A 94,279-nucleotide genomic window follows, 5' to 3' on the forward strand; every position below is an offset into this window, starting at 1 on the left:
AACCCGTCATGCCTGATGACCATAGCGAGCTGGTCCCACCCCTTCCCATCCCGAACAGGACCGTGAAACAGCTCCACGCCGATGATAGTGCGGATTGCCCGTGTGAAAGTAGGTAATCGTCAGGCTCCTTATGCAGTATGTCCAGAACCCCGGTGGCTCACCATGAGCGCCGGGGTTCTGGCGTTTACGCGCGTGGAAAATAGCTACAAGAAAAAACAGCCGTCACATGGACGGCTGTTTTGTTTCCTCATTCGGACAACTGCGTTTCACTGCGCGGCTTTGGCCGGATGCGCTGCGGCGCGCGCATCGGGTGTCGAAATTGCGGCGGCATCGGCAAGCTGTTCCTGCGTGAGCTCCTCGAGCAACGCCATATCGCGAGCGATCACCTCCGGGAGATGTGCGCGCAGAAATTCCACCCAGGTCTTGGTCTTCGCATCCACGAATTTGCGCGACGGATACAGCGCATACACGTGGTTTTTCTGCAGGATGTGGTGAGGCAGCACGCGCACGAGCGTGCCGTTGCGCAGGCCTTCTATCGCCGCATACACCGGCAGCATGCCGATGCCCATTCCCTCACGAATCGCCACTGCAAGCGACTCGGCGATGTTCACCTGAACGGGCCCGTCTACCTGCATCTCGACGCTGCCTTCCGGGCCTTCAAGCACCCATATATGCGCGGGCGCTGTCGGCGTCTTGAGAATCAGGCAGTCATGATGCGCGAGATCCGCAGGCGTGCGCGGCGCACCGTGCGTATGCACATAAGCGGGCGACGCACACAGGATGCTGCAGGACGAGCCCAGTTGATGCGAGACGAGATCGGAGTTCGGCAGCGAAGCCGCGGTCACGACTGACACATCACTGCTGCCCTCGAACAGATCGGGCATGCGTTGCGAAAGCGTAAGCTCGACCGTCACTTCAGGGTGCAAAGCGCGATAGCGCGAGATCGCGGGCAGCACGTACTGTTGCCCAATGCTCGCGAAGCTGTGCATACGCAATGCGCCAGCAGGACGCTCGTGGGCGCAACTGGCCTCTTCCTCGGCGCTGTCGACGTCTGCGAGAATCTGCGAGCAGCGTTTCAGATAGCGTTCACCGGCGGGCGTGAGTGCGAGCCGGCGCGTCGAGCGGTTCAGCAGCCGCGTGCGCAAATGCGCTTCCAGCTCCGAGACCGCGCGCGACATGGCACCCGTGGTCGAGTCGAGCGACTGGGCTGCGGCGGTGAAACTGCCGGCTTCGACAACGCGGATAAACACCCGCATATTTTGTAGCGTATCCATCAGACCTTCTTAGAGAACTTCTTGTTCGGCACGAAAACAATATTGTCCGCCTCGCGGGCTCCGGCATTGTTGAGTGATCTGGAACGGATGTTCCCCACCCGTACCGTTAATTCGCTCAACTGAGGCTCCTACAATCGGCGCCTGCCGACCCGATTCGCGACGGCATTCTTCGTAACAATCCGAGCGTAGCGCGCTGTTTTAAATGAACCGCCAGCCAGCGATACATCGAGCGATAACCCCGCGTCGTCGCGGCGAAATCATATGGCGAGCCGCCCGGCGCGGCTTGAGAGACTGGCAGAGCAGCGATGGAGCAATCTGGCTGCATCTGCTGAAAACAGTCGTGGCAGGACTGCTCGCCATGGGCATTGCGATGCGGCTCGATTTGCCTCAACCGCGCATTGCAATGACGACGGTGTTCGTACTGATGCAACCGCTTTCCGGCATGGTGTTCGCGAAGAGCGTTTACCGCATCGTGGGCACCGCGGTAGGCATGGTCGCGGCGGTGGTGTTGGGGGCCGTCTTTATCCAGCAACCCGAGCTTTACATACTCGGGATGACGGGGTGGGTGGCTGCGTGTACCGCAGCCGCCATGCGTAATCGACATTTTCGTTGGTACGCTTTCGTGCTGGCCGGCTATACCGCTGCGCTGATCGGCATTCCGCTCGTGACGCAGCCTGATGGGCTCTTTCTTGCCGCGCTCGGGCGCGGGGCTGAAGTAGCCGTTGGGATTCTGTGCTCGGGGGTGATCAGCGCCGTTATCGTGCCCCGACAATCGGGCTCGTTGCTCGAGCGCACCTTACGCGCTCGCTATATCAATTTTACTGCGTTCGCTGCGCTTGTGTTGTCCGGCAGTCTGGAAAGAGGCGCGTTTGAAGGGCGATTCGCGACACTCGTCGACGAGATCGTTGGCTTCGAGGCCACGCGCGCTTTCTCATTTTTCGAGGATCCGACGATGCGCGCGCACAGCCAGTTGCTCGCGCGTCTGAACGGCGAGTTCATGGACGTCTGCGCGCGCCTGCACGCGCTGCGCCAGTTGAAACGACGTCTGCGCAGGAACAACGAAGCCATCGCGCCGCTTGGTCCGTATTTCAGCGAGCTTGCGGCGTTGCTTGCGCAACGTCCTCGTCAGAACGAAGCTGATCGCGCGTACGCGTTGCGTATCGCGCAAGACCTGGCGTCGTTCATGCACACACTGCCGCGCCGTGTGCGCGAAACGCGTCGGTCGCTTGAAACAGGTGCGCCTGATGCGCTGCAAGACTTCGACACCTCCGCTGAACTGCTCTACCGCTTCACGGCTGAAATGGCCCGTTACAGTAGTACGTGGGCGTCGCTCACGCAGGCGGGTCTGCCGCCCGAGCCGCGCATGACACGCTATGTACCGCGCACGAGCTGGTATGTGGTGGGGTTCACCTTCATGCGCACGGCCGTAGTGGTCGCGGCGCTTGGCTGGTTCTGGGTGGAGACCGACTGGCCGAGCGGCGGCCTCGCAATGATTGCCGCCGCCCTCACCTGTGCGCTTACCTCGTCTGCGCCGCGCGCTACCCGCATGGCGTTTCAGATGGCGGCGGGTGCGGGCTGCGCCGCGCTCGTTGGTTATCTGCTCACCTGCTACGTGTATCCGAACGTCGACGGATTTCCACTGCTCTGCGTCGCGCTCGCGCCGTTGCTCGCACTGGGAGCATTCTTCGCGACGCGTCCGCGCATCGCCGGCTTCGGCGTCGGATTTTCGGTGTTTCTGTGCCTGCTCGCCGGTCCCGACAACGTGATCGTCTACACGCCCGATCTGCTGATCAATAACGGTGTCGCGGTCGTGCTGGCGATGATCGTGGCCGCGCTGGCGTTCGCTGTGGTCTTCCCTCCGCATATGAGCTGGCTCGTCGAGCGCATGTGCGTGGCGCTGCGCGCTCAGGTCCAGCTTGCCTGCCGTGGCGAGCCGCAAGGACTCGGCCAGCAGTTCCAGTCGGGTACGCACGACCTCATGCACCAGTTGCGGCTGCTCCTCAATGGCCGCAAGCAAGCGCACCGGCGCGCGATGCGCTGGATGCTGATCACGCTCGAAGTGGGGCATGCCGTGATCGATTTGCGACACGAGGCGCAACGCGCCACATGGCTCGAGACGGCCGGGCGTGGATGGCAAGCGGGTCTCGATCAGATGCTTGACGATATCGCGCGGCTTTTCGAGGACCCTGGTCCAGCGCCGCTGAAGCGTGCGCTTGCATCGGTGCGAGCGGCCATACGGATCGCTCAGGAAGCGCTTCCCGGCGTTCACCATGACCGTGAGCGCCGACACGACGCGCAGCGAATCTTGAGCCATTTGCATTTCATTCACAGCGCGCTCATCGACCGCGATGCACCGCTGACCGCACTCGCGCGCCAGGCGCGCGGCCGTCGTTCTCGCCCCTCGTTCCGCACAAAAACACCTTGAACCGGCAATCCGGCCGACAGGTACGCGATCTTGCTGCAGTCTGGAAATATGCCTTCCATCTCGCCCTCTTAATCGCTCCGGATCCGGGTCATATAGTCACATCACTGCTTCGCAGTAACCGTTAGCACTGGAGAGTGAAATGAAGTCCCTGAAGTTCGCTGTTGTTGCCTGCTCGTTGTTTGCCGCCGCGTCCGCCTTTGCACAGAATGAAGCATCGGAGCCGAGCGTCCCTCAGCAGGTCGCGCAAAGCGCAGCGCAGCCTGTCAATCAGACCGCAAAGCCGGCAAAGAAAGACGAATGCGTCGGTCCGGCCAGCTTTTGCACCCTCTATTTCGGTAGCTGAGATCGAGTGACCGCCCGCCATGAATGAGCGGGGCGCCAGCTTGAATTCCTTGCCGCGGCGCCTTCGCATCAGGCCCGCGGCTTTGCGCATGGTGACTGCAAAAGGTTATTGCAGAAACCGTAAAGCAACGCCACCGAAACGAGACCTGCAAAGGGCACGTGGCATTTCCAGTAGTTTTCCGGTAGTCAGTGGAGACTTTGATGTACGAAGACCGTATTCGTTGTGCCGCGTTGCGCGGGAAAATCACTTCGGCTGCCGAGGCGGCAAAGCTCGTGCGCAACGGCATGCGTGTCGGCGCGAGCGGCTTCACGCGCGCGGGCGACACGAAGGCCGTGCCCATCGAACTGGCGCGCCGCGCGCGCGAAGAGCAGGAGCCGCTGCGCATCACGCTGATGACGGGCGCCTCGCTCGGCCATGACGTGGACCGCATGTTGACCGAAGCCGGCGTGCTCGAGCGTCGTTTGCCTTTCCAGGTGGACACCACATTGCGCCGCGCCATCAATCGCGGCGAAGTCATGTTCGTCGATCAGCATCTCTCCGAGACCGTCGAGATGCTGCGTGCGAACCTGCTTGGCAAGCTCGACCTCGCGATCATCGAGGCCGCTGCGATTACCGAAACGGGCGGCATCGTCCCCACGACCTCGGTGGGCAACTCGGCAAGCTTCGCGATTCTCGCGGAGAAGGTGATCGTCGAACTCAATCTCGCCCAGCCGCTTGCGCTCGAAGGCCTGCACGACGTGTGGATTCCGGGCCGCCGCCCGCATCGCGATCCGCTGCCCATCCTGCATCCGCACGATCGCGTGGGCACGTCCATCATCGACATTCCGCCCGAGAAGATCGCCGCCATCGTTATCACGAACGAAGCGGACAGCCCGTCGACCGTGCTGCCCGCCGACGAGGAAACCGCGCGCATCGCTGGCCACCTCATCGAGTTCTTGAAGCACGAAGTAAAGCACGGTCGCATGAGTGCGCAGTTGCCGCCGCTGCAGGCCGGCATCGGTACGATCGCGAATGCGGTGCTCTCGGGTTTCGTTAATTCGCCGTTCGAAGCACTTACGATGTACTCCGAAGTACTTCAGGATTCCACCTTCGACCTGATCGATGCGGGCAAGATGGTGTTCGCTTCGGGGGCGTCCATGACGCTCTCGGCGCCGCGTCAGGCTCAGGTACTCGCCGATCTTGACCGCTATCGCGACAAGCTCGTGCTGCGTCCGCAGGAAGTGAGCAACCATCCGGAAGTGATTCGCCGCCTCGGACTCATCGCGCTGAACACGGCGCTCGAATGTGACATCTACGGCAACGTGAATTCCACGCATGTGGGCGGCACGCACATGATGAACGGCATTGGCGGCTCGGGCGATTTCGCGCGCAATGCCTCGTGCGCGATCTTCGCGACCAAGGCCATTGCGAAGGACGGCCGCGTCTCCAGCATCGTGCCGATGGTGCCGCACGTCGACCACAACGAGCACGATGTGGATGTGATCGTCACCGAGCAGGGCCTTGCGGACCTGCGTGGCCTCGCGCCGCGCGAGCGCGCGAAGTTGATCATCGATCGCTGCGCGCATCCGCTCTATCGCGATCTGCTGCGCGACTACCATGACGACGCGCTGAAGATCGGCGGCCAGACGCCCCACAATCTCGCCAGGGCGTATGAAATGCACCTGCGCTTCAACGAGACCGGTTCGATGCTTCCCGATCGAACGGGTGGCCTCGTCGCCAGCGGCGCATAAGCCTCGACGCTCGAACAAAAAGGCGGGAGCACCAGCGATGGTGCTCCCGCCTTTTTATTGGCGACCGCGAATCGCTACGCCCTTCGGAACAGCCTGATGATGAAGAGCAGGATGACCGCGCCGACAATGGCCGTAATGATCGAGCTGATCATGCCGCCGCCGATGTGGATCCCGAGCAGGCCCGCGAGCCAGCCACCGATAAAAGCCCCGACGATCCCGACAATGATATCGACGATCAAACCGAAGCCGCCGCCCTTGACGAGCAGCCCGGCAAGCCAGCCAGCGACTGCGCCGATGATGAGCCACGCGATGATGCCGTGTTGCATAGGAGGACCTCTCTCGTTGGTGTGAACAATAAAACACAACAAAATGGAGCTTAGTCCATGGATAGGGTCGAGTCCATGAAACCAGGCCAGAATTGACAGTCTTGGGTTTCAGCGGCGGAGCGTTTCAAAAACCGCAACGAAAGCGAAATGTATTCGTAAGGAATGCGTGCCGTGCAGGATGCCCCGCGTCGCGTGATGGAGCGGGCCGCGGTGCGGAGTGGGCGCCGAGGATCATCCGCGAGGACAAAGCGGCTCCCCAAGCTGGCGCGGCTGCCATGTACAGGTCAGCATGGGGTCACGGCCTGGCAGCGAGACTGGCGTTATCGATGGTGCAATGGGCCAGGAGTCGCTGATGGATACGCTGCGCAACATGCGGGTCTTCGTGAGGGTGGTGGAATCGGGCAGCTTCACGCGCGCTGCCGTGAGCGAGTCGATGACGACCGCGCAGGTTTCGCGCGCCGTCACGGACCTCGAGTCGCGGCTGCGCGCGCGTCTGTTGAACCGCACCACGCGGCGCATGTCGCTGACCGAGGCGGGCGAGCGCTATCTGCAAAGCTGCAAACGCATTCTTGCCGATATCGAACAGGCGGAATCCGAAGCGGCCGACGCGCAGGGGAATCCGGCGGGCAAGCTGCGCGTTTATGGCGGCACGAGTTTCGGTCAGCATTATGTCATGCCGTTGATCGCGCGCTACCAGCAGCATTTGCCCGATGTCGCCGTCGATCTGACCATCGCGCAGCAGATGCCCGACATCATCGAGGAGGGCTTCGACGTGGCTGTGGTGGTGGCCGCCGAGCTCGGAGATTCGGCGCTGATCTCGCAGCAACTGGGTAGCACCGCGGCCATTCTGTGCGCGTCGCCTGCATATTTGCGTGCGCACGGTGAGCCGCGCTCGTTCGATGATCTCGAGGCGCACACCTGCCTGCATCTGACCGATGCGAGCCTGCCCGTGGGCCAATGGGTTTCGGAGGGACCGCACGGGGAAACATTCCGCCATACCGGCGTGACGCCGTTCCAGGTGAACAATCCCGAAGCGCTCGCGCTCGCCATACGCGAGGGCATGGGCATCGGCCCGCTGCCGGTGCCGGTGGCGCTGCCGGGTCTCGCCGATGGCTCGCTCGTGCGCGTGCTGCCCACGCAACGTCTGCAAAAGCTCAACATTTACGCGCTCTATGCGTCGCGCCGTTATCTGGACGCAAAGATCCGCACGTTCGTGGAGTTCCTGCGCGAGAAGGTGCCGGCAGTGCTGGCCGAGCAGGAAGCATCGCTTGCGGCCTGCGATGTGCCGCAACGTCAGCGCGCTACGGCGCGCGCGCGTCTGCGCGAGGCGCGCCAGGCGCACGGAGTGCACGAAGGGCATGAAGTCGAGCACTTGCGGCTCGTGAATTAAATACAACGCGTTACCTGGCGAAGACATGAGCCAATCCGAGCAGCAATCGTCCCCTCACGTTGACGCGAACAGCGAGCAAAACATGGATCTTCCAGGGCGTGTGCGGGCCGGCAAGCGCGCGCGTTGCGGTGATCGTTGTCGCGGTGATGCTGGGTGTCGGTGCGACCCGCACGATCGTCTCCAACGTGATGGACGTGATGAACGCGCGCCATCCTGCCAGCCTCAGGCGGCAGCAACCGCTTGCCAGCGAACGCAAGGAGGCGCAGATTCATGGTCAGCAGCCTGCCACAGCGGAATATCTGGCGCGGATGCCCAGTGGCGCCTGTAGCGCGGGCCCTTGCCGCGAGGCGTCGTCCGGCGCCGCGCGAAGAGGAGGATGACGATGAAAGTATTGGTGATCGAGGATGAGCGCAAGGTCGTGGAGTACCTGCGCAGCGGATTGAGCGAGCAGGGGTGGGTCGTCGACGTGGCGATGGACGGCGAAGAGGGCGCGTGGATGGCGACGGAGTATGACTTCGACGTGATCGTGCTCGACGTGATGCTGCCGAAGCTCGATGGCTTCGGCGTGCTGCGCGCGGTGCGCGCGAAGAAGGAGACGCCGGTGATTATGCTGACCGCGCGCGACCGCGTGGACGACCGTGTACACGGTCTGCGCGACGGCGCCGACGACTATCTGACCAAGCCGTTCTCGTTTCTCGAACTCGTCGAGCGCTTGCGCGCGCTCACGCGCCGCGCGCGGGTTCAGGAGTCCACGTTCGTTTGCGTGGGCGATCTTCAGGTGGACCTCATCAGCCGACGCGCGACGCGCGACGGCGTGCGGCTCGATCTCACCGCGAAGGAGTTTCAGCTGCTTTCGGTGCTCGCGCGGCGGCGCGGCGAGATTCTCTCGAAGACGCTCATCACGGAGCTCGTGTGGGACGTGAACTTCGAGAGCAATGCCAACGTGGTGGAAACCGCTATCAAGCGGCTGCGCGCGAAGCTCGACGGTCCGCACGCGTCCAAGCTGCTGCATACGATACGCGGCATGGGTTACGTGCTCGAAATGCGCGAGGCGCGCGAGGACGGAGGCCAGGTGTCATGAAGCGCTCGATCTCGCTGCGGCTTTCGGCGATGTTCGCAGCGGTCTCGCTCATCGTATTCACGCTCACCGGCACGGGGCTGTTCTTGCTGATGCAGCATCAGCTCTTCAACGAGTTGCGCGAAACGCTCGACGCGCGGGCGCGCATCGCGGGCCTGATCGTTACGCACGCATCGGATGTGAAGAAGTGGGCGTTCGTGCAGGAGAAACTTCACGACCTCTCGCCCGCGGACAGCCGCATGCACTACTACGTGGAAGCGGCCGATCCGCGCTTTCGCTTCGGCGCGCCCATCGCCGGCAAGATCACCGGAGATGTCGGGCCGAACTATCGGCTCGTGCGGCCGGCGGGCTACAACTACGACTTGATCGTCACGAGCATGACGCTCCCCGCGAACGGCGAGCGCCCCGAAGTGAAGCTCGTGGTGGCGAGCGATTGCATGCGCACGGAAAGCATGTTGAGGCGCTTTGGCATCGCGCTTGGCGTGCTGATCGTGCTTTCGACCATTGCAGTGGCGCTGCTGAGTCGCGCCGTTACGCGCTTCGGTCTCGCGCCGCTTACGCGGCTCTCTCGCGAGGCGGCGCAACTGAGCCCCTCGAACCGTCGCCAGCGGCTGCATGCCGGCGAATTGCCCAAAGAATTGCATGAACTGGCCACTTCATTCAATGGTGCGCTGGAGCGGCTCGACAAGGCCTACGATCGCCTCGAATCGTTCAACGCCGACGTCGCGCACGAACTGCGCACGCCCGTGAGCATCCTGATCGGCCAGACCCAGGTGGCGCTCACGCGCGACCGCTCGGTCGTGCAGTTGCAGCAGACGCTGCAATCCAATCTTGAGGAATTCGAACGATTGCGCGTGATCGTCAACGACATGCTGTTCCTGTCGCGCAGCGATCGCGGCGAGCGCGCGACCGAGCTTACGGAGGTTTCGCTGCGCGCCGAGGTCGAGCGCATGCTGGAGTTCCTGGAGATCCCGCTGGAAGAGGCGCAGTTGAGCGTACAGGTGCGAGGCGATGCGCACGCGTGGGTGAATACCTCGCTGATCGGCCGCGCCATGAGCAATCTGTTCGTGAACGCGATCCAGCACTCGCCACCCGGAACCGTGCTGCAGTCGACTATCGCGCCGCAGAATGGCCATGTGGAAATCGCCGTGTCGAATCCTGGCGAGCCGCTCGACCCCGTGGTGCGCGAACATATTTTCGACCGCTTCTACCGCATTCAGGAAGCGCGCTCGAATAGCCACGAGAACCACGGCCTCGGGCTTTCCATCGTCAAGGCGGTGGCCGAGATGCACGGCGGTACGGTATTCGTGCGCAGTGCGAACGGTGTCAATACGTTTGGCTTCTCGGTGGCCGCGCATGTGGGTGCAGCGCTGGGCGACGCGGCGGCTAATGCGTCCGTTGCGCCCGATGCCGCGCGCCAGGGGCGCGCGGGGCTGCCGTTGCACGTGTCGCCGTGAGCAAGTGCAGCGCCGTTTCGCGCCGCCAGACGTTAGACGTCAGGCGCTAGACCGGATCGTCGTCCGCCGGCTGACTGTCGACGCGGTCGTGGTGGTGCTGGTCGCGGCGCAGCAGGTCCCAGCAACTGATGAAGAGCGCGGCAATCAGCGGCCCGATCACGAAGCCGTTGATGCCCATTAGCGAGATGCCGCCCAGCGTCGAAATCAGTACGACCCAGTCGGGCAGGCGTGTGTCCTTGCCCACCAGCACGGGCCGCAGCACATTGTCCACGGTGCCGATCACGAGCGTGCCGAACAGCGTGAGGCCGATGCCCTTCGCGATTGCGCCTGTCGAGATGAAGTAGAGCGCAATGGGCACCCACACGAGCGCCGCGCCTACCGCCGGCAGCAGCGACAGCAGCATCATCACGAAGCCCCACAGCAGCGCGCCCTGAATCCCGAGCACCCAGAGCGCGATGCCGCCCAGTGCGCCCTGCACGAACGCCACGGCCACATTGCCCTTCACGGTCGCGCGGATCACGGTCGTGAACTTGCGGATCAGATGCTGCTTGTGCGATTCGTCGAGCGGAATGGCGTCGCGCACGAGCCGGGAAATTTCTCGGCCATCGCGCACGAGGAAGAAGAACATGTAGAGCATCACGCAGAAGCTCACCATGAACTGCACCGTGATTTGCCCGACGCTTAGCGCGCGCGTGGCGATGAACTGGCTGATTTGCGCGGCGCCTGCGGAAAGGCGCTGCTGAAGGCCGGGCAGGTCCATCAGGTCGTAGCGTGCGAGCAGATTTTGCAGCGACTGCGGCAGCGCATGCACGATCTGGCTGAAGTACGCGCCGAAGTCGAGACTGCCCGAGCGCACCTGCGCATAGGCGTAGCTCACCTGCTGTATCAACGTGCCCGCCACGAGCGTGAGCGGGAAGATCACGATGACCAGACAGATCGTCAGCGTGATGAGCGCGGCGAGATTGCGCCGCCGCCCGAGGCGCGCAACGATGCGGCGCTGCACGGGCTGGAAGATCAGCGCGAGTATCGCGCCCCACATCACGGTGCTGAAAAACGGCGCGAGTACGAAGCACAGCGCAATCGAGACGACGAAGAGCAACAGATAGAACGCGGTCTGGTGGAGGTGCTTGTTGCCATCCATGAGCAGTGAATTCCTTGTGTTCCAGTCAGGCTCAGCGAACGCCGACGAGCCGCACGCGCGTGATTTCCGAAGGTGCGCCGAGCCGCTTGGGCGGCCCCCAGTAGCCCGTGCCGCGGCTCGTGTAGACCCACAGGCTGCCGAGCTTTTCGAGGCCGGCCGTGAACGGCTGCTGCAGCCGCACGAGAAAATTCCACGGGAAAATCTGCCCGCCGTGCGTGTGGCCCGACAACTGCAGCGTGTAGCCCGCATCGGCGGCGGCATGCGCGGTGCGCGGCTGATGGGCGAGCAGGACGCGTATGTTCACTTCTGCCGGCGCGCCGCGCAAGGCGCCCTGCGGATCGCTGCGATGCGCGGGATCGAAGTTGCCGCCGGTGTAGTCGGTCACGCCCGCGAGCACGAGGCGCGCGTCGCCGTGCTCGATCACCACATGCTGGTTCATCAGCACCGTGAGGCCGATGCGCCGGAACTCGGCGACCCACGCATCGGCGCCCGAGTAGTACTCGTGATTGCCCGTGACGAGAAAGACGCCGTGACTCGCCGCGAGCCTGCCGAGCGGCGCGGTGTGATTCGAGAGGTGCTGCACGCTGCCGTCCACGACATCGCCCGTGATGGCGACCACGTCGGCGTCGAGCTGGTTCACGGCGCGCACGATCGCATCCACGTAGTCGTGCTTGATGGTGGGCCCGACGTGGATGTCGCTCAACTGCACGATCGTGAAGCCGTCGAGCGCGGCGGGCAGCCCGCGTATCGGCACGTCGACGTCGCGCACGCGCGCGCGCCGCCGCGCGTTGAAAAAGCCGAATGCGCTGGAGCAGAACGCGAGCGCGACGACGGCGGCGGCGCTGCCCGTGCGCCAGTGCGCGAGATCGATGCTGTGCGGCCAGATCGAATCGATGGTCATGAGCGAGGCGAGCACGAGATCGCGCGCGATCGTCAGCATGAGCAGCGACGAGAAAAATCCCATCGCGAGCATGCCGGTCCATGCGAGGCGGTCGCCGAGCGGCTGGCGCTTGAAGCGGCGCGCGAGCATGCCGGGCGGAATCACCACCACGGAAAGCACGAGCCACAGCACGGCGAGCCACTTGCCCGCGGCGGGCACGGGCAGGTCGGGAATCAGCCGGAAGCCGACATAGACGTGCAATAGGACGCCTATGGAAATGAAGCGGAGCAGAAACGAAAGTCGGGGCATGTCGGGCCAATACGTGGCGCAGGTAAGCAGCGCTAGTAACCAGGTTGGACATCTCAGTCCCACGGAGCGGCAGGCGCGGACACCCGCTGCGCTGCAGCGCGCGGCTGGCAGCGCGGATCGCATGGCCCGCACCACGGTTTGTGCGGACGCGCCGCTCGTGCAATCGTCGCATTTTACCGGCAGCGCAGGGTTCGTGCCGGAGTGTGGCGGGGCTCAGTGCGGCGTTACAGGGCGCGACATAGGCGCATTGCAGCAACGCGCATCGCAGGCATGCGCGACAGTCCGGCGAGTCGAGTGTGGCGCTGCGGCATAACCCTGGATTGCCAACCTCGGGCTGCCGTCGCACTATTTTCTCGAGGGCCCGTGAATGCTATTAAACGTTCATTGAAGTGGCCTGATCGATGGACTATGCTCGAATCGAGGCCCGCGCGGTTTCGGGCGCTCTGGGGAGACGGTCATGAAAATTACCAGGCCGAACGTGCAAGGGCTTCATGGTCATCATGTGGGTCGCGAGGGTAGTCACGTCATGCTGCCGATGGTCGTGCTGTCGATCATGGCCGTGGCGCTGTATTTCGCGGTGCGGCGCGTCGACATCCTCGAACTCGGCCGCAGCGCGCTATTCGACGTCGTGATGGTATTCGTCGCGCTGGGCATCGCTGGGCTCTTCGGCGTGGCGGGGGCGTGGCTGCGCTCGCGCACGACCGATGAATCGCCCGAAGGCTTTTGTTTCGTCGGCGCGCTCATTGGCGCGGTGGTGTTCTATATCGCGCTGTTGACCTGAGGCCGATGTTCGATCTCTTCGACGATACTCCGCAACCCGACGTCGACTGGCATCCCGCGTGGCTCGCGCCCACGGCGGCGGCCGAGTGGCTTGCGCGCATCGTCGCCGAAACTGACTGGCGCCAGGAGCGCATCCGCACGCCGGGCGGCTGGGTCGACCAGCCGCGGTTGACTGCATGGCAGGGCGACCCCGGCGCCGTCTATGTTTATTCGGGAATCCGCAATGTGCCGCAGCCGTGGACGCCGGCCGTGGCCGAACTGCGCGACGCGATTGCCGGGCTTTGCGGCGCGCGCTTCAACAGCGTGCTGCTCAACCGCTACCGCACCGGCACCGACAGCATGGGCTGGCACGCCGACCACGAACCTGAGCTCGGCCCGGAGCCCGTGATTGCCTCGCTGAGCCTCGGCGCAACGCGGCGCTTCGACCTGCGCCACAACGCGACTGGCGTGACGCGCTCGTTCCAGCTGGTGGGCGGCAGTCTGCTCGTGATGCGCGGCAAGACGCAGGCGCAGTGGCGTCACCGGGTGCCCAAAGAACCCGCAGTCGGCGGCGAGCGGGTGAACCTGACGTTTCGCGTGGTGATGCCGGAATTGCGCAAGAAGTAGGGGTGTTGGCGTATTTTGCATGGAGTTGCATGCGGCTTCGCCGAAATTTTGCTCTGTCAGAGAATGCCGCGCTAAAAATCAAATTCAACTTTATGCGCATAAATATTTTATTCGCCGACTGACAGCCGCAGACAGCCTGATCGCCCTTAATCCACGCCCAGTCGCCGCCGCACCGTAGCCGCGAGCCGGTCGAGCGGCAGCGTGGCCGCGCTCAATGCCGCGACTTCCGGGTAATGCTCGCGGGCGATGTCGGTGAGCACCTGGCCTGGCGGCGCCTCGACCAGCACGGTCGCCCCCGATTCGATCATGACCGTGAGCGCGTCGTACCAGCGCACCGTGTAGCGCATGTTGGTGGCGAGGTCGGCGCGAATCGCATCGCCGTCATGGAGCGGTCGGCCGCCGCGATTGTCGACGTAGACGCCTTCGGGCGAGCGAAACGGAATGTCGCGTGACCACGCCACGAGTTGTTCGGTGGCATCGGCTAATAGTTCGCAATGCGAAGGAACGGAAACCGTTAGCCGTTGCACTTTACGTGCGCCCGCAGCGAGCGCGCGCGTGGCGAACGCTTCGAGCGCGGCGTCGGCGCCCGCCACGACGATCTGCCGTGGTGCGTTGACGTTGGCCACATAGATTTGCGCGTCGCTGGCCCGCGCGGGTGCGTTTGTGTTGGCAAGCGCTTCCACCTGCGTCTCGCTGAGCCCCGAGACCGCCGCGAGGCCATAGCCCGACGGGCACGCGGCTTCCATCAGCTCGGCGCGCTTTTTCACCATGCGCAGGGCGTCGGCGAAGTCGAGCGCGCCGCAGCATACGGCGGCAGGATAAGCACCCACCGAAAGGCCTGCGCTGAACTGCGGCGTCAATCCCGCCATGGCGAGCGCGCGAGCGTGCGCCACGCCAGCCACCACAAGACCGATTTGCACTGCGACTGTGGATTGCAGCGCTTGCACGCTATCGAGCGCGAGAATGTCGATGCCGAGTGTCGCCGAAGCTTCGTCGAGCGTGGCGCGCACGACCTCGTGCTCGGCCAGCCGGTGCAGGAAACCGGGGCTTTGCGCACCTTGGCCGGGAAAGAGGCAGGCGAGACTCATGACGTTCGCCACGGATCGGCGACTAGGCGTGCGCCATCGCGCGCGCGAGCGAGCACGCGCGTCTTGCCAGACGACAACTGCACGAGTTCGGCGAGCGCAACGCCGCCCGCCGGTGTTTCCAACTGAGCGTCCACGCGTGTACCGGCGTGCTGCGCGGCGCGTGCGAGCGTAGCGGCGAGCGCCTCTATCGTCGCCATATTCCTGCGCTGGGGCATGCGGATCAGCAGGTCGAGATCACTGGATTCGGTGAGCGTGGGGACTTGCGTGGCCAATTCGAACCCGGCGCTGCCGGTTGGTCCCCAGACGAAGTCGCGCAGCGGGCCTGGGGTCTCGCGCAACAACGCGAGAGCTGCGAATGCCGCAAGCGCGATGCGCGCAGACGAAGGCTCAATCGCGAGCAGCGATTCGGGTGATGCAATCGATTCGATATCCTCAACGTTGATCCACGTGCCAAAGCGTTCGGCACGCGAGCCGCCGCGCAGGCCCGCCGCCACGAAGCCCGATGCCGCCTGGGCGCGGCGCACAACGGCGAACGGCGCGCGGGCGAAGGCTTCGCGCACCCAGGCGGGCTCGTCTTGCACGGGCGTGAGGCGCGCGAGCCGCAGCAGATCGTGCGGGCGCCAGCACGCGTCGTCCGTGCGTGGCCCGTCGGGCGCGAGCGGCGGTGCGGCGCACACTCGCATCAGCTAGCGTCCCACTGTTGCGCGAGCCGCTTGCGCACTTCGATCGACGCCGCGCGCGTGCGTTGCGCCGCTTCACCCTGAAGACGATGCGCGAGACCGCTGCGGTCCGCGCGCGCCTCGCGCACCCCGCGCGCAAGTACCTCGCGCACGCGCGCGATTTGCGCGTCGTCCGGTGCATCGGCGTCGACGCCCGCGATCAATTCGTCGAGCAGCCCGAGCTTCGCGAACGAGGCCATCGAGTACGACATCGGCACGATCTTCTCGCCGAGTGCGTCGAGGTCTTCGACACTGCGCCGCGTGACGCGCGCCGCCGCTTCCTTGCCCATCGCGTGCACCATCGTGCCGGGCGCATCGAGTGCGACGATGCGATTCGCCTGATAGCCGTGCGCGAGGAACGCACCCGACATGGCGGGGCCGACGATCAGCGCCACCACGGGATGCCCCGCGAGGCGCGCGCTCGCATAGGCGTCCACAGCGGCCGCGCAGGCGAGGTGGATGCCGAGCATCTCTTCGCGATAGCCGTAGGCCTGGCTCTTCACGTCGACGATCGCGACGATCGGGCGGTGCGTACTGCGGGCGGCGTCTTCGTCGATCGCGCCGCGCACGGCTTGCGCGAGACGCCAGCCCTGTTCGAGGCCCACGACGTTGTCGCGCGCGCGGGGGAATCGGTTATCGGGATCGGGCGCGACTGTGATGAAGCGCGCTGTCTCGCCGTCGAGCGGCGCATCGGCATAGGGCACGCACGGCGCACTCGCATCGTTCGGCGCACCCGCGAGTGCGCGCAGCCACAGCGCGCCCCGGCTCAAGTTCGTATCGCTCATGCGGGCTCTCCGTGTGGTTGGGGCGATGGCGTTTCGAACATCGTGCCCATCGTGCCGGGCGCGACGCTGGCGGGATCGACCTGCGCGAGCTTCGCCAGCGTGGCGTCGACCTGCTCGGTGCGGTGCGCTTGCGGTATGCCGCGTGCGAATGCGGCGCGCACGGCGGCGCGCACGTCGTCGACGGCGTCGTCTACGAGCGCATCGGCATAACCGGTGCGCGCGCGCTGCTCGCCGCCGATCAACTGCCACACGTGGCGGCGGTCGCTCGAATCGAGTTCCTCGATACCGGCTTCCTGCTCGATCACTTCGGGGCCGTTCATGCCCAAGCGTCCTTGCTTCGTCATCACGAGCGACGAGCACAGCGCCGCCGCGAGCGACATGCCGCCGAAGCAGCCGACCATCCCCGCAATCACGCCGACTACGGGCACGTGGCGGCGCAGCGCGACGATGGCCGACTGGATCTCGGCGATCACGGCGAGGCCGAGATTGGCTTCCTGCAAACGCACGCCGCCGGTCTCGAACAGCACCACGGGGCGCACGATCTTGCCGCGTTCGCAGTCGGCGAGCGCGAGTTCGAGCGCGGCGGCGATCTTGCTGCCCGACACCTCGCCTATGCTGCCGCCCTGGAACGCCGATTCGATCGCGCAGACCACGGCGGGCTTGCCGTCGAGTGTGCCGCGCGCGATCACGGCGCCGTCGTCGGCCTGGCAGACGATGCCCTGCAGCGGCAGCCAGGGCGACTCGATGCGGTCGAACGGGCCGAGCAGTTCACGGAAGCTGCCTTTGTCGAGCACGGCGGCGGCGCGCTCGCGCGCGGAGAGTTCGATGAAGCTCTCGCGCAGCAGGGTTGAGATGCCTGCGCTCATGCTTTGCCTCCTTGCACGCTGTCCTGCGCGGCTTCCACGGCTTCCGCGAGGCGCAGCGCCACTACGCCGGGCGTCGCGCCGAAGTCGTTGATCTCGATGAGCGCTGCGCCGTCGTAGCGCGTGAAGAAGCGGTCGAGCACGCTCTTCCAGATGTGGCCGTAGCCATCCACGCTCGTGTGCACGACCACGCGCGCTTGCATGTCGCCGGCGGGCTGCAGCAACACTTCGAGATCGCCCGAGCCCACCACGCCCACATGGGCGCGCGTCGTCACGGCGCGCCGCGCCGGATAGTCGAATGTCAGTTGTTCCATGAAACCGTCCTCCCGCCGATGCGGTGGTGAACCAGCTTGTCGATAAAGAGCGTCGCTGCGAGCAGATCGGCTGCGCCGCCCGGCGATGCGTTGAGCGCGAGCAGCGCGCGTTCTAACGCATCGAACGCGGCGCGGCCCGCGCGCGTGGCGATCCCGCCCGCGTCGCGCACGCGTTGCGCGCCCGCCTGCGCGGCCTCACGGCCCGCGAGACCCGCGCGATGCAGCACGCAGGTGTCGTCGAGCGAGGCCATGATGGCGAGCAGGGCGTCCACGCGCGCCTCCGCTTCATCGCGTCCTTGCGCGCGCGCTGCGTGGAGCGCGGGCAAGCCCACGTGAATTACGTGCGGGAAGCCGTCCTGAGCCTCGCGCCGCGCGCCGCCTACGTTGTAGCGCTGGCGCACGCGTTCGCCGTTGCTTTGCGCGGGCTGCCGCACCGTGGGCGCAAGCAGGTCGTCGAAACGCGCGATGCGCGCCGCTGTTTCGGCAATCTGCGCGGCATGCGGATGGCCACCCCGCGGATGGCCGCCCCGCGCGAATGGGCTCGCATCATCAGGCGGTGTGTGCGAAATAGTTGCGCCCCCAACCAGCAAGCCAACGATCCAGATTGCGCCGCGATGCGCATTGCTGCCGCCGGTTGCACGCATCATTGCGGCTTCGCCGGCGCGGCCAATGCGTGCGAGGTCGGTGCGCAGCGCGTGGCCCGGCGTCGCGCCGCGCGAAGCGCGCGCGAGCGCCTCGAAGGTAGGCTCGAGCGCGTGCGCGGAACGCAGCATCGTCGCGAGATCGAGATCGACGTGCGCGCCGCTGCCGCGCGCGTCCACGAGCGCGGGCTTGGGCGTGAGGCGCGCCTCCTCGATCAGCGCGTCGCGTGCGAAGCGCGCGAGTTGCGCTTCGGGCGTAAGCGCGGTCGAGCACGCGCTGCGCGGCGTCGCGCTATACGAGGCCGCTGCGCCTTCGGCCAACCTGTCCATTAAGAGCGTGCGCATCGAGCTCACCAGCTGCGAAAGCGTGCGGGCGGCGTATAGAGCCCACCCGACCACGTCACGAGATCGTCGATGCTGCGCGCCGCGAGCAGCGATCGTTTCGCGTCGCCGCGGCGAATGCCGAGATCTTCGGGGAACTGAACGATGCCACGGCGGCGCAATTCCTCGGTCTTTTGCGGCTGCGCGCGCAGGCCGATGGGCGTCACGCCCGCGACCGCCGCAAGCGCCGCGCGTCGTTCATCGATGCCTTCCGCGCGATGCAGGTGCACGATGCCTTCCTCGGTCACGACGTGGCTCACGTCGTCGCCGTAGATCATCACGGGCGCGATGGGCATGCCGCTTTTCTCGCCTACGGCGATGGCGTCGAGTTCATCCACGAAGGTCGGCTCGCCGCCTTTCTTCCACGTTTCCACGAGCTGCACGACCAGCTTGTGGCCGCGCGCTATCGAGGGTTGCGAGCTGTCCGACTTGAGCAGCTTGAGCCACGCGTCGCTCGCGTGGCGGCGACCGCGCGGATCGTGGCCCATGTTCGGCGCGCCGCCGAAGCCGGCCAGCCGCCCGCGCGTGACGGTGGACGAGTTTGCGTCGGCATCGATCTGTAGCGTCGAGCCGATAAAGAGGTCGACGCCATACTGGCCTGCAAGCTGGCACAGCACGCGATTCGAGCGCAGGCTGCCGTCGCTGCCGGTGAAGAACACGTCGGGGCGCGCGGCGATATATGCCTCCATGCCCACTTCGCTGCCGAAGCAATGCACGCTCTCGACCCAGCCTGATTCAATGGCCGGGATCAGCGTGGGATGCGGATTAAGCGTCCAGTTGCGGCAGATCTTGCCCTTCAGGCCCAGCGACTCGCCGTAAGTGGGCAGCAGCAGCTCGATCGCGGCGGTGTCGAAGCCAATGCCGTGATTGAGGGAGGTAATGCTGTACGGCGCGTAGATGCCCTTGATGGCCATCATCGCGGTGAGCACCTGCAAGTCGCCGATATGGCGCGGATCGCGCGTGAACAGCGGCTCGACCGCGAAGGGCCGGTCGGCCTGCACGACCACGTCCACCCACGAGCCGGGAATGTCCACGCGCGGCAGCTCATCGACGATTTCGTTCACCTGAACGATCACGATGCCCTGGCTGAACGCGGCAGCCTCTGCAATCGTGGGCGTATCCTCGGTGTTCGGGCCCGTGTACAGATTGCCGTGGCGGTCGGCCTTTTCCGCGCACAGCAGCGCGACCTGCGGAATCAGGTCGACGAACATGCGCGCGTAAAGCTCCACGTAAGTATGGATCGCGCCTACTTCGAGCTGGCCGTCCTCGAGCAGTTGCGCTACGCGCAGGCTCTGCGGACCCGCGAACGAGAAGTCCACGCGGTGCGCGATGCCGCGCTCGAACAGCGTCAGATGTTCCGGGCGGCTGATGCTCGAAATCAGCAGATGAACGTTGTTGAGTTTCGCAGGATCGGCTTTGGCGAACGAGCGGGAGAGGAAGTCGGCCTGCTTCTGGTTGTCGCCTTCGAGAGCGACGCGGTCGCCGGGGCGGATCAGCAGTTCCAGCGCTTCGGTCGTGCGCGCGGCAGGCAGGATGCCGTCTTCGAGCCAGCCGGCAATGGCGGCGAGGCGGCGGGCCTTTTCATCGCGGCGCGTGGTCCACGAGCGCGGCGCAGCATTGGCAAGATCGGGCGAAGTGGGCGTTTCAGCTTGAGGCTTCATCGGGAGTTCGGCTCCGTGAGCGGGGTGTTGCGGGAGAGGCAGAAGAAGCGCGGGCGCGCCGTTTTTTGGCGGCGGGCTGCGCCGCTGCGCGCTCGGTCAGGAAACGGTAGATCAATTCGCCCGTGCCGAGCAGATGCGCGGCCACCAGCGCCTGCGCGGCAGGGATGTCGCGGCGCTTCACAGCGTCGAGGATCTCGGTGTGCTCGGCATCCGATTCGCCCTTGTAGGCAGGAAAGCCGAATTTCAGGCGCAAATAGCGCTCGCCACGGCGGTGCAGGGTGCCGAGCATCTCCATCAACTGAGGGCGGCCGGCGGGCGCGTAGAGGCTCATATGGAAGGCTTCGTTGCGCGCTACGTAGAGCGACGGATCGCGCTCGCGCGAGGCCGCGGCGGCCAGCGCGCTTACTTCGCGCAGCGTGGCCTCGGTGTGATGCGGAATTGCGAGCCCGAGCGCGAGGCTCTCGAGCGCCGAGCGGATCTCGTAGATCTCGCGCGCCTCATCGCGCGAGAGCGAGGCGACGCACGCGCCCTTGTTGACCTCGATCCGGGCCCAGCCCTCGCTCGCGAGTTGGCGCAGTGCCTCCCGCACGGGAATGGCGCTCACTGAAAAGTGGCGCGCGATTGCGTCCTGACGCAGCGGTGCGTCGGGCGCGAGCGTGCCCTCCACGATGGCGGTGCGCAAGGCATCCGCAATCATGCGCGACGTGCTGGTGCGCGGCGCCGCTGCCGCCGGCAGACCCGGCAATCCTTGCGGGGCGGGCTGCATGGCGGGCAGTTGGGCGGCCTCGGCGCGACCTTCCAGGGGAAAACCATCCGTTGCGTGGCTCATAGGATCAAATATTATATATAAAAAGACACATTTGAAAGCCTCGGAAACCCGCAGCCAGGCGGGTCGTTAGCGCATGCGTCATGGTAGTGCGGCGCGTGCAAAAACCTCATGGAGAGAGACACCTATGAACTCGATCACCGGGGCCGCGCAGCGCGCCCGTAAAACGCCCTTGAACCGCTCGCAGATCGTGGGTTTCTGGGGCGCCTGGGCAGGCTGGACGCTCGACGGCATGGACTCGTTCATCTACGCGCTGGTGCTCACGCCGGCGCTCGCCGAGTTGCTGCCGCGCTCGGGCTATGCGGCCACGCCCGCGAACATCGGCCTCGCGGGCTCGATCCTGTTCGCGCTGTTTCTGGTGGGCTGGGGTCTCTCGTTCATCTGGGGGCCCATGGCGGACCGCTTCGGCCGCACGCGCGTGCTGGCCGGCACGATTTTCATGTTCGCGATCTTCACGGGTCTCTCGGCCACCGCGCAAAGCGTCTGGGCGCTCGGCATCTACCGCTTTCTTGCGGGCGTGGGCATTGGCGGCGAATGGGCGCTGGCGGGTACTTATGTGGCCGAGTCGTGGCCCGAGGATCGCCGCAAGATGGGCGCTGGCTATCTGCAAACCGGCTATTACGCGGGGTTCTTTATTGCTGCAGCGCTCAACTACACGGTGGGCGTGCACTTCGGCTGGCGCGCGATGTTCCTCATGGGTGCCGTGCCGGTGGTGGTTGCCATTCTCGTGCTCACGCGCGTGGAAGAGCCGGCCAAATGGCAGCGTTCCGAAGCCAGCCACGTGCATCGAGGTCATCCGCTTCGCGAGATTTTCGGCAGTGCTTATCGTGTGCGTACCGTGGTGGCTTGCGCGCTCCTGACCATCGCGATCATCGGCTTGTGGGCGGGCGCCGTGTACGAGCCTTCCGCCGTGATTCAGCTCGCGACGCGCGCGGGCGCGACCAAGGCCGAGGCCATCCGCACGGCGTCCATCGCGACCGGCATTCTCTCCATCGGCACGATTCTCGGCTGCCTCGCGCTGCCGCCGATGGCCGAGCGCATCGGGCGCAAGTGGACGCTCGCGGTGTATTTCGCGGGCATGGCTGTGACGATTGCGGCGAGCTTCGGCTGGGCCTATTACCTCGAGAACGGACTCGTGCCGTTCATCGCGCTGCTGTTCGTGCTGGGCTTTTTCGGCGGCAACTTCGCGCTGTTCAGCTTGTGGCTGCCCGAACAGTTCGAAACGCGCGTGCGCGCCACGGCGTTTGCGTTCTGCACGTCGTTCGGGCGCTTCGTGGGGGCGGGCGTGAACTTCCTGCTGGGCGCGGCGGTGCTGCATATGCACACGCTGGGCGTGCCGGTCGCCCTCACGGCGCTCGCGTTCGTGCTCGGGTTGCTCATCATCCCGTTCGCGCCGGAGACGAGGGGCGAGACGCTGCCCTCGTGAAGCGGGCTGTGAAGTGGACTGTGAAGCGGGCAGCGTTCGCTATATCAGCAAGGGCGGCGCGCTTCAACGCCGCCTGAGCACGAGGCCCGGCGGCACGAGGCGCCAGCCGAGATTCACGCCGAGGCTCGCCAGCACGATCAGCACCATGCCTGCGAGTTGCGGCGCGCTCAGCGCGCGGCCATAGACGATGGCGTCGACGGCGATGGCCATGAGCGGATAGACGAACAGCAGCACGGCGATCACGGGCGTGGTGAGCTTGGGCAGCGCGCCATAAATCAGCACATAGGACAGCCCCGTGTGCAGCACGCCCATGCCGATCAGCCAGCCCCACTGCGCGGGCGCGATATGCGCGAACTGGAGCGGCGCGACGAAGGGCGCGATGAGCGGCAGGCAGAGCGTCCCCACCGCGCATTGAATCAGCGTGAGCAGATGCGGGCGGAAGTCGCGCAGGCTCTTCGCGATCAGCGTGACGCTCGCGTAGAGCACGGAGCCGCCCAGCGCTTCGGCCAAACCAATCAAATAGCGCGGATGGTCGGCGACATGGCTTTCCGCGAGCACGCCCGAGGCGAGCACGAGGCCCGCGAACGCAATCGCGATCCAGCCGAGCCGGTCTGCGCCCAGCCGCTCGTGAAAGAGCGCCGCGCCCATCAGCACGACCCAGAATGGCTGCACATGAAACACGACCGTCGCGACCGCGATGCTCGTGCGATGAATCGAATCGAAGAAGCCCACCCACTGCGTGACCATCAGCACGCCCGAGACGAACGCGAGCGCGAACGTGCGGCGCGTGAACTGGCGCTTGATCTGGCTTCGGCTAAGCCAGCCCTTCCACGCGCAATACGCAGCGAGCGCGAGCATGCCGAAGAAGCAGCGGAAGAACACGAGCGTGAGCGCGCCAAGGCGCGCCTCTTCGACGAAGATGCCGATCGTGCCCATCAGGAGCCCGCCGCCCGCGAGCATGACGACGCCTTGGCGGCGGCCAGTGTGAAGTTCGGATTGCATGGCCGGAATCGGTAAATGGAAAGGCGGTTGAAAACCGGGACAGTATTCGCCAGTTGCGGGGTGCCGGCAAACGAATTAAATTGAAGAATTCCATCAACCGGACTTATGAATCGTGAATCCCGAGTTCGATCTCGACTTGTTGCGCACCTTCGCGGCTGTTGCGGATGCCGGCAGCTTCACGAAGGCCGCCGTAGCCGTGCATCGCTCGCAGGCCGCGGTGAGCATGCAGATCAAGCGGCTGGAGCAGATGCTGGGCACCACGCTGTTCACGCGCGACACGCGCAATCTCGCGCTCACGCGGCCCGGCAATACGCTGCTCGAATATGCGCGGCGCGCGCTCGATCTGCAGGAAGAGGCGTGGTCGGCGCTGGTGCGGCCGGAGGTGACGGGGCGCGTGGTGCTGGGCGCGCCCGACGACTACATGGCCGCGCTGCTCTCGCCGGTGCTCCGGCGCTTTTCGACGCTCTATCCGCATGTGGAGATCGAGATCGTGTGCGCGCAGAGCGTGGCGCTCGGGCCGATGCTGGCGGACAACAAGATCGACATCGCTTTCGTCACGCGCGATAAAAAACTGCGCGGCGAATTCGTGCGCAGCGAGGACATGGTGTGGGTGGGCTCGCCCGACGATCCCGCGCCGCTCGCGATGTCGCCGCTGCCGGTGGGGCTGTACGAGCATGGCAGCGTGGCGCGCGCGCATACGGTGGCGGCGCTCGATGCGGCGCACATCCGCTATCGCGCGGCCTATAGCAGCGCGAGCCTGTTGGGGCTGATGGCGACAGTGGAGGCGGGCATCGCAGTGGTGGCGCTCACGCGTTGCAGCGTGCCGCCGCGCTTCGAAATTCTGGGCGAGGCGCAGGGGCTGCCCAGGATCGAGCCGCTCGACATTGTTGTTGCGCGCAGCGTGAAATCGAACCGGCCTACGTGCGATTATTTCGTAGAACAGATGGTTCAGGATCTTTCGGTGCGTCGTCCACGGGCATAATATCATCGCAACATCCGGCCGTTTTCCATTTTTCGGGCCATTTCGAATTCTTCGAATAGCGAGTCGCCGCCATGTCCGACCTCGATTTCCATTTCGACCTCGATCGTTATTTCGCGCGCATCGGCTACCACGGCGAGCGCCGTGCGTCGCTCGACGTGCTGCGCGCGCTGCATCGCCTGCATCCGCGTGCGATTGCGTTCGAGAACCTCGACCCGTTTGCCGCGCGCCGCGTGTCGGTCGCGCCGCCCGACGTGTTCGCCAAGCTCGTAATGTCGCGTCGCGGCGGCTATTGCTTCGAGCACAACACCGTGCTCGCGCATGCGCTCATGCAGCTGGGTTTTCGCATCGAGCCGCTCGCCGCGCGCGTGCTGTTCGGCCGTCCATCCGGCACGATCACGCCGCGCACGCACATGCTGCTGCGGGTGCATCTGGACGGTGCGGCCTGGCTCGCCGATGTGGGTTTCGGCAGCGCGTCGCTGTGCGCGCCGCTGGCGTTCGGCGAGCGCGGCGCACAGGAGACGCTGCTCGAACCCGCGCGGCTCACGCCGCTCGGCGAGCGCGAGCGCGAGTGGAAGCTCGAACAATTCGACGGCAATGATTGGATCGACGTCTATCGCTTCGACGACGCGCCCGCGCAATGGGTCGATTACGAAATGGCGAACTGGTACACCTCGGCGTCGCCGCAATCGTTCTTCACGGAGAGCCTGATCGCCTGCATCGCGCGCGAAGACAGCCGCGCGATTCTCTTTAACGACCGCTATACGGAGCGCGACGCGAAGGGCCAGCGAACAACCGAGCGCACGATCGCGAATGCAGCGGAACTCGCGCGCTGCCTGAACGAGCAGTTCGGCCTGGATACCGCGGGCTTCGACATGGACGCGCTGTTCGCACGCGTGCAAGGGCGGGGTGCAAATCGCTAATGGAGGGGGACACGTTGGATAACGCTCTCGTCAAGCGTCTGCTCATCCAGACGTTCGTCTGGCTGGTGTTCCAGGGCGCGCTGCTGTTCGTCGCGGCGGGCACGCTGGCCTGGGCCGCCGCATGGCTCTGGCTGGCCGAATGGGCCGTGCTGGGCTCGTGGGTCGGCCTGTGGCTCGCGCGCACCGACCCCGGCCTGCTTGCCGAACGTCTCGCGCCGTTCGCCCAGCGCGAGCAGGCGGGCTGGGACCGCATCTTCATGATGGCGGTCGCGGTGGGTTGGTGCGCGTGGCTGTGCCTGATCGGCATCGACGCCATACGCTTTCGCTGGTCGCATGTGCCGTTCTGGCTCGGCGTGTGCGGCGCGGTGGGGATCTTCGCCAGCCTGTACTCCATGCGCGCGGTCTTCGCGGCCAACAGCTATGCCGCGCCCGTCGTGAAGATCCAGCGCGAACGCGGTCACACGGTGACCGATAGCGGTCCCTATGCCTATGTGCGCCATCCCATGTATGCGTTCGCGATTCCGCTGCTGGCAGGCACGCCGCTCATGCTCGGCTCATGGTGGGGCCTCGCGTGCGTGCCGTTGATGGTGGCGGGGATCGGCTGGCGCGCCGTGCGGGAAGAGCGTGTGCTCGCCACAGAACTGCCGGGGTACCGTGCGTATATGGAGCGGGTGAAGTACCGGTTCGTGCCCGGCGTCTGGTGAATCGCGCGCGGGCCGGGCATGCTCGCACCGCTAATGCGCGGCGCGCTCAGCAGATTCAGCACCATCAGCACCATCAGCACCATCAGCACCATCAGCACCATCAGCACCATCAGCACCATCAGCGGCCGCGGACGTCATTTGCCGCCACCGCCGCTCTCCAGTTCGTTCGCATAGCGCCGATAAAGCCAGGCCAGCGCCGTGCTCGTGAGCAGTGCAAAGGTGACATTGACGACGCTCTGCCCGATGGCGAGCACGGTGATCCACGCGGGCGTTTTCACGTCCTCGGGCGTGATGCCGGCGGCGCCCAGGCCAATCAGCGCGATCACGCCGCAGACGAGCAGCGGCAGCGCCGCGACGCACGAAACGCCCAGCACGCTCCAGAAGTGTCCACGGCTGTCGCGCCACGCGGCGCCCAGCGCGAAGCGTCCGCCGATTGCGAGCGACGGAAAGAGCAGGCTGAGCCGCACACCGATGAAGATCCAGATTGCGCCGACGATCAGCGAAAGAAAGGCCACGCCGCCCTCGTGGCGCGGGCGCAGCACCAGCCAAAAGGCCGCCGCGATGGCCACCAGCGCGAGCATCATGACGAGGCCCAGCGCCACGATGCGCAGGAGGGGCTTCGCACCGGACGCGATGAGCGGCGTCGCGGGCTCGCCGAGCAGCACGAAGCGATAGACCTTCAGCACGAACCAGACATAGACGAGCGCATTGAGCAGCGAGGCCAGGTTGGCGAGCAGCACGAGGCCGGCGGACGGCCCCTCGCCTTCGCCCGGCAAGGGCCGGCCGGCCAGTGCCAGCCCGCCGAGCACGGCGTAGGCCACGAAGGTGCCGAGCACGAGCGCCGGCATGCGTGTGAACGCTTCCCGTGCGCTTCCCCACGCGTGTTTCACGCATTCCATGAAGGTCATCTGCTGCATGGTTTTTATCGCTGAAGTTACAGATGGCCTACAGTCTAACGCGGCGCGCTTTATTTAACGGCGAAGAGCGTGAGGTTCATGAAGACCTTGAACGCGAAGCCGAGCGAGACGGCCGCGCCCACGCCGCCGCACCACAGCAGCACGAACCAGAGCCAGCCGGGCAGCGCGCGTGTGCGCGCCTTAATGGTAGTGATGGATGTCGCCATGACGGAGCTTGCCTCGGAAAACCCAGTAGCTCATCGCCGTGTATGCGACGATGATGGGCAGAATGAACGCTGCGCCAATCAGCGTGAAGGTCTGGCTCTCGCGCGGCGCGGCCGCTTGCCAAAGCGTGAGCTGCTGCGGAATCGCATAGGGCCACAGGCTCACGAGCAGTCCCACATAGCCGAGCAGCACGAGTGCGAGCGCGGCGGCGAACGGCGTCTTGTGACGGCGCGATTGCACAGCCCAGCGCATCCAGATGGCGCTCGCGAGCACCAGCAGCGGCACTGGCGCGAGCCGCCAGAACAGACCCGAGCCAAACCAGCGTTGCGCAATGGCAGGGTCTTGCAGCGGCGTCCATACGCTCACGAGCGCGATGAAGCCGAGCAGCATGACCGTGAGCGGCCACACGAGCTTGTGCAGGCGGCGCTGCAGATCGCCCTCGGTCTTGGCGACGAGCCAGCAGCTGCCGAGCAGCGCGTAGGTCGCCACGAGCCCGAAGCCGGAGAGCAGGCTGAACGGCGTGAGCCAGCCGAAGGCGTCGCCGGCGAAGCGCCCATCGGCGATCGGAATGCCCTGCAGGAAGGCGCCCAGCGCGATGCCCTGGAAGAACGCCGCGCCCGTCGAACCGCCGATGAACGCGAGATCCCACAGATGCTTGGTGCGCGTGGCCTTCGCGCGAATCTCGAAGGCCACGCCGCGGAAAATCAGGCACACGAGCATGAACACGAGCGGCAGATAGAGCGCCGAGAGCACCGTCGAATAGACGATGGGGAACACGGCGAACAGCCCCGCGCCGCCCAGCACGAGCCAGGTCTCGTTGCCGTCCCAGACGGGCGCGACCGTGTTCATCATGAGGTCGCGCTCGTCTTCGTCGGGGAACAGTGGAAACACGATGCCGATGCCCAGATCGAAGCCGTCCAGCACCACGTAGAGTAAAAGACCGAGCGCGATGATCGCGGCCCAGATGATGGTGACGTCCATGTTTGTCTTGCCTCGTTTCGATTGGGGATCGTGTAGTTCGCGATTGCTTGTACGGGTTCCGGTGTCACGCGTCGATCAGTTGATCGGCGGCGTGCGTTGGGCGGCGCGCGGGTTGATTCGCCGGTTGGTTCGTGGGTTGATTCGCGATACGCGTGGCGGGAACGATGGGGGCGGCGGGCAGGGCGGGGCCGGTGCGCATGAGCTTGAGCATGTAGTAGATGCCCGTGCCGAACACGAGAAAGTACACGACGACAAAGGTCATCAGCGAGACGCTGACTTGCTGCGCCGTGAGCGGCGAGACGGCTTGCGCGGTGCGCATCACGCCGTAGACCACCCACGGCTGGCGGCCAGCTTCGGTCGTGATCCAGCCTGCGAGCAGCGTGACGAATCCAGTGGGGCCCATCGCCAGCGCGAAGCGCTGGAACGCGCGCGACTCGTAGAGCGTGCCGCGCCGGCGCAGCCACCAGCCGGCAATGCCGAGCACGATCATCAGGATGCCTAATCCAACCATCACGCGGAAAGTCCAGAACAGCAGCGTCGAGTTCGGGCGCTCCTCGGCGGGGAACGATTTGAGGCCCCTGATTTCGCCGTCCCAGCTATGCGTGAGGATCAGGCTGCCCAGATGCGGAATCTTCACGGCGTAGCGCGTGGTTTGCGCTTCCATGTCGGGCAGGCCGAACAGGTTCAGTGCGGTGCCGCCCTGCTCGGTGTCCCAGATGCCTTCGATCGCCGCGATCTTGGCGGGCTGGTATTCGCGCGTGTTCAGACCATGCGCGTCGCCCACGATGGCCTGCAGCGGCGCGAGCACGAGCAGCAGGCCGAGCGCCATTGCGAACATCTTTTTCACGGCCGCGTCGCGCCGGCCCTCGAGCAGATGCCACGCGCCAGTCGCGGCCACCACGAGCGCGGCCACGATGAAGGCGGCAATCGCCATGTGCGCGAGTCGGTACGGGAACGACGGGTTGAAGATGATCTGGAACCAGTCGGTGGGCACGACGTGGCCGTCCACCACCTTGAAGCCTTGCGGCGTCTGCATCCAGCTATTCGAAGCGAGAATCCAGAAAGTGGAAATGAGCGTGCCGATGGCGACCATCAGCGTTGCGCCAAAGTGCGCGCGCGGGCTCACGCGGTTCCAGCCGAACAGCATGATGCCGAGGAAGCCCGCTTCGAGAAAGAACGCGGTCATCACCTCGTACATGAGGAGCGGCCCCGTGACCGGGCCCGCGAACGACGAGAAGCCGGACCAGTTGGTGCCGAACTGGTAGCTCATGACCACGCCCGAGACGACGCCCATGCCGAAGGCCACGGCGAAGATCTTCGACCAGAAGAGACACAGGTCCTTGTAGAACGGTTTGCGGGTCTTGAGCCAGCACGCTTCGAGCACTGCGATAAAGCTTGCGAGACCGATGGAGAGCGCCGGAAAGACGATATGAAAGGAGACGGTGAAGGCGAATTGCAGCCGGGCCAGATCGAATGCGGAGAGTGACGATTGCATGTGCGTGCCTGCTAGGTGCTTGCGTAGCGGAAAGCGTGTTCGCGCGCGTGGTGTGGTGATGCGCCGTGCGAATGGACGTAAGCGTAGGGGAACAGGGTGCGCTTTGCTGCACTGCGACGTGCGCCAGCGTGTCGCAGCTGTCAATCGTCAAGCGACTAAGTTGTGCGCTAAATCGTTGATAGGGATCAGTTTGGATTAAGGATTCGTTGAAGATTAATTGGGCGCACAGGGGCGTGCGCTGCGTCAATTTGCGTCAAATCAGGCGCGGTTCGGGTGCTGGCGTGTGCTGTGCGTCAATTCGCCCAGGTGACGGATGCTGCACGCTCCGCATGGTGCTGTGCATAACGGCTCCATAAAGGATCGTCACAAGGATTCCTGGAGAGCGCGCTGCCCTTCGCCGTCGGCGATTGTGGCGGAGGGCAGCGGGCCTGGAATGATTTATGGAATATCAGCCGCCGTCGAAGCCGTCCCAGATCTCATGGCCGGGATGACGTCTGTTGTATTCAGCGCGAATCTTCTCCTGGAGTTGGGCTCCTGCCTCCTGCATTTTCCAGGTCGGATATTGGTCGGCGAAATCACTGAGGATGACACCCGCAGTCGCCAGCACCAAGGAGATCAGTGGTCCTGCGACGGGGATGAAACCCGCCATGCCGCTTGCGAGACTGACGACTTGTCCGGAAAGAGCTACCTTGTCCTGTGTGGTAAGTGTCCCCGCGGCCCGCTTCTTCAGATAATTGTCCAACGCCGCACCGAACCCCACAGCGCCAAGCGCCGTGCTGATCGCGGCAGGGAAGAGTTGTGCACGCAACGGTTTTGAAATCTTGAACCACTCCGGAAACGTATCGGTATTGCTGAGTAAGCCATTCTGGTACTTTCCGAACTCCGTACCATACTTTTGTGCCCATGCCGAGAGCTTGCCTGGCCGCTCCTCCAACGACGTGGCTTTTGTTATATCGGCCAGCTCCCCGAATGCCTTCGGCGCCGTTTTAATGAGGCTTTCGTATTCGTCCATCGCATGATTGAACTGGTCATACGTTTCCTGTTTCATATAGGCGTAGTTGTCAAGTTGTGCGACGGTGTTTTTGACCGAGTCGTCATGCGAGGCGCGAGCGGCATCGATCGAATCGAATCCCCGTGCTTTCAGTTGCTCCATGAGCGGCTGCGCCCTTTCGTCGATTGACTTGATATTTTCGTTGGCGTCATTCATGGCCTTTTTGGCGGAATCCTTGAGCGACGTCCCCAGTTCTTGCATTTCCAGGTACTGGCCAAGGATGCCTTGAGTGCCGTCTTGCAACGCCAGCGGTGCCACGTCATAGGGTCTCGACTCGATATTGCTGATGACACGCTCTTGCAACTGGTTCTGTTGGTCCGCAACCTGCTGGTCGATGCGCGATGTCCCAGCGCTCTGGGCTTCGTTGATCCTGTTCGCCAACGGATCATCGGAACCGAAGTTGCTGTATTCGGGCGCTGCGGGCGGGGGTGGTTTCGAGGCCAACTGCTTGACCATATGATTGCCGAAATCCGTCATGGCGCCGCCAGTCACCTCGGTGACGCCTTGGCCGAGGGCGGCGCTTCCTCCGATGAAATCGTCAGTTGGATCCTTGCCGTCCTTCATTTTCTGGAATCCGGACATGAACATCGAGCCTGCCTTGGTGAAGTTGCTGGCGGCGGCATTGAAGCGGGTTCCGAGCAGAACGCCGAGGCGGCCTTTGGCGCCGATGGGGTCCATGAAACTTTGGCCGGGACGCTGGAAGCGGGCGAGCGGTGTGCCCTGGAGAACCTTGGAATTGTTAAAGCGCGCTTCGTCGAAGATCACTGCACGGGCGTAGCTGCTTGCGGACTTTCCGTACGAACCATACTGGTCTGCAGCGCTTTTGTGTTTGTCGCCGAATGCGGGTAGCGGGATGCCGGCCCGTTTCGTAATGTCATCGATCGTGTCGCCGGGTTTCGCCTCTTTCAGTGCCGTGCTGAGCGCGGAAATTTTCTTGCTTTGCTCGTCGGTCGGCTTCTCCTGCTCCATCAGATCAACCGCTTCGTTGTATGCAGTCGCGGCTGCGATAGCGTCGTCGGTCGTGTCTTTGTCGTTCTTGATGTCGTCCTGTATACGATTTACCGCGTCGGAGTAATTCTGTTCCTTGTTGGCAAGGTCATTGCTCAGCACAAGATTGGTGGCGGTTTGGTCTGACTGGTCTTTTGTATCCTTGCTGCCATTGTTGACCTCGGCTTGACCGGTGCCATTCGGTTCTCCTGCAACCGAGTGACGGGCGGTAGAGTGAGTATCGCCGGTAGGTCCCCCCGACTTGGCGCGAGCGCCCTGTTCGACGTGTTGTTGCGAATCGGCCGGTGTTTGTGCACTGCCACTCGGAGCGGTCTGGGGATTCGACTTGGCATCGGTCACGCTGCGGGGCTGCGCCTGCCCCTGACTGGAAGTGCCATCGCTTGCATCGCCGCGGTCGTTGGGCTGGGTACGACTGGTTTCGGGTGTTTGCTGCGCAGCCGGGTCTTCCTGTCGTACCCGGTCAAGCGTGCTAGTCGACTTTCGACTGGCATCGTCCGGCTGTTGCGCATTCGCGCCTTGCTGTGTCTGCGGTGTCGGGGCAGGCGCACTGCTTGCAGCGCGGGCGGCGCCGGAATTGTCTAGTCGCTGGAAATCGGCCGATGCATGTGGACTGTCGTTCAGGGGCGCCTGGGCGTTCAGCCTTTGTTCAGCGTCGTTGCGGGAATCAGTCTGACTTTGACCAGCAGTGCCATTGCTTGAACCGTTGCCATCACTGGTCTGATCGGAACTGGCATCGCGTGTCAACGACGTGTTCTTCTGCTGCTGTATCTGGTCGATCGTGCTGGTCGGGTTTTGTGTTTGCGGTGTTGTTTGTCCGCTATCTGAATTGTCCGGGGTTTGCGAGGTTGACTGACTTTCTGGGCGGGTCGCTGGCTGACTGGAATCAGACCCGGAATCCTTCTGGCTTGATGCGTCTTGTTGAGAGTTGTTGTCCTGCGTACCGGCAGCACTGTTCGCAGATGTGTCCTGACTTGAGGACGTGTCGTCTTGCGATTGCGAATCATACGATGACGATGAAGAGTTCGAGTCGACTTTCATAAATAATCCTCAGTAAATACGCGAGAAGGATTTCGCCGCATGGAGCGTTCGCCGAGATGGCAACTCATCGTTACCTGGAACAGTTCCGGGATGGCAATGAAAGGTCATTGCTGCAGTGACGAGGAGTCAAGCGCGAATGGGACTTGATGTGATGGCTGAATGCCTTCCGCTCGCTTCCCATCATTTTGAGACTGAAGATCTGATTTCCCGATTAGCATGGTCGGCGGGTTGGACGGAAGTCGATCGCATATATCGACGACTGTTTTTATTATTAGTAATGCATGGAGACGCGAATGGGAGTGACTGGGAAGATTCGGGAAACGGGGCAGGCGCAGGATACGCGTCGCCGCATCATGGCAATCGTCGGCGCATCGTCGGGTAATCTGGTCGAGTGGTTCGATTTTTACGTTTATTCATTTTGTGCGTTGTATTTCGCACCAGCATTTTTCCCATCGGGCAATACCACAACGCAGTTGCTCAACACGGCCGGCGTGTTCGCAGCAGGATTCCTCATGCGTCCTATCGGCGGCTGGTTTTTTGGCCGTCTGGCCGACCGTCACGGTCGGCGTACGTCAATGCTGGTTTCGGTATACATGATGTGCGGTGGCTCGCTTGTGATTGCCATGTTGCCGACGTATGCCCAGATCGGCGCGCTGGCTCCGGCACTGCTATTGATTGCCCGCCTGTTTCAAGGGTTGTCGGTCGGCGGGGAATATGGCACCAGTGCGACCTATATGAGTGAAGTCGCGCTGGAGGGGCGACGCGGCTTTTACGCATCGTTTCAGTATGTGACGTTGATTGGTGGGCAGTTGTGCGCGCTGCTCGTGCTGGTGATCCTTCAACAACTGCTTGACGCCGGGCAACTCAAGGCATGGGGCTGGCGTATCCCATTCGTAGTCGGGGCGGGGGCAGCGCTCGTTGCATTGAATTTGCGCCGGTCGCTGGAGGAAACCACGACAGCCGAGTCGCGTGGCAACCGTGATGCGGGATCGTTCAGCGGCCTGTGGCAACACAAGCGCGCGTTCATCACGGTACTGGGTTTTACCGCAGGCGGTTCACTCGTCTTCTACACATTCACGACGTATATGCAGAAGTACCTCGTCAATACGGCCGGCATGCACGCGAAGACAGCCAGTAACGTGATGACCGGCGCGCTGTTTGTGTTCATGCTGATGCAGCCTTTGTTCGGAGCGCTGTCGGACCGCATCGGGCGGCGCAAGTCGATGATTTGCTTCGGACTGTTCGCTACGTGTGGCACCGTGCCGTTGCTGCACGCACTAAGGGATGTGACTAGTCCGTTTGCGGCTTTCGTGCTGATTGTCGCCGCGCTGGCTATCGTGAGTTTCTACACGTCGATCAGTGGGCTCATCAAAGCCGAGATGTTTCCCGTGCAAGTACGAGCGCTCGGTGTCGGGCTTTCTTATGCGATCGCGAACGCGATCTTCGGTGGTTCCGCGGAATATGTGGCGTTGTGGCTTAAGCAGATTGGCACCGAGCCGCTGTTCTACTGGTATGTCACGATGATGTGCGCCATTGCGGGGCTCGTATCGTTGATGATGCGCGAGCCGGCGAAGGAGGGGTTCCTTCGGGATACAAACTGAATCTCCATGGTCGGTCACTGCGCCACGCAGTGCGCGTGGCGCATGTCGCTTTTACGAGCCGGCGCCTGTCGTGGCGGGCGCGGGATCGCTCCACAGCTTGCCGCCGGTCGCCCAGTCTTCGGTCTTCACGTCGGTGAATATGATGTCGACCGATTGGGCATCCACGCCCAGCACCTTGCAGGTGGTCTCGGTGAGCGCGGCGGCAAGCTCGCGCTTTTTCTCGACACTGCGGCCCTCGAACATCTCGATGTGGAAAGTCGGCATACGGATCTCCTTGTTTGCAGAGTAGTGAAACGGGTTGATTCGCGATCGGTTTCAGATCGGTCGCAATCAGTCGCGATATGACGTGTCGATGCGATCGAGCTTGCGCAGCAGCGCGGGCCATTCGAGCACGCCTTCGATTGCGCCGCCGTCGCGCAGTTGCTCGGCCGTGTGCGCGCAGACCTCGGGCGTGGGCAGCACGAGCGGCACGCCGCCGGCCTGGGCCTGCAACTGAATTTCGCAGGCCTTGATGAGCGTCGCCATCAGCACGAATGCCTCGGCGACGGTGCGGCCCGTGGTGAGCGTGCCGTGGTTGCGCAACAGCATCGCGGGATGCGCGCCCAGGCTCGCGGTGAGGCGCGTGCCTTCGGCGGGCGAGAACGACAGCCCCTCGTAATCGTGCCAGCCGAGCTGGCCGTAGAAGCGCAGCGCATGCTGCGAGGCGGGCAGCAGGCCGTCACGCTGGATCGAGACGGCGATGCCCGCCGTATTGTGCAGATGCATCACGCACACGGCGTCGGGGCGGGCGAGGTGCACGGCTGCGTGCAGCGCGAAGCCGGTTGCATTGACCGGATGCTCGCTGTTGCCGACGATGCGCCCTTCGGTGTCGATCTTCACGAGATTCGAGGCGCAGACTTCGTCGAAGGCGAGGCCGAACGGGTTGATCAGGAAGCGGCCCGGCTCGCCGGGCACGGCGGCGGAGACGTGCGTGTAGATCTGGTCGTCCCAGCCGTAGAGTGCGATGAGCCGATAGGCAGCGGCAAGATCCACGCGCATCTGCTGTTCGGCGGCGGAGGGCGGTGCGGCGTCGGCGGCGATGCTGGCCGGACGGTGGGCGAATGACATGGACGGCTCTCCTTCAGCGAATTTCGGTGAACTTCAGCGCACTTCGGGACGGGCGCGGGGCAGCGTGGCGAGCTTGCCCGTTTCATCGGGCAGTGCGCCGTGCGCGGCGTTGGCGCCGGTTTCGGGTAATTTTGCCACCGCGCCTGGCGCAGACTGCTGGCTCGGCTGTGTCCGGCCCGGCGCGAGCAGGCGCCATGCGCTGTGGACGGACCATCCGGCGAGCGCGAACGGCGCGGTCATGCCGGGCATCCCGAGTTGCACGGCGGCCAGATGCAGCGCCGCGGCAAGCATCGTCGCACAGATTGCGGCGCGTGGGCCGAGCGAACTGGCCGCGAGCGCCGCGAGCGCGCCGTTGAAACCGCACACGCCCGCAACGAAGCTCGCGGGCGGCACGCCGACGGCGTATTCGATGACGGTCGCGAGCGCCGCACCGCCGAGCGCATAGGCCGCGGCCCGGCGTGACGACCATGCGAGGCCCGCGAGCAGCACGAGGCCCGGCAGCGCGCCCGTGGCGAAGGTGGTTTGCGCGACGCCGCTCAACACGCCCGCCGCTGCGTCGAGCCAGGACAGGGACAGATGGGCCGGCGCGATTGCGCTAGCCATCGTGGTTCGCTGGTTGCCGAAGCCCAGCGCCATCCAGAGCCAGGTCGCGAGAAGGCAGGGCGCCGAATAGACGGAGAGGCCCGCGCGGCGCAGCCAGCGCACGAGCGGCGCGCCGATCCATGCGGTGGCCGCCGCCGCGAGCACGGCGAGCACCACGGCAGTGAAGTTTTCGCCCGCGAAGGTAATCGCCGCCAGTCCGGCGAGCGCGCCGTTGAAGCCCACGAGGCCGTCGCGGACTTCGGCGTACGAATGGCCAGCCCGCCGCGCGCAGAGATTGGCCGTTGCCGCGCCGATTACCGCCGCGCAGGCGAGCCACAGGTCGCACAGCGCGAGCGCCGCAAGCAGGCAGATGCCTGTGCCGGCGTGCCGCTGCAGGACGATCTGGCCGAGGCTGCGCAGCAGCGTGCGCAGGTGCCCGGTGAAGCCAGGCGGGGCGTCCGTGGACGCCGCGTGGGCGGATGGGCTGGCGAAAGCGGCGTCCGGATTGGCTTGAGCGGGCGCTGGGGTGGACATGATGGGCGAACGGGAACGCAAACGGGAACGAGGAAGGCGCGGCCTGTGAAATGCGGATTCGAGCGGGTCGGTGCCAGGTTGGGCCACAATAGGCGGACCTAAAGGCGGACCTAAAGGCAGACCTAAAGGCAGACCTAAAGGCAGACCTAAAGGCAGACCTAAAGGCAGACCTAAAGGCAGACCTAAAGGCAGACCCAAAGGCGGACCAAAACAAAAGCGGCGGGCCGCAAACCGCGCCGGGCCGGCCCGCAGCGCGAGGATAGGCGAAGCGGCCCATCTTGCGCATGCTCGGGCATTGATAGTCGCTATTTGCCGGTAGTATTCCCACTGGTATGGCCGCTGCGGCCTGCAAGGAGACGAGCCATGCGTGAGCTGCGTTGGGTGTCGGAAGAGGGTGAAGGCATCGAGCATCTGGCCTTCGATTCGAGCGGCGGCGCGATCCGCGTGGAGAGCGTGGTGGTCGGGCAGCGCTACGGCCAGGCCTATGGTCTTTGCTACACGGTGCATTGCGACGCGCACTGGCGCGCGACTTACGCGGCGTTCCGCGTGATGGGCGGCAAGGCGTTCGCGATGCATGGCGACGGCCACGGCCACTGGCGCGACGGCGAAGGCCGCGTGCTCGAGGCCATCGAAGGCTGCATCGATATCGACATCGCGGCCACGCCCTTCACGAACTCGCTGCCGATCCGGCGCCTGAATCTCGCGCGCGGCGAGCGGCGGCCCATCGAGGTCGCCTATATCGCGGCGCCGGGGCTCGAGCCCAAACGCGTCGAGCAGGCCTACGTCTGCATCGAGCCGGATCGCGAATACCGCTACGAAGGCATCTTCCGCGAGTTCACCGCGAACCTGCGCGTCGACGAAGACGGCCTCGTGATCGACTATCCCACGCTGTTTCGCCGCCTGCCGTCCCCCGCGCGTTGAAGCGGCGCTGCCGCATCACGTCGCTTCACGCCGCTTCGCCGGCCCGGGTCTTGCCGAACAGCAGTTGCTCGACGAGCGTGTTGTCGATGGTCTCGTTGTTGAGCGTGCGCGCGAGCAGTTCGCCCGCGAGCAATTGCGGCGAGAACACCATGTCGGGCTGCAGCAGGCGCAGGCGCTGCAGGTTGCGGCTGTCGTTCACGAGCGCCACGGTGCGCACGTTCGGCGCGAGCTCCTTGATCGCGAGGATCACGAAGGCGTTCTCGGCGTCGTCCATGCGCAGCGCGAGCACGGAGAGTGCGGTTTCCGCGCCCGCGTGGTGCAGCGTGGCCGTGTCGCTCGCGTCGCCTTCCACCAGATCGGCCTCGGGCGGATAGGTGTGCGGCGTGCCAGGCGACACGATCACCGTGACGGCGTAGCCGCGCTTTTTCAGGCCCGCGTACACGCTATGCGCGAGCGGCGAAGCGCCGACGATCAAATAATGGTTCTTGCGGGTCACGTTGGAGATGCCTCCGGTCACGATGCGTTTGAGCTTGCCGCCGATCACCGGCCCGAGCACGGCGCTGATCGACGTGGCGAACACGGTGATGCCGAGCACGATGATCGAGGCCGTGAAGAACCGCGCGGTGTCCGAGCGCGGCACGATATCGCCGTAGCCCACGGTCGACATCGACACGATCGAGAAGTAGAACGCCGTTGCCATGGTGCGGATGGGCGGCGCGAACTGGTCGCCGAGATAGAGCGCGCCGAACATCGCGTAGATGAGCAGCGAACCGATGCTCAGGACCGCGAACAAGGTGCTGGCGGCGAAGCTCGAGCGGTCGAAGCGCCGCCAGTAAACCAGCAGCGCGACGGCCAGCGCGAGCGTGAAGGCGACCATCACGCCGCTGCGATAGTCGCCCCACCGGCTGATGCCGGCCGCCGCCGCGAGCAGCAGCAGCGAGATCACCCACGCCACGCGGGCGCGCAGCGCGATGCCGATCGCCATGGTCGCGAGGCCCGCCGCGATCACGGCCTGCGGCAGCGCGAGCACGCCGAACGCGTTGATGAGCGTGATCCAGTCCTCGTACCACGAGCCGCGCGACTGGCGCAGCGCGTTCTCGGCCACGGGGCGCAGCAGCATCAGCCCATCGATGACGAGCAGCAGCGCGAGATACCCGTGCGGCACCAGCTGGGTGGTGAACGTGCGCAGGCGGCGTGCGAAGGTTTTCATGCGGGCGCGGAGGGTTCGGCGATCAGGCGGCTCGACGTCGCGCGGATCAGGCGCTGCGCTGGGCGGCCGGCGGCGTCGATTGCGGCGTCGATTGCACCGGCGGCGCCTGCACGATATGCAGCTCGCGCGTGCGCAGCGGCAGCGCGCATTGCGCATCGTTGAGCGCCTGGCGCACCTTGCGCGCGAGGCTCCAGCGCATGTCCCAGAACGTGTCGATGTTGGACCAGACGCGGATATTCAGCACGGCGGTGCTGTCGTCGAAACGGCTCACCATCACTTGCGGCTCGGGCGAGGCCAGCACGTGCGGCTCGGCGGCGGCCAGTTTGCGCAGCACATCAATGGCGCGATTCGTATCGTCGCTCACCGAGACCTCCACTTCAAGGTCGAGGCGGCGCGTGGGATTGCGGCTGTAATTGCGGATCGAATTGCTCCACAGGCCGCTATTGGGCACGTATTCGCAGATGCCGTCGGCTTTGGTGAGGCGCGTCGTGAAGAGATTCACTTCTTCCACGGTGCCCGCGACGCTCGCGCCGCTGCCGCCCTCGATAGAGTCGCCCACCTTGAAGGGCCGCAGCAGCAGCAACATGATGCCGGCGGCGATGTTCTGCAGCGTGCCTTGCAGCGCGAGGCCGATGGCGAGGCCGGCGGCGCCGAGCACGGCCACGATGCTCGCGGTCTGCACGCCGATCTGCGAGAGCGCGCCGACGATCGCGACGAGGCGCACGCCCCACAGCGATGTATCGCGCATGATGGGGCGCAGCGTGGCGTCGATGCTTTCCTGGCGCGCGAACCAGTTGCCGACACGCCGCGCGATCCACCAGCCGATCCAGAGAATTGCGATGGCCGCGCAAAGGCGCAGCGCGAAGCCGGTGAGCGCGTCCCACAGGAAATTCCAGTTGGACGGTTGAATGTGATTGAACAGGGATGCCATAAGCGCGAAGTCCTCTAAGTCTGCCGGACCGGCGGCGCGCGGCCGGTCTGCCTGGAGGACGTATTGTAAAGGCGCATGTATGGCGTTGAGCCGTACGATGCGCATTTCATGCGCTAGCCAGCGTGTGCCGATCCACGTGGCAGAGTCTGCGCGCCTTCACCCAGCGCGTGCTGCATCAGCGTCGTGTCGCGCCACGCGCCATGCTTGAAGCCAACGGCGCGCAGCGTGCCCACGAACTCGAAGCCGAGGCTCTCATGCAGCGCGAGCGAACCGCCCCTCGGATCGGCGATCACGGCGATCATCTGTCGCCACGGGCCGGTTTCGCATCGCGCAATCAACGCTTCGAGGAGCGTGCGGCCGAGGCCGCGTCCGCGAAACACTTCGTCGATATAGATCGAATCTTCGATGGTGTAGCGGTACGCCGCGCGCGGACGATACGGCGTGGCGTAGCAATAGCCGGCCACCTGGCCGCCGATTTCGGCGACGAGCCACGGCAAGCCTTGCTCGCGCACGGCAGCGTGGCGGCGCAGCAGCTCGTCCTGCGAGGGCGGCTGTTCTTCGAACGAGGCCGCGCCGTGCAGCACGTGATGCGCGTAGATCGCGGCGATGGCGGGGAAGTCGGCGGGCGTGGCGTCGCGCAGCAGCGGCGCGTCGATGCGAGAGGGATTCCGGGGGGTGTTCATGAGGCAGGCGCGGGTTCGTGAGCGCCGCGCGGGCGATTTGCACAACAGGCATAGTGAACGGCGCGGCAACGCCGTTCACTATGCCTCGGGTAGGCAGCGAAATGAAGCGCGTCAAAAATGGCGCGGCACAGGCGGCAACGTCAACCGCGCTGCGCCTGCGGTGCGCGAGTCGATGCGGCCGCACCGCGCCCGAAGCGGCGCGCCCCCGCCACGCAGCCGATCACTACGACCGTCACGGCGATCATCGCGGGCGGCACCGCCTCGTGCAGCAGCAGCGCGGCAAGTACGAAGCCGAAGAACGGCTGCAGCAATTGCAACTGGCCCACGCCCGCAATGCCGCCGAGCGCGAGACCGCGATACCAGAACACGAAGCCGATCAGCATGCTAAAGAGCGACACATAGGCGAGCCCCCACCACGAAGCCGCGCTTACCGCCGCGAGCGAGGCCGGCACAAACGCCCACGCGAGCGGCGCCATCACGGGCAGCGAGATCACGAGCGCCCAGCAGATCACCTGCCAGCCGCCGAGACGCCGCGAGAGCCGCGCGCCTTCGGCATAGCCCAGCCCGCAGGCGACGATGGCGGCCAGCATCAGCGCGTCGCCGATGGGCGAGGCATCCACGCCGTGTCGCAGCGCGAATGCGACCACCGCGCCACTGCCGATCGCCGAGAAGACCCAGAACGCGGGCTGCGGATGCTCGCCGGCGCGCAGCACGCCGAAGATCGCCGTGGCGAGCGGCAACAGGCCGACGAACACGATCGCATGCGCCGAGTTCACATGGCGCAGCGCGAGCGCGGTGAGCAGTGGAAAGCCCACTACCACGCCTAGCGCCACGATCACGAGCGGCCAGATCTCGCGCCGCTCGGGGCGTGGCGCGCGCAGGACGAGCAGCAGCAGCGCGCCGAGCGCGCCCGCGAGCGTGGCGCGCGCGCCGGTGAGAAAGAGCGGATCGAGGCCGAGCACGGCCAGCCGCGTGGCGGGCAGCGAGCCGCTGAAGATCAGTACGCCGGCGAGGCCGCAGAGCCAGCCGTCGGTGGCGGAGTCGAGAGGTTTGCGCATGAGTCGTGGTCGAAAGGGAGCCTGTGCCAGTCATTGCATCATGCGCATGCGGCGGCAAACCGGTAAGCCAAGGATCAGTACAATATGGACAAACTGTATTGAACACGGAGCAGTACAGATGGAAGACACACGGCAGACAGGCAACCTGGCGCTCACCCGCGTCGAGCAGGTGATGCAGGCGTTGCGCGAGCGCATTGCCACGCGCGCGCTGGCGGCGGGGGCGCGCGTGCCGTCGATCCGCATGACGAGCGAGCAGCTCGGCGTGTCGAAGTCGACGGTGGTGGAAGCGTACGAGCGGCTGGTGGCCGAAGGCACGCTGATTGCGCGGCGCGGCTCCGGCTTTTTCGTGGCGGCGCACGCGCTGCCTGGCGCGCTCGGGGCTTACGGAACGCTCGGCACATTCGCGGCGCGCGGACCCTTGGGTTCGGTCGGCGCGGCGGGCCCGCGCCTCGACCGCGAGATCGACCCGCTCTGGCTCACGCGCCAGTCGCTCGAAACCGATGCGCGCGCGCTGCGGCCCGGCTGCGGCTGGCTGCCCGCGTCGTGGCTGCCGCAGGAGGCCGTGCGGCGCGCGCTGCGCGCGATCGCCCGCGACCCACACGCCCAGCTCACCGACTACGCCTCGCCGCTCGGCCTGCCGGCGCTGCGCCAGCAACTCGCGTGGCGGCTCGCGCAGCATGGCGTGGAGGCCGCGCCGGAGCAGATCGTGCTCACCGACGGCGGCAGCCAGGCGCTCGACCTCCTGTGCCGCTTTCTGCTCGAGCCCGGCGACACCGTGGTTGTCGACGACCCGTGCTACTTCAACTTCCAGGCGCTGTTGCGCGTGCATCGCGTGAAGGTCGTGAGCGTGCCGTACACACCCACGGGCCCCGATCTCCCAGCATTCGAGCGCGTGCTCGCCGAGCATCGTCCGCGCCTTTACGTGACCAACTCGGCGATCCACAACCCCACCGGCGCGACGCTCGCGCCCACGATTGCGCATCGGCTGCTCAAGCTCGCCGAGGAGCATGATTTGCTGATCGTCGAGGACGACATCTTCGCCGACTTCGAAACTGATCCCGCGCCGCGCCTCGCCGCGTTCGACGGCCTCGGGCGCGTGGTGGCCATCGGCAGCTTTTCGAAAACGATGACGGCGGCGGCGCGCTGCGGGTATATCGCGGCGCGCGCGGACTGGATCGAGCCGCTCGTCGACCTGAAGTTGTCGGTGTCGTTCGGCAATGGGGAGCTGGCCGCCGATCTCGTGCAGCGGCTGCTGGTGGACGGCACGTACCGGCGCTATCTGGACGGCCTGCGCGCGAAGCTCGCCGATGCGATGGGCGAGACGCTGAGGCGTCTGGCGTCGGTGGGCATCACGGCGTGGACGCGCCCGCGGGCGGGCATGCTGATATGGGCTCAATTGCCCGGCGGGCTCGACGCCGCGCGGGTAGCGCGCGAGGCGCTCGCGCATGGCGTGGTGCTCGCGCCGGGCAACGTCTTCAGCGTGTCGCGCAGCGCGGGCGGGTTCTTGCGCTTCAACGTTTCGCAGTGCAATCGGCCGAAGGTCTACGAAACGCTGCAGCGTGCGATGGAGCGGGCCACGGAAGGCAATCCGGAGCCCGCTTGAGGAAGCATCTGAAAGTGCGTTGGCCCGATCAAGGCTCGTGGCGCAGATACCCTTCCTTGCTCGGGTCGCGCATGCGCCACGACACGATCAGCGAGATCGCGCACAGCGCCGTCACGTACCAGTAGAACGTCGATTCGCTGCCGACCGACTTGAACCACAGCGCCACATACTCGGCCGAGCCGCCGAAGATCGCGTTGGCCACCGCATACGAGAGGCCCACGCCCATCGCGCGCACTTCGGGCGGGAACATCTCCGCCTTGATGAGGCCGCTGATCGACGTGTAGAAGCTCACGATCGCGAGCGCGATCACGATGAGCGCGAACGCGGCGTACGGGTTCGACACGTCCTTGAGCGCATTCATGAGCGGCACCGTGCCGAGCACCGAGAAAATGCCGAACAGGATCATCGACATGCGGCGGCCGATCTTGTCGGAGAACGAACCGAACACGGGCTGCAGCAGCATGTACACGAAGAGCGCGGCGGTCATCACGTTGCTGGCGGTTTTCGCGTGCATGCCGGCCGTGTTCACGAGGTACTTTTGCATGTAGGTCGTGAACGTGTAGAAGATCAGCGAGCCGCCCGCGGTGAAGCCCACCACGGTGAGGAACGCGCCCTTGTGCTGCCACACGCCGCGAATCGTGCCCGCATCCTTCTTGTGGCGCGATTCGCTCGTGGAGGTCTCATCGAGCGACTTGCGCAGATACAGCGAAATCAGCGCGGCGGCCGCGCCCACCACGAACGGAATGCGCCAGCCCCAAGCCTTGAGCTCCTCGGTCGAGAGCGTCTGCTGCAGGATCACGAGCACGAGCAGCGCACAGAGCTGCCCGCCGATCAGCGTCACGTACTGGAACGAGGCGAAGAAACCGCGCCGGCCCTTGAGCGCGACCTCGCTCATGTAGGTCGCGCTGGTGCCGTACTCGCCGCCCACCGAAAGCCCCTGGAACAGGCGCGCGACGAGCAGCAGCAGCGGCGCGAGCGCGCCGATTTGCGCGTAAGTGGGCAGCGCCGCGATCACGAGCGAGCCACCGCACATCATCAGCACCGAGATCATCATCGCGGCGCGGCGGCCGTGCCGGTCGGCGATGCGGCCGAACAGCCAGCCGCCGATCGGGCGCATCAGGAAGCCCGCCGCGAACACGCCGGCGGTGTTCAGCAACTGGGTCGTGGTGTTGCCGCTCGGGAAGAAGGCGGGCGCGAAATACAGCGCGCAGAACGAGTAGATGTAAAAGTCGAACCACTCGACGAGATTGCCCGAAGAAGCGCCGACAATGGCGAGCACACGTCTCCTGGTGTCGTGCGCGGTGGGCACGGCTGGCTCGGTCTTGACGTTCATGAGTTGGTTTTTTCCTGTAAGTGCGCCTGGTGATGCATTCTGGGGCACGACGGCTGAGTGAGCGTCGCGTGCGATTGCGTCGTAGTGCGCGCGCCGCCCTGTCTGGCGTGCGGCTACAGGATTTTAGCCAATCGTAATATGAACCGTAAGCACCGCGCGCCGCTCAAGGATGCTTGCGCAGCGGCACGTCGCGCAGCAGCCAGGCCAGCGCGAACGCCAGCACGACCACGCACGCAGCCGAAAAATAGACCGTGTGCAGCGCACCCGCGAAGGCCTCCAGATAGTGGGCGCGCACCGTGTCCGGCAGGTGATGGATCGCATCGGGCGTGAGCGGCTGGGGCAGCTCGACCCCGCTCGCGAGCAGGGAAGCGAGGCGCGCGCTCAGGCCGTGCGAGAACACCGCGCCGAACGCGGCCACGCCCACCGAGCCGCCAATCGAGCGGAACAGCGTCGCGCCCGAGGTGGCCACGCCCATGTGCCTGAACGCGACGGTGTTCTGCACCGCGAGAATGAGCACCTGCATCACCATGCCGAGCCCGCAGCCGAGCAGGCCCATGTAGAGATACATGCGCGCGAGCGGCGTTTCGATATGAAGTTGCGCGAGCAACATCATCGCGACGGCCACGAGCGCGGTGCCCACAATCGGAAACATCCGGTACTTGCCGATCTTGCTGATGAGCCGGCCGGAGATGATCGACATCGTCAGCACGCCGGCCATCATTGGCAACATCTGCATGCCGGCTTCCGAAGGCGTCGAGCCCTTCACGACCTGCAGATAGAGCGGCAGGAACGTGACCGAGCCGAACAGCGAAACGCCCACGATAAAGCCGATCAGGCTCGACAGCACGAAGGTGCGCTCGCGAAACAGTTCGAGCGGCATGATGGGTTCGAGGGCGTGCTTCTCCTCGTGGATGAAGCCCGCCACCGACACCACGCCGAGCACGAGCGTGAGCCACAGTTGCGGCGAAGTCCACGGCAGCAGCGAGCCGCCTTCGCTCGTGAAGAGGATCAGGCAGGTGAGGGCGGCGGCGAGCCACGCCGCGCCCATATAGTCGATCACGTGCTTCACCTGCGCGACGCGCGGCTTGAACACGGCGCCGATCACGGCGAACGCCACCGCGCCCAGCGGCAGATTGATGTAGAAGATCCAGCGCCACGAGAGGTGCTCGACGAGAAAGCCGCCGAGCAGCGGCCCGACCACCGTGGCGAGGCCGAACACGCCGCCGAACATGCCCTGGTACTTGCCGCGCTGGGCAGGAGAAATGACGTCGCCGATGGCGGCCATCGTCACGACCATGAGGCCGCCGCCGCCCACGCCCTGGAGCGCGCGCAGCGCGATGAGCTGCTCCATGTTCTGCGCCACGCCGCATAGCGCGGAGCCGATGAGGAAAATGGCGATGGCCGCCTGCAGCACGATCTTGCGGCCGTACAGGTCGCCGAGCTTGCCGTAGAGCGGCACGACGATGGTGGACGTGAGCAGGTACGCGGTCACGACCCATGAGAGCCGGTCGAGTCCGCCCAGTTCGCCGACGATGGTGGGCAGCGCCGTCGACACGATGGTCTGGTCGAGTGCGGCAAGCAGCATGACGAGCAGCAGCGCGGGAAACAGCAGCCGGATCGGCGGATGTTCCGCGGTCGCGGACTGAACGACGTCTTGTGCGGTGTCTTGCATGGGCGCGCGTCGGGGATCTCAGGCCGCGCCAGAAGGCTTCCAGCGCCGCTTTCGATCTTGAAATTAATTAACGTGAAGATTAATATTAGGACAATTCTTAATGGTCGTCAAAGTCTGAAAACGTGAGCGCAATCCGATGAAAGAGCCCGGCTCGCGGGCGAAGTCCCCGCATGCCCCCCCATCCGCTGCTGCAACGAGCGGCACGCCTGCTGCAAATCCCGCTGCCTCTGCCACCGGCAAGCCCGCGCCGCGCCGGCCTGGCCGCCCGAGCGGCGGCGCAGGCGGCGCCGGGCAGCGCGAGCGTCTGATTGCCGTGGCGCTCGCGCTGTTCGCGCGGCAAGGCATCGTCGATACGACGCTGGCTGCGATCGCACGCGAGGCGGGTGTCACGCCCGCGATGGTGCACTATTATTTCAACACCCGGGACCAGCTCATCGATGTGATCATCGACGAACGTTTCGTGCCGTTGCGCTCGTCGATGGGCGGGTGGCTCGAAAAATATCCCGATGATCCGGTGGCGGCGCTCACGGCCCTCACGCAGCGCTTCGTGGAAGTGGGGCAGGCGCATCCGTGGTTTGCGCCGCTGTGGGTGCGCGAGGTGATCAGCGAGGGCGGTTTGCTGCGTCAGCGCATGCACGAGCGCTATGGCTACGAGCACCAGCGCGCCGCGCACGAGGCCATCGAGCGCTGGCAGCGCGAAGGCAAGCTCAACGCGGCGCTGGAGCCTTCGTTGCTGTTCCAGTCGCTGCTCGGGCTCACCTTGCTGCCGCTCGCCACCGCGCAGGTGTGGCGCAACGACCTCGTGCCGCGGCGCGTGGGGGCCGAGGAAATCGCTCGTCACGCCGTGGCGCTCATCACGCAGGGCATTCGGCCTGCCTAGTCTGCCTGGCCCGGGCGGGGCGCAATTCATCGCCGCGTAGCGGCATTCGTTCGATCGAGGTCCATTCTGATTTCCGCACCGTCCGCTCATGCGCCCGCCGTCGTCTGGTTCCGCGACGATCTGCGCCTCGCCGATCAGCCCGCGCTGGCCCACGCGGCCGCCACGGGCCGGCCACTGATCTGCCTCTATATTCACGATCCCCAGGCGGCCGGCGAACGGGCGCCCGGGGGCGCGGCGCGCTGGTGGCTGCACGCAACGCTGGCTGCGCTCGACGCGGCGCTGCGCGAGCGCGGCGGCCGGCTCCTGCTGATGAAAGGCGCCGAGAGCGAGATGCTGGAGGCATGCATCGCGGCGAGCGGCGCGACTGGCGTCTACTGGAACCGCCGCTACGGCGGCCAGGAGCGCGACGGCGATGCCCGCCTGAAGGCGGGGTTGCGCGAGCGCGGGCTGACGGTCGAGAGCTTCAACGCAACGCTGCTCTACGAGCCGTGGACGGTGCTCAACCAGGCCGGTGAACCGTTCCAGGTGTTTTCGGCCTGGTGGCGTGCGTGCCGGCGCGCCGGCGATCCGCTGCCGCCGGCCAGCGCCCCGCGACGGTGGAATTTTCAATCGATACCGGCACGTCTTGCCCGGCTCGCATCCACGCTCGACGACCTCGGCCTTGAGCCGCGCAGGCCCGACTGGGCCACAGGCCTGCGCGAAGCGTGGCCAGCTGGCGAGGAGGCCGCGCTCGAACGTCTGCGTGCGTTTTTCTCCGACGATTTCGAGGCCTACGCAGGCGAGCGCGACGCGCCGGATCTTGCGGCAACCAGCCGCCTGTCGCCTTATTTGCGCGTGGGTGCGCTCTCGCCGCGCCAGGTGTATGCCGCGCTGCGGGCCGCGCAATACGATGGCGCGGCGGGTTCGCGCGGGCGCCGCGAGGCCAGCGCGGAAAAATTCGCCAGCGAGCTGGGATGGCGAGAGTTCTGCTACTACCAGCGCTATCACTATCCCGATCTGGCACGGCGCAACCTGCGTCCGGCATTCGACGCCATGCCCTGGCGGCGCGATACCAGCGGCCTGCGCGCGTGGCAGCGCGGCCTGACGGGTTATCCGTTCGTCGATGCAGGCATGCGCGAGCTGTGGCGCACCGGCTGGATGCACAACCGCGTGCGCATGGTGACCGCTTCGTTCGCGACCAAGCACCTGCTGCTGGACTGGCGCGCAGGCGAGCAGTGGTTCTGGGACACCCTCGTCGACGCCGACCCGGCCAGCAATCCGGCCAACTGGCAGTGGGTTGCCGGCTCTGGCATCGACGCCGCACCGTACTTTCGCATCTTCAATCCTGTATTGCAGGGCCAGAAGTTCGACCCGCGCGGCGCGTACGTCAGGAAATGGGTGCCCGAACTTGCATCGTTGCCCGACCGTCTGATCCATCAGCCCTGGAAGGCGAGCGCGCAAGAGCTGGAGGCGGCTGGCGTGCGGCTTGGCGTGGATTATCCGCACCCGCTGGTTGCGCATGAGGCGGCACGCGAGCGGGCGCTCGAGGCCTTCGCGAGAACCGGCAAGGCGCAAGGCAAACCGGCGCGGCTGTCATCGGCTTGACGCCGAGTACGGCTATCGTGCGCGTCGCGTGGTTGAACGCACGGCATCGGGATTGCTCTAATTGGGCGATCGGGCTCGTTGCCCTTAGTGTGTTGCCCGCTGCGAATCACGCGTCCATTGCGCCGCGCGGCACGCGAAACAGACAGAATGGCATTCAAGCAAACACAATGAACGCAGTACACAAGCTCGACCAGACGACCATTGTGCTGGTCGAAGACGACCCGCAAAGCCGGGATTCCCTGACCTCGCTGCTGGAGTCCGAAGGGGCCAGGGTCGTGGCGGTGGAGGACGCGGAAACGGGTATCGAAGCGGCGCTGAGCCTGCTGCCCGACGCCGTGGTCTGCGATCTGGATCTGCCCGCGATGGACGGCTTCTACCTGATCCAGCGCCTGCGCGATCACGAGATTCGCGGCGATCATGCCCCGGTTGTGGCGGTGGCGCTCACAGGCCATACCGACGAAAGCTGGCGGTTGCGCAGCATCGGCGAGGGCTTTCAGCACTTCATGACCAAGCCGGCGCGGCCCGAGGCGCTGGTGGCGCTGCTGAGCGACGCGATCGACGCGCGCCAGATGCCCTGACCAGTGCCGGTGCGGCGCCGGGCGGTTGTACCGCGCCGCCGCTCAGGTTTTCTCGGTGTCGCTTCAGGGCTGTGCGGCGGTCTGCGTGCCTTCGGCGGCCGATTCGGCAGGCGCCGCATCGGCGGTCTGGCATTGCGCGCAGACGCCCTTGAGCTCGATGCCGTCGCCCGAGAGCCGGTAACCCGCGGCTTCGATCTGGGCGACCAGCGCCTGGCGCAGCTTGGGCTCGTGGAGTTCCGTGACGTTGCCGCATTGCTGGCAGACGACGAGGATGCCGTGTTGACACTGCGTGAGGTCGTGGCAGACGGCAAACGCATTGATCGATTCGATGCGGTGGATGAGCCCCGCCGTCAGCAGGAAATCGAGTGCGCGATAAACCGTGGGCGGCGCCGATCCCGGATGGATCTGACGCATTTCGTCGAGCAGCGAATAGGCCTTGGTGGCGCGGCCCGAGGCGAGCAGCAGCTCGAGCACCTTGCGGCGGATCGGCGTGAGTTTCTCGCCGCGCTCGCGGCAGTAGGCCTCGGCCATTGCAAGCGCGTTTTCGAGCGATGCGCCTGCGATACCGGCCACCCCGCCGGCCACCCCGCCTGCAATCCCGTTTACGCCGCCCGCGTCATGACCATGATCGTGCGCCTCGTGAGCGCGATCGTGATCGAGCGGATGATCATGCGCGTGGCCGTGTGAGGCTGCGGCGCCGAGGGACGGTTTGGCTGTCTTCATGCTGCGATTATACGGGGCGCGTCGCGCGTGCGCCGGCGCGCCCCCGGGACGGCTCAGGTCAGCGGCAGGTCGATGTACTTGCGAAAGCCCTGGCGCTGCGCGAGGCGCTGATACCAGCGCTCGAGATTCGGCAGCCCGGGCCGCTCGATGCCTACGAGCCCGAACCAGCGCTGCGCGTACGAACCCAGCACGATGTCGGCGAGCGAGAAGCGCTCGTTCTCGAGGAAGAAGCGGCCTTGCAGATGGCGGTCGAGCAGCGTCCACAGCGTGGCCACGTTCTGCACGTCGGCTTCGATTTTCGCGGGGTCGCGCTTTTCGGGCGGCGTGCGCACGAGCGCGAGAAAGAGCGGCCGCTCGGCGGGCGCGAGCGTGCCGATCGACCAGTCGAGCCAGCGCTCGATCGAAGCGCGCACCTTCGGGTCGGTGGGGTAGAGCAGGCTCGACGGGCCGTATTCCATCGCAAGATAACGCAGGATCGCGTTCGATTCCCACAGCACGAAACTGCCGTCCGCGAGCGTCGGAATCTTGCCGTTCGGGTTCATCGCGAGGTAGGACGGGTCGTCGAGATGGCCGAACTGGCCGCCCGCGTCGATACGTTCGAACGGCAGCACGAGTTCGTCGCAACACCACAGCACTTTCTGGACGTTCACCGAGTTGGCGCGTCCCCAGATCTTGATCATCCGGCGCTCTCTCCTTTGCAGCAAAGATAGCAACGATACACGATCCGGGCGGGCTTATTGAACATGCGCCGCAGCCTCATCCGTAGAATAGCCGCAGCACACTCCGTCCATCCCACCCCGAGTCAGGCCGAATCTGGCGCCACCCGACTCACCGCGCGACGAGAACCGCCCATGGCTCGCATTGTCCCCGACGACTGGCAGCATCTGGAAGCAACCGGCGCGGCCGCGCGCGAACGCGAGACGCTCGCGCTGTTCGAGCGCGGTCTGCCCGCTGGCTACACGGTCTATCACGGCGTGCACTGGACGCGCATCGTGGAAGGGTTCTCCGTATTCGGCGAAGCGGACTTCGTGATCGTGAGCCCGTCTGGGCGCGCGCTGATCGTCGAGCAAAAAACCGGTTTCCTGCGCGAGACGAAAAACGGTCTCGTGAAAGCGTATCTGCAAACCGAACGCAATGTCGCGGTCGGGCTCGCGCGCACGGTGGAGCGTTTGCACCGGCGCTTCACGGCGGCGTTCGGCGCGGGCAACTACGGTCTCGAAGAACTCTTTTACTGTCCCGACCATGTAGTGCGCGAGCCGGCGATCGCAGGCGTGCAGCCCTCGCGCATCGTCGACGCCACGCGCAAGTCGCAGCTCGCGGCCATCGTGCGCGAGGCCTTGCCCGCCGACGAGCCGCGCCTGCCGAGCGCCGCGAAGATCCATCATTTTCTCGCCGACGAACTTTCGCTCACGCCGGACGCCAGCGCGCTGGTGGGCGCGGCGGGCACGCTCGTCACGCGTCTCGCGGGCGGGCTCGCCAGCTGGGCGCGGCGTCTCGAGTTCGAGCCGTTTCGCCTGCGCGTGATCGGCACGGCGGGCTCGGGCAAGACGCAGCTCGCGCTGCAGGTGATGAAGGACGCCGTCGCGCGCGGCGCGCGAACGCTCTATGTGTGCTTCAACCGGCCGCTTGCCGATCACATTGCGAAGGTCGCGCCGCCCGAAGCGAAAGTGGCCAACTACCATCAGCTATGCGACTGGGTTTTGCGCGACAGCGGCCACGTGCCCGACTTCGAGGGCGCCAATGTCTTCGACGAACTGGAACGGCATTTCGCACAGACGCCCGTCGACGCGCGCTGGCAGTTCGACGTGGTGATCGTCGACGAGGGCCAGGATTTCCAGCCGGCATGGGTCGATGCGCTCGCGCGGCTGTTGCGTCCCGGCGCGGCGTGGTGGTGGCTCGAAGACCCGTTGCAGAACCTCTATGTGCGCGAGCCCGTGGCCTTGCCCGGCTGGACCGTGCTGCGCGAGACCACCAATTACCGCAGTCCGCGCGATATTCTCGCGTTCCTGCGCGAGGCGGCGGCAGAGGCCGCGCCCGCGCTCGCGCAACTGGTTGCGGGCAGCCCGTTCGACGGTTCCGAGGTCACGTTTGCCATATGGGAAGGCCGGGACGAGCCGGACGAGCGGGACGAGCGGGAAGAGCGCGCCGCGCAGGGCGCTGCACTCGCGCAGGAGAGCGCCGTGGTGGTGGCGACCAAGCGTGCCATCACGCAGGCGCTCTCGTTCGGCTTTCGCAAGCAGGACATCGTGGTGCTGTCGTTCCGGGGCCGCGAGCACTCGCACTTCACGGCGCTCGACCATCTGGGACCGCATCGGCTGCGCAGCTTCACGGGGCAATACGATCTGTTCGGCAATCCGCAGTATCGCGACGGCGACGTGCTGCTCGATTCGATCTATCGCTTCAAGGGACAGTCGGCGCCCTGCGTGATCCTCACCGATGTCGACTTCGAGACGCTCGACGAGCGCGCCGCGCGCAAGCTCTTCGTGGGCGCGACGCGGGCGACGATGAAGCTGATCGTGGTGGCCTCGGCGCGCGCCGCACGGGCGATGGGGCATGACCCGGCGGCGGCGTCCGCCGGGCGCGCCGGGCCGGGCGGGAAGCGCGAGGCACGCGCGCAATAGCGGCGCAGGGAAAAGCAGGCAGCGGCTGTGCGTGCGAAGGGAACTGAAACAGCGAAACGGAACTGCGCGCGCCTCAACCCCAGGCCGAAGCGCCGATCAGCGTACCCACGCGTGCCTGGGCGTTCCACCAGATCACGCGCAACAGCGGCGCGAGCCGCGCGATATAGATGGCCTGCACCGGATCGCTTTCGATGAAATGCGTCACGCCGCAGCGCACCGCCGCGGCGGCCTTGTGCCCAGCCGCGCCCGAAGGCGTGTCGTCGTGCTCGCCCGGCGCGCGCATCATCAGCTCCAGATGCCCGAAGCCGTGCCGGTCGAGCCAGGTCTGGGTGCGCTCGCGGTCGATCTCGGGGCGTCCCGTGATAATGGCGCGCGCATGCTTCAAGTCGATGTCGGGAATGCGATCGAGCGGCAGCAGCGCATCGCGCTCGGCGAGCGCCATCTCGAGATCCTCGTCGTAGCGCGAGAGCGGAATGTCGGGCAGGAGAATGCCGTCGAGGTCGATCGCGTAGACCGTGTAGTCGTGATCGTTGGCCATGCCCGTGCCTTCGCGCGCGCCATCGCGCGTCCAGTCGGCGCGGTAGCGGTCGGTGTAAGCCTGGCGCTCCCACGGGAACAGCGCGAAATAGCCGCTCGCGTCGATCGAATAGTCGGGGCGCAGGCGGCTCAGGTCGTCATAGGCGCCCGTGAGCGTGCGCACCACGAGGCCGTGTTCGCGCAGGAACGCAATGCAGTCGACGAGCGTGTGGCCGCGTCCGGCAATGTCCTCGCAAACCAGCACTTTCGAGCCGGGCTCGGGCATGGGCAGCGTGGAATCCCAGCGCACCTCGCGGGTTTCGCGCGAGTAGCGCAGGAACGCGACGTTCGCGCCGGTTGCGTGCGAGACCATCAGGGCGAGCGGCGCGCCGCCGCGCAGGATGCCGACGACCGCGGCGAAATCCTCCTCGATCAGCAACGGCTGCAGCGATTCGACCCAATGGTCGAGCTGTTCGTAGGTGAGCGGGACGACGGGTTTGTTCATAAAGGAGACAGCTATGGCTGGATCAATGTTTGACGATATTATGCCTATGCTGACTGGCTCATGCAGACCGGCACGGGGCGGGCCGCGCGAAGGCACGGGCAGATATAAGCAGGCAAAAGCGCGCGAAGGGCCGGATCGTAAGACTGTCGCATGACCGCACCATGAATTTGCGCAAGGGGAGCAAAAGCATGCAGGAATCCGTTGGCGGGCAAGATGACCGGCAAGAACTCAGGCAAGAATTCCGGCACGCCTCGCGCGAACGCCGGCGCTTCACGGCCGCGCTCGCGGGATGGCTGGCGGCTGTCGCCGTCCCGCCCCGGCTCGCTCTGGCGGCCCAGGACGACTCGCTCCAGCTCGACGTGAACGGAGCGGTGCGCGCGACCAACAACGCCGCGCACACCGCCTGGCACTTCACCGCCGAGGCGCTGCTCAAGCTGCCGCCGCATTCGATCGTGACGTCCACTACCTGGACGCCGCGCTCGACCTTCACGGGCCCGCTGCTCTCGGACGTGCTGAGCATCGTGGGCGCTTACGGCAGCCAGATCGAGATTCATACCATCGACGACTACACTTGCGTCGTGCCCGTCTCCGACGCCACGCGCTACGGCGCGGTGCTGGCCTACGAGATGAACGGCAAGCGCCTGAAGGTGAGCAATTTCGGCCCGCTATTCCTGGTCTATCCGCGCGACCAGTTCCCGCAGGAGCTCGACGGCGCGGCGGGCGACGCCAAGTTCGCCTGGCAGATCGTTTCGATGACCATCAAGCAGTGAGAAGGTGATGCGACGTCCATTGCGGCGCGTGCTGCATGTGTTGATCTGGATGGCCGCGCTGGCCCCCCCAGTGGTGGCCGTGGGCTACCTGCTCTACGCGAACCTGCTCAATCCCAACGAGGTGCAGCGCCTGGCCGGCAACTACGACGGCCTCTACTGGGACGCCGCCCAGATGCAGATCGCCTACGCGCGTTTCGAGAGCCAGTTGCTGATCTATGCCGATGGCCTCGACCGCGACCTCGACAAGGTGCGGCTGCGCTATGAAGTCCTGCAATCGAAGCTCAACGTGATGAAGGGCTCGACGCACGAGCTCGCGGGCAAGCCTGACCTCATGCGGCGCCAGCACGACGATCTTGCCGCGATCGATGTTGCCATTGCACCGTTCGACGCCGAGATCGACACGCTCGCCGACAATCCCGAACGCGCCGTGCCCATGCTGATGGCGCTCGATACGCACTGGACCCAGGTGACCGATCTAGCGCTGAGCCGGCGCTTTGCCGACGTGACCGAGCGCGAAGGCATGCGGCGCGACTTCATCGCCAAGCGCCGCGATCTGTTCGCGGCGAGCATCGTGCTGCTGATGCTGTCGGCCGCGGCGGCGGCGCTGCTCGTGATGAACGGCTACCGGCGCACGCGCCTGATCCGGCAGCAGCACGCGGCGCTCGAAGCAGAGGCCCAGGCGAGCAGCGCCGCGCGCGAGGCGAGCATGGCCAAGGACGCGTTTCTCGGCATGATCAGCCACGAATTGCGCACGCCGCTCCATGCGATCGTGTCGTCGATCGAACTGCTCGGCTTCAACTCGCATTCCGAGGCGGACAGCAAGGTGATCCAGCGGCTCGAAACCGCCGCGCGCCAGCTCGAAGCGCAAATGAGGGACCTTACCGACTATGCGCGCCTCGGCGCGGGCAAGCTCGAACTGCGTCAGGAAACGTTCGATGTGCGCGAGCTTCTACAGTCGATCGTCGACGAAAACGAGCAGGCCGCGCTCGCTCGCGGTCTTGCGTTCGAGCATGCCTGCCATGGCCTGCATCAGACGCTCGTGGCCGATCCGCATCGCATTCGCCAGATCGCCAACAATCTCGTGACCAACGCGATCCGCTATACCGAGCGCGGCTCGGTGCGCATCGAGTTCATCACTGGCAGCGCGACGCCAGGCGTGACGACCCCCGGCGGTGTGCCGCCCGACGGAATGCCGCTCAGCGCAGCGACGCCCGCACAAACGTTGGCGATCATCGTGAGCGACACCGGGCCGGGCGTATCCGCCGCGCAGATCCCGCTCATCTTCAAGGAGTTCACGCAACTCGACACCTCGCGCTCGCGCCGTTACGAAGGCGCCGGCATGGGGCTCGCGATCGTGCGCGGGCTCGTCGATCTGTTCGGCGGCACGATCGACACCGATAGCCGGGTGGGAAAGGGCACGACCTTCACGGTGACGATACCCGTCGCGGCAGTCGCGGCGCCGCTTGCCGAGGCGGCCGCGCCGCAACCTCATGACATGACCCAGCAGCAGGTGCTGGTCGTGGACGACAACCCGCTCGTGCGCGAGTCGCTCTGCGAGATGGTCGCGCACATGGGCTACGCGGCGCTCGCCGCGGCTGACACGGACAGCGCGCTGGCCCGCCTCGACGAGGCGCAATGCAAAGTCGTACTGCTCGATCTGCACATGCCGGGGCGCGACGGCTACGCATTCGTGGCCGAGTTGCAGGCGCGCGAGGGCGCTGGTGGGGACGAAGGCGAGGGCGAAGGAATAAGCAGCGGCAGCAGCGGCGAGCGCACGCGCGTGATCGCCGTGAGCGCCGACGTGGCTGCGCTCGCGGCCACCGCCGCCGACAGCAGCAATCCGTTCTTCGACTTGCTGCCCAAGCCGGTGCACTACGAAGTGCTGCGCAAGACGCTGCTGCGCGCGTTCAATGCGCGGCCTGTTCCAGGCGTAGCGGGAGCAGCGGGCGCGGCCGGCCAGCCAATGTGGCAGACGCAGCGGCCGGCGCAGGATGTATCGGCCGAGGATGTGAGCCGCGGCGTCAGCCTCGATTGAGCCGCTTGGAAAGATCGGCGACGAGAATCGCCATGCGCGCGGGTTTTTCGTAGCAGGCCACGTTGTAGTGGCGCACCACCTGGCTGATCTCCGACTCGCTCGCCTTGCCCGTCAGCAGTTCGCCCGTGAGCACGAAGATGGGTGCGTCGGGGTTCTCGGAGGCGCGCACCTGGCGGATGGCCTCGGCGGAGGTCTGGCTGCCGAACAGCCAGTCGATCACCACGCCGTCGAACACGTTGTGCTCCAGCGCCTGCTCGAACGCGGCGAGACCATACAGCGCGTGCGCCGCGTAGCCGCTGTGTTCTAGATAGTCGCGCAGGTTGTCAGCGGAAGCCTGGTCGTCGTCCACCACGGCGATGAGCGGCTTGTCGGACTCCGCGCGGCGCGGATAGATCTCGATCTTGTGGACTTCGCGCGCGTTCTGGTACAGCGCGCCGTCGGGGCGCACCACGCGCCACTGGCCCTGCTTCTCGTAGGCGACGAAGTCCGGGCGGCTGCCCGGCTCCACGGGCGCGCCAATCCAGGCCGTGCAGGCGAGTTCCACGGCGCTCACGCACAACAGCGCTTCCTGCGCGCTCGCGCCCACCGTGCCGGGGTCGAGCAGCTGCGCGCCGAACAGCTGCGCGGCGGGCTCGTCGAACGCTTCGGCGACTTTCTTGATTTGCGCGAGTGTCCACGGGCTGTTGCCGCGCAGCTTGCGATGCCCTTGCGAAAAGCTCAGATCGAGAATCCGGCACAGCTCCGTCGTTTGCTGACGTTTGCCGATGCCATGACGGCTCATCAATTCGCGGACGCGTTCCGCGACCGCGGCCGAGTCGGTTGAAGGTTCAACGTTCGACATGCTGCAAATGGGGGGGGGATCGAGGGTCAGTGGGCGCTAATTATCTCGTGCAGCGACGCTGCATCAAGAATTAGTAATTCTGACAGAACGCGGGCGCGCGGAATATTCTAAACGCATAATTTTACAATTATGCAAGCTTTTAATCGACAACATTCGGTGACGAATGAATCTGTCGATGCAACGAGCATTCCTGTCCTGAGGCCCCAGCCTGACCTCCTTCCCCCTCAAGCCGGCTGCAACCCCTCCAGCAACTGCCGCACGCGAGACAGATCGCGATTGATCGCGCTGGCGTCCTCGAACAGCGCCGCGAGCCAGTCGACGAAGATGCGCACGCGCGGCGACACCTGACGCGATTTCACGAACGCCACCGAGACCGGCGTGGGCAGCGGCTTCCATTGCGGCAGCACTTCCACGAGCGCGCCGCTCTCGAGATACGGCTGCGCCGCGAGCAGCGGCGGCTGGATCAGCCCATAGCCCTGCAGCCCGCAGGTGAGGTAGGCGAACTCGTCCGAGACGTGCACGAAGCCGTCCACCTTCACCTTGGTCGCGCTGCCGTCCACTTCGAAATCGAACTCGAACGGGCGGCCCGTGAGCGGCGAAAGAAAATTCACCACCGGGTGCCGCGCGAGGTCGTCGAGCGACTGCGGCGCGCCGTGGCGCGCAAGATACGCGGGGCTCGCGCAGGTCACATGTTCGAGCACGCCGAGGCGGCGTGCCGCGAGCCCCGAGTCGGGCAACTCGCCGAGCTGGATGCTGCAATCCACGCCTTCGCCGACGAGGTCGACATTGCGCAGGCTCACGCCGATCACGAGATCGATTTGCGGATAGCGCGCGTGAAAGTCGTCGAGCGCGGGCAGCACGATCGCGTTGGCGATCAGGCCCGGCATCTCCACGCGCAGGCGGCCGCCGATCGCGCTGGGCGATTGGCGCACGCTCGCTTCGGCATCGTCGATGTCGGCGAGGATGCGCGCGGCGCGCTCGTAGTACGCCGCGCCTTCGGACGTGAGCGAAAGACGGCGCGTCGTGCGCACGAGCAATTGCGTGCCGAGCAGCGCCTCGAGGTTCTGCATCAGCGTGGTCGCGCTGGCGCGCGGCATGTCGAGCGATTGAGCGGCTTTGGTGAAGCTGTTGGTATCGACGATGCGAACGAAGGTGCGCATCGCCTGAATGCGGTCGATCACGGGCGAGCTCCTGGTTATCGGGAAAAAGCGGTCTAAAACGGCTGGAACGAAATCCGCGCCACGGCACAAGGCAGCACGAAGCGGCACAAAGCGGCTATAGCGGTTTCAGGGCGGCGCGTCTCGCGCGAGGCGGCGCCGCTCGACTACGTGAGGCCGGGAAAAGCAGGCCTGGGTACGAAAGGGCTGGGTGGGCCGTCAGGAACGGACGGCCCGGCGGGAACAGGCGTTTTGTCAGGCGTCAGCGGTTGCTTACTGGCGCAGCGAATCGATGTCGATCACGAAGCGGTATTTCACATCGCTCTTGAGCATGCGCTCATAAGCGTGGTTGATGTCCTGCATCTTGATCATTTCGATATCGGACGTAATGCCATGCTGTCCGCAAAAATCCAGCATTTCCTGCGTTTCTGCAATACCGCCGATCAGCGAGCCCGCCAGTCGGCGGCGCTTGAAGATCAGGTTGAACACCTGCGGCGAAGGGTGATCGTGCTCGGGCGCGCCCACCAGGGTCAGCGTGCCGTCGCGCTTGAGCAGCTCGATGAACGGATTCAGGTCGTGCTGCGCGGCCACCGTGTTGACGATCAGATCGAAGCTGTTGGCGTGCGCCTGCATCTGCTCCGGGTCTTTCGAAATCACGACTTCGTCGGCGCCGAGTCGTTTGCCGTCTTCGACCTTCGAGGGCGAGGTGGTGAACAGCACCACGTGCGCGCCCATCGCGTGCGCGAGCTTCACGCCCATGTGGCCGAGGCCGCCGAGCCCCACGATGCCGACCTTCTTGCCGGGGCCCGCGCCCCATGTGCGCAGCGGCGAATACGTGGTGATGCCCGCGCACAGCAGCGGCGCCGCGCCTGCCGGGTCGAGGTTCTCGGGCACGCGCAGCACGAAGGCTTCGTCCACCACGAGTTGCGTGGAATAGCCGCCGTAAGTGAGCTCGCCGCTCACGCGGTCGATGCCGTTATAGGTGCCGACGAAACCGTTCTCGCAATACTGTTCGAGGCCTTCCGCGCAGCTCGCGCAAGTGCGGCACGAGTCGACCAGGCAACCGACGCCCACGAGCTCGCCCACCTTGAAGCGCGTGACGCCCTTGCCCACTTCGGTCACGCGGCCAACGATCTCGTGGCCCGGCACGACCGGGTAGAGCGTGTTGCGCCATTCGTTGCGGGCCTGGTGCAGGTCGGAGTGGCACACGCCGCAGAACTGCACGTCGATGCGCACGTCGAGTTCGCGCAAATCGCGGCGCTGAAATTCGAACGGGGCGAGCGGCGAGGCGGCGTCGCGGGCGGCATATCCGTAAGTGGGGTACATAGGCTGGCTCCTGAGGCTGAACTGATTTGCCGAATTAGCAGATCGTGCGGACGCAAATACCTGCTCGCAGCGCTTGAGCAAGCGCTGGATCAACGGGTGTTGCGGCAGGGTTTCCATGCTAAGGATCGCGCTCTACCCAGGGAATACCTGAAGCTATCGAAGACTTGCCTGATTCTCCTGGCGCGCAGCACGCGCGTGCGTTCGGTGATAGATTGGCAAGCCTGTTTCTCCGCTTCTATCGATGAATTCAGGGGCGCTACTGTCATGAAAGATCCACAAACCGACGACGTCACGCAAAGCCGCATCGTCGAGCTGCTGCTGCAACTCACGCAGCGCGACGGCGTGCATCCCACTTCGATCGACTGCGTGCGGTTGTTGCGCGGCAGCGAGAGCCATCCGCGCAGGCCGGTGATGTACGAACCGAGCATCGTGATCGTGTGCCAGGGCCGCAAGCGCGGCTTTCTTGGCGACCAGGTGTTCATCTACGATGCGCAGCAATACCTCGTGCTCTCGGTGCCGCTGCCATTCGAGTGCGAGACCGAGGCGACGCCCGAAAAGCCGATCCTCGCGATTTCGATTCGCGTCGATCTGACCATGGTGGCCGAGCTGCTGATGGCGCTCAACGACACGCGCGGCAGCGCCGTGGCGGAGCCGGTGGGCATCTACGCGACGCCGCTAGACGTGACGCTTTCGAACGCCGTGCTGCGTCTCGTCGAAGCGCTCGCGCAGCCGAGCGACGCGCGCATTCTCGGCATGTCGATCGTGCGCGAGATCTGCTATCGCGTGCTGACCGGCGAGCAGGGCGATGCAATCCGCGCGGCGCTCACGCATCAGCATCATTTCGGCCGCATCGCGAAGGCGCTGCGCCGCATCCATGCCGACTATCGCGGCGACCTCGACGTGGAGACGCTGGCCGCCGAGGCGGGCATGAGCCTCGCGGTTTTTCATGCGCACTTCAAGGCCGTCACTTCGACCTCGCCGATGCAGTACGTGAAGACCACGCGCCTGCATCAGGCGCGGCTGTTGATCACGCACGACGGCATGAACGTGAGCGCGGCAGCCGCGCGCGTGGGCTACGAAAGCGCCTCGCAATTCAGCCGCGAGTTCAAGCGCCTGTTCGGCTGCAGCCCCGCCGACGACATGCGCCGCGCGCGCAACGCCGCCGAAGCCGCCGCGCCGCGCGTCGAAGTGGCGGCGCGTTATGCCGGCGCTGCTGTGTGAATGCCGTACCGGCCGATTGAATTGACATGATCGTTTGGATCGCTAATGAATGATGCTATCGCACATGCTGCGCAGTTGCCGGACCTGCCGCGCCTGCTCGTGCTGATCCCGCTCACCGATGCCGACCGTGCGGATCTCGCCGCGTACTTCGACGTGCTCTACGCACCCGACGCGCAGCAGCGTGGGCAGGCGATTGCGCAACGAGGCGGCACGGTGCGCGCGGTGCTCACGAACGGCGCGACCGGGCTCGCGGCCGGCGAAATCGACCGGATGCCCGCGCTCGAACTCGCGGGCGCGCTGGGCGCGGGCTACGAGAATCTCGCGCTCGACCATGCGCGCTCGCACGGCATTGCGCTGTGCAACGGAGCGGGCGTGAACGCCGATTGCGTCGCCGATCATGCGATGGCGCTCCTGCTTGCCACCGTGCGGGCGGTGCCACGGTTCGACGCCGCGTGCCGCGCGGGCGTCTGGCGCGACGCGCTGCCGATGCGGCCGACACTCACGGGGCGGCGGCTCGGGATCGTCGGCTACGGGCAGATCGGCGCGAAGATCGCGCGCCGCGCCGCGGGCTTCGAGATGGCGATCGGCTATCACAACCGCACGCCGCGCGAGGGCGTGAGCGCGCGCTACTTCGACACGCCGCTCGCGCTCGCGCAATGGAGCGATTGCCTCGTCGTGGCGACGCCAGGCGGCGCGCAGACCCAGCATCTGATCGATCGCGCGGTGCTCGACGCGCTCGGGCCCGACGGTTTTCTCGTCAACGTTTCGCGCGGCAGCGTGGTCGATACGGCGGCGCTGGCTGCCGCGCTCGCGCAGGGCGCATTGGGCGGCGCGGGGCTCGACGTTTACGAGGGCGAGCCCGCACCGCCGCAGGCGCTCGTTGCGCTCGAGAACGTCGTGCTCACGCCGCACGTGGCCGGCACGTCGCCCGACGTGCGCACGGCCAGCATTCGCCACTTCATCGAGAACGCCATGCGCTGCTTCGCTGGCGAGCCGCTGCTCACGCCGCTTTGATGCGCCCGCAAAAGCTGTGTGCTGCCGGCGGCCGTCACAGGGCCGCTTAAGGGAGCCTTAAGCCGCGCCAGGGTACCTTGGCCGCCCGGATTTCCGGCCAGCCACCTTCCGCACGCCTCGCTATGTGCGCTGGCCCACGTCTCGAGGACACTCTCCATTGTGGCGGCCCTTTGCGCATTCATGCATGCCGTATCATTTCTCGTTGAGCGACGAGGCCTCGCTCGCCGCGTTGTGCGCGGCGCACGGCCGGTCGACTCTCCCGCCCCGGCGCCCTGACACGTCATACATGCAAACATTGATCGAGGCATTGCAAGGCACTGCCGACCTCGTGGTGAACGACTTCTACGAGGAACTGGCGCGCTTGCCCAAGTCCCGGCGCATCCTCGAAATGCTGTCGGCGCAGGAGCTTGCGCACCTGAAGGACCGGCAGGTGCAGAACCTGCTCGCGCTCGCGAAGCCGGACCTGAAGTCGCAAGAGCATGCCGCCATGGCGATGCGCATCGGGCGCATTCATGCGATCGTCGGGCTAGGCAAGGAAGAGCTCGTGCGCAGCCGGGGCATCCTTCAGGAACTCGTCTACAAGCAGATCGGGTGCAGCGTGAGCAGCCAGGCGCTTTCGCTCTACGCGCGCCGCCTTACCTCGGACACCGCCTGGCAGCTCAAGGCTTATCAGGCGGTGGAGGATTCGCAGCAGGAGGTGCTTCAGCGCATCACGCGCATCGTCTGGACGGCTGGCAGCTATACGCATTTCATCGACCAGGTGATTGGCGCGCTTTCGGCGCACGACGAGGTGGCCGCGTGCGCGATCGGCCGTCCCGACCGGGACGGCCTCTTCCACTTCGAGGCCGGCGCGGGCGGCAGCGGCCCGGACGGCGGCGGCCTGCTTGCGGTGCTGGCGGCGCAGGGGCTCGATATCAGCGTGCGCGCCGACCACGCCTGCGGCCAGGGCGCGGTGGGGCGTGCGTGGCGCAGCGGCAAGGCCGAGCGCGTGGTGAACTATCAGACCGATCCGCTCGTCGCGCGCTGGCGCGAGACGACCGCGCGCGAGGGCTTGCGCTCCGCGGTCGCGCTGCCGCTTGCCACAGCCGGCCAGCCGCCGATCGCGATCCTGATGCTCTTCAGCGCCTGGCCTGGCGGCTTCGTCGGACCGGACCAGGTGGCTTTCGTCGAGCTATTGCAGACGCTGCTCGGCTGCGCGGTCACGCGTTTGCAGACCCACGAGGGCATGCACGGCGCCGCCGTGCCGGCGAGCGTGCGCCAGCATTGGGCCGCGCTCGTGCGCACGGGCGCCCTGGAGATGCACTACCAGCCGCTGCTGAATCTCGCGACGGGCCATTGCGGCAAGGTGGAGGCGCTGGCACGCCTGCGCGACGGCGAACGGCTGCTCACCCCCGACGAATTTCTTTTCTCGCTGGCCTCCGACGATCTGCTGGAACTGTTCGCGCGCGGGCTGCATCAGGCGCTTGCCGACCGCAACCAGTGGCTCGCGGCGGGGCACGACCTCGATATTTCGATCAACCTGCCGCCGGCCGCGCTCAACGACATCCGCTACTTCGAGGCCACCCGCGAGGCGCTTCAGAAGCACGCCTGCCCGAGCGCGCGGCTCACGCTCGAAGTTCTGGAGACCGAATCATTTTCGATGGACGATGGGCGGCGCTCGATTCTCGCGAAATTTCGCGCGCTGGGCGTGCTGCTCGCGCAGGACGATCTGGGCTCGGGGCATAGCGGGCTCGCGCGGCTGCGCGAACTGCCGTTCGACTGGATCAAGATCGACCGCGAGATCGCCCAGCTCGATGGCGATACCGCGCTCGACGCGCTGCACGTGGTGTATCAGGTCACGCGTCTGGGCCATGCGCTGGGCAAGCTCGTGCTCGCGGAAGGCGTCGATTCGGCGGACCTGCTGGCCGCGCTCGCGATACTCGGCGTGGATGGCGCACAGGGCTACGTGATCGCGCGGCCCATGCCGGCCGCGCAACTGCCCGGCTGGATCGAAGGCGCGCAGGCGCATGGAGCGAGCGGGGCGCGTATTGAGCAGGCCAGGCAGGCGGCGAAGAGCGTGCTGGCGCGGCTCGCGCGCTTCGTGGTGTGGGAGGACCGTGTGCTGCTGATCGCGGGCACGCCCGGTGCGGTGCGCGATCGCCTGGCAGCGGCCGGGTTTGTCCCGCCCACACCGCTGGCCGAAGAACTCCTGGGTCTCGGCGATGTGCTTCCGGCGGGCGAGACACGCGAGGCGCTTCAACGCGATCTCCTCTGTGCCTTGCTGGACAGTGGCCGCGAAAGCGATGTGTGGCGCGCCGCGCTCGATCGCCTCAAGCGCGCGATCGCGGCGACGGCGCATGAGACCCCGCCCACCGAACCGGCGCCTTCGCACTCACACTGAGCGAGCGACGGCACGCGCTTCATTCGCGGATGACTCGCGGCTCACTCGGTCAGCGCGATGGCGGCACCCGCTTGCGCTGCCGCCGGCTGCCTGCGTTGCAGCACCGCGATGCACCCGAGCGAAACCGCGGCAAGCGCGCTATAGAAGAGCGCAAGCGGCCACCATTGGCCGGGAAAGTCGTGGGCGAGCAGCGTGCCAACGAGCGGCGTGAGACCACCCGCTAGCGCCGCACAACATTGGTAGGATACCGAAATAGCAGAATAGCGCACGCGCACCGGGAAAGCGTTCGTCATGAAGCCTGCCATCACCGCATACGAGCTCGACATGCACATCACCGCAATGGCAATGCCGACCACGATGGCGGCCGGTTTGCCCGTGGAGACCAGCACGAACATCGGGTAGGGCGAGAGCATCGCGAGCCCGGCGGCGAGCTTGAGGAAGCGGCCCGCGCCCACGCGCTGCGCGAACCAGCCCGAGGCGAGCTGGGTGAAGAACTGGATGAACGCCACGACGAACAGACAGTCCAGAATCAGCGCGCGGTCGAGGCCGAGCGTCTGCGTCGTGTAGTTGAGCATGAAGGTGTTGACGAACCACGCGCCAGCCACGCCGATCACATTGGCGCCCAGGCACAGCAGCACGGTGCGCCAGCTATCGCGCAGCACGTCGAGGATGGGCAGCGCGGCGGTGCGGCGCTGGGTCTTGAGCGCTTCGAACTCGGGCGATTCGCCCACGCCCGAGCGGATCAGCAGGCCCACCACGAGCAGCACCGCGCTCGCGATGAACGGCAGGCGCCAACCCCACGAAAAGAGCGCGGCTTTGTCCAGATGCGCGACGCTGCGAAACGCGAGCAGCGCGAGAATCAGCCCCGCGGGGCTACCCAGTTGCGCGAACGAGGCGAGGAACGTGCGCTTTTCCTTGGGCGCATGCTCGCCCGCCATCAGCACCGCGCCGCCCCATTCGCCGCCGATCGCGATGCCCTGCGCGATGCGCAGCGCCACCAGCAGGGCCGGCGCGAGCGCGCCCGCGCTGGCGTAGGTCGGCAGGAAGCCGATGCCCACGGTGCCGAGCCCCATGATCGAGAGCGTAGCCACGAGCGCCTTCTTGCGGCCGATGCGGTCCCCCAGATGCCCGAATACGAGCCCGCCGAGCGGCCGCGCGAAAAAGCCCACGGCGAAGGTGCCGAACGAAGCGAGCGTGCTGTAGAAGGGCTCGTTCGACGGGAAGAACAGCTTGCCGAAAATCAGCGCGGCCGCCGTGGCATAGATGTAGAAGTCGTACCACTCGATCGTCGTGCCGACAAAGGCGGCCAGTGAAGCGCGCGCGGGTTGGCGCGTGGTGATGCTCGTCATGTGTGTCTCCTGTACAACGCTGGGTTCGGTCGAGCCGGCTTCGGCCGGTCTTCTGTTCGTCGAGGTTTCGCGATGTTTCGTTATGCGTATTGATGCTTCGTTAGCCCTTCACCACCCCCGCATCGAACAGATTCTGCTGGGTGGCGGCATCGATGCCTAGCGTGTCGAGCACCGCGCGCGTGTCGCCGCCGAGCACGGGCGGCGGCGTGCGATAGGTGGCGGGCGTGCGCGAGAGCTTGACCGGCGCGCCGGTGCCGCGATAGCCGTCCATCTCCACGAGCATGCGGCGATGCTGCGTGTGCGGATGCGCGGCCACGGCGTCCACGGTCTGCACGGGGCCGCACGGCACGCCGGCAGATATCAGGTCGCGCGCGAGCGGCTCGCATGCGTGCTGCGTGAGCCGCGCTTCAAGCGCAGCCTTCAATTCCGGGCGGTGCGCGCAGCGGCTACGATTGTTGGCGAAGCGCGGGTCGTCGGCGAGATCGGGGAGGTCGAGGTGCGCGCAGAGCTTCGCGAACTGGCGGTCGTTGCCCACCGCGAGGAAGATGGGCGCGGTGCTGGTCGCATAGCTGTCGTAGGGCGCGATGTTCGGATGCGCGTTGCCGCTGCGCTGTGGCGTGCGTCCGTTGCCGAAGAAGTTCGGCAGATGCGGATGCAGCAGCGAGACGCCGCAGTCGTAGAGCGCGATGTCGACCGACTGGCCCTGGCCGCTTTTCTGGCGCTCCGCGAGCGCGAGCAGGATGCCGGCGAGCGCATTCAGGCCCGTCACCATGTCGACGATGGGCAGGCCGATGCGCAGCGCGGGCCCGTCGCTTTCGCCGTTCACGCTCATGAGGCCGGCCATCGCCTGGATCACGGCGTCGTAGCCTGGCAGGCCGCCGAGCGGGCCGTCCGGGCCGAAGCCGGAGATCGCGCAATGGATCAGCCGGGGAAAGCGCGGCTTGAGATCGCGTTCGTAATCCATGCCCCAGCGCGCGAGCGTGCCGGGCTTGAAATTCTCGACGAGGACGTCGGCGCCCTCGAGCAATTGCCAGAGGATCGCGCGGCCTTCGTCGCGCGACAGGTCCACGGCAATGCCCTGCTTGTTGCGGTTCACGCCCATGTAGTACCAGGAGGTGTCGTCGAGAAAGGGCGGGCCCCAGCCGCGCGTTTCGTCGCCGTCCGGCGGCTCGAGCTTGATGACTTCGGCGCCATGGTCGGCGAGCGCCTGCGTGCAGTACGGGCCACCCAGCACGCGGCTCAGGTCGATCACGCGCAGGCCGTGCAGTGCGCCGTTGACCTTGCCTGGCGCAGATGTTTCGGATCGCTGATGAATATTCATTGCTCGAGTCTCACTGTGCGGGCAGTAACTGCATCGCGTCGGCGAGCGGCAGTGGATGTTCGTCGACGAGTGCTCGCAGTGGCGCGGCGCTGGCGTCGCGCTCGTCGAGCGCGAGCGGGTCGCGCGGCAGCAGCTTGTGACGCACGATCAGGTGCGCGAGCGCGAGACGCCGGTAGTCCTGCGCGCCGCGCGAGACTTGCGCGGCCTCGCACGCCATGAAGGCAGCCGTGGTGGCGTGATAGAGCGCGCTCGCGGCCTGGCGCACCGATTCGTCGCGGCCGCACTCGGCCACGCTGTCGAGCGCCGCGCCCGCGCGTTCGAACGCGGCGCGCAGCAGCGCCGCGCTCGCCTCGGGCAGGCCCGCTTCGGCAAGCTGTGCGCGCACGTAGCGCGCGAGTGCATCGAGCGCGCCTTCGCGCTTGGCCGCGCGCGCAACGTCGAGCGCGACGATGTTGCTCGTGCCTTCCCAGATCGAGCCCAGATGCGCGTCGCGCACGAGGCGCGGGTCGCTCCATTCTTCGATATAGCCTACGCCGCCGCGCACTTCCATGGCGTCGCCGGTCACGCGGCGCGCGTCACGGCAGGCGCGGAACTTGACGAGCGGCGTGAGGATGCGCACGCATTTCGCGGCGAGTTCGTCGCCATGATCGGCGCGCGCGAGCAGCGTGGCGATCTGCATGAACATCGTGCGGGCCTGCTCGGCGGGCAGCATCATCTTGAGCAACTGGCGCTGCATCAGCGGCATTTCGATCAGCTTGCGGCCGAACGCTTCGCGATGGCGCGCAACGTGCAGTGCCTCGGTGAGCGCGCGGCGCATGAGGCCCGCCGCGCGCACGCCGTTCGACAGACGCGACATGTTGATCATGTCGGCCATCTGATGAAAACCGCGGCCCACTTCGCCAATCAGATACGCCTGCGCGCCTTCGAGCACGATCTCGCCGCTCGCCATCGAGCGACTGCCGAGCTTGTCCTTCAGGCGCACGATGCGGTAGTGGTTGCGCGTGCCATCGGGCAGCGTCTTTGGCAGCAGGAAGAGGGCGAGGCCCTTGATGCCAGTCGGCGCGTTCTCGGCGCGCGCGAGCACCATCGCGAGATCGGCGTCGGCGTTCGAGCAGAACCACTTGTCGCCGTGCAGGCGCCAGACGCCCTCGACATCCTCGCCGTTCGCGCCGCGCTCCTTCGTGGCGCGCGTGGCGATGCGCGCGACGTCCGAGCCCGCGGCCTGCTCGGTCATGAACATCGCGCCCTGGTAGAGCGTGTCGAAGTCCTGCGAAGCGAGCATTGGCAGATAGCGCGCGATGAGTTCGGGCGAGCCGAAGCGGCGCAGCGTGCGCGTGAGCGAGTCGGTCATGCTCACGGGGCAGCACAGGCCGAATTCGGCCTGCACGAACAGATAGGTGAGCGCGTACTTGACGAGCGGCGCGGGCGCGTTCTCGCGATGGCTCATCGCCGCGAGGCCGAGCTCGGCGTAGGCGACGCGTTCGAGCGCGACGTAATCGGGATGCTTCTCGATGCTCTGGATGGGCTCGCCGCGACGCGTGCGCTGCTTCAGCGTAGGTGGATTGTGATCGGCGACGAGCGCCAGCGCATCGAGTTCGTCGGAGGCGCGCTGGCCGAGCGCAACGAGCTGGGGCTCGATGGCGGCGTAGGCCGCATCGCCGAGGTAGCTGCGCAGCAGCGGGGCCAGACCGGGATCGCTCGTGAAGAAGTTGATGCCGCGGCTATCGGGAATATTGGCCGAGCCGTCGGCCTGCGCGGCGACGGCGGGAAGATCGCTCATCGGGGGTGTCTCCAGGGTTTGTTCGGACCGGCGCTCATCGGGCGTCGTAATGGAAAGCAAGCTTAGGCAACGCAACGATAACGGTCCAATACAAACGATGTCCTGTACGATAAGCAGCATCTATCGATCAAGGCACACGGAGACACCGAAATGGAACTCAAGCAATTGCGCTATTTCGTTGCCGTGGCCGAGGAACTGCACTTCGGCCGCGCGGCACGGCGGCTCTTCATCTCGCAGCCCGCGCTGAGCTTCGACATCCGCAAGTTCGAAGAGCAACTGGGCGTGCAATTGCTGGAGCGCACCAACAAGGCTGTCGCGCTCACGAACGCGGGCTACGTGCTGCTCGAAGAAGCGCGGCGGCTGCTGGAACAGGCCGACGAAGTGCGGCGCATCGCGGCACGCTCGGCGCATGGGCTCGCGGGGCGGCTGCGCATCGGCTTCGTCAACTCGATGCTGTATCGCGGGCTGCCCGAGGCGGTCCGGCGCTTCGAAGAAGATCATCCCGCGGTGGAGGTCGTGCTGCGCGAGATGAACACCATCGAGCAGGTCCATGCGCTGCAGCGTTTGCATATCGATCTGGGCTTCGCGCACTGGGGGCGCTTTCCTGCCGAGGTGCAATCGGAGCCGCTATTTTCCGAGCCATTTCTGTGCTGCCTGCCGGCGGGCCACCGCTTCGCGCGGCGCAAGCGCATCGAGCTCGCCGCGCTCGCGCGCGAGCCGTTCATTTTGTTTCCGCGCTCGGTGTCGCCGCATTATCACGATCAGATCATCGCGACATGCGTGGATGCAGGCTTCAGTCCACAGATCCGTCACGAGGCGCGCTTATGGCAGACCGTGGTGACGATGGTGGAGTTCGGCATGGGCATCGCGCTCGTGCCCGCGGCGCTCGGCAACATGGGCGGCGAGCGCGCGGTGTTCCGGCCGTTGGCAAGCAATCCTTATGAATCGCAGGTGCTCAGGCTCACACGCACGGGCGAAACCGACGCCATCGTGCAAGGCTTCGCAGGGTATCTGGCGGTGCAGGGCCGGGGCAGCAGCTAGCCCGTGATGGGCGGGCGCCTCACGCGCTCACCTGATCGTCGCGCGTCGCGTGCGACGGGCGCGGCAGCGGGCCGCCGTCGGCGAGCAACTGGGTGATGCGCTCGGCGTCGAGCGGCTTGCTGAAACGGTAGCCTTGCGCTTCCGCGCAGCCGAGCGCGAGCAAAAACTCCTGCTGCGCGAGCGTCTCGACGCCTTCCGCAATGACTGCAAGGTCGAGCGCCTTCGCCAACGTGACGATCGCTTTCACGATTGCACCGGTGTCGTTTTCCTCGATCCTGTGCACGAACGCCCGGTCGATCTTGATGCGATCGACCGGCAGCGCGCGCAACTGGCTCAGGCTCGAGTAGCCCATGCCGAAATCATCGATCGCCACGCTGATGCCGGAGCGGCGCAACTCGTGAAGGCGACGCACGACAGTCTCGGGCTGCTGGATCAGCGCGGTCTCGGTGACCTCGAATTCGAGCCCGGCTGGATCGACGCCCGTTTCGCGCAAGATGGACTGAAACGTCTCGACGATATTCGCGCGCTGCAACTGCAGCGGCGACAGATTGATCGAGATGCGCCCCGGCGCAATGCCCATGCGTCGCCAGACGGCGGATTGGTGGCACGCCTCGTGCAGCACCCATTCGCCGAGCCTCGCGACGAATCCCGACTTTTCCGCAAGCGGCACGAAGTCCGCCGGGGCGATCTCGCCGTAAATCTCGTCGTACCAGCGCACGAGCGCTTCCACGCCCAGCACGCGGCCGGTGCGCATGTCCACTTGCGGCTGGTAATGGAGCCGCAGCGCGCCGGCTTCGATCGCCTTTCTGAGGCGCGCGGAAAGAATCAGCTTCGCGTCTGCGTCCGCGCGCATGTCGGGCCGGTAGCGTTCCCAGCAGTTGCGACCGCGATTCTTGGCCGCGTACATCGCCATGTCCGCGCACGGGATCAGCGTCTGGGCGTCGCCCGCATCGGTCGGAAACACGCTGACGCCCACGCTCGCGCTCACCACGAGCTCATGCCCGTCGATGAGCACGGGCTGGGTCATCGCCGCGAGCACGGCATCGGGCAGATCGAAGCGCGCCGCCTCGCCCCGCGCGCCGGGAGCCACGACGATGAACTCGTCGCCGCCGTAGCGGCCGACGATGTCGCCGGGCCGGGCGCACGCTCGCAGACGCGCGGCGACCTCCACGAGCAGCTGGTCGCCGACGCGGTGCCCGAGCGCATCGTTGACGGTCTTGAAGGCATCGAGATCGACGAACACCACATGAACCGATCCGCCGTCGCGGCCCCGGGCGGCGAGCAGCGCCTGCAATCTCGCGCTGACCGCCGCGCGGTTCAGGAGCCCGGTCAGGCTGTCGCATTCGCTCAGTTCGTGCATACGGCGCGAGCGATCGAGCAGCTTGACCGAGACGTCATGCGTCGTTTTGGCGAAGAGGAGCGGATAAATGAAGATGATGGGCAGCCAGACCGGCGCGACCTGCCCATTGAAGGGATAAAAGGCGACGCCAAAGATCGTCACGCCGGCCGCGAGCCCCGCTGCGCTGGCGAGCGCCCCGGCGGCGAACAGCGCCCACCCGGCGATCGCCATGTTGTCGAGAGAGAACATCAACAGGATGACGATCGTGGCAACGGGCTCGAAATGCACGGCGGCGACGAGCCAGCCGCCGAACGCCGAATCGAAGAGCATATTCCGTCGCTCTTTGCGCGGCGCATCGGCGATGACGGGGCCCGTGAGCCGGTAGGCGAGATGCGGCCAAAGCAGGCAGACGGGCAGCACCACGGCAAGGACCCAGGCGGGCGCGTGCTGCAGGTGCAGCAGGAATAGCACGGGTAGCGTGCCCATTGCGTAGCCCAAGGTCCTGAGCACGTATATGCGCCGCACAAGGCCAATAGTCCAGGCGTTATCGCCCTGGGCTGACGTGAGCACGCGGTCCCCCCGAATAGGTTCATATGATTTAACGACAGAGTAGACCAGATCGGCTCAACGCGCGCGAGCAATCAAGGCGGCGGAGCGCCAACATCCCCAAACCGCCGCCTGAGCATGCCCGGCCTTGCCTAACCGCAACTGCCGATTTCCCCGCACGCTGTGCAGAAGTCACAGCCGTCGCGCCGGATTACCGCGTTCGCGCCGCACGAACCGCATTTGCGGCCGAGCATCGCGTGTGGCGCGGCGAGCGCCGCATCGGCGGGCAGCGCGTTGGGGCCGTCCAGCACCTGGTCGCCCGCGCGCGCCGCGGCATCGGCTTCGTCGATGGCCGCCGATGCCGACGAGCCGTTCGAGAACGCCGCCGCTTCGGCGCGGCGCTGGGCGAGCAGCCGTGACGGCACCTGGCGTCCCTCGGCATCCAGAAAGCCGCGCCGGTGCAGGATCTGCTGGATTGCATAGGCGATCGCCGCGACCTCGGAGTCGTGCCAGCGCGGCGTGCGTGTGCCGTCGAGCCGCTGCGTATGCCCATAACGCACTTGGCCGCGGTCCCACGACACCTTGCGCAAGTCCTGCAGATTGCGCGCGACAAAGCCGCCGCGCGCCGCGAGCGAGAGCGACCGCATCGTCGCCGTGATCCATTGCTGCGACTCATCGCGCTGGCCCACGGGAATGAAGAATTCGATGGGCCGCTCGATCGTCACGGACTCGCCGCCCACCTGGCCCGTCACTTCGAGGAACGAGACGGCCACGTAGAGCGAGACCTTGCCGGTCTGCGTGAGGTATTCGATTTTCTCGATCACGGCGGGCAGTTCGCCCTTGGGCCGATGGTCGATCGCCACGCGCAGCGGGTCGAGCAGGCCGTCGCCCTGGGCGTCGTCGAGCGCGCCGCCTGCGGCGGGCAGCGTTTGCAGCACCGCGCCGAGCGTCTCGTTGGGCCGATAGGTGGCGAGGCCCTTGAGGCCGCGCCGCCAGGCGTCGAGATAGAGGTTTTCGAACGCTTCGAACGGGTAGTCGGCGGGCACGTTCACGGTCTTCGAGATCGACGTGTCCACGAACGGCTGCACGGCCGCCATCATCGCCACGTGTTCCTGCGCGCTCATCTGCAGCGCGCTCACGAAATAGTCGGGCAAGGCATCCACGTTCCCGCCGAGCTCGCGATAGACGCGCCACGCGTGGTCCTCGACCATGAAGGTCTCGTTGCTGCCGTCGGCCATGCGGCGGGTGCGCTGGTAGGTCCACGAGAACGCGGGCTCGATGCCGTTCGAGACGTTGTCGGAGAACGCGAGGCTCACCGTGCCGGTGGGCGCGACCGAGAGCAGATGGCTGTTGCGGATGCCATGCGCGCGGATCTCGGCTTGCAGGTCCTCGGGCAGGCGCGAGGCGAAGGTGCCGCTTGCCAGATAGGAGTTGGCGTCGAACAGTGGGAACGCGCCGCGCTCGTGCGCGAGCGCCACCGACGCGCGGTATGCCGCATCGCGCATGGTGCGCCCCACGCGGGCGCCGAACGCGCAGCCGGCCTCGGAGTTGTAGCGGATGCCGAGCATCACGAGCGTGTCGCCGAGGCCCGTGAAGCCTACGCCGATGCGCCGTTTGGCGGCGGCTTCGGCCTGCTGCTCGGGCAGCGGCCAGAGCGTGACGTCGAGCACGTCGTCGAGAAAGCGCACCTGGGTGGCGGTGCGTGCGGCAAGTTCGTCCCAGTCGAACGCGGGCTGGCCGCCGCGCAGTTGCGCGAACGGCTCGCGCACGAAGCGCGTGAGGTCGAGCGGGCCGAGATTGCAGCAGCCATAGGCTGGCAGGGGCTGCTCGCCACAGGGATTGGTTGCGCGGATGCTTTCCAGCGCGCGCAGGTTGTTGTCCTCGTTCATGCGCGAGATGAACACCACGCCGGGCTCGGCCATGTCGTAGGTCGAGCGCATGATGGTGTCCCACAGCGCGCGGGCGCGTTTTTCGGCATAGACCCACAGGCCGTCTTCGCGCTGCTTGAGGTCGCCTGCCGCGCGCAGCGCGGGCGAGGGTTCGGCGCCGTGCACGAGCGGCCAGATCTCGTCGTTTTCGACGGCGCGCATGAACGCATCCGTGACTGCGACCGAGACGTTGAAGTTGTTCCAGCGGCCCTTCGAATGCTTGGCCTCGATGAATTCGGGCAGGTCGGGGTGATCGCAGTCGAGCACGGCCATCTGCGCGCCGCGCCGCGCGCCCGCGCTCTCCACGGTGCGGCACGAGGCGTCGAAAACGTCGATGTAGCTGCACGGCCCGGAGGCGCTCGATCCCGTCGATTTGACGTGCGCGCCGCGCGGGCGGATCGCCGAAAAGTTGTAGCCGACGCCGCCGCCGCGCCGCATGGTTTCGGCGGCTTGCAGGAGCGCGACGTAGATGCCGGGGCGGCCCTCGTCGTCGGTGCCCTGGATGCTGTCGCCCACCGGCTGCACGAAGCAGTTGATGAGCGTGGCCTCGATGCCGGCGCCCGCCGCGCTCATGATGCGGCCCGCGCCCAGCGCGCCGTGGCGCAGGTTGTCGACGAAGCGCGCTTCCACTTCGGCGCGCAGCGCGGGAGGCTCGGCCTGCGCGACGCCGTGGGCGACGCGGCGGTAGATGTCGTCGGCGCTTTGCTCGTCGCCCTTGGCGTACTTTTCGAGCATCACGTCGAGCGAGAAGGGCTGCGCAGTGGGCTTTGAGGCAGGCTCTGAAGCGGGCTTTGAAGCGAACGGAAGCGGGGGCGTGTTTTCAGCCATGGCGGGGCCTCTCGGAGCGCCGCGCCGCTGATGGACGAAAACAAAGGGCCGATGCGCGGGCGGCGGTTGCGGAACGGGGCGTCCGCTGCGCATGCTGTGCGCAACCGGCGCCATCTTGTGCAACCTTACCGCAGTGGCGGCCGGGTGTGGCCCCGCGCTTACCGCTCTTCGAAGAGGTCGCCGAATACTTCTGCCGCGATCATCACCGACGCATTGAGCGGGGCCGGCCGTTCGGCGGGCTTGTACACGGCGTCGCCGCGGCGGATCTTGCGGCGCGTGACGGCGCAGGTTCCCGAGGTGTGCGCCGAGCGGCGGCGCCAGCGCTGTTCGCCATAGTGGCAGCGGCCGGGTTCGACCCAGCGGATCACGAGCGCGGAATCCGTTTGTTCGAGGATTTCGATGCGTTCACCGTGGATTCCGTCAAGCGCGAGGCACGCGTTCTTGGTCATTGTCGGCTCCGTAAGTGGGTGTGCCCGGACTGTATTCCTGCGAGCCGCCGAGAGCCATTGTGCCGGGGTAGAAACACCGTTGCTTATATCGAAACAATCCCCCTGCGACACATTGCGCATAACGAAGAAATGGGGGTTTGCGGGCGGTCAAGGTTTGACCTGCTGAATTTGTGCAACGCAGTGTTGTACCAGGCGCGACATGATTGTGGCCTGGAGGAGGACGGGTTGAAACGCTGGAGGGTAGCGCAAATCTGCTGAAACGCGGCCTGTCGCCGCACGCGGGCGTTCGCGTTTTCGGTGCGCCGCGCTTATGCTGGCGGCTCGCGGCGGAACGCATTTGCTGCACCGCACGTGCCGTCTTGCCGAATTTTTACGAGGTTACATGATTCAACGCCCACCCGCTCCGAACTCCGCAAACGAGCAAAAACTCCAGCGCGTCGCGTCCGCCGTGTTGTTTGCCGTGCTCGTCCTGCTCGCGCTGTGGGTCGTGCGCGAATTCTTGCCCGCCGTGGCTTGGGCGAGCGTGGTCGCGATCGTGCTGTGGCCGGCCTATCAGGCCATCGAGCGGCACCGCTGGTTCAAGTGCCGCACCACCTGGATCGCCACGGTGCTCACGGTGGCCATCGCGCTGCTCGTCGTGCTGCCGATCACGGTCACCGCAATCCAGGCGGCCGGCGAGGCCCACGAACTCTATCTGTGGCTGCGCGCGGCCCAGGAAAACGGCGTGCCGGTGCCCGACTTCGTCGCGCAGCTGCCGATGGGCAGCCATCAGTTGAGCGCATGGTGGCAGGACAATCTCGCGCAGCCCCTCAATAACTCGTCGGCGATGAAGAGCCTGCACAGCGACGCCATCGTGTCGGCCGGCCGGCATTTTGGCGCACGCGCCTTGCACGCGTCGATGACCTTCGGCTTCATGCTCGTCACGCTGTTCGTGATCTTTCAGGCGGGGCCCAGGCTCTCCGGCACCGTGATGCGCGGCGCGCGGCGCGCGTTCGGCGTGGACGGCGCGCAACTGCTGCAGCGCATGGCAACCGCTGTGCGCGCGACCGTGACGGGCCTCGTGGTGGTCGGGCTGGGCGAGGGCGTGCTGCTCGGCGCTGCCTACATGCTCACCGGCGTGCCGCACGCGGCGCTGCTCGGCACCGTGACCGCCATTGCGGCGATGGTGCCGTTCTGCGCACCCGTGGTGTTCTGCGGCGCGGCGCTGTGGCTGCTGGTGCAGGGCTCGGTGATTGGCGCCATCGCGCTGGCGGTGTGCGGCTGCGTGGTGGTGTTCGTCGCCGAGCACTTCGTGCGGCCCGTGCTGATCGGCAATTCGACGCGCCTGCCCTTCCTGCTCGTGCTGTTCGGCATCCTCGGCGGCGCGGCCACCTTCGGCCTGATCGGCATTTTCATCGGCCCGGCGCTGATGACGGTGCTGATGGTGCTGTGGGTGAACTGGGCGGGGTGACGCGGTCGCTTTTGCGTTTGCCCTGGGCCCGGTGAGGCTCGCGCTCAGTGCACGCAGGCGAGCGCGTACTTGAGCGCGGCGGGCAGCAACTGGCGCCAGACGGGCCAGACGTGGCCGCCATCGACGATGCGCAGCGCCGCCGGATTGCCGGCTTCGCGCAAGCGCGTGTAGAGCAGCGACGACTCGGCCTGGATCACGAGGTCGTCGTCGCCCGAGGCGATGAAGATGGGGATGCGCCAGGGCCGCCCGAAATAGCCGCTCCAGAGCGCGGGATAGTTGAGCGTATGCCAGACGTGCGGATCGAACTGATGCTCGCCGAACACCCCCACGCGCCGCGCCGACGATGAGAGCGGCGGCTCGCCCGCGTAGACCGCCGGCGAGAGCAGCAGCGTGCCGCAAAACATTTCCGGGTGTTCGAGCGTGTAGCGCAGCGCGCCGAATCCGCCCATCGAGACGCCGCCGATCGCCCGGCCGCCGCGCTCGTTCTCGACGGCAAAGTGCGACTCGATCTCCGGAATCAGATCGGCGAAAAAGGCCGTCTCCATCTTTTCCTTGCGATCGACATACCAGTCGGTGCCGCCTTGCGGCATCACGATCACGACCGGCGGAATCTCGTGGCGGGCGATCAGCGTATCGGCGGCGTTTTGCAGGTCGCCTTGCGTGACCCAGTCCATCGCGTCGCCGTTGTTGCCGTGCAGGAGGTAGAGCACCGGATAGCGGGCGGCGTCGGTGTGATAGCCCGTGGGCAGGTAGACCGCGTAAGGCCAGTCGCGCCCGAGTGCCGTCGCGTGGAAGCTGCGCATGGCGACCGTGCCGGCCGCGGCGCGCCCGGCGAACGGCGCGAGCGCCGCGAAGGTGGCGAAGGCCATGAGGACCGCGAGCGCCGCGCGGAGCAGCGCCGCGCGCGGCGCAGCGAAAGGCGGCGCGAAGGGGGGGGCGAAAGGCGATGCAAAGAGCGCGGTGCGGGAAGGTCTGCGCATGGCAGGAGTGGCCGATGAGGAAGGCGCGTCAGCGGCGCGCGGGCCCATCATGCTAGCAGCGGCCCGTGCGCGCCGGAAGCGTGGCGGCGCGTCTCAGCGTGGATACGTCAAGCCGACACCTTCGCGCGCGAGGGCAGCAGACGCTTGAGCGGATCGGATGCGCGCGCAACCAGCAGCAGCGAGGTCAGCGCGATGGCGTCGGCGGCGAGGCCGAGCGGCACGTTCAGATAGCCGTCGGTGTACCAGTAGAGGACCGAGTCCACCGTCAGCGAGATGACCGCGCCGGCCACGAACGACAGCATCCCCTTGCGGCCCACGAGCCCCACCCACGGCAGCGCGGCGGCGAGCTTCCTGGCCCAGCCCAGCCGGATCATATGCGCGGTGAGCCACGCGATTCCGAAGAAGTTGACGGCGCGGAACCACGCGAGATTGCGCTTGTAGTCCTCGTCGAGCGTGATGTTGCCCAGATGCAGGCGGTAGATGGCGGCCGCCATGACTACGGCGAGCGCGAGCGCGGTGACGAAAGCGCCGAGCTTGCGCTGCGCGGTGACGCTCTGGAACACCGGCTGCGCCTGGGCGATCACGCCGGCCACGAACATCAATTGCCAGCCGAACGGATTGAAGTCCCAGCTCGCATCGGCCACGTGCGGCAGCCACGGCGTGAGGTACGGGCCGATGACCCACAGCGCGAAGCTGATGGCGCCCAGCAGCCACGGACGCGTGCGCGCGAGCGGCAGGGCCAGCGGCGCGGCCAGCGCGAAGCACGCGTACATCGGCAGCACGCCCGCGAGATACGGCTGGCGGCGCAGCAGCACGATGTCGCGCAGCGCGGCGGCGGGGGCGAGCGTGAGATCGTCGAGATCGGTGGTGGCGAGGTTCGGCGCGTCGACGTTGCAGGCGACCATGATCGCCGTCACGAGCAGCATGAGCAGCGCGGTGACCACGAAGGCGCGATAGATCTCGAACGCACGCTTGATGAAGCGCTGGCGGGCGGCGGCCTCGGTGCGGCGCGCGCAGAGCGCGGCCCACGCGGTGGCCGTGGCGAAGCCGCCGAGGAACACGAACACTTCGGCGGCATCGCACAGCGCGTAGGCATGCAGCGTGACGCGCGAGAGGATGCTGCCGCCGATGTGATCGACGACGATGATCAGCAGGACAAGGCCGCGAAAGAAGTCGAGTTCGACGAGACGTTTGGATGACTGTGACATGGATCCGGCGTCAGCCGGCTGTGGCGCGCCAAGTGGGCCCGGCTCGGCCGGGAAGGGCGCGCACGGCCGCGCTGGCGCGTGCAAAAAAGGTCGCTGCAGTGTGGCGGGCCGGCTCCCGCACGAAGCCGGAGTGGCGCGAAAAGTCAAAAGCCCCCGCGAATGCACAACGGAGGCCCAGGAATGACCTGAATTGACTCGTCAAGGTTCCCATGCTTCGCGGGCATCCGCTTGACGGGGGCAATACTACATGAGTTTCAAACGGCTTTCAGGGGACTCGGCTGCTTAAGTTCTGATTCAGCCTGCCGATATGTTCGAGGGGTGAGCGCGTGATCTGGCTCTATTTCTGCACGCGGGGCGGGGCAAAAAGATTTCTTCGTATTTTTAAGATTTGTATCAGAGTGTTGTTGCCTACCGGATATATGTGAAATGCGTTTTACAATGCCAGACGGTTTTTAAGATGGATTCGGAGCTGCTGTCATGGAATTTGCGCGACGGTAGCGGATTTTGTCATGTAAAGCACGCAATTTGAATGCAGATGGAACCGGGCCGGCGTGTACGGCTGGCCGGCGAGCGGCAGGGGGAGCGCGTTTCGATGCGGCAGACCTGATCACGCCGTTCGAGTGGCGTTCCGTTGCGACGAGCGGCTTTGCATGGGACAGGAGAGCAACAATCATGTTCGACGATCGTTCCGGGCAGCGCGCCAACGGTTTGACGCGCCGTCTGTGGCAGTGTCTCGTGGGCCTCGGTCTCGCGGCATTGCTGGGCGCTTGCGCAAACGTTGACCAGCAGCCGGCGCAGCCGCAGCCCGATGAGTCGGCTGCCGCGAGCCCCGCGTCGGACGCGGCTGCCGCGGCTGCCGCTGCCGCTGCCGCCAAAGCGTCGGCGAGCCAGCAGCAGGCCGCACCGGTCACGCGCGTGGTCACGAAGACCACGTGGGTACGCGTGCGCCGCGGCGACTCGCTGCTGGGAATCGCCGCGAGCCACAAGGTTGCGGTCAAGGACCTGGCGGCATGGAACGGCATCAAGCCCAACAGCCACGTGCGGATAGGCCAGTCGCTCAAGCTGGTCTCGAAGCAGACGATCACAGTGCAAGCCGCCGCGCCCGGGCCGTCCGGCGGCGCCAGCACGGGAAGCAGCGCGACAGCGGCTTCGACGGCAAGCTCGAGCGCAAGCGCCGAGGACAGCCGCCAGGTCGCGGCCGAAGTCAAGCGCCATGCGCGCAGCGTGGCGCTGGTGTGGCCCGCTCGGGGCAAGGTGGTGGAGCCGTTCGAGCCGGGTACGACGCGCGGCATCGAGATCGCGGGCAAGGCCGGCGACCCCGTGATCGCCGCCGCCGACGGCAAGGTCATGTACGCAGGCACGGGCCTGAACGAGTACGGCAGCCTGATCATCGTCCAGCACAACAAGGACTTCCTTACGGCTTACTCGCACAACCGGCGCTTGCTCGTGAGGACGGGCGACGTGGTCCACCAGGGCCAGCAGATCGCGGAGATGGGCAGCGAGAAGAACGACCGCGTTGCGGTGATGTTCGAGGTGCGCCGCGACGGCAAGCCGGTCGATCCAATGCCATATCTGCCCTCGCCGCAAAGCTGAGCGCGCCGTTTCGGAGCGCGGCGCAAGGGCGCCGCGGCCGCTTGCGGTTCTTTTAGTGCTGGATTTGCGCGGCGAGGCCTAGCTCGCCGGCAACCTTTCCCAGCCGCTTGTCTCGAGTCCAGATCGTAACGCCGGGTTGCAGGCGCGCCGACGCCAGCAGGCTGGTGTCGACGTAGCCGATGCCCCGATTGGACAGCTTCGCGTGCTCGATCAGATAGAACGTTTCTTCCGGCGTGGCGGTAGGCACCGCTGGCAAGTCTCGCAACGCGCAGAGGACAGTATTGCGATCGCGCAGATTGCCGAGCGAAATTTCCCCAATCACATAAGCATGCGCGAGCACGCGCTCGTCTGTGAGCAGGCTTGTCAGCAGGGGATCGGCGGCATTGAAATGGTCGATCCAGATCGATGTGTCGACGAGAATCATTCGGCATCCGTCCGACGACGCGGCGGCGCCACGATGCCAGGCTGGCTTCCACCAAGGTTCGCGAGCCGTCGAGCGGCCTCGCGCTGAATCAGGGCTTTGAGGGCTTCGCGCACGATTGCTGTCTTTTCCTCCAAACCGGTGTAGGCCTGCGCTTTGGCGATCAAGTCGTCGTCGAGAACGATGGTGGTACGCATGACGGTTACTCCTCGATGTGCAGGCATAAAATGTAGCATCAATTGATGCGGTTTTCGATGCATGCATGGCCGATTCAGTTGGTTGATTGGAAAAACATTGCCGTAGAGCAAAAAACGCCCTGACGCATCGCAGCGCCAGGGCGTTTTTCTTCAATCAGCGCAAACCGCGCGGTGCTGCAAGCCGCTTCTTAAAACGCGTCTCCCGGCACCCGCACCGCCCCTTCCATCAGCACGCGCGCGCTGCGGCTCATGATGGCCTTCTTGACCACCCACTCGCCGTTCTCCTCGTGCGCCTCGGCGCCCACGCGCAACGTGCCCGACGGATGGCCGAAGCGCACCGCGTTGCGCTCGCCGCCGCCCGCCGCGAGATTCACGAGCGTGCCCGGAATGGCCGCCGCCGTGCCGATCGCCACGGCCGCCGTGCCCATCATGGCGTGATGGAGCTTGCCCATCGACATCGCGCGCACCAGCAGATCGACGTCGCCGGCTTCCACGCGCTTGCCGCTCGACGCCGTATAGCCCTGCGGCTTCGCCACGAAGGCGATCTTGGGCGTGTGCTGGCGCGTGGCGATCTCGTCGAGGTGCTTGATGAGGCCCATGCGCAACGCGCCGTGGGCGCGGATGGTCTCGAACGTCTTCAGCGCCTCGGCGTCGCCGTTGATGGCGTCCTGCAGTTCCATGCCGGTGTAGCCGATGGCCTCGGCGTTCACGAAGATCGTCGGAATGCCGGCGTTGATCATGGTGGCCTTGAGCGTGCCGACGCCCGGCACTTCGAGGTCGTCCACGAGCTTGCCGGTGGGGAACATCGCGCCGCCCGCGCCTTCTTCCTCGGCGGCGGGGTCGAGGAACTCGAGCTGCACTTCGGCGGCGGGGAAGGTCACGCCGTCGAGCTCGAAGTCGCCGGTCTCCTGCACCTCGCCGTTCGTGATGGGCACGTGCGCGACGATGGTCTTGCCGATGTTGGCCTGCCAGATGCGCACGGTGGCCGTGCCATTGGCGGGAATGCGGCTCGGGTCGACGAGGCCGCCGCTGATCGCGAACGGACCGACTGCGGCCGAGAGATTGCCGCAGTTGCCGCTCCAGTCGACGAAGGCTTTGTCGATGGCGACCTGGCCGAACAGATAGTCGACGTCATGATCGGGCCGGCTGCTTTTGGCGACGATCACGGTCTTGCTGGTGCTGGAGGTGGCGCCGCCCATGCCGTCGATTTGCTTGCCGTAGGGATCGGGGCTGCCGATTACGCGCATGAGCAGCTTGTCGCGCGCGACGCCGGGCTGTTGCGCGGCATCGGGCAGATCCTGGAGGCGGAAGAACACGCCTTTACTGGTGCCGCCGCGAATATAGGTAGCGGGAATCCGGATCTGGGGAATATGACTCATAGAAATTCCGTATCGATAAAAGTCCGCGATCTCCCCTCTCCCAGGAGGGAGAGGGGCTGGGGGAGAGGGGAACGCCTTTCGGCGATGTCACCGAGAATCACCTCAAGCACCACATCGACGTTCGACAATATCTCGTCGTTCCAGAAGCGCAGAACCTTGAAGCCTCGGCTCCGCAACCAGGTGTCACGCACTGCGTCGGTGGCGCTGCCGTTGTGCTGCCCGCCATCGGCCTCGATGATCAAACGCGCACCGAAGTGCATGAAGTCCACGATGTAGGGGCCGATGGGGTGCTGTCTGCGGAATTTCTCGCCGCACAGGCGGTGGGCGCGGAGGTGGCGCCATAGCAGTTGCTCTGCGTTCGTCATGTTCTTGCGCAGAAGTCTGGCGCGCTGGATTTGATGCGTTGTTGCCACCGCTTCCCCCTCTCCCCAACCCCTCTCCCTCAAGGGAGAGGGGCTTTATGGGCGCTTACGCTGTCTGGAATGACTCCAGGAAGTCTTGCGCGAAGCGCTGCAGGACGCCGCCCGCTTCGTAGATCGAGACTTCCTCCGCCGTGTCCAGGCGGCACGTCACCGGCACTTCCACCCGCTCGCCGTTCTTGCGCTGGATCACCAGCGTCAGATCCGCGCGCGGCGTGCGCTCGCCAATCACGTCGTACGTCTCCGTGCCGTCGATGCCCAGCGTCGTGCGGTTCGTGCCCGCCTTGAACTCCAGCGGCAGCACGCCCATGCCGATCAGGTTCGTACGGTGAATGCGCTCGAAGCCCTCCGCCACGATCACTTCCACGCCCGCAAGACGCACGCCCTTGGCCGCCCAGTCGCGCGAGCTGCCCTGGCCGTAGTCCGCACCCGCCACGATGATGAGCGGCTGCTTGCGTTCCATGTAGGTTTCAATCGCTTCCCACATGCGCGTGACCTTGCCTTCCGGCTCGATGCGCGCAAGCGAGCCCTTCTTCACGACGCCGTCCACCACGGCCATCTCGTTGATGAGCGTGGGGTTCGCGAAAGTCGCGCGCTGCGCCGTGAGGTGGTCGCCGCGGTGCGTCGCGTAAGAGTTGAAGTCCTCTTCGGGCAGGCCCATTTTCGCGAGGTATTCGCCCGCTGCACTGTTCGCCAGGATCGCGTTCGAGGGCGACAGGTGGTCGGTCGTGATGTTGTCGCCAAGCACGGCGAGCGGGCGCAGGCCCTTCAACGTGCGCTCGCCCGCAAGCGCGCCTTCCCAGTACGGCGGACGGCGGATGTACGTGCTTTGCGCGCGCCAGTCGTACAGCGGGTCGGTGGTCTCGCCGCTGGCGGCCGTGACCGCGAACATCGGTTCGTACACCTTGCGGAACTGCTCGGGTTTCACGCTCTGCGCGACGATGGCGTCGATCTCTTCGTCGCTCGGCCAGATGTCCTTCAGGTACACGGGCTTGCCGTTCTGGTCCGTGCCCAGCGAATCCTGCTCGATGTCGAAGCGGATCGTGCCGGCAATCGCGTACGCGACCACGAGCGGCGGCGAGGCGAGGAACGCCTGCTTCGCATACGGGTGGATGCGGCCGTCGAAGTTGCGGTTGCCCGAGAGCACGGCGGTCGCGTACAGGTCGCGATCGATGATCTCCTGCTGGATCTTCGGATCGAGCGCGCCCGACATGCCGTTACACGTCGTGCACGCGAACGCCACGATGCCAAAGCCCAGCTTTTCGAGCTCGGGCAGCAGCTTCGCGTCTTCCAGATACAGCTCGACCGCCTTCGATCCCGGCGCGAGCGAGCTCTTCACCCACGGCTTGCGCGTAAGGCCGCGCGCATTGGCGTTGCGCGCGAGCAGCGCGGCGGCGATCACGTTGCGCGGGTTGCTAGTGTTCGTGCAGCTAGTGATGGCGGCGATGATCACCGCGCCGTCGGGCATCTGCCCCGGCGTTTCTTCCCACTTGCCGGCAATGCCGCGCTCGGCCAGCGCCGAGGTGGGCAGGCGCTTGTGCGGGTTCGACGGGCCGGCCATGTTGCGCACCACGCTCGACAGATCGAACGTCAGCGTGCGTTCGTACTGCGCATTGGCGAGCGTGTCGGCCCACAGGCCGCCAGTCTTCGCATACGTCTCGACGAGCTTGACCTGCTCTTCCTCGCGGCCCGTGAGGCGCAGATAGTCGAGCGTCTGGTCGTCGATGAAGAACATCGCGGCCGTGGCGCCATACTCGGGCGCCATGTTCGAGATGGTTGCGCGGTCGCCGAGCGTGAGGCTCGACGCGCCCGCGCCGCGGAACTCCAGATACGCACCCACGACTTTTTCCTTGCGCAGGAATTCGGTGAGGGCGAGCACGATGTCGGTGGCGGTGATGCCGGGCTGGCGCTTGCCGGTAAGCTCCACGCCGACGATGTCGGGCAAACGCATCCACGAGGCGCGGCCGAGCATGACGTTCTCGGCTTCGAGGCCGCCCACGCCGATGGCGATCACGCCGAGCGCGTCCACGTGCGGCGTGTGGCTGTCCGTGCCCACGCAGGTGTCGGGGAACGCCACGCCGTCGCGCGCCTGGATCACGGGCGACATCTTCTCCAGATTGATCTGGTGCATGATGCCGTTGCCCGGAGGAATCACGTCGACGTTCTTGAACGCTTTCTTCGTCCAGTTGATGAAGTCGAAACGGTCTTCGTTGCGCCGGTCTTCGATCGCGCGGTTCTTCTTGAACGCGTCCGGGTCGAAGCCGCCGCATTCGACGGCGAGCGAGTGGTCGACGATCAACTGCACCGGCACCACCGGGTTCACCTTGGCGGGGTCGCCGCCCTGGTCAGCGATGGCGTCGCGCAGGCCGGCGAGGTCCACGAGCGCGGTCTGGCCGAGAATGTCGTGGCAGACGACGCGCGCGGGGAACCACGGAAAGTCGAGGTCGCGCTTGCGCTCGATGAGCTGCTTGAGCGAAGCGGTGAGCGTGGCCGGGTCGCAGCGGCGCACGAGGTTTTCGGCGAGCACGCGCGAGGTGTAGGGCAACGTGTCCCAGGCGCCGGGCTGGATGGCCTCGACGGCTTCGCGCGCGTCGAAGTAATCGAGCCGGGTGCCGGGTAGGGGCTTGCGGTAGGCGGTATTCACGGCTGTGGGGACCAATGTGTAGTGGGGTTGCGGCGGGCACGCGCGCCGTAAGCGAAGGGCTCACTCTACGCGCACGTGCCGCCGTCTCCCAGTCTGCCGGATGGACTATTCGATTCGGCAGACTGGCGTGCCTCGATCAGCGCTTGCCGATCGGCGTGAACTTCAGATTCTCCGGACCCGTGTAATTGGCGCTCGGGCGGATGATCTTGTTGTCGATGCGCTGCTCGATAATGTGCGCGCTCCAGCCGGCCGTGCGCGAAATCACGAACAGCGGCGTGAACATCGCCGTCGGCACGCCCATCATGTGATACGAAACCGCGCTGAACCAGTCGAGGTTCGGGAACATCTTCTTGATTTCCCACATCGTCGATTCGAGGCGCTCGGCGATGTCGAACAGCTTCAGGTTCGACTGCTCCTTCGACAGCTTCTTCGCGACTTCCTTGATGACCTTGTTGCGCGGGTCCGAGATCGTGTACACCGGGTGGCCGAAGCCGATCACGACTTCCTTCGCTTCCACGCGGCGACGGATGTCGCTTTCCGCCTGGTCGGGCGTGTCGTAGCGCGACTGGATCTCGAACGCGACTTCATTCGCGCCGCCGTGCTTCGGGCCGCGCAGCGCGCCGATCGCGCCGGTGATGGCCGAGTACATGTCCGAGCCCGTGCCGGCGATCACGCGGCCGGTGAAGGTCGAAGCGTTGAACTCGTGCTCGGCGTAGAGGTTCAGCGAAACGTGCATGGCGTCGACCCACGACTTCGACGGCTCGCGGCCGTGCAGCAGGTGCAGGAAGTGGCCGCCGATCGAGTCGTCGTCGGTTTCCACTTCGATGCGCTTGCCGTTGTGCGAGTAGTGATACCAGTACAGCAGCATCGAGCCGAGCGAGGCCATCAGGCGGTCGGCGATGTCGCGCGCGCCGGGCAGGTTGTGGTCGTCTTTTTCCGGCAGCACGGTGCCGAGCACCGAGACGCCCGTGCGCATCACGTCCATCGGGTGCGCCGAAGCGGGCACCCATTCGAGCGCCGCCTTCACGTTCGCGGGCAGGCCGCGCAGTGCCTTGAGCTTGGTCTTGTACGCAGCGAGTTCTGCGATGTTCGGCAGCTTGCCGTGCACGAGCAGGTAAGCGACTTCTTCGAATTCGCACGCGGTGGCGAGGTCGAGAATGTCGTAGCCGCGGTAGTGCAGGTCGTTGCCGGTGCGGCCCACGGTGCACAGCGCGGTATTGCCCGCGGCCACGCCGGACAGCGCGACGGACTTCTTCGGCTTGAAGGCGCCTGCGGCTTGCGTGGTGTTGTCGGTTTCGCTCATGGTGTCGTCCTTTCTCTCTCTAATTGGGGTGATCGTATGAAGATTGCGCGGCGTTACTTCTTCGCGGCGAACAGCGCGTCGAGCTTGTCTTCATACGCGTGATAGCCGAGGTACTTGTAGAGGTCCTCACGCGTTTGCATCGTCGAAACAGCGGCCTTTTGCGTGCCGTCGCGCTTGACCGTCTCGTAGAAGTTCAGCGCCGCCGCGTTCATCGCGCGGTACGCGCCGCAGCAGTAGAGCGCGATGTCCACGTTGGCGCTCTTCAGCTCTTCGGTCGTGAAGAACGGCGTCGAGCCGAACTCGGTCAGGTTCGCGAGAATCGGCACCTTCACCGCTGCACGGAAACGGCGGTAGTCGTCGAGCGTCTTCATGGCTTCGGGGAAGATCATGTCGGCGCCCGCTTCCACGTAGGCGACCGCGCGCTCGATGGCGGCGTCGATGCCTTCCGCGGCCGCTGCGTCGGTGCGGGCCATGATCACGAAGCCATCGTCGGTGCGCGCGTCCACGGCGGCTTTCACGCGGTCCACCATTTCGTCGGTCGAGACGACTTCCTTGCCCGGGCGATGGCCACAGCGCTTCTGGCCCACCTGGTCTTCGAGGTGCACCGCGGCGACGCCCGCCTTGATGAACGACTTGATCGTGCGCGCGATGTTGAAGGCGCCGCCCCAGCCCGTGTCGATGTCGACCATCAGCGGGATGTCGACGGCGTCGGTGATGCGGCGCGCGTCGATCAGCACGTCGTCCATCGTGCTGATGCCCAGATCCGGCACACCGAGCGAGTTGGCGGCCACGCCGCCGCCCGAGAGATACACGGCCTTGAAGCCGGTCTGCTCGGCGAGCTTGGCGGCATAGGCGGTGATGGCGCCCACGACCTGCAGCGGTTGTTCGGCGGCTACGGCCGCGCGGAATTTCGCGCCGGCGCTTGCGGGGGATTTGCTGTTCATGTGTGCGAGTCTCCAAAGGAACGGGGCTCATACTGCAGATACCGTGCCAGCTATGAGCAGGGCTGCTAATGCGTTGATTTTTCGTCGGATGGCGTCCATGGCGCCTTGCGCCCCAATTTCCTGTCTGAAATTGCGATTTCAAATTTGAAATCATCGCGCGATAATGAAATTTCGAGCCGATGAGAACCGCCGCAACATGAAACGCTTTCCCTCCGCTTCCGAATTTCGCCCGCGTGTCTGGGCCATGGGCATCAGCCGCCTGCGCGACCTGTTTCGCGACATCGCCAACGAATACGAGGGGCTGGCCGATCTTCGCGTGGTCCCGCGCGGCTTCGAGGAAGCCGCGGCCGAAATCGCGGCGGCCCCGCCCCATCAGCGGCCCGACGTGGTGGTGGCGGCGGGCTCGAACGGCACCTGGCTGAAGGCGCGCATCGACTTGCCCGTGGTGCTCGTGCAGCCCACCGGCTTCGACGTGATGCAGGCGCTCGCGCGCGCGCGCCGCGAGGCCGACCTCGTAGCGCTCGTCACCTATGGCGAGACGCCAGCCGAAGTGCGGCGCTTCGCGAGCGCGTACGGCCTCGATGTCGTGTTCGCGTCCTATCGCACCGTGCAGGACGCCGAGGCCTGTGTGCTGGACCTGCGCGACCGGGGCGTGGGCGCGGTGGTGGGGCCGGGTCATGTGAACGACCTTGCGGCGCGGCTCGGGCTTGTGCCGTTTTTCGTCTATTCGCGCTCTTCGGTGCAGCTCGCCTTCGACAATGCGCTCGAAGTCGTGCAGGCCACGTGGCGCGAAACGCAGCGGCGCCAGCGCCTCGACAGTGTGCTCCAGCATCTGCGCGACGGCGTGGTGGCGCTCGACGCGAACGGCCGCGTGGAGGCGATCAACCAGCGCCTTGCCGCCGTGCTCGGTGTCGACCCGGCCGCGGCGGCGGGCCGCTCGCTCGAAGACCTCGCGCCCGACATCGCCTTCACGCTGCCCGACGCCGACGGCGAATCGCTCGAAACCGTGCGCGGCGTGAGCTACGTCGTGCATCGCGGGCCGCTCGTCGACAACGGCGTGGCCTCGGGCGCCGTGCTCACGTTCCAGGAATCGCGCGCGGTGGAGCGGCTCGACCGCACCTTGCGCTCGCGCCAGCGCACCCAGCAATTCGTGGCGCGCTACCGGCTCGGCGACCTGAGCGGCACAACGCCGGGCATCGCGCGCGTGCGAGAGCTCGCGCAGCGCTACGCGCGCTCGGACGCCACCGTGCTGATCCGCGGCGAAAGCGGCACCGGCAAGGAGATGGTGGCGCAGGGCATCCACCGCGAAAGCCCGCGGCGCGATTTCCCGTTCGTGGCGATTAACTGCGGCGCGTTTCCCGAGGCGCTGCTGGAGAGCGAGCTGTTCGGCTACGAAGAGGGCGCGTTCACGGGCGCGCGGCGCGGCGGCAAGGTCGGGCTGATCGAGGCGGCGCATCGCGGCACGCTCTTTCTCGACGAAATCGGCGAGATGCCTTTGCCGCTGCAAAGCCGCCTGCTGCGCGTGCTGCAGGAGCGCGAGGTGGTGCGCCTTGGCGCAACCGAGCCCACGCGCGTGGACGTGCGCGTGGTGGCGGCCACGCACCGCGCGCTCACGGAACAAATCGACTCGGGCGAATTCCGCGCGGACCTGTTCTATCGGTTGAACATTCTGAATCTGGCGATTCCGCCGCTGCGCGAGCGTGGCGCGGACATCGTGCCGCTCGCCGCCGAGTTGCTGCAACAGTCGGCGCGCCGCGAGCCGCGCGTGGCGCTGCGCATCCGCAACCAGGACGACGCGGCGCGCGCGCTCGCGCCGGTCGGCGACGCGCTCGCGCGTCATTCATGGCCCGGTAACGTGCGCGAATTGCAGAACGTGGTGGAGCGGATGGTGGTGGAGCTCGCGGATTCAGACGTGGACGTGCTCACACCCGAGGTGCTGCGCTCGATTGCGCCCGAGGTGTTCGAGCTGCGCGGCGGCGCGGCGCGAGGGACGGCCATGCGGGCCGGCGGGGCGTTACACGATGCACAGGCCACGCAGGACGCGATGGCCGCTCCGGCAGACATGGAACCCGGCCTGGCCGGTCAGCCGCTCACCTTGCGCGAGCGCAGCCTGCACGTGGAAGCCGACGAGATCCGCGCGGCGCTCGAAGCGCATGACGGCGACCGTGACCGCGTGTGCGCGCAGCTTGGCATCAGCAAGACGACGCTCTGGCGACGCCTGAACGCCGCGAAAGCCAAGCCCGGCGCGAACCACGCGGGCGGAGGACATGGGGAAGGCGCGCGGCGCAAACCGGCGCGCGAGTCCTGACGTGCAAGTGCGTACACGGGCGAGCGGCCCCCGTAGCACGCTCAGTTCTTGATGCCGTTGAGCAGCTTCGCAACCCCGCCGTGCAGGTGCAGCACCTCGGGGCTCTTTTGCAGGAGCGCCTGATAGCGCTCGAAAAACTCCACTGATTCTTCGCCCGCGAAGAGCCCGGCCACGCCTTCGGCGGCGCCCACGCGGTCTTCCGACTTGGCGTCCTTGGCGTCGAGCGTTTCGTCGACGTTTGCAATCACGGTCGAGAGCGGCATCAGCCAGCGGAACTCCGGCCCGTTGATCAGCACTTGCAGGAAGGCAGCCGGCGGCGTTGGCCCGAACTCGCGTTCGTACTCGGCGCGCTCGTGGTCGAGGATCGCCTTGTGCAGCGTGAGGAGCGGCTTGCGGATCTCGGAGAGGAACTGGATTGCGCGGGCTTCGTCCATCGTGGCGGCTCCTGGATTGGGTTCGACATCGCGCGGCGCGCAAGGCGCGCGCCCGTGGCGTCGATGGTAGCGCAACAGGGCAGCGCGCGTGGCACTGATGCGGGGTGATCGAAGCCAGGCGGGCGGGCGCGCTTGCGGACTCGGCGCTACACTCGGCCGGTTCCCGCAAGGCCGCGACCGCGCCCTGGATCGATCGGCGCCAATCGGCCAATCCCGCATCGGAGGAGCGCTCCATGTCGACCGTAGCCAGCAAGCCCGTCCGCAACGCCTGCACGCCTTCCGGCGACGCGCCCATGGCGCTGCCCATCGTGCCGCTGCGCCGGGAGGACCTGCCCATCGACACGATCGAGCTTGCGCGCTTCATGGTCGGCAAGTATCTCGTTCGCGACTCCGACGAAGGGCGCATCGCGGGCCGTCTCGTCGAAGTGGAAGCCTACCCGCCCGGCGACTCGACGAACCATGCATTCATCGGGCGGCGCACCTGGAATGCGTCGATGTTCCTCGCGCGCGGCCATGCATATGTGCGGCTCACTTACGGGAGCGCCTACATGCTCAACATGTCGAGCGAAGTCGAGGAAGTGGGCGCGGGCGTGCTGTTTCGCGCCGTGGAGCCGCTCGAAGGACTGGCGACGATGGCGCCCCGACGCAGCGGCGCGCCGCTGCGCGATCTCGCGCGCGGGCCGGGGCGGCTCACGCAGGCATACGGCATCGGCCAGTCATTCGACGGCTTCGATCTTTGCAGCGGGCAAGGGCTGTGGATCGGGCGGCTGGACGGAGCGGCGCAAAACGGAGCGGAGCACGAGCCGGACAGAGTCACGGGCGTGACGACGCGCATCGGCCTGTCGCGCGAAACGCATCGGTTACTGCGCTTTTACGAGGTGGGCAGCCCGTTTGTCAGCGGTCCGCGCAAGCTGCTGGTGGAGGGCCTTTGAGGTCGATGTGCGAGGCCCATTCGTGTGCATATTGCATTGTTGCCCTGTAGGGAATTGTATTTTGGAGAAATAGGTATTTGCCCTTATCTCCCATCTCAATAAACTTGAAATCGTTGGCTCGCGGCAAGGCGCTGCCGGCCGGCGCAGAACAAGCTATGGAGGTAAGTGATCGTGAAGACCCGTACTCTGATTCAAGCCGCGGTTGTTGCGGCCCTTGTTGCGGCTCCGGCGCTGTCGTTCGCGCAGGATTCGAGCAGCGCACCCAAGTCCCGCGCCGAAGTGCGCCAGGAGCTGATCCAGATCGAGCAGGCCGGCTATAACCCGGCGACGGCTAACGACTCGATGTATCCGCAGGACATCCAGGCCGCCGAAGCGCGCGTTTCCCAACAGCAAGGCATGGCGCAGGCGCAATTGCCGGTAGCGGACACCACCGGCTACGGCGGCGCGCCCATGGGCACGATGCAGTCGGGCCAACCCGCGCCACGCGTGGCGCCGTCGCCGGCCCAGTCGACTTATTTCGGTAACTGATTGATTCAGGCGCTCAGACGCCGCGCGCAGGCCTGCCAGACGGGCGACGCCCGCTTGGCAGGCTAGCTTGCCGGTTCGCAAGCCAGCACACGATTTTTCATGCGTGAAACCTCCGCTGCCGCAAGGTGGCTTCGCCCAACCCGCTCGGGATTGGGCGTTTTTTGCTGGCTGCCGCGTGCGGGCATTTCGACGAGGGCGGGCCGTCAGGTGCCCGCGCCGCCCGTGATGTAGTGCTCCAGCTGCGAGATCGTGAACTGCTGCTCGGCGATGATGTCCTTCACGAGGTCGCCGATCGACACCATGCCCACGAGCTTGCCGTCGGCCATGACGGGAAGGTGGCGCATGCGCCGCTCGGTCATGAGCGCCATGCAGTCGTAGGTAGTCTGGTCGAGCTGCACGAAGCGCACGTGCGGGCTCATGATGTCGCGCACAGGGGTCGTTTTGGACGAGCGGTCCATCAGCACGATCTTTCGCGCATAGTCACGCTCGGTCACGATGCCGACGATCGCCTCGCCGTCGGTGACCACCAGCGCGCCGATCTGCTTTTCGGCCATCAGGCGGATTGCGTTGAACACGGAATCGCTGGCGGCAATCGTATGGACCACCTGTTCCGGCTTGGATTTGAGTACTTGGGCAACGCTCGTCATAGGGCGACTCCTGTTCGTCCTTCGGTGGTTCGGACATTGCGTGTGTGGCACGAGCGGGGTATGCGCTGCCCGTGACCGTTCAGTGAGCCATGATGCAGTAAGCCATGAAAGCCGTACCAGTATAGGCCGATGGGCGGGCGCGCGGCACCAGGATATGCGCCCGACTATGGGGCGGATGACACACGGCGCGGGGGCGGGCGGGGCGGATTAGGACAAATGGCGGTACACTCCGGTTCCAAACTTCAATCCGGCCCTGGGCCGGTTTATGCCAGCCATTTGTACCAGATCATGTCTACGCCCCACGAGCCGTCCTGCGCGGATGGCGATAACGCCAACGAATGCGTCGTGCTTGACGCGGTCGCCACACTGCCTACCCGTTACGGCACGTTCGAGTCTTATGTTTATCGGGTCAAGGACGGCGGCGCCGAGCACGTCGCGCTAGTCATGGGCGACGTGGGCAGCGGCGAGCCCGTGCTCGCGCGCCTGCACTCCGAATGCCTGACCGGCGACGTGTTCGGCTCATACCGCTGCGACTGCGGCGAGCAGCTCGACCTCGCGCTGCGCTACATCGCGGCCGAGGGGCGCGGCGTGCTGCTGTATCTGCGCGGCCACGAAGGCCGGGGCATTGGCCTGTCGAACAAGATTCGCGCTTACCAGCTGCAGCAGCAGGGCCGCGACACCGTCGAGGCGAATCTGGACCTCGGCTTGCCCGACGACGCGCGCGAATACGATTCGGCGGCGGCGATCCTGCGCCTTTTGAAGGTGACGTCGGTGCGGCTGATGAGCAACAACCCCAAGAAGTTCGACACGCTATCGAAGCACGGCATCCCCGTGATCGAGCGCGTCGCGCTGGCGATCCCGATGCGCGAGGAAAACGAACGGTATATCCGCACCAAGCAGGTTAAGTTTGGGCATTACTTCGAAGAGAACGAATAGGGGAAAATTCAGCAGCGTCCGGAGAGGTCCGGGGTGATTCGATAAGTGCTGTAACAGCCTGAATTAAAAGAAAAATTTTCGAATTCGTTACCCTTGGATTGCTGCATCGACGCTCGTCTCCGTACGCCTAAACTTGCCATGTTGGCGTAGGTTTTTTGGCGTTGAACAAAAAACCTACGCCAACTATCCTTCTCTCAAGAAAACCTACGCCGAGAGAAGAATGCACTTCGATGCGCGTGTCGCGGCCAAGCTGCCGAGCGGCGAACACATGACCTTTGAGCAATTCCCGGGATTGCGCCTCCAGGCTTCGGCAAGCCGCAAGTCATGGACGTATCGCTACAAGTCACCAATCGACGGTCGCATGCGACAGGTCAAGCTCGGAGAATGGCCGGCTATGGCATTTCCTGCAGCGATCGCTGCCTGGGAAACGAACCGCGTCGAGCGCGATTCGGGAGCAGAATTATCCGCAGTGCGTCGAAAGCGGGAAAAAGCTGGCACTCGTTCATCGCCAACGGACTACACCGTCAAACAGCTGTGCCGCGACTATCTCGTCGGGCACGTAGAAGTAAATCGCAAGGCCAAGGGGGCAGTCGAAGTCGCACGTATATTCAAGGCGATGCTGGGGCCGATTGCAGATTTGCCCGCCGCCACTATCACACGCGCCCAGGCATTCGATTTCCTCGACTCATATCGGTCGACGCCAGTGCTCGCGGGACGCCTGCGTATGGAGCTAGGTTGTGCATGGCATTACGCGCTCGATGCTGGCCGTCTTCCGGAAAACACTGCGAATTGGTGGAGAGATGTATTAAGAGGGCGCTTGAAGAGCAAGGGGCGCAAGATTGAGGGGAAATATACGGGAACGCAGAAGCGGGTGCTCTCCGCAAACGAGCTTGGCATATTGATCCGTTGGTTGCCGAACTTCAGTTTGACCGTTGCCGACGCGTTGACGCTTTACCTTTGGACCGGTACGAGGGGCAGTGAAATCGTGGCCATGGAGAGCACGGAGATCACGGAGGAAGCAGACGGCTTTTGGTGGACTGTCCCGAAGGACCTGTCCGGCATTTTGTGGGTGAGGCATATCATGAGAGGTAAAAATCATGGATATGCCGATGAAGAAGAAACGTACGGTGGCGTCTCAGGCAGCGGCCCGAGGGCCGCTGCCTGAACTGCCCAAGGCGCTGCTGGACGAACTGGTCAAGGGACCGATGACGCCGGCCCAGGTGCAGGATCTGATGCTGGCGTTC

At 65.8% G+C, this 94,279-nt stretch carries 82 protein-coding genes, 1 rRNA gene and 2 pseudogenes; 35 read left to right on the forward strand and 50 right to left on the reverse strand.

Annotated elements, in window-relative coordinates:
* Nucleotides 1-11 precede the first annotated feature (11 nt).
* A 5S ribosomal RNA gene (gene rrf / locus NH14_RS31975) occupies nt 12-125 on the forward strand.
* Between the two features lie 141 nt (nt 126-266).
* Here rrf and NH14_RS31980 read toward each other — a convergent pair.
* Nucleotides 267-1,274 (reverse strand): LysR family transcriptional regulator, encoded by a 1,008-nt coding sequence (locus NH14_RS31980; protein WP_052148460.1) that lies wholly within the window; start codon nt 1,272-1,274, stop codon nt 267-269.
* A 202-nt stretch (nt 1,275-1,476) separates the two neighbouring features.
* On the opposite strand from NH14_RS31980, the gene NH14_RS31985 reads away from it, so the two are divergent.
* The 3 genes from NH14_RS31985 to scpC all read left to right on the forward strand — a co-directional run bounded on the left by NH14_RS31985 (nt 1,477) and on the right by scpC (nt 5,772).
* Nucleotides 1,477-3,699 carry an FUSC family protein gene (locus tag NH14_RS31985; RefSeq protein ID WP_084225898.1) on the forward strand — a complete coding sequence of 741 codons (2,223 nt, stop codon included), beginning with the start codon at nt 1,477-1,479 and terminating at the stop codon, nt 3,697-3,699.
* Nucleotides 3,700-3,838: 139 nt separating this feature from the next.
* On the forward strand, nt 3,839-4,042 hold the full coding sequence (locus tag NH14_RS31990; RefSeq protein ID WP_035533037.1) for a hypothetical protein: 204 nt from the start codon (nt 3,839-3,841) through the stop codon (nt 4,040-4,042).
* A gap of 200 nt (nt 4,043-4,242) precedes the next feature.
* Entirely contained in the window at nt 4,243-5,772 is a 1,530-nt protein-coding gene (gene scpC / locus NH14_RS31995) for a succinyl-CoA:acetate CoA-transferase ScpC (RefSeq protein WP_035533038.1), read from the forward strand.
* Nucleotides 5,773-5,846: 74 nt separating this feature from the next.
* On the opposite strand, the gene NH14_RS32000 is transcribed toward scpC, so the two are convergent.
* Complete coding sequence (locus NH14_RS32000; RefSeq protein ID WP_035533039.1) at nt 5,847-6,098, reverse strand: GlsB/YeaQ/YmgE family stress response membrane protein; 252 nt, start codon at nt 6,096-6,098, stop codon at nt 5,847-5,849.
* A 352-nt stretch (nt 6,099-6,450) separates the two neighbouring features.
* Between NH14_RS32000 and NH14_RS32005 the strand changes: the two genes are divergently transcribed.
* From NH14_RS32005 to NH14_RS32020, 4 genes are read left to right on the forward strand one after another with little or no spacing between them, the layout of a single operon-like run.
* Nucleotides 6,451-7,488: a LysR family transcriptional regulator gene (locus tag NH14_RS32005; protein ID WP_084225904.1), complete on the forward strand. Its 1,038-nt coding sequence runs from the start codon at nt 6,451-6,453 to the stop codon at nt 7,486-7,488.
* A gap of 59 nt (nt 7,489-7,547) precedes the next feature.
* The gene (locus NH14_RS32010; RefSeq protein WP_035533040.1) at nt 7,548-7,868 is read left to right on the forward strand and encodes a hypothetical protein; all 321 of its coding nucleotides are present in this window, start codon (nt 7,548-7,550) and stop codon (nt 7,866-7,868) included.
* 2 nt (nt 7,869-7,870) lie between these two features.
* Nucleotides 7,871-8,569, forward strand: a complete 699-nt coding sequence (locus NH14_RS32015) for a heavy metal response regulator transcription factor (protein ID WP_035533041.1) — start codon at nt 7,871-7,873, stop codon at nt 8,567-8,569.
* On the forward strand, nt 8,566-10,023 hold the full coding sequence (locus NH14_RS32020; protein ID WP_035533042.1) for a heavy metal sensor histidine kinase: 1,458 nt from the start codon (nt 8,566-8,568) through the stop codon (nt 10,021-10,023). Before NH14_RS32015 ends, NH14_RS32020 begins: the two co-directional genes overlap by 4 nt.
* A 46-nt stretch (nt 10,024-10,069) precedes the next feature.
* Here the strand turns inward: NH14_RS32020 and NH14_RS32025 are convergent, their stop codons facing one another.
* Both NH14_RS32025 and NH14_RS32030 read right to left on the reverse strand, forming a co-directional pair.
* Nucleotides 10,070-11,164, reverse strand: a complete 1,095-nt coding sequence (locus tag NH14_RS32025; protein WP_052148461.1) for an AI-2E family transporter — start codon at nt 11,162-11,164, stop codon at nt 10,070-10,072.
* 31 nt (nt 11,165-11,195) lie between these two features.
* A complete protein-coding gene (locus tag NH14_RS32030) occupies nt 11,196-12,353 on the reverse strand; it encodes a metallophosphoesterase (RefSeq protein WP_035533043.1) in 1,158 nt (385 codons plus the stop codon).
* 457 nt (nt 12,354-12,810) lie between these two features.
* Between NH14_RS32030 and NH14_RS32035 the strand changes: the two genes are divergently transcribed.
* A complete protein-coding gene (locus NH14_RS32035; RefSeq protein ID WP_035533044.1) occupies nt 12,811-13,134 on the forward strand; it encodes a hypothetical protein in 324 nt (107 codons plus the stop codon).
* Nucleotides 13,135-13,139: 5 nt separating this feature from the next.
* Entirely contained in the window at nt 13,140-13,739 is a 600-nt protein-coding gene (locus NH14_RS32040; RefSeq protein ID WP_035533045.1) for an alpha-ketoglutarate-dependent dioxygenase AlkB family protein, read from the forward strand.
* 146 nt (nt 13,740-13,885) lie between these two features.
* Here NH14_RS32040 and mdcH read toward each other — a convergent pair whose 3' ends face one another.
* From mdcH to NH14_RS32080, 8 genes are read right to left on the reverse strand one after another with little or no spacing between them, the layout of a single operon-like run.
* Entirely contained in the window at nt 13,886-14,827 is a 942-nt protein-coding gene (mdcH, locus tag NH14_RS32045; protein ID WP_035533046.1) for a malonate decarboxylase subunit epsilon, read from the reverse strand.
* A complete protein-coding gene (locus NH14_RS32050; protein ID WP_035533047.1) occupies nt 14,824-15,510 on the reverse strand; it encodes a malonate decarboxylase holo-ACP synthase in 687 nt (228 codons plus the stop codon). Before NH14_RS32050 ends, mdcH begins: the two co-directional genes overlap by 4 nt.
* Entirely contained in the window at nt 15,510-16,331 is an 822-nt protein-coding gene (mdcE, locus tag NH14_RS32055; RefSeq protein ID WP_035533049.1) for a biotin-independent malonate decarboxylase subunit gamma, read from the reverse strand. Before mdcE ends, NH14_RS32050 begins: the two co-directional genes overlap by 1 nt.
* Entirely contained in the window at nt 16,328-17,197 is an 870-nt protein-coding gene (locus NH14_RS32060) for a biotin-independent malonate decarboxylase subunit beta (protein WP_035533050.1), read from the reverse strand. The genes mdcE and NH14_RS32060 overlap by 4 nt, the downstream gene beginning before the upstream one ends.
* Nucleotides 17,194-17,508 carry a malonate decarboxylase subunit delta gene (locus tag NH14_RS32065; protein WP_035533051.1) on the reverse strand — a complete coding sequence of 105 codons (315 nt, stop codon included), beginning with the start codon at nt 17,506-17,508 and terminating at the stop codon, nt 17,194-17,196. Before NH14_RS32065 ends, NH14_RS32060 begins: the two co-directional genes overlap by 4 nt.
* Nucleotides 17,496-18,494, reverse strand: coding sequence for a triphosphoribosyl-dephospho-CoA synthase (locus tag NH14_RS32070; RefSeq protein ID WP_237179841.1), 999 nt, complete (start codon nt 18,492-18,494; stop codon nt 17,496-17,498). Before NH14_RS32070 ends, NH14_RS32065 begins: the two co-directional genes overlap by 13 nt.
* Nucleotides 18,495-18,499: 5 nt before the next feature.
* On the reverse strand, nt 18,500-20,191 hold the full coding sequence (mdcA, locus tag NH14_RS32075) for a malonate decarboxylase subunit alpha (protein ID WP_035533053.1): 1,692 nt from the start codon (nt 20,189-20,191) through the stop codon (nt 18,500-18,502).
* Nucleotides 20,175-21,020, reverse strand: coding sequence for a GntR family transcriptional regulator (locus NH14_RS32080; protein WP_084225900.1), 846 nt, complete (start codon nt 21,018-21,020; stop codon nt 20,175-20,177). Before NH14_RS32080 ends, mdcA begins: the two co-directional genes overlap by 17 nt.
* Nucleotides 21,021-21,144: 124 nt before the next feature.
* On the opposite strand from NH14_RS32080, the gene NH14_RS32085 reads away from it, so the two are divergent.
* Nucleotides 21,145-22,443 carry an MFS transporter gene (locus tag NH14_RS32085; RefSeq protein ID WP_035533054.1) on the forward strand — a complete coding sequence of 433 codons (1,299 nt, stop codon included), beginning with the start codon at nt 21,145-21,147 and terminating at the stop codon, nt 22,441-22,443.
* A gap of 63 nt (nt 22,444-22,506) precedes the next feature.
* Here the strand turns inward: NH14_RS32085 and NH14_RS32090 are convergent, their stop codons facing one another.
* Complete coding sequence (locus NH14_RS32090; RefSeq protein WP_035533055.1) at nt 22,507-23,445, reverse strand: DMT family transporter; 939 nt, start codon at nt 23,443-23,445, stop codon at nt 22,507-22,509.
* A gap of 112 nt (nt 23,446-23,557) precedes the next feature.
* Here NH14_RS32090 and NH14_RS32095 point away from each other — a divergent pair, with 112 nt between their 5' ends.
* The 3 genes from NH14_RS32095 (at nt 23,558) to NH14_RS32105 (ending at nt 26,051) form a co-directional block, all read left to right on the forward strand.
* Nucleotides 23,558-24,427 (forward strand): LysR family transcriptional regulator, encoded by an 870-nt coding sequence (locus NH14_RS32095; protein ID WP_035533056.1) that lies wholly within the window; start codon nt 23,558-23,560, stop codon nt 24,425-24,427.
* 71 nt (nt 24,428-24,498) lie between these two features.
* The gene (locus NH14_RS32100) at nt 24,499-25,347 is read left to right on the forward strand and encodes an arylamine N-acetyltransferase family protein (protein ID WP_035533057.1); all 849 of its coding nucleotides are present in this window, start codon (nt 24,499-24,501) and stop codon (nt 25,345-25,347) included.
* A gap of 14 nt (nt 25,348-25,361) precedes the next feature.
* On the forward strand, nt 25,362-26,051 hold the full coding sequence (locus tag NH14_RS32105; RefSeq protein ID WP_237179842.1) for a methyltransferase family protein: 690 nt from the start codon (nt 25,362-25,364) through the stop codon (nt 26,049-26,051).
* Nucleotides 26,052-26,185: 134 nt separating this feature from the next.
* On the opposite strand, the gene NH14_RS32110 is transcribed toward NH14_RS32105, so the two are convergent.
* The 5 genes from NH14_RS32110 to NH14_RS32130 all read right to left on the reverse strand — a co-directional run bounded on the left by NH14_RS32110 (nt 26,186) and on the right by NH14_RS32130 (nt 32,745).
* Nucleotides 26,186-26,968 carry a hypothetical protein gene (locus NH14_RS32110; protein WP_035533059.1) on the reverse strand — a complete coding sequence of 261 codons (783 nt, stop codon included), beginning with the start codon at nt 26,966-26,968 and terminating at the stop codon, nt 26,186-26,188.
* A 50-nt stretch (nt 26,969-27,018) separates the two neighbouring features.
* The gene (locus NH14_RS32115; RefSeq protein WP_167556513.1) at nt 27,019-27,174 is read right to left on the reverse strand and encodes a hypothetical protein; all 156 of its coding nucleotides are present in this window, start codon (nt 27,172-27,174) and stop codon (nt 27,019-27,021) included.
* A complete protein-coding gene (gene cydB, locus NH14_RS32120) occupies nt 27,149-28,153 on the reverse strand; it encodes a cytochrome d ubiquinol oxidase subunit II (RefSeq protein WP_035533060.1) in 1,005 nt (334 codons plus the stop codon). The genes NH14_RS32115 and cydB overlap by 26 nt, the downstream gene beginning before the upstream one ends.
* Nucleotides 28,154-28,217: 64 nt before the next feature.
* Complete coding sequence (locus NH14_RS32125; protein WP_035533061.1) at nt 28,218-29,648, reverse strand: cytochrome ubiquinol oxidase subunit I; 1,431 nt, start codon at nt 29,646-29,648, stop codon at nt 28,218-28,220.
* A gap of 448 nt (nt 29,649-30,096) precedes the next feature.
* Complete coding sequence (locus NH14_RS32130) at nt 30,097-32,745, reverse strand: hypothetical protein (RefSeq protein WP_152617293.1); 2,649 nt, start codon at nt 32,743-32,745, stop codon at nt 30,097-30,099.
* A gap of 293 nt (nt 32,746-33,038) precedes the next feature.
* On the opposite strand from NH14_RS32130, the gene NH14_RS32135 reads away from it, so the two are divergent.
* Nucleotides 33,039-34,346, forward strand: coding sequence for an MFS family transporter (locus tag NH14_RS32135; protein ID WP_052148464.1), 1,308 nt, complete (start codon nt 33,039-33,041; stop codon nt 34,344-34,346).
* A gap of 51 nt (nt 34,347-34,397) precedes the next feature.
* Here NH14_RS32135 and NH14_RS32140 read toward each other — a convergent pair whose 3' ends face one another.
* From NH14_RS32140 to NH14_RS32150, 3 genes are all read right to left on the reverse strand, one after another.
* A complete protein-coding gene (locus tag NH14_RS32140; RefSeq protein ID WP_035533064.1) occupies nt 34,398-34,610 on the reverse strand; it encodes a 4-oxalocrotonate tautomerase in 213 nt (70 codons plus the stop codon).
* A 66-nt stretch (nt 34,611-34,676) separates the two neighbouring features.
* Complete coding sequence (locus NH14_RS32145; RefSeq protein ID WP_035533066.1) at nt 34,677-35,453, reverse strand: class II aldolase/adducin family protein; 777 nt, start codon at nt 35,451-35,453, stop codon at nt 34,677-34,679.
* Nucleotides 35,454-35,486: 33 nt separating this feature from the next.
* Nucleotides 35,487-36,569 carry an urea transporter gene (locus tag NH14_RS32150; RefSeq protein WP_052148465.1) on the reverse strand — a complete coding sequence of 361 codons (1,083 nt, stop codon included), beginning with the start codon at nt 36,567-36,569 and terminating at the stop codon, nt 35,487-35,489.
* A 363-nt stretch (nt 36,570-36,932) separates the two neighbouring features.
* Between NH14_RS32150 and NH14_RS32155 the strand changes: the two genes are divergently transcribed.
* Nucleotides 36,933-37,490: a putative glycolipid-binding domain-containing protein gene (locus tag NH14_RS32155; RefSeq protein ID WP_035533068.1), complete on the forward strand. Its 558-nt coding sequence runs from the start codon at nt 36,933-36,935 to the stop codon at nt 37,488-37,490.
* Nucleotides 37,491-37,515: 25 nt separating this feature from the next.
* Here NH14_RS32155 and kch read toward each other — a convergent pair whose 3' ends face one another.
* The 4 genes from kch to NH14_RS32175 all read right to left on the reverse strand — a co-directional run bounded on the left by kch (nt 37,516) and on the right by NH14_RS32175 (nt 41,372).
* Nucleotides 37,516-38,700: a voltage-gated potassium channel protein gene (gene kch / locus NH14_RS32160; RefSeq protein ID WP_035533070.1), complete on the reverse strand. Its 1,185-nt coding sequence runs from the start codon at nt 38,698-38,700 to the stop codon at nt 37,516-37,518.
* A 46-nt stretch (nt 38,701-38,746) separates the two neighbouring features.
* Entirely contained in the window at nt 38,747-39,631 is an 885-nt protein-coding gene (locus tag NH14_RS32165) for a mechanosensitive ion channel family protein (RefSeq protein ID WP_035533072.1), read from the reverse strand.
* Between the two features lie 113 nt (nt 39,632-39,744).
* Nucleotides 39,745-40,314 carry a GNAT family N-acetyltransferase gene (locus tag NH14_RS32170; RefSeq protein WP_035533074.1) on the reverse strand — a complete coding sequence of 190 codons (570 nt, stop codon included), beginning with the start codon at nt 40,312-40,314 and terminating at the stop codon, nt 39,745-39,747.
* Between the two features lie 140 nt (nt 40,315-40,454).
* A complete protein-coding gene (locus NH14_RS32175; RefSeq protein ID WP_035533076.1) occupies nt 40,455-41,372 on the reverse strand; it encodes a DMT family transporter in 918 nt (305 codons plus the stop codon).
* Between the two features lie 118 nt (nt 41,373-41,490).
* On the opposite strand from NH14_RS32175, the gene NH14_RS32180 reads away from it, so the two are divergent.
* Nucleotides 41,491-42,975 carry an aminotransferase-like domain-containing protein gene (locus tag NH14_RS32180; protein WP_052148466.1) on the forward strand — a complete coding sequence of 495 codons (1,485 nt, stop codon included), beginning with the start codon at nt 41,491-41,493 and terminating at the stop codon, nt 42,973-42,975.
* A gap of 28 nt (nt 42,976-43,003) precedes the next feature.
* On the opposite strand, the gene NH14_RS32185 is transcribed toward NH14_RS32180, so the two are convergent.
* Together NH14_RS32185 and NH14_RS32190 are read right to left on the reverse strand one after the other, a co-directional pair.
* Nucleotides 43,004-44,308: an MFS family transporter gene (locus NH14_RS32185; protein ID WP_035533077.1), complete on the reverse strand. Its 1,305-nt coding sequence runs from the start codon at nt 44,306-44,308 to the stop codon at nt 43,004-43,006.
* Between the two features lie 163 nt (nt 44,309-44,471).
* Complete coding sequence (locus NH14_RS32190) at nt 44,472-45,980, reverse strand: MDR family MFS transporter (protein ID WP_035533078.1); 1,509 nt, start codon at nt 45,978-45,980, stop codon at nt 44,472-44,474.
* Between the two features lie 136 nt (nt 45,981-46,116).
* Between NH14_RS32190 and NH14_RS32195 the strand changes: the two genes are divergently transcribed.
* The 3 genes from NH14_RS32195 (at nt 46,117) to NH14_RS32205 (ending at nt 49,022) form a co-directional block, all read left to right on the forward strand.
* Nucleotides 46,117-46,860 (forward strand): TetR/AcrR family transcriptional regulator, encoded by a 744-nt coding sequence (locus tag NH14_RS32195; protein ID WP_035533080.1) that lies wholly within the window; start codon nt 46,117-46,119, stop codon nt 46,858-46,860.
* Between the two features lie 69 nt (nt 46,861-46,929).
* Complete coding sequence (locus NH14_RS32200) at nt 46,930-48,444, forward strand: cryptochrome/photolyase family protein (RefSeq protein ID WP_035533082.1); 1,515 nt, start codon at nt 46,930-46,932, stop codon at nt 48,442-48,444.
* A 167-nt stretch (nt 48,445-48,611) separates the two neighbouring features.
* Nucleotides 48,612-49,022, forward strand: coding sequence for a response regulator (locus tag NH14_RS32205; RefSeq protein ID WP_035533084.1), 411 nt, complete (start codon nt 48,612-48,614; stop codon nt 49,020-49,022).
* 63 nt (nt 49,023-49,085) lie between these two features.
* Here NH14_RS32205 and NH14_RS32210 read toward each other — a convergent pair whose 3' ends face one another.
* Together NH14_RS32210 and NH14_RS32215 are read right to left on the reverse strand one after the other, a co-directional pair.
* Nucleotides 49,086-49,745, reverse strand: coding sequence for a Fur family transcriptional regulator (locus NH14_RS32210; protein ID WP_052148467.1), 660 nt, complete (start codon nt 49,743-49,745; stop codon nt 49,086-49,088).
* Between the two features lie 53 nt (nt 49,746-49,798).
* The gene (locus NH14_RS32215) at nt 49,799-50,425 is read right to left on the reverse strand and encodes a glutathione S-transferase family protein (RefSeq protein ID WP_035533086.1); all 627 of its coding nucleotides are present in this window, start codon (nt 50,423-50,425) and stop codon (nt 49,799-49,801) included.
* Between the two features lie 171 nt (nt 50,426-50,596).
* On the opposite strand from NH14_RS32215, the gene NH14_RS32220 reads away from it, so the two are divergent.
* Nucleotides 50,597-52,366 (forward strand): ATP-binding domain-containing protein, encoded by a 1,770-nt coding sequence (locus tag NH14_RS32220; RefSeq protein ID WP_084225902.1) that lies wholly within the window; start codon nt 50,597-50,599, stop codon nt 52,364-52,366.
* Between the two features lie 73 nt (nt 52,367-52,439).
* On the opposite strand, the gene NH14_RS32225 is transcribed toward NH14_RS32220, so the two are convergent.
* Nucleotides 52,440-53,387: a phosphoribosyltransferase gene (locus tag NH14_RS32225; RefSeq protein ID WP_035533087.1), complete on the reverse strand. Its 948-nt coding sequence runs from the start codon at nt 53,385-53,387 to the stop codon at nt 52,440-52,442.
* A gap of 188 nt (nt 53,388-53,575) precedes the next feature.
* On the opposite strand from NH14_RS32225, the gene NH14_RS32230 reads away from it, so the two are divergent.
* Together NH14_RS32230 and NH14_RS32235 are read left to right on the forward strand one after the other, a co-directional pair.
* The gene (locus NH14_RS32230) at nt 53,576-54,157 is read left to right on the forward strand and encodes a putative pterin-binding protein (RefSeq protein WP_084225905.1); all 582 of its coding nucleotides are present in this window, start codon (nt 53,576-53,578) and stop codon (nt 54,155-54,157) included.
* Nucleotides 54,158-54,164: 7 nt separating this feature from the next.
* Entirely contained in the window at nt 54,165-56,192 is a 2,028-nt protein-coding gene (locus NH14_RS32235; protein WP_176329257.1) for an ATP-binding response regulator, read from the forward strand.
* Here NH14_RS32235 and NH14_RS32240 read toward each other — a convergent pair.
* The 3 genes from NH14_RS32240 to NH14_RS32250 all read right to left on the reverse strand — a co-directional run bounded on the left by NH14_RS32240 (nt 56,179) and on the right by NH14_RS32250 (nt 59,516).
* Nucleotides 56,179-57,033: a helix-turn-helix domain-containing protein gene (locus NH14_RS32240; protein WP_035533089.1), complete on the reverse strand. Its 855-nt coding sequence runs from the start codon at nt 57,031-57,033 to the stop codon at nt 56,179-56,181. The genes NH14_RS32235 and NH14_RS32240 overlap by 14 nt on opposite strands.
* A gap of 224 nt (nt 57,034-57,257) precedes the next feature.
* Complete coding sequence (locus NH14_RS32245) at nt 57,258-58,214, reverse strand: LysR family transcriptional regulator (protein ID WP_035533091.1); 957 nt, start codon at nt 58,212-58,214, stop codon at nt 57,258-57,260.
* Nucleotides 58,215-58,463: 249 nt separating this feature from the next.
* Nucleotides 58,464-59,516, reverse strand: coding sequence for an NAD(P)-dependent alcohol dehydrogenase (locus NH14_RS32250; protein WP_035533093.1), 1,053 nt, complete (start codon nt 59,514-59,516; stop codon nt 58,464-58,466).
* Between the two features lie 264 nt (nt 59,517-59,780).
* Between NH14_RS32250 and NH14_RS32255 the strand changes: the two genes are divergently transcribed.
* From NH14_RS32255 to NH14_RS32265, 3 genes are all read left to right on the forward strand, one after another.
* Nucleotides 59,781-60,737 carry an AraC family transcriptional regulator gene (locus NH14_RS32255; protein WP_035533095.1) on the forward strand — a complete coding sequence of 319 codons (957 nt, stop codon included), beginning with the start codon at nt 59,781-59,783 and terminating at the stop codon, nt 60,735-60,737.
* A gap of 45 nt (nt 60,738-60,782) precedes the next feature.
* The gene (locus NH14_RS32260) at nt 60,783-61,751 is read left to right on the forward strand and encodes a 2-hydroxyacid dehydrogenase (protein ID WP_052148468.1); all 969 of its coding nucleotides are present in this window, start codon (nt 60,783-60,785) and stop codon (nt 61,749-61,751) included.
* 286 nt (nt 61,752-62,037) lie between these two features.
* The gene (locus NH14_RS32265) at nt 62,038-64,131 is read left to right on the forward strand and encodes an EAL domain-containing protein (RefSeq protein ID WP_161790885.1); all 2,094 of its coding nucleotides are present in this window, start codon (nt 62,038-62,040) and stop codon (nt 64,129-64,131) included.
* Nucleotides 64,132-64,172: 41 nt separating this feature from the next.
* Here the strand turns inward: NH14_RS32265 and NH14_RS32270 are convergent, their stop codons facing one another.
* The 3 genes from NH14_RS32270 to NH14_RS32280 all read right to left on the reverse strand — a co-directional run bounded on the left by NH14_RS32270 (nt 64,173) and on the right by NH14_RS32280 (nt 68,581).
* The gene (locus NH14_RS32270; RefSeq protein ID WP_035533097.1) at nt 64,173-65,480 is read right to left on the reverse strand and encodes an MFS transporter; all 1,308 of its coding nucleotides are present in this window, start codon (nt 65,478-65,480) and stop codon (nt 64,173-64,175) included.
* 100 nt (nt 65,481-65,580) lie between these two features.
* On the reverse strand, nt 65,581-66,801 hold the full coding sequence (locus tag NH14_RS32275; RefSeq protein ID WP_052148470.1) for a CaiB/BaiF CoA transferase family protein: 1,221 nt from the start codon (nt 66,799-66,801) through the stop codon (nt 65,581-65,583).
* A 10-nt stretch (nt 66,802-66,811) separates the two neighbouring features.
* Nucleotides 66,812-68,581, reverse strand: a complete 1,770-nt coding sequence (locus NH14_RS32280) for an acyl-CoA dehydrogenase family protein (RefSeq protein ID WP_035533099.1) — start codon at nt 68,579-68,581, stop codon at nt 66,812-66,814.
* A 150-nt stretch (nt 68,582-68,731) separates the two neighbouring features.
* Between NH14_RS32280 and NH14_RS32285 the strand changes: the two genes are divergently transcribed.
* The gene (locus NH14_RS32285; protein ID WP_035533100.1) at nt 68,732-69,622 is read left to right on the forward strand and encodes a LysR family transcriptional regulator; all 891 of its coding nucleotides are present in this window, start codon (nt 68,732-68,734) and stop codon (nt 69,620-69,622) included.
* A 19-nt stretch (nt 69,623-69,641) separates the two neighbouring features.
* On the opposite strand, the gene NH14_RS32290 is transcribed toward NH14_RS32285, so the two are convergent.
* From NH14_RS32290 to NH14_RS32300, 3 genes are all read right to left on the reverse strand, one after another.
* On the reverse strand, nt 69,642-71,471 hold the full coding sequence (locus NH14_RS32290) for an EAL domain-containing protein (RefSeq protein WP_152617294.1): 1,830 nt from the start codon (nt 71,469-71,471) through the stop codon (nt 69,642-69,644).
* Nucleotides 71,472-71,659: 188 nt separating this feature from the next.
* Entirely contained in the window at nt 71,660-74,170 is a 2,511-nt protein-coding gene (locus NH14_RS32295) for an adenosylcobalamin-dependent ribonucleoside-diphosphate reductase (protein WP_237179844.1), read from the reverse strand.
* A gap of 251 nt (nt 74,171-74,421) precedes the next feature.
* Nucleotides 74,422-74,712, reverse strand: a complete 291-nt coding sequence (locus NH14_RS32300) for a DUF3331 domain-containing protein (RefSeq protein ID WP_035533103.1) — start codon at nt 74,710-74,712, stop codon at nt 74,422-74,424.
* A gap of 382 nt (nt 74,713-75,094) precedes the next feature.
* On the opposite strand from NH14_RS32300, the gene NH14_RS32305 reads away from it, so the two are divergent.
* Complete coding sequence (locus NH14_RS32305; RefSeq protein WP_035533105.1) at nt 75,095-76,162, forward strand: AI-2E family transporter; 1,068 nt, start codon at nt 75,095-75,097, stop codon at nt 76,160-76,162.
* A 44-nt stretch (nt 76,163-76,206) separates the two neighbouring features.
* Here NH14_RS32305 and NH14_RS32310 read toward each other — a convergent pair whose 3' ends face one another.
* A complete protein-coding gene (locus NH14_RS32310; protein ID WP_084225903.1) occupies nt 76,207-77,142 on the reverse strand; it encodes an alpha/beta hydrolase in 936 nt (311 codons plus the stop codon).
* Between the two features lie 107 nt (nt 77,143-77,249).
* Nucleotides 77,250-78,350, reverse strand: coding sequence for an OpgC domain-containing protein (locus NH14_RS32315; RefSeq protein WP_035533107.1), 1,101 nt, complete (start codon nt 78,348-78,350; stop codon nt 77,250-77,252).
* Nucleotides 78,351-79,022: 672 nt separating this feature from the next.
* Here NH14_RS32315 and NH14_RS32320 point away from each other — a divergent pair.
* Nucleotides 79,023-79,943 (forward strand): peptidoglycan DD-metalloendopeptidase family protein, encoded by a 921-nt coding sequence (locus tag NH14_RS32320; RefSeq protein ID WP_052148472.1) that lies wholly within the window; start codon nt 79,023-79,025, stop codon nt 79,941-79,943.
* 52 nt (nt 79,944-79,995) lie between these two features.
* Here NH14_RS32320 and NH14_RS32325 read toward each other — a convergent pair whose 3' ends face one another.
* From NH14_RS32325 to prpB, 7 genes are all read right to left on the reverse strand, one after another.
* Nucleotides 79,996-80,367, reverse strand: coding sequence for a type II toxin-antitoxin system VapC family toxin (locus tag NH14_RS32325; protein WP_035533108.1), 372 nt, complete (start codon nt 80,365-80,367; stop codon nt 79,996-79,998).
* Nucleotides 80,364-80,561 carry a type II toxin-antitoxin system VapB family antitoxin gene (locus NH14_RS32330; RefSeq protein WP_035533110.1) on the reverse strand — a complete coding sequence of 66 codons (198 nt, stop codon included), beginning with the start codon at nt 80,559-80,561 and terminating at the stop codon, nt 80,364-80,366. The genes NH14_RS32325 and NH14_RS32330 overlap by 4 nt, the downstream gene beginning before the upstream one ends.
* A 188-nt stretch (nt 80,562-80,749) precedes the next feature.
* Entirely contained in the window at nt 80,750-81,940 is a 1,191-nt protein-coding gene (gene prpF / locus NH14_RS32335; protein WP_035533112.1) for a 2-methylaconitate cis-trans isomerase PrpF, read from the reverse strand.
* Nucleotides 81,937-82,353 carry an endonuclease domain-containing protein gene (locus NH14_RS32340; RefSeq protein ID WP_202031852.1) on the reverse strand — a complete coding sequence of 139 codons (417 nt, stop codon included), beginning with the start codon at nt 82,351-82,353 and terminating at the stop codon, nt 81,937-81,939. Before NH14_RS32340 ends, prpF begins: the two co-directional genes overlap by 4 nt.
* Before the next feature lie 55 nt (nt 82,354-82,408).
* Nucleotides 82,409-85,003, reverse strand: a complete 2,595-nt coding sequence (gene acnD / locus NH14_RS32345; protein ID WP_035533160.1) for a Fe/S-dependent 2-methylisocitrate dehydratase AcnD — start codon at nt 85,001-85,003, stop codon at nt 82,409-82,411.
* Nucleotides 85,004-85,139: 136 nt separating this feature from the next.
* A complete protein-coding gene (gene prpC, locus NH14_RS32350) occupies nt 85,140-86,306 on the reverse strand; it encodes a bifunctional 2-methylcitrate synthase/citrate synthase (protein ID WP_035533114.1) in 1,167 nt (388 codons plus the stop codon).
* A 53-nt stretch (nt 86,307-86,359) separates the two neighbouring features.
* The gene (gene prpB, locus NH14_RS32355) at nt 86,360-87,250 is read right to left on the reverse strand and encodes a methylisocitrate lyase (RefSeq protein ID WP_035533116.1); all 891 of its coding nucleotides are present in this window, start codon (nt 87,248-87,250) and stop codon (nt 86,360-86,362) included.
* A gap of 196 nt (nt 87,251-87,446) precedes the next feature.
* On the opposite strand from prpB, the gene prpR reads away from it, so the two are divergent.
* Nucleotides 87,447-89,558, forward strand: a complete 2,112-nt coding sequence (prpR, locus tag NH14_RS32360) for a propionate catabolism operon regulatory protein PrpR (protein ID WP_035533117.1) — start codon at nt 87,447-87,449, stop codon at nt 89,556-89,558.
* A gap of 41 nt (nt 89,559-89,599) precedes the next feature.
* Here prpR and NH14_RS32365 read toward each other — a convergent pair whose 3' ends face one another.
* Nucleotides 89,600-89,992, reverse strand: a complete 393-nt coding sequence (locus NH14_RS32365; protein WP_035533118.1) for a hypothetical protein — start codon at nt 89,990-89,992, stop codon at nt 89,600-89,602.
* Between the two features lie 293 nt (nt 89,993-90,285).
* Between NH14_RS32365 and NH14_RS32370 the strand changes: the two genes are divergently transcribed.
* Together NH14_RS32370 and NH14_RS32375 are read left to right on the forward strand one after the other, a co-directional pair.
* Nucleotides 90,286-90,924: a DNA-3-methyladenine glycosylase gene (locus tag NH14_RS32370; RefSeq protein WP_035533162.1), complete on the forward strand. Its 639-nt coding sequence runs from the start codon at nt 90,286-90,288 to the stop codon at nt 90,922-90,924.
* A 171-nt stretch (nt 90,925-91,095) separates the two neighbouring features.
* A complete protein-coding gene (locus tag NH14_RS32375; RefSeq protein WP_035533164.1) occupies nt 91,096-91,452 on the forward strand; it encodes a DUF4148 domain-containing protein in 357 nt (118 codons plus the stop codon).
* 203 nt (nt 91,453-91,655) lie between these two features.
* On the opposite strand, the gene NH14_RS32380 is transcribed toward NH14_RS32375, so the two are convergent.
* Entirely contained in the window at nt 91,656-92,099 is a 444-nt protein-coding gene (locus NH14_RS32380; RefSeq protein ID WP_035533120.1) for a CBS domain-containing protein, read from the reverse strand.
* 288 nt (nt 92,100-92,387) lie between these two features.
* Here NH14_RS32380 and ribA point away from each other — a divergent pair, with 288 nt between their 5' ends.
* From ribA to NH14_RS32395, 3 genes and pseudogenes are all read left to right on the forward strand, one after another.
* Entirely contained in the window at nt 92,388-93,035 is a 648-nt protein-coding gene (ribA, locus tag NH14_RS32385) for a GTP cyclohydrolase II (protein WP_035533166.1), read from the forward strand.
* Between the two features lie 220 nt (nt 93,036-93,255).
* Nucleotides 93,256-94,083 (forward strand): annotated as a pseudogene (locus NH14_RS32390) (tyrosine-type recombinase/integrase); the annotation flags it as partial.
* Between the two features lie 49 nt (nt 94,084-94,132).
* Nucleotides 94,133-94,279 (forward strand): annotated as a pseudogene (locus tag NH14_RS32395) (IS256 family transposase); the annotation flags it as partial.

Source organism: Paraburkholderia sacchari, from assembly GCF_000785435.2.
GTDB lineage: Bacteria > Pseudomonadota > Gammaproteobacteria > Burkholderiales > Burkholderiaceae > Paraburkholderia > Paraburkholderia sacchari.

Coding starts and splice junctions, on each gene's coding strand:
- NH14_RS32230 (WP_084225905.1), top strand. CDS start 53,576: ATGCAGGAATCCGTTGGCGGGCAAGATGACCGGCAAGAACTCAGGCAA.
- NH14_RS32005 (WP_084225904.1), top strand. CDS start 6,451: ATGGATACGCTGCGCAACATGCGGGTCTTCGTGAGGGTGGTGGAATCG.
- NH14_RS32070 (WP_237179841.1), bottom strand. CDS start 18,494: ATGCGCACGCTCTTAATGGACAGGTTGGCCGAAGGCGCAGCGGCCTCG.
- NH14_RS32220 (WP_084225902.1), top strand. CDS start 50,597: ATGGCTCGCATTGTCCCCGACGACTGGCAGCATCTGGAAGCAACCGGC.
- NH14_RS32020 (WP_035533042.1), top strand. CDS start 8,566: ATGAAGCGCTCGATCTCGCTGCGGCTTTCGGCGATGTTCGCAGCGGTC.
- NH14_RS32305 (WP_035533105.1), top strand. CDS start 75,095: ATGATTCAACGCCCACCCGCTCCGAACTCCGCAAACGAGCAAAAACTC.
- NH14_RS32090 (WP_035533055.1), bottom strand. CDS start 23,445: ATGCAATCCGAACTTCACACTGGCCGCCGCCAAGGCGTCGTCATGCTC.
- prpR (WP_035533117.1), top strand. CDS start 87,447: ATGAAACGCTTTCCCTCCGCTTCCGAATTTCGCCCGCGTGTCTGGGCC.
- NH14_RS32235 (WP_176329257.1), top strand. CDS start 54,165: ATGCGACGTCCATTGCGGCGCGTGCTGCATGTGTTGATCTGGATGGCC.
- NH14_RS32300 (WP_035533103.1), bottom strand. CDS start 74,712: ATGACCAAGAACGCGTGCCTCGCGCTTGACGGAATCCACGGTGAACGC.
- scpC (WP_035533038.1), top strand. CDS start 4,243: ATGTACGAAGACCGTATTCGTTGTGCCGCGTTGCGCGGGAAAATCACT.
- NH14_RS32125 (WP_035533061.1), bottom strand. CDS start 29,648: ATGCAATCGTCACTCTCCGCATTCGATCTGGCCCGGCTGCAATTCGCC.
- NH14_RS32110 (WP_035533059.1), bottom strand. CDS start 26,968: ATGCAGCAGATGACCTTCATGGAATGCGTGAAACACGCGTGGGGAAGC.
- NH14_RS32240 (WP_035533089.1), bottom strand. CDS start 57,033: ATGTCGAACGTTGAACCTTCAACCGACTCGGCCGCGGTCGCGGAACGC.
- NH14_RS32050 (WP_035533047.1), bottom strand. CDS start 15,510: ATGCGAGTGTGCGCCGCACCGCCGCTCGCGCCCGACGGGCCACGCACG.
- NH14_RS31990 (WP_035533037.1), top strand. CDS start 3,839: ATGAAGTCCCTGAAGTTCGCTGTTGTTGCCTGCTCGTTGTTTGCCGCC.
- NH14_RS32370 (WP_035533162.1), top strand. CDS start 90,286: ATGGCGCTGCCCATCGTGCCGCTGCGCCGGGAGGACCTGCCCATCGAC.
- prpB (WP_035533116.1), bottom strand. CDS start 87,250: ATGAACAGCAAATCCCCCGCAAGCGCCGGCGCGAAATTCCGCGCGGCC.
- NH14_RS32265 (WP_161790885.1), top strand. CDS start 62,038: ATGCAAACATTGATCGAGGCATTGCAAGGCACTGCCGACCTCGTGGTG.
- NH14_RS32030 (WP_035533043.1), bottom strand. CDS start 12,353: ATGCCCCGACTTTCGTTTCTGCTCCGCTTCATTTCCATAGGCGTCCTA.
- kch (WP_035533070.1), bottom strand. CDS start 38,700: ATGAAAACCTTCGCACGCCGCCTGCGCACGTTCACCACCCAGCTGGTG.
- NH14_RS32025 (WP_052148461.1), bottom strand. CDS start 11,164: ATGGATGGCAACAAGCACCTCCACCAGACCGCGTTCTATCTGTTGCTC.
- NH14_RS32115 (WP_167556513.1), bottom strand. CDS start 27,174: ATGGCGACATCCATCACTACCATTAAGGCGCGCACACGCGCGCTGCCC.
- NH14_RS32270 (WP_035533097.1), bottom strand. CDS start 65,480: ATGACGAGCATCACCACGCGCCAACCCGCGCGCGCTTCACTGGCCGCC.
- NH14_RS32040 (WP_035533045.1), top strand. CDS start 13,140: ATGTTCGATCTCTTCGACGATACTCCGCAACCCGACGTCGACTGGCAT.
- NH14_RS32380 (WP_035533120.1), bottom strand. CDS start 92,099: ATGACGAGCGTTGCCCAAGTACTCAAATCCAAGCCGGAACAGGTGGTC.
- NH14_RS32310 (WP_084225903.1), bottom strand. CDS start 77,142: ATGCGCAGACCTTCCCGCACCGCGCTCTTTGCATCGCCTTTCGCCCCC.
- NH14_RS32085 (WP_035533054.1), top strand. CDS start 21,145: ATGAACTCGATCACCGGGGCCGCGCAGCGCGCCCGTAAAACGCCCTTG.
- NH14_RS32165 (WP_035533072.1), bottom strand. CDS start 39,631: ATGGCATCCCTGTTCAATCACATTCAACCGTCCAACTGGAATTTCCTG.
- NH14_RS32280 (WP_035533099.1), bottom strand. CDS start 68,581: ATGAGCGATCTTCCCGCCGTCGCCGCGCAGGCCGACGGCTCGGCCAAT.
- NH14_RS32275 (WP_052148470.1), bottom strand. CDS start 66,801: ATGAATATTCATCAGCGATCCGAAACATCTGCGCCAGGCAAGGTCAAC.
- NH14_RS32210 (WP_052148467.1), bottom strand. CDS start 49,745: ATGAAGACAGCCAAACCGTCCCTCGGCGCCGCAGCCTCACACGGCCAC.
- NH14_RS32015 (WP_035533041.1), top strand. CDS start 7,871: ATGAAAGTATTGGTGATCGAGGATGAGCGCAAGGTCGTGGAGTACCTG.
- NH14_RS32000 (WP_035533039.1), bottom strand. CDS start 6,098: ATGCAACACGGCATCATCGCGTGGCTCATCATCGGCGCAGTCGCTGGC.
- mdcA (WP_035533053.1), bottom strand. CDS start 20,191: ATGAAGCCTCAAGCTGAAACGCCCACTTCGCCCGATCTTGCCAATGCT.
- prpF (WP_035533112.1), bottom strand. CDS start 81,940: ATGAGTCATATTCCCCAGATCCGGATTCCCGCTACCTATATTCGCGGC.
- NH14_RS32180 (WP_052148466.1), top strand. CDS start 41,491: ATGGAAGACACACGGCAGACAGGCAACCTGGCGCTCACCCGCGTCGAG.
- NH14_RS32185 (WP_035533077.1), bottom strand. CDS start 44,308: ATGAACGTCAAGACCGAGCCAGCCGTGCCCACCGCGCACGACACCAGG.
- NH14_RS32260 (WP_052148468.1), top strand. CDS start 60,783: ATGAATGATGCTATCGCACATGCTGCGCAGTTGCCGGACCTGCCGCGC.
- NH14_RS32255 (WP_035533095.1), top strand. CDS start 59,781: ATGAAAGATCCACAAACCGACGACGTCACGCAAAGCCGCATCGTCGAG.
- NH14_RS32190 (WP_035533078.1), bottom strand. CDS start 45,980: ATGCAAGACACCGCACAAGACGTCGTTCAGTCCGCGACCGCGGAACAT.
- NH14_RS31980 (WP_052148460.1), bottom strand. CDS start 1,274: ATGGATACGCTACAAAATATGCGGGTGTTTATCCGCGTTGTCGAAGCC.
- NH14_RS32150 (WP_052148465.1), bottom strand. CDS start 36,569: ATGTCCACCCCAGCGCCCGCTCAAGCCAATCCGGACGCCGCTTTCGCC.
- NH14_RS32205 (WP_035533084.1), top strand. CDS start 48,612: ATGAACGCAGTACACAAGCTCGACCAGACGACCATTGTGCTGGTCGAA.
- mdcH (WP_035533046.1), bottom strand. CDS start 14,827: ATGAGTCTCGCCTGCCTCTTTCCCGGCCAAGGTGCGCAAAGCCCCGGT.
- NH14_RS31985 (WP_084225898.1), top strand. CDS start 1,477: ATGAACCGCCAGCCAGCGATACATCGAGCGATAACCCCGCGTCGTCGC.
- cydB (WP_035533060.1), bottom strand. CDS start 28,153: ATGGACGTCACCATCATCTGGGCCGCGATCATCGCGCTCGGTCTTTTA.
- NH14_RS32155 (WP_035533068.1), top strand. CDS start 36,933: ATGCGTGAGCTGCGTTGGGTGTCGGAAGAGGGTGAAGGCATCGAGCAT.
- NH14_RS32130 (WP_152617293.1), bottom strand. CDS start 32,745: ATGAAAGTCGACTCGAACTCTTCATCGTCATCGTATGATTCGCAATCG.
- mdcE (WP_035533049.1), bottom strand. CDS start 16,331: ATGAGCGATACGAACTTGAGCCGGGGCGCGCTGTGGCTGCGCGCACTC.
- NH14_RS32135 (WP_052148464.1), top strand. CDS start 33,039: ATGGGAGTGACTGGGAAGATTCGGGAAACGGGGCAGGCGCAGGATACG.
- NH14_RS32080 (WP_084225900.1), bottom strand. CDS start 21,020: ATGAGCCACGCAACGGATGGTTTTCCCCTGGAAGGTCGCGCCGAGGCC.
- NH14_RS32325 (WP_035533108.1), bottom strand. CDS start 80,367: ATGATTCTCGTCGACACATCGATCTGGATCGACCATTTCAATGCCGCC.
- prpC (WP_035533114.1), bottom strand. CDS start 86,306: ATGAGCGAAACCGACAACACCACGCAAGCCGCAGGCGCCTTCAAGCCG.
- NH14_RS32215 (WP_035533086.1), bottom strand. CDS start 50,425: ATGATCAAGATCTGGGGACGCGCCAACTCGGTGAACGTCCAGAAAGTG.
- NH14_RS32320 (WP_052148472.1), top strand. CDS start 79,023: ATGTTCGACGATCGTTCCGGGCAGCGCGCCAACGGTTTGACGCGCCGT.
- NH14_RS32065 (WP_035533051.1), bottom strand. CDS start 17,508: ATGGAACAACTGACATTCGACTATCCGGCGCGGCGCGCCGTGACGACG.
- NH14_RS32100 (WP_035533057.1), top strand. CDS start 24,499: ATGTCCGACCTCGATTTCCATTTCGACCTCGATCGTTATTTCGCGCGC.
- NH14_RS32285 (WP_035533100.1), top strand. CDS start 68,732: ATGGAACTCAAGCAATTGCGCTATTTCGTTGCCGTGGCCGAGGAACTG.
- NH14_RS32175 (WP_035533076.1), bottom strand. CDS start 41,372: ATGCGCAAACCTCTCGACTCCGCCACCGACGGCTGGCTCTGCGGCCTC.
- NH14_RS32250 (WP_035533093.1), bottom strand. CDS start 59,516: ATGTACCCCACTTACGGATATGCCGCCCGCGACGCCGCCTCGCCGCTC.
- NH14_RS32170 (WP_035533074.1), bottom strand. CDS start 40,314: ATGAACACCCCCCGGAATCCCTCTCGCATCGACGCGCCGCTGCTGCGC.
- NH14_RS32295 (WP_237179844.1), bottom strand. CDS start 74,170: ATGCTCGAAAAGTACGCCAAGGGCGACGAGCAAAGCGCCGACGACATC.
- NH14_RS32195 (WP_035533080.1), top strand. CDS start 46,117: ATGAAAGAGCCCGGCTCGCGGGCGAAGTCCCCGCATGCCCCCCCATCC.
- NH14_RS32145 (WP_035533066.1), bottom strand. CDS start 35,453: ATGTCATTCGCCCACCGTCCGGCCAGCATCGCCGCCGACGCCGCACCG.
- NH14_RS32330 (WP_035533110.1), bottom strand. CDS start 80,561: ATGCGTACCACCATCGTTCTCGACGACGACTTGATCGCCAAAGCGCAG.
- NH14_RS32060 (WP_035533050.1), bottom strand. CDS start 17,197: ATGAGCGCAGGCATCTCAACCCTGCTGCGCGAGAGCTTCATCGAACTC.
- NH14_RS32315 (WP_035533107.1), bottom strand. CDS start 78,350: ATGTCACAGTCATCCAAACGTCTCGTCGAACTCGACTTCTTTCGCGGC.
- NH14_RS32225 (WP_035533087.1), bottom strand. CDS start 53,387: ATGAACAAACCCGTCGTCCCGCTCACCTACGAACAGCTCGACCATTGG.
- NH14_RS32365 (WP_035533118.1), bottom strand. CDS start 89,992: ATGGACGAAGCCCGCGCAATCCAGTTCCTCTCCGAGATCCGCAAGCCG.
- NH14_RS32140 (WP_035533064.1), bottom strand. CDS start 34,610: ATGCCGACTTTCCACATCGAGATGTTCGAGGGCCGCAGTGTCGAGAAA.
- NH14_RS32035 (WP_035533044.1), top strand. CDS start 12,811: ATGAAAATTACCAGGCCGAACGTGCAAGGGCTTCATGGTCATCATGTG.
- ribA (WP_035533166.1), top strand. CDS start 92,388: ATGTCTACGCCCCACGAGCCGTCCTGCGCGGATGGCGATAACGCCAAC.